Source organism: Alsobacter sp. SYSU BS001988, assembly GCF_054796215.1.
Window position 1 is genome coordinate 505843 of record NZ_JBTAMK010000001.1, and the last position, 112667, is coordinate 618509.

Here is a 112667-nt window from a genome sequence, read left to right on the forward strand (position 1 = left end):
CTCTGGACCGTGACGGTGCGCCGTGGCGACGGCGCGGTCGAGACCCATACGGCCCGCCACGTGATCTCGTCGGCCCCCATCACGGAGCTCACCCGGGCGATCGCCCCGGCGCCGATCTCGCTCTTGCATGCGCGGGCGCTGCGCTACCGCGACTTCCTGACCGTGGCGCTGATCACCACGCGCCAGGACCTCTTCCCGGACAACTGGATCTACATCCACGACCCGTCCGTGAAGGTCGGCCGCATCCAGAACTTCCGCTCCTGGTCGCCCGAGATGGTGCCCGATCCGAACCTCGCCTGCCTGGGGCTGGAATATTTCTGCTTCGAGGGCGACGGCGTCTGGTCGGCTCCGGACGACGAGCTGATCGCGCTGGCCAAGGCCGAGATCGCCAAGATCGGCCTGGTCAGGGAGGACGAGGTCGTGGACGCCTGCGTGGTGCGCCAGGCCAAGGCCTATCCGGTCTATGACGACGAGTACAAGGACCACGTCGCCATGGTGCGGCTCGACCTGGAGGCGCGCTTCCCGACGCTGCACCTCGTCGGCCGCAACGGCATGCACAAGTACAACAACCAGGACCACGCGATGATGACCGCCATGCTGACGGTCCGCAACATCCTGGCCGGCGAGCGGCTCTACGACATCTGGGACGTCAACGAGGACGCCGAGTATCACGAATCCGGCGAGAGCGGCGTCCGCGAGGCGCTCGGGTCCGAGCGGCTGGTTCCCCGGAAGGTGGCCTGAGGCTCAGGCCGCCCGCGGCCTGGCCGGGGCGAACGCATAGACGGCGGTGGCCAGCAGCAGCGCCGCCGCCAGCGCGAGATGCAGGCCCGCATAGGTCTCGGCGGGCGGGGCGCCCCGGTCGATTCCGGCCTGCACGAAGCGGCCGGACATCCACTGCAGCAGGCCAGCGCCGCCGATGAACACGAAGTTCAGCGCCGTCACGCCGCGCCCCAGGAGATGCGGCGGAAAGAACAGGCGCGCATGCGCCATCAGGATGCCGTAGGTCATCCCCGCCGCCCCGATCACGACATAGAGCGTCACGGCCGCCGGCGCGCCGAGCCAGCCCGGGACGCCCAGCGCCAGCAGCGCCGCGCCGGTGACGACGCTTCCCGCCAGGGTGGCGTGTTTGGGCCCGCCGGCCCATCGCTCGATGGGGCCATAGGCCAGGGCGCCGACGGAGATCGCCGCCCCCATGGCGGTGGCGGCGTGGCCGCGCTCGGCCGCGTCGAACCCGTAGACGCCGCCGAAGAAGGGCGCGATCCAGAGGCTGCGAAGCGCGATCACCACCGCGTAGCTCAGCATCGCCAGGGGCAGCAGGAGCCAGAGCGGCCGCAGCGTGACGATCTCGACCAGCCCGTCCACGACGCCGTCCGGCTTGCCCTTAGTGCCGATGCGGGGCGGATCGCGCAGAGTCAGGGCCACCAGCGCGGCGCTCAGCGCCGTCACGGCCGCGATGGCCCCGATGCTGGGCCGCCAGCCGAACTGCGCCACCGCCAGCGCCAGCGGCGTCGCCCCGAGCAGGTTGCCGAAGGATCCCACCCCGATGACGATGGACGCCATCATGGCGAAGCGCTCGGGCGGCGCGGTCCTGCCGAAGTAATAGAGGCTGCCCATCAGCACCGGGGCGCAGCCGGCGCCGATCAGCGCCATGGCCCAGAGCAGGTCCGCATAGCCGCTCGCCCTGGCGAACCAGGCGGCCCCGGCGACCGCCAGCAGCATGAAGCCCGCGATGGTCCCGCGCGGGCCGAAGCGGTCGAGCGTCACGCCCACCGGAAACTGCGCGAAAGCGAACGCCGCGAACCAGACGGCCGAGAGCGAACCGAGCTGCGCCGCGTCGAGCCCCAGCTCCCGCGTCAGCTCGCTGGCCACGATGGCCAGGAAGGCGCGAAAGAACTGGCTGAGCACATAGGCGAAGAGCAGCACCCCCAAGGTGGCCATGAACGCTCCGCTCCCTTCGACTGTTGACCTGTCGCCGCGCAGTTCAACCACGTTCGTCCGCGCGGCGTTAGCGCCGCCGGCGCATGAGGGGGCCGCAATTCGGCGCGACCCGCCGCGCGGCGCGGCGAACCCTTTGGAGGCCACGCCATGAGTCCCGAAATCCCGCCCCGCGCAAGTCCCCCCGGCCGGGCGCCCGTGTCGCCGCCGCCGCCCACCGCCACCGGCCTGCGGGGCCGATGTCCCCGTTGCGGCAAGGGAAGCCTCTTCTCCGGCTTCCTGAAGCTCGCGCCGCGCTGCGAGGTCTGCGGGCTGAGCTATGACTTCGCCGATCCGGCGGACGGCCCGGCCTTCTTCGCCATGATGATCATGAGCTTCCCGGTGCTGGGCTTCGCGCTCTGGTACGACGCGGCCTACCAGCCGTCCTGGTGGGGCCATCTGCTCGTATCGCTGCCGCTGCTGCTTCTGCTCTGCGTCGCGCCTCTGCGGCCGCTGAAGGGCTGGCTGGTCTGCTCGCAATATTACTACAAGGCCGAGGAAGGCCGCCTCGCCCCGCAGGAACGGCCCGAAGCCGCGCCGCCCGAGATCGTGGCGGAGCTGCGGGACGAGGAAGCGCGCCGGACGGAGGGGTGAAGCGTCACAGCGCGGGCGCGAGCGCGTCCAGCACGGCGTCAGGCTCCTCGATCATCAGCATGTGGCCGGCTTTCGGGACGACGACGGTGCGGGCGCCCGGGATGGCGTCGCCCAGCGCCCGCCCGGCCTTCGCGGGGGTCATCTGGTCGCGCTCGCCCAGCACCAGCACCGCCGGGCAGCGCAGGGCGGCGGCGCGCGCCAGCCCGTCCCGATAGGCGTCGCAGGCGGCGAGGTCCGCGTGGAGCACGCCAGGGGCCGCCCGCTCCAGGAGGCGCGTCCCGTCGCCCGCCATCCACAGTCCCGGGACGGCGCATCCGCCCAGTCCGGCTCGCGGGCCATGGCCCCAGAGCGAGACCATGTCGATGGCGCGCCGCTCGTTCCGCTCGGCGGCGGCGAGCAGGTCGGCCGAGACCGGCACCACGCCGGCCGTCCCGACGAGCCCGACGGCCCGCACCCGCTCCGGATGGCGCGCGGCGGCGTCGAGCGCCACGAGGCCTCCCATCGAATGTCCCACGACGGCGGCGTTGGCGACGCCGAGCGCATCGAGCACGCCGACCGCCCAGTCCGCCATGGCGGGGACGCCGGCGAGCGGCGCGCCCGTCGAGGCGCCGTGGCCGGGCAGGTCCAACGCCAGCACGGAGCGGCCGTGATGGGCGAACCAGCGCGTCTGCAGAGCCCACACGGTGTGGTCCATCCCGGCGCCATGGATGAAGACGACCGTCGGGAGAGCGGGGTCGAACGGCCGGCCCCCGGTGGCGGCGAAGACGGTCTGGCCATCGAGCGTGACGCGCATGGCTCAGCCCCTCTGGGAGGCGCGCAGCGCCTGGGCGAGGTCGGCGATCAGGTCGTCGACGTTCTCCAGCCCGACGGACAGGCGGATCATGTCCTCCCCCACGCCGGCGGCCGCGAGTTGCGAGGCGTCCATCTGCTGGTGCGTGGTGCTGGCGGGATGGATCACCAGCGTCTTGGCGTCGCCCACATTGGCGAGGTGGCTCGCCAGGCGCAGCGCGTCCACGAAGCGTTTCCCGGCGGGCCGGCCGCCCTTGATCCCGAAGCTGACGATCGATCCCGCGCCGCGCGGCAGCAGCCTTTGCGCCAGCGCGTGGTCGGCGTGGTCGGGGAGGCTCGGATGCAGCGCCCAGGCGACCGCCGGCTGGGCCTGCAGGAAGCGCAGCGTCGCCAGCGTGTTCTCCATGTGGCGCTGCATGCGCAGCGGCAGCGTCTCGACGCCTTGCAGCAGGTGGAACGCGTTGGTGGGGCTGAGGCATGCGCCGAAGTCGCGCAGGCCCTCGGCGCGGGCCCGCATGATGAAGGCCGCGGGGCCGAACTCCTCGGCGAAGACCATGCCGTGATAGCCCGCATAGGGCTCGGTCAAGGTGGGGAACAGGCCGGAGCGCCCCCAGTCGAAGCGCCCTCCGTCCACCAGCGCGCCGCCGATCGCCACGCCGTGGCCCCCGATCCACTTGGTGACGGAGTGCATCACGATGTCGGCGCCGAGCTCGATCGGCCGGCACAGCCAGGGGGTCGCGAAGGTGTTGTCGACGAGGAGGGGAACGCCCGCCTCATGCGCGATGGCGGCGACCGCCGGGATGTCGAGCACCTCGAGCCCCGGATTGCCGAGCGTCTCGCCGATGACGAGCCTCGTGCGCGGCCCGATCGCGGCCCGCATCGCCGCATGGTCGCGCGGCTTGACGAAGCTGGTCGTGATCCCGAACCGCGGCAGCGTGTGGGCGAGCAGGTTGATGGTGCCGCCATAGAGCGACGACGAGGCGACGATGTGGTCGCCGGCCGAGAGCAGCGTCGCGATCGCGAGATGCAGGGCGGCCTGGCCGCTGGCGGCGCAGACCGCGCCGACGCCGCCCTCCAGGGCCGCGAGCCGCTCCTCCAGCACCGCCACGGTGGGGTTGGAGATGCGGCTGTAGATGTGGCCGGCCCTCTCCAGGTTGAACAGGGCGGCGGCGTGGTCGGAGTCCTCGAACACATAGGAAGTGGTCTGGTAGATCGGCGTCGCCCGCGCGCCGGTGGCGGGGTCGGGCCGCTGGCCGGCGTGGAGGCTCAGGGTCTCGAAGGCGGGGGGTCTGGGTCCGGACATGGTGGCTCGCCGTCGCGCGGGGGCGGATGCGCCCGGCGGGAGAGTAGACCGGCGCGCCCCGCCCGGCGCAAGGGCGCGATCGGAGACAGGCGTGAGACGGATCAATGCGGACCCTGGCGCCCCGTGGCAGGATGGCGGCCTGGGACTTCAGCCAGGCGACGAGTTCCCGCCATAGAGGCACGCATGACGCCATCGCCCTGGGCGCCCTGGATCTGGCCCTTCGTCGCCCCCGCCGAGACCGCGGCGCAGCCGGACGCGTGCTGGGCCACCCCCAACGAGGTGGTGCTCGAGCTCGAAAGCCTGCGCCTGCGGCGCTTCGGCGATCCGGCCCCGCCCGGCCCTGCGACGCTGGTCGTGGCGCCTTACGCCATCCACGGCGCGACCGTGGCGGACTTCGCCGAGGGGCACAGCCTCATGCGGCGCCTGCGCGATGCGGGCGTCCCCGGCCTTCATTTGCTGGAATGGGCCTCGGCCACGCCGCAGATGCGCTTCCACGGGGTGGACGACCAGCTCGCGGCGCTGAACGTCGCCGTCGACACGCTGGGCGGGACCGCGCGCCTGGCGGGCGTCTGCCAGGGCGGCTGGCAGTCGCTGCTGTTCGCGGCGCGGTTTCCCGCCAAGGTGGAGCGGCTGGTCCTGGCGGGCGCTCCTGTCGACTGCGACGCGGCCCCGTCCGGCATCGTGCAGGCGACGCGGGGCATGGCCCCGGCCGCGCTGGACGCCTTCGTGACCTGGAGCGACGGCGTCGTGAGCGGGTCGCGCATGCTGCAGTTCCTGGAGACCTCCGCCCTGCAGAGCGCCGACGTCGAGGAGGTGTTCCAGGCGACGCGGCCGGATCTCGCGCCCGCCTTCGAGGCCTGGAACGGCCGGACGCTGGATCTCCCGGGCCGCTACTGGCTGCAGACGGCGGAGTGGCTGTTCCGCGAAAACCGGCTGGCCCGCAACACGTTCCCGGCGCTGGGCAGGCTCGCGGACCTGCGCGACGTCCGCTGCCCGCTCTTCGTGCTGGCGGGGCGGGACGACGTCATCGCGCCCGCGCCCCAGGCCCTCGCGGCGGCGCGCCTCGTCGGCGCTCCGGCCCGCTCGGTCCACGCGGTGACGGCGCCCTGCGGCCACCTCGCGCTGTTCATGGGGGCGCGGACGCTCGCGGACGAATGGGGGCGCATCGCCGCTTTCCTGCGGGCGTGAGGTCAGCCGGCCTGCAGGCTGGGAAGGCTCGCCATCAGGTCGGCGAAGCGCTCGCCCTGGACGGCGATGTGGTCGCGGATCAGCGTGGCGGCCTTCTTGGCCTTGCCGCTCCGGATGGCGGCCACGATCGCCTCGTGTTCGGCGAAGGATGCGGCCACGCGGTTGCGCACCCTCAGCTGCAAGCGCCGGTAGGGCTTCAGCCGGCGGTGCAGCGCGGAGGCCTGCTCGATCAGGAAGCCGTTGCGGCTGGCGTGGAAAATGGCGAAGTGGAAGCGCTCGTTCTCGTAGTAATAGGCGTCCGGATCCTTGCCGAGCGCGGCCTTGCAGGCCCGATGAGCCTCGACGATCTCGGCTTCCGCCTCGGGCGTGAGGCGGCGTGCCGCGAGCTTGGCCGCATAGGCCTCGAGCTCGGCCATCACCTCGAACATCTCGATCAGGCGCTCGGGAGTGACCGAGGCCACAAAAGCGCCGCGCCGGGGGCGTGAATCGACGAGGCCGGCGGCCGACAGCTGGTGAAGGGCCTCCCTGACCGGAGTCCGGGAGACGCCGAAGCGCTGCGCCAGGGCGACTTCCTCGAGCTTCTCCCCGGGCGCGAAGTCGCCCACCAGGATGGCCTGCTCGATGAGGTCGCGCAGCCTGGCGTGGGAGGCGGGAGCCGGAATCTGGTTCATGTTTGTGCACCTGCTTCGGCCTTCATGTATACACGCACATTGACGCGCTGTACAAGACAGGTTACGAAATCCACATCGCCGCGAAGAGCGCCCGCCGGACACCGGCGGATCACCTTGGAAGGAACCGCCACATGCTGATTTCCCGTCGTTCCGTGGTCCGGGCCGCCCTCGCGGCCCCGGCGATCCTGAGTCTTCCGCGCGGCAGCTTCGCGCAGCAGAAGACCATCAAGATCTCGCATCAGTTTCCCGGCGGAACCGCCGACCAGGGCGACTTCCGCGATCGCATGTGCCGCAAATTCGCGGCCGAGATCGAGAAGCGCACCAAGGGCGAGCTCACCGCCCAGGTCTATCCGGGCTCGTCCCTGATGAAGACCAACGCCCAGTTCTCCGCCCTGCGCAAGGGCGCGCTGGACATGAGCCTCTACCCGCTCAGCTATGCGGGCGGCGAGGTCGTGGAGACCAATATCGGCCTGATGCCCGGCCTCGTGACCTCCTACGAGCAGGGCGCGGCCTGGAAGAAGTCGCCGATCGGCAAGAAGCTCTCCGACATCCTGGCCGACAAGGGCGTCATGATCGTCAGCTGGGTCTGGCAGTCGGGCGGCGTCGCCAGCAAGACGCCCGTGGTCACGCCCGCGGACGCCAAGGGGATCAAGATCCGCGGCGGCTCGCGCGAGATGGACATGGTATTCAAGGCGGCCGGCGCGTCGACGCTGAACATTCCGTCGAATGAATCCTACGCCGCGATGCAGACCGGGGCCTGCGATGCGGTGGTCACCTCCTCGACCAGCCTCATCTCCTTCCACCTGGAGGAGCTCGCCAAGCACCTGACCTCCGGCCGCGGCCGGTTCTACTGGTTCATGCTGGAGCCGATCCTGATGTCGCGGTCGCTGTTCGAGGCGATGCCGAAGGCCCATCAGGAGGCCATCCTGGCGGTCGGAGCGGAGCTCGAGCCGTTCGGCACGGCCGGCGCCAAGGCCGACGACGAGGAAGTCGAGAAGGTGTTCGCCAAGGCCGGCGCCAGCGTGAAGACGCTCGACGACGCGACCCTCGACCAGTGGCGGAAGCTCTCGCGCGAGACAGCCTGGAAGGACTTCTCCGAACGCAACGCCAGTTGCGCCGAACTCCTCAAGCTGGCGGAGCAGGTGGCGTGAGCCATGGCATGCCGGATGTCGTCGCGCCGGTCGAGACCCCGGTCGTCCCGGGGCCGCTCGGGGTGCTCGTGCGGGCGATGACGGTGGTCAATCGCCTGGTGCTCGGCGTCGGCGGCGTCGCCGTCGTGGCCGCCGCCGTGGTGCTGAGCTACAGCGTCGTCGTCCGCTACTTCCTCAGGATCCCGACGGACTGGCAGGACGAGACCGCCGTCTTCCTGCTGGTCGGCGCGACTTTCCTGAGCGGCGCGGCCGTGCAGGCGCGCCGCGGCCATGTCGGCATCGAGGCCTTCGCGGCGCTGATGTCGCCCCGGGCCAACCGGATCCGGCTGATCTGCACCGACCTCGCGTCGGCGGCGTTCTGCGCCTTCTTCACGTGGAAGAGCTTCACGCTGCTGCACGAGGCCTGGGTGGACGACCAGCATTCGTCCTCGACATGGGGGCCTCCGCTCTGGATCCCCTACTCGCTCATGGCCGCCGGCATGCTGCTTCTCACCATCCAGCTGCTCCTGCAGGCGGCTGTCGCGCTGAACAGGAGCGGGCGTTGAGCACCGGAGCCATCGGACTTCTCTACGCCGGGGCGACCCTGGGCGCCATGTTCTCCGGCATGCCGATCGCCTTCGCGCTGGGCGCGGTGGCCGTGCTGTTCATGGCCTTCTTCATGCCGGGCGCGTCGCTCGATACGGTGACGCAGAACGTCTATGAGGAGATGTCCTCCATCACGCTGCTGGCCATCCCGCTCTTCATCCTGAAGGGCGCGGCGATCGGCCGATCCCGGGCCGGGCAGGACCTCTATTCCGCCCTGCACGCCTGGATGCACCGCATCCCCGGCGGGCTCGGCATCGCCAATGTGTTCGCCTGCGCGCTGTTCGCCGCCATGGCGGGCTCGTCCCCGGCGACCTGCTCGGCCATCGGGTCGGCCGGCATCCCGGAGATGCGCCGGCGCGGCTATTCGGGCGGGTTCGCGGCCGGCATCATCGCGGCCGGCGGGACGCTCGGCATCCTGCTGCCGCCCTCCATCACGATGATCCTTTATGCGGTCGCGGCGGAGCAGTCGCTCGGGCGGCTGTTCCTGGCCGGCATCGGGCCGGGCTTCCTCCTGGTGGCGCTCTTCGCCGGCTATGCGGGCGTCCGCTTCCGGCAGGAATACGCGGCCGCCAAGCGCGCCTTCGAGGCGGGCGGTCCATCCTCGCCCATCCTCGAGGAGGACCTTCTCACCACCAAGGCCAAGCTCTCGCTGCTGCCGCGCGTCATCCCCTTCGTGCTGCTGCTCACGGGCGTGATGATCGCCCTCTATGGCGGCTTCGCGACCCCGTCCGAGACCGCCGGGCTCGGCGGCGTGCTGGCGCTCGCCCTGATCGCGGCGATCTACGGCGTGTGGAAGCCCGCCGACCTCTCGCCGATCCTGCAGGCCACCCTGCGCGAGAGCACGATGCTGATGCTCATCATCGGCATGTCGCTGCTCTACGCCTATGTGATGAGCTATCTCCACATCAGCCAGTCCACCGCGCAATGGATCGTCGCGCTCGGACTGTCCAAGTGGCTGCTGCTCATCGTCATCCTGCTGATGGTGATCGTGCTGGGCTTCTTCCTGCCGCCGGTCTCCATCATCCTGATGACCGCGCCCATCATCCTGCCCCCGCTCAAGGCCGCCGGATTCGACCTCATCTGGTTCGGCGTGGTGATGACCATCGTGATGGAGATGGGATTGATCCACCCGCCGGTGGGCCTCAACATCTTCGTGATCAGCAACATCGCCCCCGACATCCCGCTCCGGGACGTCATCATGGGGACGGTGCCCTTCGTGATCCTGATGGCGCTGGCGGTGCTGCTGCTCTGCCTGTTCCCGCAGATCTCGACATTGCTGCCCGATCTGGTGATGGGCCCGGCAGGACCGACCAAATGACGAATCTCGAGCCAGAGACCCCCGGAGCCGTCGCCGCCGCCGCGCCAGGCTGGAGGCAGGCGGTCAACATCTCCTTCTTCAGCGACCTCTTGCAGTCGATCGCCGACCGCGGCCGCGCCATCATCACGAGCGGGCGGCTCGGCGGCGGCAAGGACCTGGCGGGGCTCTGCGCCGAGCTCCTCTCCAGCCGCGGCGAGGCCTCAGGCGTCGCCCTGGCCCGGGAGGTCCTCGACCGCTACGACCTGCTGGACGACGCCGGCAAATGCGCCTTCCTGCGCGAGCTGGTGCTGCGCTTCGGGGCCGAGCCGAAGCAGCTCGAGCGGGCCATCGAGGCCTATCGGGCCGCCCCCGACCATCGCACGCTGCTCGACCTGCACAAGGCCGCGGAGCCGCGCCGGCAGGAGCTGATCCGCCGCCTGAACCTGTCGCCCGGCGGCACGCTGCGCCTCGTGCGCATGCGCGAGGAGCTGTTCAGGCACCAGCGCGAGCACCCCGAGCTGGAGGCGCTGGACGCCGATTTCCAGCACCTCTTCTCCTCCTGGTTCAACCGCGGCTTCCTGGTGCTGCGGCCGATCGACTGGTCGACCCCCGCCAACATCCTGGAGAAGATCATCCGCTACGAGGCGGTCCACGCCATCGAGAGCTGGGACGACCTGCGCCGCAGGCTGCAGCCCGCCGACCGGCGCTGCTTCGCCTTCTTCCACCCGCAGGTGGTCGACGAGCCGCTGATCTTCGTGGAGGTGGCGCTGACCTCCGAGATCCCCGGCGGCATCGGCGGCTTGCTGGCCGAGGACCGCGCCGTCATCGAGCCCCGGCAGGCCAACACGGCCGTGTTCTACTCCATCTCGAACTGCCAGGAGGGGCTGCGCGGCATCTCCTTCGGCAATTTCCTGATCAAGCAGGTGGTCGAGGAACTGGCCCGGCAGGTTCCAACCCTGAAGGCCTTCGTCACGCTCTCGCCCGTTCCGGGCTTCGCCTCCTGGCTGGCCCGCGAGCGCCGCAACGAGGCGTCTCAGGCGCTGACGCGCGAGGACAAGACCGTGCTGGAGGGCCTGGACCAGGAGGGCTGGGCGCAGGACCCGGCCCGGCTGCCGGCGCTCCGGCGCACCCTGACCGAGGCCGCGGCCTACTACTTCCTGCGCGCCAAGACCCCCGGCGGACGACCGGTGGACCCGGTGGCCCGCTTCCATCTGGGCAACGGCGCCCGCCTGGAGCGGATCAACTGGCTGGGAGACGCGTCGCGCAAGGGCATGGCCCAGGCCCACGGGCTGATGGTCAACTACCTCTACGACCTCGACGACATCGAGCGGAACCACGAGGCCTTCGTCAACAAGGGGCGGGTGGCCGCCGCCTCCAGCGTCCGCGGCGCGCTCAGGTCGGACCTTCCCTCCCGCGACGTCGTCCCGCTGCAGTAGAGCAACACCGAAAGACGCATCATGTCCGACAATCTCTTCGCGCTCGTTCGCCAGCGCATCGGCACGCCCGGCAAGCTGTTCATCGAAACCAGCGACGGCCGGCGCTTCACCTACGCAGACATGCTGGAGCTCTCGGCCAGGCTCGCCCATGGGCTGACCTCCCGGGGCGTGCAGACCGGAGACCGCGTCGCCGTGCAGGTGGAGAAGAGCGCCGAGGCGATCATGCTCTACCTGGCCTGCCTGCGGGCGGGCGCGGTATACCTGCCGCTCAATACGGCATACACATTGGCCGAGCTGGAATACTTCATCGGCGACGCCGAGCCCCGGATGGTGGTCGCCTCCCCGCGCAACGGCGCGGCGCTGGGCGAACTGGCCGCGCGGCTCGGGGTTGCGGCCACGGAGACGCTGGGAACGTCCGGCGACGGATCGCTGATGGAGCTCGCCCGGACGATGCCGGCCGATTTCGCCGACGTCGCCCGCGGCAAGGACGACCTGGCGGCCATTCTGTATACATCAGGCACGACGGGCCGCTCCAAGGGCGCCATGCTGACGCATTGGAACCTCGCCTCGAACGCCCTGACGCTGGAGGAATACTGGCGTTTCACCGCCGACGACGTGCTGCTGCACGCGCTGCCGATCTTCCACACGCACGGCCTCTTCGTGGCGACGAACACCATCCTGATGGCGAACGCCTCGATGCTGTTCCTGCCCAAGCTCGACGCCGACGAGATGATGCGGTTGATGCCGCGCGCCACCACCATGATGGGGGTGCCGACCTTCTATGTGCGCCTGCTGCAGGAGCCGCGGCTCAACCGCGAGACCACGGCGCATATGCGCCTCTTCGTGTCCGGCTCGGCGCCGCTGCTGGCCGAGACGCACCGCGCCTGGAGCGAGCGCACCGGCCACGCCATCCTGGAGCGCTACGGGATGACGGAGACCAATATGAGCACCTCCAACCCGTATGACGGAGACCGCGTGCCCGGCACCGTCGGCTTCCCGCTGCCCGGCGTGGAGCTGCGCGTCGTCGACCCGGAGAGCGGCGCGGCGCTGCCGGACGGCGAGGTCGGCATGATCGAGGTGAAGGGCCCGAACGTGTTCAAGGGCTACTGGCGCATGCCGGAGAAGACCGCGGCGGAGTTCAAGCCCGACGGCTTCTTCATTACCGGCGACCTCGGCAAGATCGACGAGCGCGGCTATGTGCACATCGTCGGCCGCGGCAAGGACCTCGTCATCACGGGCGGCTACAACGTCTATCCCAAGGAGGTCGAGACCGAGATCGACTCCATCCCGGGCGTGGTGGAGAGCGCCGTGATCGGCGTGCCGCATCCGGACTTCGGCGAGGGCGTGACGGCGGTGGTGGTGGTGCCGCCCGGGTCGACGCTCACCGAAAAGGACGTGCTGGCGCGCCTGGAGGGCCGGCTGGCCAAGTTCAAGCAGCCGAAGCGCGTGTTCCTGACCGAGGAGCTGCCCCGCAACACCATGGGCAAGGTGCAGAAGAACGTGCTGCGCGAGCAGCACAAGGACCTGTACGCGAAGTAAGCCCCCCTCCCGGACCGGGAGAGCAAGAGACAAAAAAGCCCCGGGCGCAACCCGGGGCTTGTTCGTTTCAGGAGACCGGAATGGCTTACGCCACGGCTTCCTTGGCGCGCTCGGCGCGCTTGCGGTCGTTCGGGTCCAGCCAGACCTTGCGCAGGCGGATCGCCTTGGGGGTGACCTCGACCAGCTCGTCGTCCTGGATATAGGCCAGCGCCTTCTCAAGCGTCATGCGGATCGGCGGGGTGAGGCGCACGGCCTCGTCCTTGCCGGCGGCGCGGACGTTGGTGAGCTTCTTGCCCTTCAGCAGGTTCACTTCCAGGTCGTTGTCGCGGCTGTGCTCGCCCACGATCATGCCCTGGTAGATCTTCCAGCCCGGCTCGATCATCATCGGGCCGCGGTCTTCCAGGTTCCACATCGCATAGGCCACGGCCTCGCCGATGTCGTTGGAGATCAGCACGCCGTTGCGGCGGCCGGCGATCTCGCCCTTCCACGGCGCATATTCGTGGAAGATGCGGTTCATGATCGCGGTGCCGCGCGTGTCGGTCAGCAGCTCGCCCAGATAGCCGATCAGGCCGCGGGTCGGAGCGTGGAACACGAGGCGCAGGCGATTGCCGCCCGAAGGCCGCATCTCCATCATCTCGGCCTTGCGCTCGGACATCTTCTGCACGACGACGCCCGAATGCTCCTCGTCCACGTCGATCGTGACCTCCTCGATGGGCTCGAGGATCTCGTTGGTGGCCTCGTCGCGCGAGAACACCACCTTCGGGCGCGACACGGCGAGCTCGAAGCCCTCGCGGCGCATCTGCTCGATCAGGATGGCGAGCTGAAGCTCGCCGCGGCCGGCGACCTCCATGGCGTCCTTGTCGGGCGACTCGGTGACGCGCAGCGCGATGTTGCCCTCGGCCTCCTTGAGCAGGCGGTCGCGGATGACGCGGCTGGTGACCTTGTCGCCCTCGGTGCCGGCGAGCGGGCTGTCATTGACGCGGAACTGCATCGTGACGGTGGGCGGATCGATGGGATGGGCCGGCAGCGGGCCCTCGACGGAGGGGTCGCAGAAGGTGTCCGCGACGGTGCCCTTCACCATGCCGGCGATGGCGACGATGTCGCCGGCCTCGGCCTCGTCCACCGGCACGCGCTCCAGGCCGCGGAAGCCCAGCACCTTGGAGATGCGGCCCTGCTCGATGAGCGCGCCCTTGGCGTCGAACACCTTGAAGGCCTGGTTCGGCTTCACCGTGCCGGACGTGATGCGCCCGGTGACGATGCGGCCCAGATAGGGGTTCGCCTCCAGGATGGTGCCGAGCAGGCGGAACGCGCCCTCCTCGACGGCCGGAGGCGCGACGTGCTCGAGCACGAGGTCGAAGAGCGGGGCGAGGTCGGTCTTGGGGCCGTCCGGGTTTTTCGCCATCCAGCCCTGCTTGGCCGAGCCGTACAGGATGGGAAAATCGAGCTGGTCGTCGGTGGCGTCGAGCGCGGCGAAGAGGTCGAACACCTCGTTCACGACCTCGGTGGCGCGCGCCTCCGGCTTGTCGATCTTGTTGATGGCCACGATGGGCTTGAGGCCGAGCTTCAGCGCCTTGCCGACCACGAACTTGGTCTGCGGCATGGGGCCCTCGGCCGCGTCGACGAGCACGACGACGCCGTCCACCATGTTGAGGATGCGCTCCACCTCGCCGCCGAAATCGGCGTGGCCGGGCGTGTCGACGATGTTGATGCGGACATCCTTCCACTGCACCGAGGTGCACTTGGCCAGGATGGTGATGCCGCGCTCGCGCTCCAGGTCGTTGGAGTCCATCGCGCGCTCGGCGACCTTCTGGTTCTCGCGGAAGGTGCCGGACTGGGCGAGGAGCTTGTCCACCAGGGTCGTCTTGCCATGGTCGACGTGGGCGATGATCGCGATGTTGCGCAGCTTCATGGGTGATCTCTCAATCGCCAAACGCCAAAGCCCGGCTCCGTGGGAGTCGGGCTGGTCCTCGGCCTGTCCGTATTCATTCGTTGCGGCGCAATAGCACACCGGGGCTCCCCGGACAACGAAGGATTGCGTCACGGGAGCGTCCCGGCGGCGGCTGACCAGCGCACGCGTCGGTAGAAGAAAGATGGGGCGCGGTTGGTGGAGAACAAGGGGGAGGTGAATAGACTCGCCCGAGTCGGCGTGTTTCCCGGTTTCGTTGGCCTCTTATAGGACATTGTTCTTACCGCGATTTGCTGCCCAATAGGAGCGGCGACAAACCGAAGACATCAGCCACCGTCTCTATCGGACTTAGTGAAGCTCAACAGAAGCCGTAGCTGGTGTGCTAAAGGGCTGCAAAAGAAGCAAGCCTGAGGCTCCCCTCCCCCCCCTACTCCCCCGCGGCGCGGAGGGGGGTGAGGGTGCGGGGGGCGCGGTCGTCGGCGGGTCTGTCGGGGAGGACGCGGCGGCGTTCGGAGATGGCGTGGCGGACCTGCTCCAGCGCCAGCGAGAAGGTGGCGAGGCGGCCGGTGTCGATCTGCTCGCGGGTGGCCAGCGCCAGGGTCTCCGAGAAGGCCTCGTCGGCCTGCACCTCGAGATCGTCGAGCGCCTTCTGGCTCTCGGCCGTGCGGGCCTTGCGCATGATGCCGAGCAGCCTTTCGAGCCGCTGCGCCTGCTCGTGGCCGCGCGTGCGCAGCCGGCCGGCGAAGGCGGCGCCGGCGGAGGCCACGCCGCCCACCACCATGGCGATGATGTAGAACCAGTCGCCATAGCGATCCAGGAAGGTCTCCTCGTCGCCGTCCAGATAGGCGGCGGCGCCGGGATGCACCGTGATGCGGGCGCCCTTCTCGGTGTCGGGCGCCTCGATGCGGGCGGCCAGCGGCACGGCGGCGGCGAGGTCCGGCCGCATCTCGTAGAGGCGGCGGGTGAAATCGGTCACCAGCGAGTCCGCCAGCTTGGATTGGGCCACGATGCGGTAGACCGCCGCGATGGTGGAGACCGACTCGCTCGGCTTCGGGGGCGCGCCGCCGAAGGCCCCGCGGACGATCTGCAGGCTGTCATAGGCGGTCGTGCGCTGCGCGATGGCGTCCGCCTCGGCGATGGGCAGGAACACCGGCGCGGAGCCGTTGGCCGCCGCCACCGCCGCCACGACGGCCGGGACGAGGTTGCCGGTGACGGGCCCCACGGCCAGCACCACGTCCACGCGGCGGTCGCGCACGGCGGGCAGCACGTCGTCGGGATCGAGCGCGACGCGCGCCACCTCGTGGCCGGGCACCTCGTATTGCTGCAGGATGGTCTCCAGCAGCCGGTCGTTCACGGGGGAATGGCGCAGCACGCCCACGGTCTTGCCGCGCAGGTCGCCCACGCCCGAGATGGCGCTGCCCCCGGGGGCCAGCAGGACGGCGGCGTTGCGGTGCAGGATGGCGACGAGCTGGCCGGCGGCCGGCGTCGCGAGGTCGCTGCGCACCACCGCGAGGTCGGCCTTGCCGTCGTCGAAGGTCGCGGCCGCCTCGGCGGGGCCGGGCACCGTGACGATGCGCAGCCGGATGGCGGCGCGGTCCCGGCGCAGGTTCTGCGCCACCGCGTGGACGAGCCTGGCGTCTTCGCTGGTGGGCGGACCCACCGCGACGGTCAGCTCGGTGGGGCGCGAATAGGCGTAGGCGGCGGCCACGACCGCGAGCGCGACCGCAAACATGCCGGCCGCCATGAACAGCGCTCGTTTCATCCGCAGCGGCTACGCCTCCGGGCCGGGCCCGGCCCCGCCTGGGGCCGACGCATCCCGAGAAAGGTGGATCGCGACCCGGTACCCGGCAAGTGTGGCGCCCTCGCGGCGGCCACACGGATGCGTGATCGGGGGCCTTAGAGCCCGTGCTTGCGCTTGCGCGCGCCCAGCGTGCGCAGGCGCAGGGCGTTGAGGCGGATGAAGCCCTGGGCGTCGCGGTGGTCGTAGGCCACGGCGCCTTCCTCGAAGGTGACGAGGTCCTGGTCGTAGAGCGAATAGGGGCTCTCGCGGCCGATCACCCAAGCCGAGCCCTTGTAGAGCTTCAGGGTGACGCGGCCGGTGACGGCCTCCTGCGACTTGTCGATCAGGGCCTGCAGCATCTCGCGCTCGGGCGAGAACCAGAAGCCGTTGTAGATCAGCTCGGCGTATTTCGGCATCAGCTCGTCCTTGAGGTGAGCCGCGCCGCGGTCGAGCGTGATGGATTCGATGCCCCGGTGGGCGAAATACAGGATCGTGCCGCCGGGCGTCTCGTACATGCCGCGGCTCTTCATGCCAACGAAGCGGTTCTCGACGAGGTCCAGCCGGCCGATGCCGTTGGCGCGGCCGAGTTCGTTCAGCTTGGTCAGAAGGGTCGCGGGCGACATCCGTACGCCGTCGATCGCGACCGGGTCGCCCTTCTCGAAGTCCATCGTGATGATGGTGGGCGTATCGGGCGCCTGCTCGGGGTCGATGGTGCGCGAGTAGACGTAGTCGGGCACTTCCTGGGCCGGGTCCTCCAGCACCTTGCCCTCCGAGGAGGCGTGCAGCAGGTTGGCGTCCACCGAGAAGGGCGCCTCGCCGCGCTTGTCCTTGGCGATCGGGATCTGGTTCTGCTCGGCGAACTCCAGCAGCTTGGTGCGGGAGGTCAGGTCCCACTCGCGCCAGGGCGCGATGATGGTGATGTCGGGCTTCAGCGCGTAGTAGCCGAGCTCGAAGCGGACCTGGTCGTTGCCCTTGCCGGTGGCGCCGTGCGAGACGGCGTCCGCCCCGACCTTCTCGGCGATCTCGATCTGCTTCTTGGCGATCAGCGGGCGGGCGATGGAGGTGCCGAGCAGGTACAGCCCCTCATATTGCGCGTTGGCGCGGAACATCGGGAACACGTAGTCGCGCACGAATTCCTCGCGCACGTCCTCGATGAAGATGTTCTCGGGCTTGATGCCGAGCAGCAGGGCCTTGTCGCGCGCCGGGCCCAGCTCCTCGCCCTGGCCGAGATCGGCCGTGAAGGTCACGACCTCGCAGCCATAGGTGGTCTGCAGCCACTTCAGGATGATGGAGGTGTCCAGCCCGCCCGAATAGGCGAGCACGACCTTGTTGACGCGCTTCTCGGCCATGATCGTCATCTCTCTGCGGCCGGCGCGCCTCGCAGAACGAGAACCGCCGGCCTCGCCGTGGGAAATCGCGCGGGACTATAGGCATGGTCGAGCCCGGCGCAAGCTCAGCCTCCCGTTCCATGGCCTTAGCACGAATAAGTGGCCGATCGTTCGAATGCGAGCGATCCGCTTAGTGCGCCTATAACGTGCAATAATCAATTACACGCCTACCACTTGCATTGTGCAGTGGCGAAGGATGCGAGTTGCTGCATGGCTTTCGGCGTGTATGTCGCCCCGACGGGCAAGAGCACTGTGGACGGTCTGCTGTCCGGCGTGCCCTGGAACACCGCGAACCTGACTTTCAGTTTCCCGACGCTCGCGAGCCAGTATGGCGCTGACTACAACTGGGCGGGAGGCTACGCGGAAACGCGGCAAGGCTTTGCGGCGTTCACCGCCGCCCAGCAGACCATGGTCCGCTCCGTGCTGGCCGAGTATTCCTCTTTCGCCAACCTGACCTTCACGGAGACCAGCGGAGGCGCGGGCGACATGCGCTTCGGCCGCTCGGGCGCGGTCGACTCCAGCGGCGCCTATGCGTGGGCCTATATGCCCACGGCCGGCGCCGGCGGCGACGCCTGGTTCAAGCGGAGCTGGACCACCCCGCCGCAGACCGGCACGTTCGATTACCTGGCGGTGATGCACGAGATCGGCCACGCGCTGGGGCTGAAGCATTCCTTCGAGACCAGCGGCTCCTTCGGGGCCATGCCGTCCAGCCTCGACGGCAACGACTACACGATCATGTCGTACCAGGCCTTCCCGGGCGCGCGCTACAACGTCGTGAACTATCCGGGCAGCTACGCCCAGACGCCGATGCTGTACGACATCCAGGCGCTCCAGAGCCTCTATGGGGCCAACTTCAACACGAATGCGGGCGCGACCACCTACCGGTGGAGCCAGACCACCGGCGAGATGTTCATCAACGGCGTCGGCCAGGGCGCGCCGGCCGGCGCCCGCATCGAGATGACGCTGTGGGACGGCGGCGGCTTCGACACCTATGACTTCTCGGCCTACACGCGCGGGCTGCGGATCGACCTCAATCCGGGCTCGTGGGTCACTGAGACCAACCTCGCCGGTTCGCAGGTGGCGCAGTTCAGCCCCACCGCCTATGCGCCCGGAATGATCGCCAACGCGTTCCTGTCCAACGGCGACCTGCGCTCCCTGATCGAGGCCGCCAATGGCGGCTCGGCCAACGACATTCTGGTCGGCAACCAGGCCAACAACCTGCTGAACGGCAACGCCGGCAATGACACGCTGCAGGGCGGCGCCGGCGCGGACACGCTGGTCGGCGGTCTCGGGGCCGACAGCCTCGACGGCGGCGACGGCTTCGACACCGCATCCTATACGGCCGCTTCGGGCGGCGTCACGGTGGATCTCGGCGCGGGGCTGGGCGCCGGCGCCGAGGCGACCGGGGATCTCCTGGTCCGGGTCGAAGCCGTGATCGGCTCCGGCTCCAACGACGTCCTGCGAGGCGACGCGAACGCCAACCTCCTCGATGGCGGCGCTGGCCTCGACCAGCTCTACGGCGGCGCCGGCGCCGACACGCTGCTGGGCGGCGCCGGCGACGACCTCCTGGTCGGCGGCGCCGGCGCGGACTCCCTGGACGGCGGCGCCGGCATGGACACGGCGAGCTACGCCACCGCGACCGCCGGCGTGGCGATCGACCTGCTCATGGCGGCCAACCAGAAGGGCGACGCCGCCGGCGACGTTTTCACCGGCGTGGAGCATTGGGTCGGCTCCGCCTATGCGGACAGCTTCGTGGCCGACAATGCGGGCCGCTGGTTCGACGGCGCCGCCGGCGTCGACAGCATCAAGGGCGGAACGGGCGCGGACGCGCTGTTCGGCGGCGCCGGCGACGACTGGCTGTCGGGCGGGCTCGGGGCCGACAGCCTCTCGGGCGGCGACGGTTTCGACGCGCTCTCCTACGCGGACTCGGCCGCGGCCGTGTCGGTGAACCTGCAGACCGGCGCCGTGTCCGGCGGCGCGGCCGCGGGCGACGTCATCTCGGGCTTCGAGGCGGTGGTCGGATCGTCCTTCAACGACGTGCTCACGGGCGACGCCGGGGCGAACCGCCTCGAAGGCGGGGCCGGAGCGGACCAGCTGTTGGGCGGCGCGGGCGCGGACACCCTGCTGGGCGGGGCGGGCGACGACACCCTGCTGGGCGGCGTCGGCGCCGACTCGCTGGATGGCGGGGCGGGCTTCGACGCCGTGAGCTACGCCAGCGCGCTGGCGGGCGTGCGCCTCAGCCTCGCCGACCCCGCGCAGGGGCTCGGCGACGCGGCCGGCGACCGCATCGCCGGAATCGAGGCCGTGATCGGCTCGTCCTACGCCGACATGATCACCGGCGACGCCCTCGCCAATCGCCTCCAGGGCGGCGGCGGGGCCGACATGCTGGTGGGCGGCGGCGGGGCGGATACGCTGTCGGGCGGCGCCGGGGCGGACGTGTTCGTGTTCGGCGTCGCTGCCGGGAAGGACGTGATCAGCGATTTCGTCGCGGGCGGCGCCGACCACGACGTGATCCGCCTGCTCGGCACGTCGATGACCAGCTACGCCAACCTTTTGAAGGCCTCGGCCCAGGTCGGCGCGGATGTCTGCATCTCGCTTTCGGCCAACGACACGATCACGCTCAGCAATGTGAGCCTGTCGAACCTCGCCATGTCGGACTTCCTGTTCGCCTGACGACGCATCGCCGGCCGCGCGGGCGCCTTGCAAAGCCCCCCGGCGCTGCTACCGTCCGGCCCATGCAACCCCATGTCGATTTCTGGTACGAGTTCGCCTCCACCTATTCCTTCCTGGCCGCGGAGCGGATCGAGGCGCTCGCGCAGGAGCGCGGCGTCGCCGTGCGCTGGCGGCCCTTCCTGCTGGGCGTCATCTTCAAGGCCCAGGGCTTCGCGACGACGCCCTTCAACCTGCAGCCCGTGAAGGGCCGCTACATGTGGCGGGACATGGAGCGCTGGTGCGACCGGATGGGCCTGCCGCTGACGCGGCCGGAGCCGTTTCCGCAGAACAGCCTCCATGCGGCGCGCGTCGCGATCGCGCTGCCCGAGGACGCCCGGCCAGCCTACTCCAAGGCGGTGTTCCGGCTGGAATTCTGCGAGGGCCGCTCGATCGCCGACCCCGAGGTGATCGCCGACGCCGTGCGGCAGACGGGGTTCGAGCTGGAGCCCGCCGTGACGGCGGCGCAGACGGACCTCGTCAAGCACGCGCTGCGCAAGGAGACCGAAGAGGCCGAGCGGCTCGGAATCTTCGGCGCGCCCGCGCTCGTCACCCCGGACGGGGAGCTCTTTTGGGGCAATGACCGCCTCGAGGAGGGGCTCGACTGGGCCCGGGGCCGCAGGTGAGCCTCGCCGGCGACGAGCTGGAGCGCTACGCCCGCCACGTCGTGCTGCGCGAGGTCGGCGGGCCGGGGCAGCAGAAGCTGCGCGCCGCCCGCGTGCTCGCGATCGGGGCGGGAGGCCTCGGCGCGCCGATGATCCAGTATCTGGCGGCGGCCGGGGTGGGGACGATCGGGATCGTCGACGACGACGTCGTGTCGCTCTCCAACCTGCAGCGGCAGGTGATCCACGGCACGCCCGATATCGGCCGCCCCAAGGTGGAGAGCGCCGCGGAGGCGGTGGCGCGGCTCAATCCCCATGTGCGGGTGGAGCAGCATCGGCTTCGGCTGGACGGCCGCAACGCCGAGGCGCTCGCCGCCGCCTATGACGTCGTGGCGGACGGGTCCGACAATTTCGAGACCCGCTACGCCGTGGCGGACGCCTGCTTCCGGGCGAAGCGGCCCCTGGTGACGGGCGCGCTCGGGCCCTTCGACGCCTCGCTGACGACCATCAGGGCGCATGAATCGGGCCCGGACGGCGCGCCGAACCCGACCTATCGCTGCCTCTTTCCCGAACCGCCCCCGCCCGGCGCCATCCCGGCCTGCGCCGAGGCGGGAGTGCTCGGCGCGCTGGCGGGCGTCGTCGGCAGCATGATGGCGCTGGAGGTGATCCGCGAGATCGTCGGCTTCGGCGAGGGCCTCGTCGGGCGCCTGCTGATGATCGACGCGCGCAGCATGCGCTTCGAGACGGTGCGGTACGGCTGGGATCCGGAGAACCCGCTCAGCGGCGTCGCCGCGCGGCGCTGATGGCCGCGGCGGCGCGCTTGCGGGGCGGCTCAGGCCGCCGGCATCGCGGTCTCGATGAGCCTCGCCCAGTAGCTCACGCCCACCGGGATGGCCTTGTCGTCGAAGTCGTAGCCGGGATTGTGCAGCCCGGCCGTGTCGCCGTTGCCGGTGAAGATGAAGGCGCCCGGGCGGGCGAGCAGCATGTAGGAGAAGTCCTCCGCCCCCATGGTGGGCTGCACGGCGGCGTTCACCCGGTCGGCGCCGACCACCTGCGCGGCGACGTCCGCCGCGAACGAGGTCTGGGCCTCGTGGTTCACCGTGCACGGATAGCCGCGGTCGTACTGAAGCGTCGCGACGGCCCCGTGCAGGGCGGCGACGCCGGTCGCGATCTCCTGCATGCGGGCCTGCACGAGGTCCTGCACCTTGGGGTTCAGGGTGCGGACGGTGCCTTTCAGGGTGGCGCTCTGGGGCAGCACGTTGAAGGCGTCGCCGGCGCGCACATAGGTGACCGACACCACCGCGGCCTCCAGCGGATCGACGTTGCGCGACACGATCGTCTGGAAGGCCGTGATGATCTGGGTCGCCACCATCACGGTGTCGATGGAGGCGTGCGGATGCGCCGCGTGCGCGCCGCGGCCGGCGATCTCCAGCGTGAAGCGGTCGGCGGCCGCCATCAGCGGGCCGGGGCGCAGCGCGAAAGCGCCGACCGGCAGGCCGGGCATGTTGTGCATGCCGTAGACCTCGGTGACGCCGAAGCGGTCCATCACGCCGTCCTCCACCATGGCGCGGCCGCCGCCCCCGCCCTCCTCGGCCGGCTGGAAGATCACCACCGCCGTGCCGGCGAAGTTGCGGGTCTCGGCCAGGTAGCGGGCCGCGCCCAGCAACATGGAGGTGTGCCCGTCATGCCCGCAGGCGTGCATCTTGCCGGGCGTCTGCGAGGCGTAGGGCTTGCCGGTCTCCTCGTGGATCGGCAGCGCGTCCATGTCGGCCCGCATGGCGATCACCTTGTCGCCCGGGAGGCGGCCCTTGATGACGCCCACGACGCCGGTCTTGCCGATGCCGGTCACGACCTCGTCGCAGCCGAACTCCTTCAGCTTCTCGGCGACGATCCCGGCCGTGCGGTGGACGTCGTAGTCGAGCTCGGGATGCGTGTGGAAGTCCTGTCGCCAGGCGGCGATCTCATCGGAGAGGGCGGCGACGCGGTTGATGATCGGCATGGGGGACGCTCGGTTCTGCAGGCGGCCGGATCTGCGGGCCGCAGGGGTGGGGCGGCCAGCAAATCGGATGGCCCAGCTTTGGTCAACGGCGGCGATCGGGGCCGCGGCCGCGGCCGGCGCCCTTGACGCGGCGCCGCGCGACGGAAACTCTGGCCGCAACCGGAGGCTATCCTGATGAACCTGACACCCCGCGAGATGCTGGCCCGCCTCGTGGCGTTTCCCACCGTCTCGCGCGATTCCAACCTGGATTGCATTCACTTCATCAGGGACTACCTGGCGGCCCACGGGGTCGAGAGCCGGCTCGTCCCCAACGCGGCGGGAGACAAGGCGAATCTCTACGCCACCGTGGGCCCGGCCGAGGCGGGCGGGGTCGTGCTGTCCGGCCACACCGACGTGGTGCCGGTCGACGGGCAGGCCTGGACGAGCGATCCCTTCACCCTGACGGAGCGCGACGGCAGGCTTTATGGCCGGGGCGCCTGCGACATGAAGGGCTTCGACGCGCTGGCCCTCGCCTTCGTGCCCGACATGCTGAAGGCGGGGCTGAAGCGGCCCGTCCATCTCGCGCTGAGCTATGACGAGGAGGTGGGCTGCCAGGGCGCGATCTCCATGGTGGACGAGATGGCCGCCCGCACCCCGACGCCCTCGGCCGTGATCGTCGGCGAGCCCTCGCGCATGAAGCTGGTCAACGGCCACAAGGGGTCGGTGTCCTATTTCACCACCGTGCGCGGCCATACGGTCCATTCCAGCCGGATCGACACCGGCGTGAGCGCCACCATGGTGGCGGCCCGGCTGGTGACCTGGCACGACGACGTCATGGAGGAGAACCGGCGCAACGCCGATCCGGCGAGCCCGTTCGAGCCGCCCTACACCACGCTGCATTGCGGCTACATCCGCGGCGGGACGGCCGCCAACGTGGTGGCCGACCGGTGCGAGTTCGTCTCGGAGATCCGCGCCATCCCGACCGAGGACCCGTGGGCGTTCAAGGCCCGCTTCGAAGCCTATGTGCGCGACGTGATCGAGCCCCGGATGCGGCGGATCGCCCCGGACGCCGGCGTCGACATCGTCCACCGGGCCGCCGTGCACGGGCTGCGCCCGGAGCCGGACGGGGCGGCCGAGCGCCTCGTGCGCCGGCTCACGGGCGACAACGCCGTGGGCGTGGTGTCCTACGGCACGGAAGCGGGGCTGTTCCAGCGGGCCGGGTGGTCGACCGCGGTGTGCGGCCCGGGCGACATCGCCCAGGCCCATCAGGCCGACGAATATATCGAGATCTCGGAGCTCGAGCAGGGCGCGCGCTTCATGCGGGGCCTGATCGCCGAGCTGGCCGCCTGAGCGCATCGTTTGAAGCCGAAAACAACTGGACCGCGCGCCGAAAGCCCGTCTACTCTCGCGGCTTCGCGCCGGACCGGCGCGTAAAATAAGCAATCCCGGAGATCGACGACCGCCGCTGTCGAGGGGACGCGACGGCGCTTCATCCGGAACGGAGGGTTTCACTCGATGCTTCGCAAGGTTCTCTTCGCGGCCGCAGCGGCCCTGGCGTTGTCGGCCGGGTCAGCCGCGGTGGCGCCGGTCTCGGCGGCCACCCTGCGCTACGCCAACCAGGGCGACCTCAAGTCGCTCGACCCCTACACCCTCAACGAGACGACGACGAACGCCCATCTGGGCAACGTCTATGAGGGCCTGACCTCGCGCGGCAAGGACCTGGCCATCGGACCCGGACTGGCCGAACGCTGGGAGACCCCCGAGCCGACGCGCTGGCGCTTCTACCTGCGCAAGGGCGTGAAATTCGCCAATGGCGAGGACTTCAGCGCCGACGACGTGCTGTTCTCGGCCGACCGCGTGCGCGCGGCCGGGTCGAACTTCACGACGCGCGTCCCCAAGGACGCCAAATTCGTCAAGGTCGACGACCACACCGTCGACGTGGTGCTGTCGTCGCCGAACCCGATCCTGCATTACCAGTGGGACACCTGGTACATCATGTCCAAGAAGTGGGCCGAGGCGAACAACGCCGTCGCCCCCACTCCGGCCAGCGCGACGACGCCGAGCTACGCCTCGCTCAACGCCAACGGCACCGGCCCGTTCAAGATCGAGAGCCACCAGCCGGGCGTGAAGACCGTGTTCAAGCCGAACCCGGGCTGGTGGGGCAAGCCGGAGCATAACCTCACCGAGGTGATCTTCACCCCGATCAACTCCGACTCGACCCGCGTCGCGGCGCTGCTCTCGGGCGAGGTCGACATCATCGAGCCGGTTCCGATCCAGGACATCCAGCGCATCAGCCAGACCGGCAACGCCCAGGTGCTGACCGGCCCCGAGCTGCGCACCATCTTCCTCGGCTTCGACCAGACCCGCGACGAACTGCTGGAATCGAACGTCAAGGGCAAGAACCCCTTCAAGGACGTGCGCGTCCGCGAGGCGTTCTACAAGGCCATCGACATCGAGGCGATCAAGAGCCGCGTCATGCGCGGGCTGTCGACGCCTTCCGCGCTGATGATCGCGCCCGAGCTGTTCGCGCTGTCGAAGGACTTCACCCGCCCGAAGGTGGATCCGGACGGCGCCAAGAAGCTCCTGGCCGAGGCGGGCTATCCGAACGGCTTCGAGGTCGGCATGGATTGCCCGACGGACCGCTACGTCAATGACGGGCCGATCTGCCAGGCGGTGGTCGGCATGCTGGCGCGCGTGGGCGTCAAGATCAACCTGAACGCCCAGCCCAAGGCGCAGTACTTCGCCAAGATCCTGAAGCCGAACGGCTACAAGACCTCGTTCTACCTGCTCGGCTGGACGCCCGGCACGCTCGACAGCCACAACGTCCTCTATGACATCATGGGCTGCCGCGACGACGCCAACGTGGCTCGCGGCGAGACGAACCTGGGCGGCTACTGCAACAAGAAGCTCGACGCGCTCACCGACCAGATCCTGGTGGAAACCGACGTCAACAAGCGCAACCAGCTGATCAAGCAGGCCTTCCAGATCGGCTTCGACGACTATTCCTACATTCCCCTGCACCAGCAGTCGCTGGCCTGGGGCGTGGCCAAGAACGTGAAGCTGGTGCAGCGCGCCGACAACCAGGTGCTGCTGTACTGGATCACCAAGCAGTAAGCCCGATCGTCACCGGCGCCTTCAGCGGGCGCCGGTGACGTCGCCGTTCTCCCCGACCGGGCGACGGCGCGGGATCCCGGCCCCGTTCCCGCCTGAACGGTCCGGCGGACGCCCGCTCAGACCATCCGCAAGGCCCCACGAAAGAGGACCATGCTCGCTTTCATCCTGCGCCGCCTGTTCCAGTCCGTCCTGGTGCTGCTCTCCGTCGGCGTGATCGCCTTTGCGCTGTTCAGGCTCGTCGGCGACCCGGTCAACCAGATTGTCTCCATCGACACTCCCTCCGAGCAGCGCGAGCAGATCCGCAAGGATCTCGGGCTCGACGATCCGTCGATCGTGCAATTCGGACGCTATCTCGTCCGGGCGGCCCGGTTCGACTTCGGCATCTCCTACCAGTTCCGCCAGCCCGTCTCGACGCTGATCGGCGAGCGCATGCCGGCGACGCTGGAGCTCACGCTCATGGCGGCCCTGATGTCGCTCGTCGTCGGCATCCCGATGGGCGTCTACACGGCGTTGCGGCGCGGCTCGTTCCTGTCGAGCGTGTTCATGAGCGTGTCGCTCATCGGCGTGTCGCTGCCCACCTTCCTGATCGCCATCCTGCTGCGCTGGATCTTCTCCGTGCAGCTCGGCTGGCTGCCCTCCTTCGGGCGCGGCGCCGTCGTGTCGCTCGGCTGGTGGTCCACCGGTCTGCTGACCGTCAGCGGAATCAAGGCGCTGATCCTGCCGGCGATCACGCTCGGCCTGTTCCAGATGACGCTGATCATGCGCCTCGTCAGGGCCGAGATGCTGGAGGTGCTGCGCACCGACTACATCAAGTTCTGCCGGGCGCGCGGGCTCTCCGACCGGGCCGTCCATTTCGGCCATGCGCTGAAGAACACGCTGGTGCCGGTGATCACCATCGCGGGCCTGCAGCTGGGCTCCATCATCGCCTTCGCGCTGATCACCGAATATGTGTTCCAGTGGCCCGGCATGGGCGCGCTGTTCCTCGGGGCGGTGCAGAATGTCGACATCCCGATCATGGCGGCGTATCTGCTTCTGGTGTCTTTCATCTTCGTCGTCGTGAACCTCGTGGTCGACATCCTCTACGCGGTGGTCGACCCGCGCCTCCGCGCCAACATGCAGGCCGCCTGATGGCCGACGTCACCTCCCCCCTGTCGACCCAGACGCCGGACCCGCGCTCGCGTTACGCCCGCTTCCGGGACTCCGACCTGCTGGCGAGCTTCCTGTCGTCGAAGCTCACGATGGTCTCCGGCCTGGTCACCGTGCTGATGATCTTCGGCGCCCTGCTGGCGACCTGGATCGCGCCCACGAACCCCTTCGACCCGGCCAGCGTCGACCTGATGAACTCGCTGTTCCCGCCCCGCTGGATAGAGGGCGGCGATCCGCGCTTCCTGCTCGGCACCGACAACCAGGGCCGCGACCTCTGGTCGGCCATCCTGTACGGGATGCGGGTGTCGCTGATCATCGGCATCGTGGGCGTCATCATCGCGGCCACGCTGGGCATCGGGCTCGGCCTGCTGGCCGGCTATGTGGGCGGGCGGGTCGACGCGCTGATCATGCGCGTGGCCGACATCCAGCTCACCTTCCCGGCCATCCTGATCGCGCTCGTCATCGACGGCGTGGTGCGATCGGTGTTCAAGGGCCTCGGCCGCGAGCAGACCGCGTTCAGCGTGCTCGTGGTGTCGATCGGACTGTCCTTCTGGGTCCAGTACGCGCGCACCATCCGCGGCTCGACCATGATCGAGAAGAACAAGGACTACGTGCACGCGGCCCGCCTGATGGGCGTCCCGGCCTGGCTGATCATGCTGCGCCACGTCCTGCCCAACGTGATCGGCCCCGTGCTGGTCATCCTCACCATCAATCTCGCGCTGGCCATCATCACCGAGGCGACGCTCTCCTTCCTGGGCGTCGGCCTGCCCCCGACGCAGCCTTCGCTGGGCACGCTGATCCGCATCGGCAACGACTTCCTGTTCTCCGGCGAATGGTGGATCGTGGCCTTTCCGGGCGTGACGCTGGCCGTGTTCGTGCTGGCCGTGAACCTGCTCGGCGACTGGCTGCGCGACGCCCTCAACCCGAAATTGCGATGACCGAACCCGTCCTTTCCGTCCGCGACCTCTGCGTCGAGTTCGTCACCCGACGCGGCGTGCTGCGCGCGCTCGACCGCGTCTCCTTCGACATCCACAAGGGCGAGGTGCTGGGGGTCGTCGGCGAGTCCGGCGCCGGCAAGTCGGTGACCGGCTCGGCCGTCATCGGGCTCATCGAGCCGCCCGGCCGCATCGCCTCCGGGGAGGTGCGGCTGCAGGGCGAGCGCATCGACAACCTCTCGCCCGAGGCCATGCGGCACGTGCGCGGCAAGCGCATCGGCATGGTGTTCCAGGATCCGCTGACCAGCCTCAACCCGCTCTACCGGGTGGGCGACCAGCTGACCGAGACCATCCGCACGCATCTGCCGCTGAACGCCGCGCAGGCGCGCCGCCGGGCCATCGAGCTCCTCGCCGAGGTCGGCATCCCGGCGCCCGAGCGGCGCATCGACGGCTACCCGCACGAGTTCTCCGGCGGCATGCGCCAGCGCGTCGTGCTGGCCCTGGCGCTCTGCGCCGAGCCCGAACTGGTGATCGCCGACGAGCCCACCACGGCGCTCGACGTCTCCGTGCAGGCGCAGATCATCACGCTCTTGAAGCGCATCTGCGCCGAGCGCGGCACGGCGGTGATGCTCATCACGCATGACATGGGGGTGATCGCCGAGACCGCCGACCGCGTGGCGGTGATGTATGCCGGCCGCGTCGCCGAGATCGGGCCGGTCCGCGAGGTGGTCAGCCGGCCGTTCCACCCCTATGCGGCCGGCCTGATGGGCTCCATCCCGACCCTGGAGAGCTCCGCCGACCGCCTCGTGCAGATCCCCGGCTCGATGCCGCGCCTCACCCGGATCCCGGCCGGCTGCGCCTTCAATCCGCGCTGCCCGCACGCGCATGACCGCTGCCGCGTGGAGCGGCCGGAACTCCTGAGCCGCGGCGAGCATCTCGTCGCCTGCCATCTCTATGACGAACCGGGCGTCGACGCCGAGGCCCTGGTGCAGCGCGACCGGGTCGCGGCCGCCGTCAGGCCCGCGGCGGTCGCCGGAGGCGTCGCATGAGCGCCGAGGCCGACCCGAACTTCGTCGACATCCGCGACCTGCGCCGCGTCTTCGACGTCTCCAAGCCCTGGCTCGAGCGGACGCTCGCGCGCGAGGGACGCCAGCATCTGAAGGCGGTCGACGGCGTGACGCTGACCATCCGGCGCGGCGAGACCTTCGCGCTGGTCGGCGAATCCGGCTCCGGCAAGTCGACGGTCGCCCGCATGGTGGTGGGCCTGCTGCCGCCGACCTCCGGCGAGGTGATGATCGACGGCGTCTCGATGACGGCGTCCAAGGACGCCGCCGCCCGCCGAAAGCTGCGCCGCCGCATCCAGATGATCTTCCAGGACCCTTACGCCAGCCTCGATCCGCGCTGGCGGGTGGGTCGGATCATCGCCGAGCCGATCCGGGCCTTCGGCCTCGCCCGGGAGCAGGGCGTCGAGGCGCGGGTCGGCGAGCTCCTGCGCCTCGTCGGGCTCGACCCTGCCGACGCGGCCAAGTTCCCGCACGAGTTCTCGGGCGGCCAGCGCCAGCGCGTCGCCATCGCGCGCGCGCTCGCGGCGGAGGCCGACTTCATCGTCTGCGACGAGCCCACCTCGGCGCTCGACGTGTCGGTCCAGGCCCAGATCCTGAACCTGATGAAGGATCTCCAGGACCGGCTGGGACTGACCTATCTGTTCATCAGCCACAACCTCGCCGTCGTGCGCCACATGGCGGCGACCATCGGGGTCATGTATCTCGGCCGCGTCGTCGAGGTCGCGCCGGCCAAGCGGCTCTTCTCGCATCCGCGGCACCCCTATACCCGCATGCTGCTCGACGCGGTGCCGGATCTGGCCATGTCGGGCCGGCCGCGCACGCCGGTGCAGGGCGAGATCCCGAACCCGATCTCGCCGCCCTCGGGATGCACCTTCAATCCGCGCTGCGCGCTCGCCAATGACCGCTGCCGCCGCGAGATCCCGCCGCTGGCGGACGGCGTCGCGTGCCACGCGGTGCATGAGGGCCGGGCGGACGCCAGCGCGCTGCCGCAGGTGGCCGGCTTCTAGAGCATGCCGTGTTTCGACGGAAACACAGCATGCTGTCGTTTCCTGGTGGTCGCATGCTTTGGCGCGAAAATCCGGTTTCCGCCTTTTCGCAGCATGCTCTAGGGCCTCAGCACGGGGCGCTGGGACCGGTTCGCGCCCGGTCCGGACGGAGTCTGCGCCGGAGACGGCGTCGGCTTGGCGTCGGCCGCCGTCTCCGGGGCGCGGCCCGGCTTCGGCCGGCTGGTGCGGTACTGGCCGCGGTCCACCGCGATGATGGTCACCGCGCCGAGCACGAGGGTGGAGAGCCACCAGGCCTGCGCCGCCCCTTGCCCGAGCGCCGCGAGCGTGAACGCGACGGTCAGCATCATCAGGGCGCCGGGGCTCGCCCCTGGCGAAAGCCGCTTCGATCCCACGACGGCGCGCGCCAGCAGCAGCGCGAGCGCGGCGGCGCCCAGGAAACCGAGCTCGAACCAGATCTCGAACAGAAGGCCGCTGGGCGACCCCGCCGGCAGGAGCCCGGCCAGGCGCGCCCGCAAGGCGGTGTCGAGCCCGTGGCCGGTGAGCAGGCGCAGCGGCTGGTCGGTGACGATGCGGCACCAGACCCGGATCGCGTCGGCGCGCGCGCTGGCGACCCCGAAGACGAGCTTGGCCAGAGGCCGCAGCGCGAAGGGGACGAGGGGGGCGGCCAGCACGAGCCCGGGCAGCAGCGCCAGCGCCACGCGCCGCCCCAGCCGCGGGTTGACGGTGGCGCAGGCGTAGACCAGCGCGCCCAGCACCAGCGCCACGAGCGCGGGCAGATTGTCGCCGAGGATCAGGGCCGCCGTCACGGCCGCCACGAGGGCGAAGCCGGAGGCCAGCCTGTCCTTGGAGAGCAGCCATGTCACGGCGGCGGGCGCCAGGACGACCGTGACCAGCAAGCCCCGCTCCAGCAAGGCGCGGTCGAGCTCGGGATCGGGGCTGCGGCCGGAGGCGGCCCGCCATGCGATGGCCAGGGCGGCCAGGGCGGCCAGGCCCGCCCCGATCGGCATCAGATAGAGATTGGTGACGCGCATGCGGTCCGGCAGGCTCGACACGGCGACGAGGCCGACCAGCGCAGACGCCGAGAGGTTCAGCAGGCGCTCGGTCGCCTCGGAGGGGAACGGCGTCCAGAGCAGCGAAAGCGCCGCCCAGAAGGCCAGGAACACCGCCACGCCGGCGGTCGGGGTCAGGAGCGAGCGAACCGCCCGGTCGAGCGGCTGGCGTCCCTCGCTCTCGATCGCGCTCGCCAGCACCATGAGGGCGATGCCGACCGGCGCGGCGACGACGAGGCCGCGCCGCGATCCGACGGCCAGCAGCGGCGCGGCCACGACCAGGATCGCGAACCCGAACCGGCGCAGAAGGCCTGCCGCATCCAGGGCGGGGTTGACGGACGGGCGGGCGGAGCGGGCCATGACGAGAGAGCGGGTTCCTGGGAGGGGACGAACCTCAACCACGGCAGCTTAGCGGCTGGGCCTCCTTCCGACTGTGCGCCGCAAGCCACACCCCGTCTTCCTTTTTCGCAACCGCGAGACGTAACTTGAAGGGTGCGCTCGGTGGCGCATCCCGACCTCGGCCCGGCGAGATGAGGGGGGTCGATCAAGGCGGGCCGAACGGCCCCTCACCCCCGCGCTTTCCCCGTTACGGGGAGAGGGCGTAAGCGGCCCGTCTCGGCCATGTGAACGCCCCCTCATCCTGGGGAGCCATGCGCCAGCATGGCGTCCCTAAGGATGCAGAGAGGAGACTCCGGCCTGAACCCGCCTTGGGCTGGCGCGTTGTGCGGGATGGAGGTCGCCATGGATGACGACAAGGACAGGCCCGTCATGAACCCGGGCGATCAGGCCCCGCCCGGAACGCCGGGGACGGGCGAGAATGTGTGCCGGACCTGCAAGGGCTCGGGCCGCGTCGGCGGGACGGAGTGTCCGGACTGCGGCGGCTCCGGCAAGGTGATCGAGGAGATCGGCGGGGCCTGAGCCCCGCCGTCGGCCGCTCAGACGCTGCGGGTCGCGCCGCCGTCGATGCGGATCTTCGAGCCCGTGACATAGGAGGCGGGCTCGCCCGCCAGGAACGCCACCACATTGGCGAATTCCTGCGGCGTGCCGTAGCGGCCGGCCGGGATGGCGGCGCGCGAGGCTTCGGCGATCTTGTCGACCGGCACGTTCTGGCGCTCGGCGTTGGCCTTGTCGAGCTGCCCCAGCCGCTCCGTCTCGATCCGGCCGGGCAGGACCATGTTGACGGTCACGCCGTCCGCCGCGACCTCGGCCGCCAGCGTCTTGGACCAGCCGAGGACGGCCGAGCGGATCCCGTTGGAGAGCGCCAGATTGGGGATCGGCTGCTCGATTCCGGACGACGCCACTGTGATCACCCGGCCCCATTTGCGCTCGCGCATCGGGGGAAGCAGGCGCTGGGTGAGGTGGAAGAGGTTGGCCGCCATGCCCTGGAACTGCGTGATCCAGGCGTCGCGCTTCACCTCGGCCGCGACGCCGGGCGGAGGCCCGCCGGTGTTGTTGACCAGGATCTCCACCCCGCCCTGCGCCAGCAGGGTCTCGCAGGCCGCGTCCACCTGGGCGAGGTCGCCGGTGTCGAGCCTGAGGGCGGAGACGCGGCCCCGCGCGTCGGCGGGCAGCTCGGCGATCCAGGCCTCGATCTTGTCGACGCTGCGCGCGGCCGCGAACACGGTCGCGCCCTCGAGAGCCAGCGTGCGGGCGATCGCGGCGCCGAGGCCGCGGCTTGCGCCGACGACCAGCGCCTTCTTGTCCTTCAGTCCGAGATCCATGGCGGCGTCATCCCATTCAGGTCGGCCCGTCGGGGCCTTGCGCCCGTCGTCCGGGCGGAGAGGCCGGGAGCCTAATGCCGCGTCCGGGCGGTTGGAAGGGCCGCCGGCGCAACCGCTCCATGAGGGATTGCGAGGTCGGGCCGAACGCTCGCCCGCCTCGGACGTTGCATCCGGGCGCGCGACGGCGCGTCGACCACACCGCAAGGACGCATGACCCGGATTCTCACCTACAACGTCCATCGCTGCCTGGGAATCGACGGCGTGCTCGATCCCGGCCGCATCGCGGCGGTGATCGCCGCCTGCCAGCCGGACATCGTGGCGCTGCAGGAGCTCGACGTCGGACGCCGGCGGACGGGCGGCGTGGACCAGGCGCAGGCGATCGCCGACCGGCTTGGGATGCAGATGCATTTCCACCCGGCTCTTCGGGTCATGGAGGAGCAGTATGGCGACGCCATCCTGACCGCGCGGCCCTCGCGCGTCGTGAAGGCCGGCGCGCTTCCCGGCCTCCGGTCCAGGCCCGGCATCGAGCCGCGCGGGGCCCTGTGGGCCGCCGTCCAGGCCCAGGGCGGCGAGGTGCAGGTGATCAACACCCATATGGGCCTGCGCGGCCAGGAGCGGCTGAACCAGATCGAGGCGCTGCTGGGTCCGGAATGGCTGGGCCACCCCCGTTGCGCGGATCCGGTGATCCTGCTCGGCGACTTCAACGCGGCGCCGCACTCGCGCGCCTACCGGCGCGTCGCGGCGCGGCTGCGCGACGCCCAGACCTCGCCCCCGGCGGCCAGGGCGCAGGCGACCTTTCCCAGCCGCATGCCGATGCTGCGCATCGACCACGTGTTCGTGTCCGGCGGCGTCGAGGTGACCCGGGCCGAGACCATCCGGACGCCGCTGGCCCGGGCCGCGTCGGATCACCTGCCGCTGCTGGTGGAGTTTCGGCTGACCCGGCCGAGCTCCCCGTCCCTGCGGATCGAGGTCGGGCGGGACGCGGCCCTCCGGGCGGAGGCGGCCCCCGCATGACGGTCGCCCAGGACGCGGGAACCGCCCCGCAGGCCCGAGACGAGGCCCGGACCGGCGCGCGCAGCGCCGGCGCCCGCAAGCGCCTCTGGTCGCGCGTGTTCGCGATCGCGGCCGTGGCGCTGTCAGCCTTCCTGATCTGGCGCACGTTGCGCCAGCACAGCTTCGACGAGATCGTCGCCTCCGTGCAGGCGGTTCCGGGTTCGCGCCTCGCCGCGGCGGGCGGCTTCGCGGCGGCGAGCTATGTGGCGCTGACCGGCTTCGACTGGCTGGCGCTGCGCTATCTCGGCAAGCCCCTGCCCTATTGGAAGGCCGCGCTCGCCTCCTTCACGAGCCTCGGCCTCGGCCACAGCATCGGCTTCGCGGGCCTGAGCAGCGGGGCCATCCGGTACCGCTTCTACGCCCGCTGGGGCCTCGGCGTCGGCGACGTCGCCAAGCTGGTCGTATTCTGCGGCGCAACGGTCGGGCTCGGCCTGCTGGCGCTCGGCGGGGCGGCGCTGCTGCTGCGCCCGGATCTCGGCGCCAGGGTGATCGGCCTCGACGAGGGCTGGGTCGTCGCGCTCGGGGTCGCCTGCCTGACGCTCACGGCCGCCTATGTGGCGCTGGCCGCCTGGGGGCCGCGGGCCGTCTCGATCCGGGGCTGGTCCATCGAGACGCCGCCCGTGAGGCTGGCCTTGGCGCAGATCGTGGTCGGGGCGGCGAACTTCGCGCTCGTGGCCGGCTGCCTCCACCAGGCGCTCGCCTCGCAGGCTGAGGTCGGCTACCTCTCGGTCGCCTCCGTCTACGTCATCGCCAACACGGCCACGATGATCACCCATGTGCCGGGCGGGCTCGGCGTGATCGAGAGCGTGGTGGGCGTGCTGCTGCCGGGCGCGAACCTGATCGGCGGGCTCTTGGCGTTCCGGGCCATCTACTTCTTCGTCCCGCTCGCCCTCGCGGGAGCGACGTTCGGAATCAGCGAGCTGGCCCACCGTCGTCGCAAGGCGGACCGCTGACCTATTTGCCGGTCTTCACCTTCTGCCAGCCCCGGGCGATCTGCTTCTGGATTCGCTCGTCCGGGGCGGGAACGGCAAACAACCGCCGCACCGCGTCGGGCGCCGGATAGACCGCGGCGTCGTTGGCGATCTGGGGCCTGACCAGCGGCCTGGCGGCCAGCACCGCGCTGGCGTAGCCCACGGCCTCGACGTTGCGGGCGGCCACGTCCGGCCGCAGCATGAACTCCACGAACGCGTAGGCCGCGTCCCTGTGCGGGGCGTCGGCAGGGATGACGAGCGAGTCGATCCAGATGGGCGCGCCCTCGCGCGGGACCAGGAAGGCGATCTCGACGCCGTTCTCCGCCTCCCTGGCCCGCTTGCGGGCCTGCACGACATCCGCCGAACTGGCCGCCGCCAGGCAGGCCTCGCCGCTCGCCAGTCCGTTGGCGGCCTCCGCCGTTCCATAGCGGGCGATGGCGGTGCGGGTCCGGAACAGCGTGTCGGTGGCGCGGTCGATGTCGGGCGGGCGCTTCAGGTCCGGCGGGAGCGCCAGCATGCGCAGGACGGCCGCGTAGATGTCGTCCGGCGCATCGGCGAGCATGACGCCGCAATCCTTGAGGCGGCCCACCTCCGTCCGGAACGCCATGTCCCAGCCGCCGTTCTGGCGGTCGCCCAGCCGCTCGCGGATCTTGGCGACGTTGTAGCCGATGCCGAACGCGCCCCACATATAGGGCGCCGCCGTCCCGGAGGGGTCGAAGGCGCGCAGGCGGTCGGCGACCTCCGGCCAGACGGACTTCAGGCCGGGCAGCCGGGCCCGGTCCAGCCGCGACAGGACGCCTTTGGCCGAGAGCCGCTGGACCATCGGCCCGGACGCCGCCACGACGTCGTAGCCCGCCTGCCCGCCGGCGAGCCTCGCCTCGGCGGCTTCGGGTCCGTCATAGGGGTCGTACAGGATGGTGACGCCGGTCTCGCGGGTGAAGCGGTCCAGCATCGCGGCGTCGAAATAGTCGGGCCAGGCGTAGAGGTTCAGCGACTTCGCCGCGGGGGCGGCCGGGGTCTGGGCCTGGATCGGGCCGGCCAGCAGCGCGACGGCCGCGAGCGCCGAAGCGCCCAGGATGCGAAGGAGAGCCAGCGCGCCCGGACCCGCCACGGCCGCCTCAGGCCGCCTGCCGGGCGACCGAGCCCAGGCGGGCCAGGGCGCCGTCCAGAACCTCGTCGCCCTTGGCGAAGCAGAACCGGACCACGCTCCTGATCGGATCCTGGGCGTAAAAGGCCGACACGGGGATCGTGGCGACGCCGTGCTGGCGGACGAGGCGCTCGCAGAAGGCGACGTCGTCCGTCTCTCCGAGCGGGCCGATGTCGACATTGAGGAAATAGGTTCCGGCGCTCGGCAGTACGGCGAGGCCGCGCTCCTTCAGCCCGTCGGCGAAGCGGTCGCGGCTGCGCTGCAGGTCGCGCCGCATGCCCTCGAAATAGGAATCGTCCTTGCCCAGCCCGTAGGCCACCGCGGCCTGGAGGTTGGGCGGCGTCGTGAAGGTGAGGAACTGATGCGCCTTGGCGAGGACGCGCAGAATCTCCGGCGCGGCGCAGACGAAGCCCACCTTCCAGCCCGTAAGCGAGAAGATCTTGCCGGCCGAGCCGATCTTGACGGTGCGGTCGCGCATGCCCGGGATGGACAGCATGGAGAGGTGCCGCAGGCCGTCGAACACGACGTGCTCCCACACCTCGTCGCAGACCGCGACGGCGCCGCTGCGGATGCAGAACCGGGCGAGAAGCTCCATGTCCTCGCGGCCATAGACGACGCCGGCCGGATTGAGCGGGTTGTTGAAGAGGACGACGCGCGTGCGCGGCGAAAAGGCCTCCTCCAGCATCTCCTCCGTGAAGCGCCAGTGCGGGGGCTGCAGGCGCACGAGGCGCGGCGTGCCGCCGGCCCGCAGCACCAGCGGCAGATAGGCGTCGTAGAGCGGCTGGAAGAGAACGACCTCGTCGCCCGGCTCGATCAGCGCCATGAGGGCGCCGGCGAGCGCCTCCGTGGCTCCGGAGGTGACCATCACCTCGCGCTCGGGGTCGAGCTCGACGCCCTGGTGGCGGACGTAGTGGCTGGCGACGGCCTGGCGCAGCTCGGGCAGGCCCATCATGGGCGGATACTGGTTCCAGCCCGTCATCACGGCGTCGGCGGCGGCGCGGCGGACGTCCTCGGGTCCGGGCGAGTCCGGGAAGCCCTGGCCGAGATTGATCGCCCCGGTCTCCCGCGCCAGGCGCGACATGACCTCGAACACGGTGGTGGGCAGGTCGGCGAATATCGGGTTCATCGAACGGCTCCGACGCAACGACGGGGGCCGTGCTTAGCACGACCCCCGGTCGCGGCTCAAACCGCCGGGCGGGCGACCCCGGTCAGCGCGGGGCGCGCTTGGCCAGGATCCGCTGCAGGGTGCGTCGATGCATGGCCAGGCGCCGCGCAGTCTCCGAGACGTTGCGTCCGCACAGTTCATACACGCGCTGGATGTGCTCCCAGCGCACCCGGTCCGCCGACATGGGGTTGGCCGGCGGGGCGGCGCGTTCGTCGCCGGTCGCTTTCAGGGCGGCGTCGATCTCGTCCGCGTCGGCCGGTTTCGACAGATAGTCATAGGCGCCGAGCTTCACGGCCGTCACCGCGGTGGCGATGTTGCCGTAGCCGGTCAGGATGATGCCGCGGGCCTCCGGACGTCGCTCGTTGAGCTCGGCCAGCACGTCGAGGCCGTTGCCGTCGGCGAGGCGCATGTCGATCACGGCGAAAGCCGGCGGCTTCGCCCTGATCGCGGCCACGCCGTCCTGCACGGTCTCGGCGGTCGCGACCTCATAGCCGCGCGCCTCCATGGCCCGCGCCAGGCGGGTCAGGAACGGGCGGTCGTCGTCCACGATCAGCAGGGACGACTCGGTCGAACTGAGCGCGGCTCCTGCCGCGCGGGGGGATAGTTGGTCCAACATGGCTTTGCACAGCCTCCAAGGAGTCTACGCGCCGTTTTCGGATTGGTTCACTCTCGGCGCGAAAGACGCATTCAGAGCGGAAACCCGGGATCCAGCGGGGGGCGCGACGCGGCGACGCCCCGCTCGAAAGCGAGCCGCTGCCAGGTCACCGTCACCATGGCGCCCGTCTGCGGGGGGAGGGCGTTGCTCATCGACAGGGTCGCGCCGGATCGCTCCAGCAGCGTCTTGGCGATGAACAGGCCGAGGCCCATGCCTCCCCCGCCGCCACCCTGCGCGCCGCGATCCCCGCGCTTGGTGACGTATGGCTCGCCGACCCGGGCCAGGATGTCCGGAGCGAAGCCGGGGCCGTCGTCCCGGATGGTCACCGCCACCGAGTCGTCGTCCCACCGGGCCGTCATCCGCACCCTCTCGCGGGCGAAGTCGACGGCGTTCTCGGCGAGGTTGCCGAGCCCGTAGAGAAGTCCGGGATTGCGCCGGCAGACCGGTTCGGGTCCGGAGCCGCGCGTCTCCACGTCGATCTGCACGTCGAAAGGCCGCTGCGGCGCGGCGATCTCCTCGACCAGCATGCTGAGCCGCATGGATTCCAGCGGCCCGGGATCGTTGCCCAGCGAAGTGATCTTGCCCAGGATCCCCCGGCAACGCTCCACCTGCTCGCGCAGGAGCGCGATGTCCTCGGCCATGGGGCCTTCCTTGGGGCCGATCAGGTCCAGCTCCTTGGCGACCAGCGCGATCGTGGCGAGCGGCGTCCCAAGCTCGTGCGCCGCCGCGGCCGCCAGGCCGTCGAGCTGCGACAGATGCTGCTCCCGGGCGAGAACCAGCTCGGTCGCGGCGAGCGCCTGGGCGAGTTGCCTCGCCTCCTCGGTCACCCGCCAGGCGTAGATGCCGATGAACACCAGCCCGAGCAGGATCGCCGACCAGATGCCGGCCCGGTACATCAGCGGAAAGCGCAGCGGGTCGTCGGCCGCCCAGGGCAGCGGGTCATGGGCGAAGAGCAGCACGGTGGCGGCCGTGATCGCCAGGACGCCCAGCGTCACCGTCCGGCTCGGGGCCAGCGACGCCGCCGAGATCATCACGGGGGCCATGAGCAGCATGGAGAACGGGTTCTCCAGTCCGCCGGTCAGGTAGAGCAGCGCGGCGAGCTGCAGGATGTCGTAGGCCAGCAGCGCGGACGCAGCGCCGTCGCTGAGACGCTGGCTCACCGGATAATTGAAGCGCAGCGCCAGGTTGAGGGCGACCGACACGGCGATGACGGCGAGGCAGGCCTCGGTCTTCATCGGGAATTCGAGCCAGCCGGCCACCACGCCGACCGCGACGCACTGGCCGCCGAGCGCCAGCCAGCGCAGGCGCACCAGCGTGTCCAGCCGGAGGCGGCTTGCGCTGCGTTCGAAGCCGCTGCGGCTAAAGTCGATGTCTCCCATGTCGGGCATGAGGCTTAGATAGTGCGGGTTTCGCATCGAGAAAGCCTCGTTCAGGCTTTTTCAGACCGGAAAACGCTCGCTTTTTCGTGAAGCGGGTCATCGCGCCACTTGCGACGGGCCGCGCCGGCCGACCCTGCGTTGTGCGGTGCGGGAACCATCCCGCCGCGGCCTGTGTTGTTCCTCACCGACGGGGCGTCACCTGAGCGACACACTGTCCCGGTTCATCACGCTTCTTTCACCTAAGGATGATTGTGTGACGGGGCTGAACCGCTAAGGTTCTGGTCGGCATCGCATTGCAACATGCGCAGGACGCCCGGCCTAGCAACGGAGTGCAGCATGCAACTGCCCTATTACATGTGGTACGAAGCGGCTCACGCCATGATGGGCCCGGCCCGCGCTTTCGCGGACGCCACGCGGGTGTTCTACGACAATCCGCTCAACCCCGTCTCCAAGACGTCGTTCGGCCGCTCGATGGCGGCCGGCTGCGAGCTCTTCGAGCGCTCGACCCGCCGCTACGGCAAGCCGGCCTTCGGCTTCGGGTCGACCCTGGTCGGCGGCCAGCGCGTCGCCGTGATGGAGCGCTATGTCTGGGAGCAGCCCTTCTGCAAGCTGATCCACTTCGATCGCGCGCTGGGCGAAATGCGGCCGCGCCAGCCCAAGCTGCTGATCGTCGCGCCGATGTCCGGCCATTACGCGACGCTGCTGCGGGGCACCGTCGAAGCGTTCCTGCCCACCCATGAGGTGTTCATCACGGACTGGATCGACGCCCGCGTGGTGCCGCTCAGCGAAGGCCGCTTCGACCTCGACGACTATATCGACTACGTCATCTCGATGCTCCAGCTGCTCGGGCCGGACGTGCACGTCATGGCCGTGTGTCAGCCCGCCGTGCCGGTGATCGCCGCGATCGCCCGGATGGAGGCCGAGAACGACCCCAAGACGCCGCTTTCCATGACGCTGATGGGCGGGCCGATCGACACGCGCGTCAGCCGCACGCAGGTCAACCTGCTGGCCGAGAAGCGCGGCATCGAGTGGTTCCGCCGCAACTGCATCGTCAAGGTGCCGCTGCCGAACTCCGGCTTCATGCGGGACGTCTATCCGGGCTTCCTGCAACTCGCTGGCTTCATGGCGATGAACATCGACCGCCATCTCGAGGCGCAGGGCGAGATGTTCAAGCATCTGGTCGAGGGCGACGGCGATTCCGCCGAAAAGCATCGCGAGTTCTATGACGAGTATCTCGCCGTCATGGACCTGACGGCGGAGTTCTACCTGCAGACCGTCGACACCGTGTTCGTCCAGCACGCCTTGCCGAAGGGCGAGATGATGCACCGCGACAAGAAGGTCGACCTCACGGCGATCAAGCGCTGCGGCCTGATGACGGTGGAAGGCGAGAAGGACGACATCTCGGGCGTCGGCCAGACCGAGGCGGCGCACGCCCTGTGCGCGTCCATCCCGAAGGACCTTCGCGCGCATTACGTGCAGCCCAAGGTGGGCCACTACGGCGTGTTCAACGGCTCGCGCTATCGCGCCGAAATCGCGCCGCGCATCGCCGACTTCATCTCCAACTGCGAGCAGAACTACCGCAAGTCGAACAAGACCCGGCAGAGCCCCGCGGTGGTGCCGTTCAACCGCCAGGCCAGCAGCGTCCCGGCCGAGTAGTCGGCGGACGGGCGCTGAGACCCGGCCATCTCCCCCCAGGGGAGGGGGCATCAGCGGGCGTGACAAAGGCCGCGCCGTCGCTCACGCTCAGGGCATGATTCTCGGTTTGCGAGTCGCGCGGCCCCCGGCGCGTGCGGCGGATCCGTCCCATATCGAGGTGCGGCACAACGGCGACATCTTCCGGGTCGCCGTCCGACGCGTGTCCGCCGCCCGCCGTTTCACGCTGCGGGTCAGCGCCGCGACCGGCGGCGTCGTGCTCAGCCTTCCGGCCCGCGCCGACCTGCACACCGCGCTCGATTTCGCCGCCCGCCACGGAGGCTGGATCGCGGCGCGCCTGGCGCGCCTGCCGGACGAGGCGCCCCTGGAGCCCGGCGGCCGCTTTCCGTTGCGGGGCGTCGAGCACTGGATCGAGCACCGGCCCGGCGCCCGCGGCACGGTCTGGACCGAGACCGGCGCGGACGGGCGGCCGCTCCTCGTCGTCGCCGGGGCGGCCGAGCACGCCCACCGGCGAATCCTGGATTTCCTCAAGCGAGAGGCCAAGCGCGACCTGGACCACGCGGTGGCGGTCCACGCCGGCGCGCTCGGCGTCAAAGCGGCCAAGATCACGCTGCGGGACACCCGCAGCCGCTGGGGCTCATGCTCGTCGACCGGGAGGCTGAACTTCTCGTGGCGGCTGATCTTCACGCCGCCCTTCGTGCTCGACTACCTGGCCGCGCACGAGGTGGGCCACCTCAAGGAGATGAACCACTCGGCGCGGTTCTGGCGCATCGTGCACCGCCTGTGCCAGCGCACCGACGACGCCGAAGCCTGGCTGAAGCGCCACGGCGCGGGCCTCCACCGCTACCGCTGAGGGCCTTGGCCGTCGACAGGGAGGGTCCGCCCGGATACACCCGCGGCGACCTCAGAGGCTCCCGATGAAGCTGCGCCCCGACACCTTCGCGCTGACCGCCGTTCTCGGCCTGCTGACCGCCCTCGGCCCGCTGTCCACCGACATGTACCTGCCGTCCCTGCCGGACATCTCGGTGAAGCTCGCGGCCGGCACGTCGCAGACGCAGCTCACCCTGTCGGTGTTCCTGCTCGGCTTCGCCGCCGGACAGGTGGTGTATGGGCCGTTCTCGGACCGGTTCGGCCGCAAGCCGGTGCTGCTGTTCGGGCTGGGCGCCTTCCTGCTCGCGACGGCCCTCTGCGCCGTCTCCACCAGCATCGAGATGCTGATCGGGGCGCGGTTCCTGCAGGCCTTCGGGGCTTCCGGCCCGATCGTGCTCGCCCGCGCCGTGGTGAGGGATCTCTATGAAGGTCCCCGGGCTGGGCGGGAGCTCGCCCGCATGGGCACCGTGATGGGCGTCGTGCCTGCGCTGGCGCCGCTGCTCGGCGGCGTGCTGCAGACGACGTTCGGCTGGCGCGCCAGCTTCGTGGCCGCGCTGGTGGGCGGCGCGGCGCTGGGGGCTGTCGTCGTGCTGCTCCTGCCCGAGACGTTGCGGACGGCCGGCAAGGCCTCGCTGTCGCCGGTGGGGATCGTGCGGGGCTTCGGGACTCTGTGGCGGCACCGGGCCTACCGGGTCTATGTGGGCCTGAGCGCGCTCGCCTATGGGGGCCTGTTCTCGTTCATCTCCGGCTCGTCCTTCGTCCTGCAGGGCGTCTACGGGCTGGGCGAGATCGCCTACTCGCTGTCCTTCACCTTTCCGGTTCTGGGCTTCATCGCCGGCACGGTGCTGGCCCGGCGGCTGGTGCTGCGGCTGGGCTTCGACGGCACGATCGGCGTCGGCGTGGCCTGCCTCAGCGTCGCCGGGGTGACGATGGCGGCGCTGGTGGGCGCCGGCATGGCGAGTTCGCTGGCCATCACCATCCCGATGGCTCTCTATTGTTGCGGGGTCGGGCTGGTGATGCCGCAGGCGATGGCCGCCGCCATGCAGCCCTTCCCGGACCGGGCGGGCGCGGCCTCGTCGTTCCTGGGGCTGATCCAGATGACCTCGGCCGCCTTCGTGGGCGCGGCCCTCGGGCAGGCGCTGAACGGGCAGGCCTGGCCCCTGCCCTTCGCGGTGGCGCTGCTCGGCCTGATGGCGCTGGGGCTCTTCGCCGCGACCCGGTCGATCCGGGCCCGCGGCGCCTGAGGTCAGCCGCCGAACAGGCGGTCGAGGAGGCTGCGCTCCTGCGGCGGATAGGCCTGCCGCCGCGCGCCGCCGTCGCCGCCCGGCACCGACCCGGGCGGACGCAGCACGCCGTCCTCGGCCACCACGCGGCGGGACGGCTGCGGCGCGGGACCGCCCTGCGCCAGCGGGCTGATGACCAGCGGCGCGCCGCGGGCCGCCCCGACGGGCGCGGGAGGCGCGACGCCAAAGGTCTGCTCGGGCGGAATGGGATTGCCGGCGTCCGCCATGGGGGCGGTCTGGGGAGCCGGCTGGCCCTGGTCGGCCGGGACGGGCCATTGCAGCTTCCACGGACCGCCAGGCAACGGGACGGGCGGCGTGGACGCCAGCGAGGCCTTCATGAAGCGGCTCCAGACCTCCACCGGGAGGTTGCTGCCGGACGTCTTCTTCGTCGGTGAGCCGTCGTCGTTGCCCATCCAGACGCCCGCCAGGAGCGAGCCCGTATAGCCCACGAACCAGGCGTCGCGATGCTCCTGGCTGGTGCCCGTCTTGCCCGCCGCCTCCCAGCCGGGCAGCTCGGCCTTGCGGCCGGTGCCGGTCAGCAGCGTCTCGCGCAGCATGGCGTTCATCATGCCCACCGCCTGGGGCTCGATGACCTTGCCGAGCCCCGTCCCGGTGCGGCGATAGACGGTCTGGCCGTCGCTGGTCCTGACCTGGGTGATCACGTAGGGCTGCACCGCGATGCCGCCATTGGCGAAGGGCGCGTAGGCGGAGACGAGCTCCAGCGCGGTCACCTCGGAGGTGCCGAGCGCGATCGAGGCGTTCGGCTCCAGCTTGGACTGGACGCCCATGCGATGGGCCGTCGAAACCACCGCCTTGGGGCCGACCTCCAAAGCGAGCTTCACCGCCACGGTGTTGATGGAGAGCGCCAGCGCCTGGCGCAGCGACACCGGGCCGCGATATTCGCGCGTCGAATTCTCCGGCTGCCAGCCCTTCACGTTCACGGGCGAGTCCTCGCGGATCGAGGCGGGCGTGAGCCCCTTCTCGAGGGCGGCGAGATAGACGAAGGGCTTGAAGGCCGAGCCCGGCTGGCGCTTGGCGACGCTGGCGCGGTTGAACTGCGAATCGGTGTAGCTGCGTCCGCCGACCAGCGCCTTCACGGCGCCGTCGGGCTGCAGCGCCACCACCGCGCCCTGGCTGACGCCGAACTTGTCGCCCTTCTGGGCGAGCTCGTCGACGAGCGCCTTCTCGGCCGTCGCCTGCATGGCCGGATCGATGGTGGTGCGGACCACGATGTCCTTGTCGACCGTGCCGATATAGTCGTCCAGCACGTCCATGACGTAGTCGGCGGCGTAGTTGACCGATCCCGCCCCTCCGGGCTTCACGGGCTGGCTCGGATTGGTGAGCGCGATCTTGGCCATCTGGTCGCTGACGAAGCCCTCGCGGGCCATGGCGGCGATCACCAGCGTGGCGCGGGCCTGGGCGGCCACGGGATTGCGGTTGGGGGCGAGCCGGGACGGGGCCTGGACCAGGCCGGCCAGCACGGCGGCCTCGCCCAGCGTGACGCTGCGGGCGCTTTTGCCGAAATATTTCTGGGAGGCCGCCTCCACCCCGTAGGCGCCCGAACCGAAATAGACCCGGTTCAGATAGAGCTCCAGGATCTGGTCCTTGGAATAGGTGCGCTCCAGCCACAGCGCCAGGATGGCCTCCTGGATCTTGCGCGAGGCGGTCCGCTCCTGCGTGAGGAACAGGTTCTTGGCGAGCTGCTGGGTCAGCGTCGAGCCGCCCTGGATGGACGATCCGCCGCGCGTCAGGTTGCGGAACACGGCGCGGGAGATGCCGACCGGGTCGATGCCCATGTGGTGGTAGAAGCGGTGGTCCTCGATCGCCACGAAGGACATCGGCAGATAGGGCGGAAGCTCCTTCAGGGTCACGGTGCGGCCGCCGGTCTCGCCGCGATTGGCCAGGAGGGAGCCGTCGGACGCCAGGATGGCGATATTGGGCGGCCGCTTCGGCACCGCGAGCGAGTCGATCGGCGGCAACTTGGAGGCGTGGTAGGCGATAAGGGCGCCGAGCCCGATGGCCGCCCAGACGCCCAGCACGAAGGACCAGTAGAAGACGTGGCCGAAGAAGCCCCGGCCCTTGCGGCCCTTGCCGGATCCGCGCCCACGGCCGGAGCCGCCGGCTCCGCCCCGGCCCTCGGCCGGCTTGCCGGACCGGCGTTCGGACGATGCGCCGGATCGCCGGCCGCCGCTGGAAGCGGATCGCGCCATGCTCGTCCGCGGAAGCTCCGCGTCCTCATCGTCGACCGGCGTCGTCGCGCGCTCGGGCTCGCGGCTGTCTGAGCCGATCCGCCGGCGCCCACCTTCGGCGAGGGGATCGAGTGCGGGGGCGATCAGGGGGTCGAAGGTCGGATCGCGCCGTCCCTCGGCGCGCCGGTCCTCGGCGTCGTGGTCCGTATAGGCCGGACGGTCGCGCCTGCTCAACCGGAGATCCAGGGACGCCCGGGCCGGGGCCTGCGCCCCGAACTCCGGCTCGAGCCGCTGTTTCGTCCGGTCCCGCCGCCCGTCCGTCATTCCTTCCGGCGCCCCTCATCGCTCCGCCGCCGGCCGCCGGCCTTCTGCCAAGGCGGCCCACATCGCAGCACAAGCACGCTAAATGCGGCGGATTAAGGGGTCGTTAGCACTGGCGAAAGAGCTCTTACTGCGCCGCCTCGGCCAGCGGCTCGGCGTCGGCGGGCCCGATCACCACGGGCTCGGCGCGCATCAGGACGCGGCAGAGGCGGGCGATGGTGGCCTTCAGCTCGTGCCGGTGCACGACCATGTCGACCATGCCGTGCTCGCGCAGGAAGTCGGCGCGCTGGAAGCCCTCGGGCAGCTTCTCGCGGATGGTCTGCTCGATGACGCGCGGGCCGGCGAAGCCGATCAGGGCGCCGGGCTCGGCGATGTGGATGTCGCCCAGCATGGCGTAGGAGGCGGTGACGCCGCCCGTCGTCGGATTGGTGAGCACCACGATATAGGGCAGCTTGGCCAGGCGCAGGCGCTGCACGGCGACCGTCGTGCGCGGCATCTGCATCAAGGAGAACATGCCCTCCTGCATGCGCGCCCCGCCGGAGGCGGCGAACATCACGAAAGGGGTGCGCCGGTCGATGGCGGTCTCGATGCCGCGGATCACCGCCTCGCCGGCCGCCATGCCGAGCGAACCGCCCATGAAGTCGAAGTCCTGCACGCCGATGGTGATCGGCAGGCCCTCGACGTCGCCGACGCCGATCTTGACCGCATCGACGGCCCCGGTCTTCGTCCGGGCGTCCTTCAGGCGGTCGACATAGCGCTTCTCGTCGCGAAACTTCAGCGGATCGAGCGGGACCTCCGGAAGCGCCACGTCCTCGTAGCGGCCGTCGTCGAACATGGATTTCAGCCGCGCCACGGCGGCCATCCGCATGTGGTAGTTCGAGCCGGGGATGACGTACTGGTTCGCCTCGACGTCCTTATGGAAGACGAGCTGCCCGGAGTCCGGGCACTTGATCCACAGGTTCTCAGGCGTGTCCCGCCGCAGGAACGACCGGATCTTCGGCCGCACCACGTTGGAGATCCAGTTCATCGGGCTCGTGTCCATGACGTCTCCTGTCCGGGCCCTCAGGCCGCGGCTTTCGGCGCCCGCCGCACCCCGGTGGCGATCTCGCGCACCTTGGCGGCGACCGCCTCCACGGTGGCCGGCGTGGCCCTTCCATCCGGGTCCAGCGTGGTCCGGATGGCCTCCACGAGCGCGGTGCCGACCACCACGCCGTCGGCGCTGCGCGCGATCGTCTCGGCCGTGTCGGCGTTCTTCACCCCGAACCCGACCGCCACCGGCAGATGGGTGTGCTGCTTGATGCGCGCAACGGCCGAGCCCACCTTGCCGTAGTCGGCGATGGCCGATCCGGTGATCCCCGTCACCGACACGTAATACACGAAACCGGACGTGTTGGTGAGCACCTTCGGAAGCCGCCGCGCATCCGTGGTGGGGGTGGCGAGGCGGATGAAGTTCAGCCCGGCCGACAGGGCGGGAAGACAGAGCTCCTCGTCCTCCTCGGGCGGCAGGTCGACCACGATCAGGCCGTCGACGCCGGCCTCGCGGGCGTCGAGCAGGAAGCGGTCGACGCCGTAGACATAGATGGGGTTGTAGTACCCCATCAGGATGATCGGCGTGTCGGCGTCGCCGGCCCGGAAGGCCCGCACCAGCGCCAGGGTCTTGACCATGGTCTGGCCGGCCCGAAGCGCCCGCAGTCCCGCCGCCTGGATCGGGGGGCCGTCCGCCATGGGATCGGTGAACGGCATGCCGATCTCGATCAGGTCGGCGCCCGCCGCGGGCAGCGCCTTGACGATGGCCAGCGAGGTCTCGGGATCCGGATCGCCGCCCATCACGAAGGTGACGAGCGCGGCGCGGCCCTGCTGCCGGACCGCCTCGAAGCGGCGGTCGATGCGGGTTGAGGCTTCGCTGCTCACTCCATGCCTCCGAGATGCTCGGCCACGGTGAAGATGTCCTTGTCGCCGCGGCCGCAGAGATTGACGATCATGAGGTGGTCCTTGGGCTTCTTGGCCGCGATCTCGACCGCCTTGGCGATCGCGTGTGCGGGCTCGAGCGCCGGGATGATGCCTTCCAGCCGCGACATCATCTGGAAGGCGTTCAGCGCCTCCTCGTCGGTGGCCGAGATGTAGTTGACCCGGCCGACGTCGTGCAGCCAGGAATGCTCGGGGCCGATGCCCGGATAGTCGAGGCCCGCCGAGATCGAGTGGGCGTCCGTGATCTGCCCGTCGTCGTTCATCAGCAGATAAGTGCGGTTGCCGTGCAGCACGCCCGGGCGGCCGCCCGTCAGCGAGGCCGCATGGAGGCCGGAGGAGAGGCCGTGGCCCGCCGCCTCGACGCCGTAGATCTCGATGCCGGGGTCGTCCAGGAAGGGATGGAACAGCCCGATGGCGTTGGAGCCGCCGCCGATCGCGGCGATCAGCGAGTTCGGCAGCCGGCCCTCGCGCTCCAGCATCTGCTCGCGCGCCTCGCGTCCGATGACGCACTGGAAATCGCGCACCATGGCCGGGTAGGGGTGCGGCCCCGCCACCGTGCCGATGCAGTAGAAGGTGTTCTCGACATTCGTCACCCAGTCGCGGAGCGCCTCGTTCATGGCGTCCTTGAGGGTCTTCGACCCGGACTGGACGGGCACAACCTCGGCGCCCAGCATCTTCATGCGGAACACGTTCGGCTTCTGCCGCTCGACGTCCACTGCGCCCATATAGACGATGCACTGCAGGCCGAAGCGCGCGCAGAGCGTCGCGGTGGCGACGCCGTGCTGGCCCGCCCCCGTCTCGGCGATGATGCGGCTCTTGCCCATGCGCCGCGCCAGCAGGATCTGGCCGAGCACGTTGTTCACCTTGTGCGCGCCGGTGTGGTTCAGCTCGTCGCGCTTCAGGTAGATCTTGGCGCCGCCGCAATGCTCGGTGAGCCGCTCGGCGAAATAGAGCGGGCTCGGGCGGCCGACATAATGGGCGAGGTAGTCGGCCATGTCGTTGATGAAGGACGGGTCGACCTTGGCGGCCTCATAGGCCGCCTCGAGCTCGAGGATCAGCGGCATCAGGGTCTCGGCCACGAAGCGGCCGCCGAACATGCCGAAATGACCGGTCTCGTCGGGTCCCGTGCGGAAGGAGTTCAGGGTCGGTGCTGCGCTCACGCTGTCATCCTCGCTCCGGCCGGGGCCGGTGATCCTGTTCGGTCGGCTTGTCCGGTCCCTCGCCTCTCGGCGCTCCGGTCCTGACGGCGGCCACGAATGCGGCGATCCGGTCAGGGTCCTTCTCGCCCGGCGAACGCTCCACCCCGGACGACACGTCGACGCCCGGAGCGCGGGTGACCTTCAGGGCCTCGGCGACGTTTCCGGGATCGAGCCCCCCTGACAGCATGAAGGGCTTCGGCAGGTCAAGGCCCGCGAGAAGCGTCCAGTCGAACGCCAGCCCGTTCCCGCCCGGATGCCGCGCGTCCGGCGGGGCCTTGGCGTCGAACAGCAGCCGGTCGGCGACCGCCAGATACGCCCTCGCGGCGGCGACCTCCCCGGCGGTGGAGACCCCGATCGCCTTCATCACCGGCAGCCCGGCGCGCTGGCGGATGCGGGCGACGCGGTCGGGCGTCTCGCGGCCGTGGAGCTGGAGCATGTCCGGCCGGGCGCTCTCCAGGATGGCGTCGAGCGCCGCGTCGTCGGCGTCGACCGTCAGGGCCACCACTTCGGCGCGGCCGCGGACGCTCTCGCGCAGGCGGCGCGCTTCGTCATATCCCAGATGCCGGGGAGACTTCGGGAAGAACACGAAGCCGAGCATGTCCGCGCCGGCCGCGATCGCGGCTTCGATCGTGTCCTGCGTGCGGAGGCCGCAGATCTTCACCAAGGTGGAGGGCCGGCTCGTCATGGCAGTCTCTTCGAGCTTTTTCGCCGGCCTGACAAGGGCTCAGGCCTCAGGCTAGGGCGACCGGCCGTTCAGGCGGCGCCGATCCTGCGCCACACCAGGATGGCGGCGGCGAGGTCCTCGATCGCGGTCCCGACGGATTTGAACAGCGTGATCTCGTCGTCGGACGCCCGCCCCGGATGGGTCCCGCGGGCGAGATCGTAGAGATCGGCCCTGACGTCGCCGGCGACGATCAGGCCGGACGCGAGCGGCTGGGCGAGGTCGCCGCCCTCTTTCAGCGCGCCCGCCCGCGTGTCGCAGAACAGGCTGGCGCGGCGGACGACGTCGTCGTCGGTCTCGCGCATCGACGGCTTGAACGCGCCGACGCAATCCACATGCGCGCCGGGCTTCAGCCACGCGCCTCGGATCAGCGGCAGCTCGGACAGCGTGGCGCTGGACACGATGTCGGCGCCCCGGACGGCGGTCTCCAGGTCGGCGACCGCGCGGACCGGGAGGCCCTCCGCGGCAAGCCGTCGCGCGACGGCCTCGGCCCGCTCCGGACGGTGGTTCCACAGCGCGACGTCGGTCAGCGGCCGTTGCGCCGCATGGGCGCGGATCAGGAAGGGGGCGAGCGCCCCGGCGCCCACCATGGCCATGCGGCTGGCGTCCGGCCGGGCGAGATGGCGCGCCGCCAGCGCAGAGGCGGCGGCGGTGCGCCAGACCGTCAGGCGGGTTCCGTCGATCGCCGCGAGCGGCGCGCCGGTGGCGCCGTCCATCAGCATGTAGGTTCCCATTACGCTCGGCAGGCCGCGCGCGCCGTTGCCCGGGAAGATCGTGACGATCTTGGTCCCCAGGAACGGCTCCGTGGCCGTCGGCCCCGTCCAGGCCGGCATGAGGAGGAGCGTCGCCTCCCCGTCGGGGCGCTCGACCTCGTGGTGGTGGCGCACCGGGACGACGACGTCGAGCCGGAAGGCCTCCGCGAGCGCGTCGGCCAGCGAAGCAGGATCGAGGGCGCGGTCGACCTCGGCGGCGGAGACGATCTTCATGGCGTATCCGGGTGGGAGGAGCGGTCGCCCGCCCTGGCGCTCAGTGGATGGCGGAGACCGCCGGCAGGCCACGGCCGGCGGGCGCCTCCTCGCGGACGCGCTCCAGCTCGGCCCGCGTCCGGGCGGCTTCGCGGGCGTGCACCCTGGCGGCCCGGCGATAGCGCGACTGGCCGAACCACACGGCGCAGCCTCCGACGATGACGCCGAGGCCCATGGCGACGAGCAGCACGAGGAAGAGCGGCGCCGAAAGGGTGAGGTTCTGGTCCGACCAGCCGAGCGGGTCGAGCTGCACGGCCACGACCTGGCGGTTGGCGACGGCGAAGACGGTGACCAGGAGCGCCAGCGGAACCAGCACGAGCGCTTTCAGGAAGGTTTTCATCGTTGACCGATCGTCTGCTAGCCCGCCTGGGCCTTCCGCGGCTGAACGCGGGCCTCGACCGGCTCGCGGTTCAGGCGCACGCGCATTTCCTTGCCGGCCTTGAAGACCGGCACGACCTTCTCGGACACCGGAACGTGCTCGCCCGTGCGGGGGTTGCGTCCCAGCCGCGCGTCCCTCTTCTTCACCGAGAAAGCCCCGAACCCGCGGATTTCCACACGGTCGCCCCGGGTGAGAGCCTGAACGATCTCCTCCAGGATGGCGTTCACGACGTTCTCAGCGTCACGCTGATAGAGCTCGGGATAGCGCTCGGCTATTTTCTGCACGAGTTCCGACTTGATCATCGGCCGTTCCCTGTCTTGGCGAAGACCACGATTTTACCAACTATTTTATTGAAAACGCTTCAGAATTGCTCAGCTGCGAGGTTGCCAGACAGCCAGCAGGCCGTCAAGGACGGGAGTGCTCGCCGACTGCTCGGCGGCCCGCAGGACCTGGGCGAGATCGCGCAGCCCGAAGGCGCCCGCCACGGCGGCCGCGGTCGTGAAAGCGCCGAACGGATTGGACTCCTTGGGCTTCCAGTCGCGGATCGGCAGGTTCTTGGCGACGCCCTTCTGCGCTTCCAGCCAGGCCACCGCCTGCTTCTCGCCGCCGATCTCGTCCACCAGCTTGAGCGGAAGCGCCTGGTTGCCGGTGAACACGCGGCCGTCGGAGACGGTGGCGAGCTGCGCGCCGTCGATGCCGCGGCGCTCGCTGACGAGGTTCTTGAACCAGCCATAGGTGTCGCCGATGAGCGCCTGCACGGCCGCTTCCGACGCCGGCGTGGTCGGCTCGAACGGGCTCGGGGCGGCCTTGAGCGGAGCCGACTTGATGGTCTCCATCTTGACCCCGAGCGTATCGAGCAGCTTCACGACGTTCGGATACTGGAACAGCACGCCGATGGAGCCGACCATGGCGGTCTGGCGGGCGACGATCCGGTCCGCCCCCATGGCGGCGATATAGGCGCCCGACGCCGCGAGCCCGTCCACGACGGCGACGGTCGGCTTCCTGGCGGCGAGATCCCGGATGGCGTCGTAGAGCTCCTCGGAGCCCGTCACGGTGCCGCCCGGGCTGTTGATGGAGAGCAGCACGGCCTTCACGGCGCTGCTTCGGCCCACCGTCTTCAAGAGGTCGAGGGACTTGCGGTCGCCGGTGATCAGGCCGGTGATCTCGACCCGGGCCACCTGGGACACGCCCGGCACGCCCATCCGCCGTCCGCCCAGCGAGACGGCCACGCCGATGATCGCCAGGAACACCGCCACGAAGGCCAGGACGCGCCAGAACGTGACGCGCCGCTTCAGCCGGCGGCGGTCGACGAGGTAGTCGGTCTCCGAAGACATGGAGTTCTCCATCCTGCGCCGCCCGGAGCGGCCCTCTCCTGGCGTTCGTAGACCCGCGAAGGCTGGAGGGCAACCATGCCAGGGCCGCGCCCCCGCATACGGCGCCGCGGATGCAACCGCTGGCTCGCAAAGCTACAATGGGTTGCAGCGCCTGGAGAATAAGCGGGTCGGATCGGGCCAGCTCCGGTCGGGCCCGCGGTTGCGGCCGGTCCGGCGCGGGGGTACTGCTCGGAACCGTCCCGACCGGGCGCCCGCCCGGACGGAGACGCCGAACGCATCATCACAGGGGCCCTCATGGAGCCTTCGGACGCCATTCTGGCGCGCTTTCTGGCGCTTCACCCCAAGCTGATCGACCTGTCTCTCGGGCGGCTCCAGCGGCTGCTCCAGGCCCTGGGAGACCCGCATCTGCGCCTGCCTCCGGTGATCCATGTCGGCGGCACGAACGGCAAGGGCTCCACCGTGGCGTTCATGCGCGCCGTGCTGGAGGCGGCCGGCCTCGCCGTGCACGCCTACACGTCGCCGCACCTCGTGCGCTTCCACGAGCGGATCAGGATCGGGGCGCCGGGCGGCGGCCATTTCGTGCCCGAGGGCATGCTGGTGGACGCGTTCCGGCGTTGCGAGGCCGCCAATGCGGGCGCGCCCATCACGATCTTCGAGATCACCACGGCCGCGGCCTTCCTGCTGTTCTCCGAGCACCCGGCCCATGTGCTTCTGCTCGAAGTGGGCCTCGGCGGCCGCTGCGACGCCACCAATGTGGTGGAGCGGCCCCTCGCCACCGTGGTGACGCCGGTCTCGATGGACCACTCGGAATATCTGGGCGACAGCCTCGCCGGGATCGCGGCCGAGAAGGCCGGCATCTTCAAGCGCGGATCGCCGGTGGTGATCGGCTTGCAGGAGCACCAGGAGGCGCTCGCCGTGCTGGAGCGCGCCGCGGCCCGCACCGGAGCCCGCACCCTCGTGGGCGGGCAGGACTTCCACGTGACGGAGGAGAACGGCCGCCTCGTCTACCAGGACGAGGACGGCCTGCTCGACCTGCCGCTGCCCCGGCTGGCCGGCCGGCACCAGCACGTGAACGCCGGGACCGCCGTCGCGGCCCTTCGGGCGGCCGGCTTCGGGCGCCTGCCCACCAAGGCGTTCGAGACGGGCGTCGGGTCGGCCGAGTGGCCGGCGCGCCTGCAGAGGCTCGCCAAGGGGCGGCTCGCCGAGATGCTGCCGCCAGACGCCGAGCTCTGGCTCGACGGCGGCCACAACCCGGACGGCGGCAAGGCGCTGGCGAGCGCCATGGCCGAGTTCGAGGAGCGCCGGCCGCGGCCGCTGGTGCTCATCGTCGGAATGCTGGGCACCAAGGATTCCGCCGGCTTCCTGGAGCCGTTCTCCGGCCTCGCCCAGGAAGCCTGGGCCATCCCGATCAAGGGTCAGACGGCGGGCCGGCCGGCCCAGGAGGTCGCCGGCTTCGCAGCCGCGGCCGGGTTGCCGGCGGCGGCGTGCGAAAGCGTCGAGGCGGCGCTGGCCGGCGTGGCGGCCCAGTCCTGGCCGGTGGCGCCGCGGGTGCTGATCTGCGGCTCGCTCTATCTGGCGGGCGACGTGCTGGCCGCGAACGGAACGCCGGTGGCCTGATCAGAAGTCAATCGGCGACAGGCCGTCGAGCCTGCGGACGATGCAGTCGAGCGGATCGCCCGCCTCCCAGATCTGCATCAGAACCTGCGCTTCCCGGTCCCCCAGGATCGCGAGCGGCATGTGCCAGACGTCGGGCGCATAGACGACGCCCTGGCCCGCCCCGCCGCAGAAGGCGCGCAGGCCGGCGAGGTCAGGCTCGCCGTCCAGTCGCCCCGGCGCGACCACGACCACGAAGCGCACGGGATCCAACGGCGCGAAGAGCTGCGCCGAGAGGGGGTGCTTCTCGATCTCGCGCAGGGGAAGGGGCAGCCTCGTCGGGGCCATGCGGTAGATCGCGGTGGCCGGACGGCCGGCCTGGGCCTCGTGGTCGAGGTCCGGCAGGTCGGCGCGAATCCCGCGCCCCTCGTTGACGGACCGGGCCGGCAGGCCGGCGAGGTCGATCACGGTCCCGAACGGGGCGAAGGTCTCCGACCGCAGCGGCGCCATGCGGATCTTGCCTGAACTCATCCCGATCCGCTCCGCCCCGCCCCGCTTTGGCGGCCGCCCGGCCGCCGCGGCCCACCTGTGGCCGAGCTTTCACGCCGGCGCAACCCGATTGCGCCGCGCGGACGCGAGTTCCGGGCGCCGGGGAACCGGGAACGTCACAGGCGAGTTTGCCAAACGGTTCCAACAACCTGCGATGAGCCCGTGCTGACACTCGATCATGTTTCGTCCCGGCTCGACGGCCCGGACGCGTTCCGTCGCGCGGAGTTCCGCACGCCTTCCATCCTGGAACCCGGACGCAACTGCTGGCGCGTCGAGGCTTCGCCGCGGGCGGCGGTGCTGGTCGACGGGGCGCACTACTTCGCCCGGCTGGAATCGTCCCTGCGCCAGGCGCGGCGCTCGATCCTGATCGTCGGCTGGGACTTCGACGGCCGGATCCGGCTGAGGCAGGACGCGCCCGAGCATGAATCACCGGCCCTGGGAGAGCTGCTCTACTCCCTCGTGGAGGAGAAGCCGGACCTCGAGGTGCGCATCCTGGTGTGGAGCGTGGCGGTAGTGCATGCGCCGAGCGCGCCGACCGAGTTGCTGATCGGCCGCGACTGGCAGAAGCATCCGCGCATCACCCTCAAGCTCGACAACACGCAGCCGCTCTATGCGGCGCACCACCAGAAGATCGTCTGCGTCGACGACCAGGTGGCCTTCGTGGGCGGCATCGACCTCACGGTGCGGCGCTGGGACCGCGACCCGCACGATCCGCATGATCCGGCCCGGATCGACCCCGAGGGGAACGCCTACGCTCCCGTCCATGACGTGCAGATGGCCGTGGACGGCGACGCCGCGCGGGCGGTGTCGGAGCTGGTTCGCGCCCGCTGGGCCATCGCGACGGGCGAGAAATCCAACCCCGAGCTGGTGCCTAACGACCCGTGGCCGGAAGGGCTGAGGCCCGACTTCTCCGACGCCTTCGTGGGCGTCGCGCGCACCATGCCGGCCTATGCGGGGCGGCCCGAGGTGGCCGAGGTCGCGGCGCTCAACGCCGACGCGCTGCTGACGGCGAGCCGGATCGTCTACATGGAGGCGCAGTACCTGACCACGCCGGCCATCGGCCGCGCGCTGCTGCGCCTGCTGGCCAAGCCCGACGGGCCGGAGATCATCGTGGTGATGACCCACGCGTCGCGCGGCTTCGTCGAGCACTTCGCGATGGGCAGCAACCGGGACCGCCTGATCCGGCGCCTCAAGCGGGCCGATCGCTACGAGCGCCTGCGGGTCTGCTATCCGGTGACGCCGGACGGCGACGGAGAGCGCCAGGTGATGGTCCACGCCAAAGTGGTGATCGTCGATGATGCGTTCCTGCGCGTCGGGTCCTCGAACCTGAACAACCGCTCGATGGGGCTGGATACGGAGTGCGACCTCGCCATCGAGGGAACCCGGCCGCAGCACCGCGCCTCGATCGCCCGCATCCGCGACGGCCTCATGGCCGAACATGTGGGGGCCGAGCCGGACGAGCTGCGCGAGGCCGTGGACCGGCTCGGCTCCTACGTGGCCGCCATGGACGAACTGGGCGCACGCGGCGGCCGGCGCCTGCACTGCTTCGACGCCTGGGAGCGCAAGGGGCCCACGCGGCCTATTTTCGGCACCTTCCTGCTCGATCCGCGCCGCCCCTTCTGGCCGTCCCGGCTGAGGCGGGCGCCGCGGCGCTGATCGTCGGGGACGAACGGGCTGCTGAGGGCCCGCTGTCGGAGCGTCAGAGAGCGCCCTTGCAGCGCGCCTTGACCTGCGCGGCGAAGTCGGAGGCGGTCTCGTCGAGTTCGGCCTGGATCCGGACCCGCTCGGGACCCTTCGAGCAGCGGCCGTGGATGGCCGCCGCCTTGCGGGCCGCCTCGACATGCTCCCGCCAGATGGGGCATTGCACCGCCAACGTGGCGTTCGCCGCGCCGAGCAGCCGGTCGCGGCTCTTGCGGACGAGGCTGTCGGCGACCAGCAGGTCCCGCCGGCACTCGGCCGAAGGGGCGGACTGGGCCGAGGCCGATCCGGCGCCGGAAGCCGCCAGCACGAGCGCGAGGGAGAGGGGGGCGATTCTCACCCGAGATTCAGCTCCTTGAAGAAGTCGTTGCCCTTGTCGTCGACGACGATGAAGGCCGGGAAGTCCTCCACCTCGATGCGCCAGATCGCCTCCATGCCGAGTTCGGGATATTCCAGCACCTCGACCTTCTTGATGCAGTCCTGCGCCAGGCGGGCCGCCGGTCCGCCGATGGAGCCCAGATAGAAGCCGCCGTGCCGGGCGCAGGCGTCGCGCACGTCCTTGGAGCGGTTGCCCTTGGCCAGCATCACGTGCGAGCCGCCCGCGGCCTGGAACTGCTCGACATAGCTGTCCATCCGCCCCGCCGTGGTGGGCCCGAACGACCCGGAGGCGTAGCCCTCCGGGGTCTTGGCCGGTCCGGCGTAGTAGATCGGGTGATCGCGGAAATACTGCGGCATCGGTTCGCCGCGCTCCAGGCGTTCGCGGATCTTGGCGTGCGCGAGATCGCGCGCGACCACGATCGGGCCGGTCAGCGAGACGCGGGTCTTGATGGGATGGCGGCTCAGCGTGGCGCGGATCTCGTCCATCGGGCGGGTGAGATCGATCTTAACGACGGCGCCGCCGAGGCCCTCCTCCTCGACCTCCGGGAGGAAGCGGGCCGGGTTGGTCTCGAGCTGCTCCAGGAAGACGCCGTCCCGGGTGATCTTGCCCTTGGCCTGCCGGTCGGCCGAGCAGGACACGCCGAGCCCGATGGGCAGCGACGCCCCGTGGCGCGGCAGGCGGATGACCCGCACGTCGTGGCAGAAATACTTGCCGCCGAACTGCGCGCCGACGCCCAGCGACTGGGTGAGCTTGTGCACCTCGGCTTCCATCTCAAGGTCGCGGAAGGCGTGGCCGGCGGCCGACCCTTCGGTCGGCAGGTCGTCCAGATAGCGCGTCGAGGCCAGCTTGACGGTCTTCATGACCAGTTCGGCCGAGGTTCCGCCGATCACGATGGCGAGGTGGTAGGGCGGGCACGCGGCGGTGCCCAGCGTCAGGATTTTTTCCTTCAGGAAGGCCATCATGCGGTCGCGCGTGAGCAGCGAGGGCGTGGCCTGGTACAGGAAGGTCTTGTTGGCCGAGCCGCCGCCCTTGGCGACGAACAGGAACTTGTAGGCGTCCTCGCCCTCCGCGTAGATGTCGATCTGGGCCGGCAGGTTGTCGCGCGTGTTGCGCTCCTCGAACATCGACAGGGGCGCCAGCTGCGAGTAGCGCAGGTTCTTCTCGAAATAGGCGTCCCGCACGCCGTCGGCGAGCGCGGCCTCGTCGTCCCCGTCGGTCCAGATGAAGCGGCCCTTCTTGCCCATCACGATGGCGGTGCCGGTGTCCTGGCACATCGGCAGGACGCCGCCGGCGGCGATGTTGGCGTTCTTCAGCAGGTCGTAGGCGACGAACTTGTCGTTCGAGGTGGCCTCGGGGTCGTCCAGGATGCGGGCGAGCTGCGCGAGGTGCCCCGGCCGGAGCAGATGGTTGATGTCGATGAAGGCCTGCTTGGAGAGCGCTCTGATGGCCTCGGCCGGCACGTTGACGAGCTCGCGCCCGCCCACCGTCTCGACGGTGACGCCGGGGACGTCCAGCTTGCGATAGGGCGTGGTGTCGTCAGCCAGGGGAAACAGGCTGGAGGCGGCGCTGGACATGGCGGCTCCCGCAAGGGTCGAAAGTCGCCGGGCTGCGGCGACGGGGTGCGTTCGGAGGCTTCTACCGCATTTCGCGCGCCGGGAGCACGCGCAAAAAGGCCAAGCTGAAGCGACCCGCCGCCGGCGAGCGCGTCGCGGCGGACGAGCATCGAAGAGACGGGTTGCGCGTTGACAGGCCATGACCCAGACGACGACGATGCAGCCCCGTTCAGGAACGCCCGTGCCAAGCCCCGTCCAGCCCAGCCCAGCCCCGCCCGTTCTTCCCTATCCGGTGATCGTCGGCGACATCGGCGGCACCAACGCCCGCTTCGCCTTCCAGCGCGCGCCCGATGAGCCGCTCGTCATGCTGGGGCGCTTCAAGACGGCGGACTTCGCCACGGTCTCGCTCGCCCTCCAGGCGGCCGCCGGACAGGCGTCGGAGCCGCCGCGCTCGGCGGTGCTTTGCGGCGCCGGCCCGGTGGCGAACCGGCGCTGCGCGCTCACCAACGCCTCGTGGATCATCGACGGGCCCGAGTTGGTGCGCCTCAACGGCCTACAGGACGGCCTGCTTCTCAACGACTTCGAGGCTCAGGCGCTGTCCCTGCCGGCCCTGCCCGCCTCGGTGGTGGAGCCGATCGGCGACGTCGCGCCCGGATCCGGGCCCTGCGTCGTGCTGGGACCCGGAACCGGCCTCGGCGTCGGCGCGCTCGTCACGCTGGACGGGCGCTACGCCCCGCTGCCCAGCGAGGGCGGCCATGTCGACCTGGCTGCGACGGATGACGAGCAGGAACGCGTCTTCGCCCATGTCGCCCGCAAGGTGGGCCGGCTGACGGCGGAGACCATCCTGTCCGGGCCAGGCCTCGTCGCCCTTCACGCCGCCCGGGCGCAGGCGCGGGGCGACCAGCCGGACGGCCGCGACGGCGTGGCCATCGTGGACGCCGCCCTGGCGGACGCCGTCTCCGACGAAGCCGACACGGTGCGGCTCTTCCTGCGCATCATGGCGCGGTTTTCGGGCGACATGGCCATCGTGTTCGGCGCCACCGGCGGCGTGACGCTGGCGGGCGGGATCCTGCCGCGGGTCAAGTCGCTGATCGACCCGAAGGCGTTCCGGTCGGACTTCGAGAGGAAGGACCCCGTCCGGGCGCTCGCCGCCCGGATCGCGACCCGGCTGGTGGTGTCGCCCGATGCGGTCCTGCACGGGATGGCCGCCATCGCGGCGCAACCGGAGCGGTACGCGCTGGCCTATGGGGAGCGGCTCTGGAGCCGGTAGGCGGGGACGCCGCTCAGGCGGCGTCTCACGCCGCCGCTTAGGCGGCGTTCGACGAGGCCGGCGTCTGCGTCAGGACGGCGTAGATCGCGTCCGAATCGCGCGCCGCCCGCAGCTTCCCGGTCACGCTGGGCTCGCGCAGCACGCGGGCGACGCGCGCCAGGGCCTTGAGATGGTCCGCGCCGGCGGCCTCGGGGGCGATCAGCAGGAAGATCAGGTCGACCGGCTCGCCGTCCAGAGCCTCGAAATCGATCGGCTTCTCGAGCCGGGCGAAGAGCCCGAAAAGCTTCGGCGTCTTGGCCAGCTTGCCGTGCGGGATGGCGATGCCGTGCCCGATGCCGGTGGAACCCAGGCGCTCGCGCTGCAGCAGGGTCTCGAAGATCTCGCGCTCGGCGAGCCCGGAGAGGGCTGCGGCGCGCTCGGCGAGTTCCTGGAGAGCCTGCTTCTTGGAATTCGCCTTGAGGGCGGGGATGACCGCTTCAGGCGTGAGGAAATCGGAAAGCGGCATGGTCGCCTTGTCTTTGTCGTTCGCGCCGGACCAGACCGCCCGTTGCATGAAACGGGCCAGAACTCTGCGTCGGGCGACTGCTTCGTGAGGGTCCCGCGGATCCGGCCCCGCCGACCCAGATCTGTAACAAGTCTTTGTTCCGGGGCGCGTTCCACCGTCGGGGCGGGGCGCGCGGTTCGATCTACGGGGCGGAGAGAACCGGGGGATCGATCCATCCGATATTCCCGTCGGATCGGCGGTACACCATGTTCACCCGGCTGCTGCCGGCGTGGCGGAAGACGATGACGGGCGCGCCGGTGAGGTCGAGGTCGATGACCGCTTCGCTCACCGACAGCGTGCGCATGTTCTTCTTGGTCTCGGCGATGACGACGGGATGGAAATCCTGCGGCGCCTCGTCCTCGTCAGCCTCGTCGGGGGCCTGGATCACATAGGCCGGGATCTCGACCTCGCGGCCATTCGCCTGGGCCGCGCCGCGGTCCTTCAGGCGCCGCTTGTACCGGCGCAGCCGCTTTTCGATCCGCTCGGCCGCCTGGTCGGAGCTCGCATAGGCGTCGTGCGCGGCGCCTTCCGCCTGCAGGGTCACCCCCGAGGCGAGATGAAGGGTGCAATCGGTGCGGAAGCCGGCGCCCTCGCGCTCGACGATCACATGGCCCGAGAATCCGCCGTCGAAATATTTGGAGATCGCGGCCGACACCCGGGCGACGACCTGGGCTCGCAACGCTTCCCCGATGTCCAGATTCTTACCCGAGACGCGCAATGCCATTGGGGCTTTCTCCGAGCCGCTCTGTCAGGCGGCGGCGTGCTCGACGGTTCCGCCGGAACCCGTCTCCCTGGTGGCAAAGACGTAAGGACGGCCCCTGTGGAAGTCAATCGGCCGCGCGAGGCTATCCTCTGGCGGACGCGGCGGCCGTCAAGGCCATCTTCTCGCGCCGGCGTTCCACAGAAGACGGAATCCTGAGACCTTCCCGATACTTGGCGACGGTGCGGCGGGCGATGTCGATGCCCGAATCCCGCAGCTTCTGGACGATGGCGTCGTCGGACAACACGTCGCTCGGGCGCTCCGCGTCGATCATCTGCTTGATCCGGAAACGGACGGCCTCGGCCGAGTGAGCCTCGCCGCCCCGGGTCGCCGCGATGGAGGCGGTGAAAAAGTATTTCATCTCGAAGATGCCGCGCGGGGTCGCGACGTACTTATTGGAGGTCACGCGCGACACCGTCGATTCGTGCATGCCGATGGCGTCGGCGACGGTGCGCAGGTTGAGCGGGCGCAGGTGCTGGACGCCCAGGGTCAGGAAGGCGTCCTGCTGCCTGACGATCTCGGTCGCGACCTTCAGGATGGTGCGGGCGCGCTGCTCGAGGCTGCGCGTCAGCCAGTTCGCGGTCTGCAGGCAATCGGTGAGGTAGGTCTTGTCGGTGTCGGACCTCGCCGCGCCGGACACCTTCGCCAGATAGGACTGATTGACCAGGACGCGCGGCAGCACGTCCGAATTCAGCTCCACGACCCAGCCGCCGTCCGACGCGGTGCGCACATGGACGTCCGGCACCACGGGCTGGATGGGGCCGCCGCCGTAGCGCAGGCCGGGCTTGGGGTCGAGCCTGCGGACCTCTGCGACCATGTCGCCGAGATCCTCGTCGTCGACGCCGCAGATGCGCTTCAGGGTCGAGAAGTCCCGCTTGGCCAGAAGGTCGAGATGGTCGACCAGCGCCTGCATGGCCGGGTCGAACCGATCGGCGTCCTGGAGCTGGATGCGCAGGCACTCGGCCAGGGAGCGCGCGCCGACGCCTGTCGGCTCGAAGCCGTGCAGGATGGCGAGCACCTGCTCGACCTTCGCCATCGACACCCCGAGGCGCTCGGCCACGGGCTCGAGCGGCTCGACGATGTAGCCCGACTCCTCGACGAGGTCGATCAGCGCCAGGCCGATCATGCGCTCGCCCGGGTCCTCGGTGGCGACCTGCAGCTGCTCGATCAGACGGTCGTGCAGCGAGATCTCGGCCGCCACGAAGGCTTCGAGATTGACCTCGTCGCCGCCGCCGTCCCGGCCGCCGCCTCCCACCCCGCTCCAGTTGGTGGAGGACAGGCCGAGCCCGTCCCCGGCCTCGCCGGCGCCGGCCCGCTCCTCGGCCAGGGAGCCGGGCTTGTCGTCCGGGAAGACGTTCTCGAGATTGGCGTCGTGGCGGTCCTCGATCTCGCCGCGCTCTGGCGCGAGCTCGGCCGACGCCCAGTCCCGCTCACCGGGGTCGCCGTCGCGGTCTTGCAGGTCGCGGTCCTGAACGTCGCGGTCCTGGACGTCGGGCGCGCCGCGCGCGGCCGCATCGTCGAGCGCCGCCGGTCCGTCGGGCTCGTCCGCCCGCTCCAGCAGCGGATTGCGCTCCAGCTCCTGCTCGACATAGTTGACGAGTTCGATGCTGGAGAACTGAAGCAGCTTGATCGCCTGCAAGAGCTGCGGCGTCATGACCAGGGATTGCCCCTGGCGCAGCTCCAGTCGCTGCGAGAACCTCATCGATGCAATGCCCCACGCATCGGCCGCCTTGTCGAAACTGGCGGCACGAATTTTGCTGGGCTATTTAGCGCGGTTCTCTCCCGCGGGTCAAAGGGTCGCTGCGCCCATGACCATGCGTGTTTAACGATTTGCGACTTGTCCGGTCCCGCCTCGTGCTATGCGGGGTCGCGCAGCTGATCAGAGTCGGAAGTCCTCGCCCAGATAGAGGCGGCGAACCTCCTCGCTTGAGATGATCTCGTCCGGCGAGCCTTCCATCAGCACCCGTCCGGAATGGATGATGTAGGCGCGGTCGATGAGCCCCAGCGTCTCCCGGACATTGTGGTCGGTGATCAGCACGCCGATGCCGCGGCCGGTGAGATGGCGGACCAGCGCCTGGATGTCGCCGACCGCGATGGGATCGATGCCGGCGAAGGGCTCGTCCAGCAGCATGAAGGAGGGGCGGCCCGCCAGCGCGCGTGCGATCTCGCAACGGCGCCGTTCGCCGCCCGAAAGCGCGATGGAGGGCGACTTGCGCAGGCGCTTGATGTCGAACTCCTCGAGAAGGGAATCGAGGTCCTCCTCGCGCTTCGCGCGGTTGGGCTCCACGACCTCCAGCACGGCGCGGATGTTGTCCTCGACGTTGAGGCCGCGGAAGATCGACGCTTCCTGGGGCAGGTAGCCGATGCCCAGGCGCGCGCGGCGATACATCGGCAGCGACGTGATGTCGTGCCCGTCGAGCGAGATGCGGCCCCGGTCGGCCTGCACCAGCCCGGTGATCATGTAGAAGATGGTGGTCTTGCCGGCGCCGTTCGGGCCGAGCAGGCCGACGGCCTCGCCGTGCCGGACCGTGAGGCCCGCATCCTGCACGACCGCGCGCCCGCGATAGCTCTTGGCGAGGCCGCGCACCACGAGGACGCCGGGGCCTCCCTCGTCGCCGCCGTCGGGGCCGCCGCGCTGCGCCGGGACGTGCTCCGCCCCGCCCCCGACCGGCCGCACGCCGTCGGGCGCGGCCTGGTCGGGCGTGGGAGCGTGCTCGGGGCGCTGGCGGTCGAGAAGATTCACGGTCGGGATCCGGGGACGGCGCGGCGCGCAGGCCGGCGCTCGGGTTCGGGGGCGCGCGGCGTCAAGACTTGGGCTTGGCTGCGGGCTTCTTCTTCACGTCGCCGGGTTCGTCGGAGCCCGGGACGAAGAAGCCCTTGACGCGTCCGCCCTCCACGACGGCGACGCCGCTCTCGGTGTTGTAGACGAGCTTGTCGCCCTTGGTGACGTTCTCGCCCTGGCTGAGCGCGACGTTGCCGGTGAGGATGATGCGGTTGGAGCCGCGATCGAACACGCCCTCATTGCCGGTGGCGATCTGGTCCTTGCTGATCACGGTGACGCCGCCCTTGGCCTCGACCCGTTTCAGGGACGTGCCGCCCTCCTGCTCGCCCTCGGCGTTGGCCGGGGCCGGGGCGGTCTGGGCGCCGGCGCCGGCCGTCGCGGCCGCGCCCGCCGCGGGGGCGGCGCCGTTGCGGTTCTGGCGTTCGAAATAGACGATCATGGTGGGGCACTTGATCGTGGTGTCGCCCTGGATGGCGATGACGTTGCCCGTGTAGACCGCGCGCTGCTCCTTGTTGAACACTTCGAGCCGGTCCGCGTCGATCTTGATCGGCTCCTTGGAATTGGTGCCGAAGCCCGGCAGCCCGGCGCTCTTCTTGGGCTGCTGCGCCCAGGCGGCGGAGGGGCCGGCCGCCAGGGCGGCGGCCATCGCCAGCGCGAGCGCCGGACCGAGGGAGCGGTGGAGCGTGACGGGGTTCATGGCGACGTTCCCTTGGCCTGACCGGCGGACTTGTCGCCCGGGTCGGCGAGCATCAGCGTATGGACGCGCCCTTTGAAGATCACCCGCTGGCCGTTGTCGAGCATTTCGAGCGCGTCAGCGTTGATTTTTCCGCCCGAGAAGATCACCTCGATCGGCTCCGGCGAGTTCACCGCGCCGGACTTGAAGTCGATGTCGGCGGACCGCATCGTGACGTCGTAGCCGGAGTCCGTCTTGACCCGGACGTCGTCCTTGAGCTGGATCGCCTCCGCCTGCGAGTTGTAGACGCCGTTCAGCGCCTCGACATTGGCGAATCCGCGATCCTGCAGGGCGATGCGCGCCTTGATCTCCTTGAGCTCGATCACGTTCGGGTTCTTGACGTCCGACGAGGCCCAGCGGGCCGTCACCTCATAGGGCCGGTTGTCCTTCTTGAAGCCCGAGAGCTTGGGCAACTCCATGGTCACCTTGGTGCCGCTGATGCTGAGCGGCCCCACCGAGAGCCCTTGCGGCAGCGACCGGAAGGGCTTCACCAATGCGACGAACGCGATCGCGATGACGACCACGACGGCCCCGATCGGGATCGCCCGGCGCAACAGCCGCACGCGTCCCGAATGACGCACAGCTGCCGCGTACCGCTTTTGCGGCGCGGGCTTCTGCTCGCCGAAACGGGCGCCTTCGCTGGCCATGCGCGTCCTTGTCTCCTGCGTCCCGGGCGTCCGACGGCGCCCCGCCGCGCCCGCGGACCTTCATACAACCTCAGATCGATGATGGCGCGCGATGTTTTTGGGCCGGAACGCGCCGTCCCGCGCACCCTATGTGGAGCGTGGCGCCCGATCCCGCCAGGGCGGTGCGGCGATCGGGCCCTCGGCCGGACGGGCCGGCCGGTCAGGCGTGGGCGAAGATGTCCGTCTCCGACCAGCCCAGCAGGTCGAGCCGGGCGCGGGTGGGCAGGAACTCGAAGGCCGCCTGGGCGAGGTCGGCGCGCCCTTCCCGGGCCAGCATGGCGTCGAGCTTCTGCTTCATGGCGTGCAGATGGAGCACGTCCGACGCCGCATAGGACTGCTGCGCGTCCGACAGCGTCGCCGCGCCCCAGTCGGACGACTGCTGCTGCTTGGAGATCTCGAAGCCGAGCAGCTCGCGCACCAGGTCCTTCAGGCCGTGCCTGTCGGTGTAGGTGCGGACCAGCTTGGAGACGATCTTGGTGCAGTAGACGGGGCCGGGCATCACCCCGAAGGTGTGGAACAGGACGGCGAGGTCGAACCTTGCGAAGTGGAACAGCTTGGTGACCGCGGGGTCGCCCAGCAGGCGCTGCAGATTGGGGGCGCTGGTCTGGCCCGCCGCGATCTGGACGAGGTCGGCGTCGCCGTCGCCGGAGGATAGCTGCACCAGGCACAGCCGGTCGCGCAGCGGGTTGAGGCCGAGGGTCTCGGTGTCGATGGCGACCACGGGGCCGAAAGAGGCGCCGTCGGGCAGGTCACCCTTGTGCAGGCGAATGGTCATGCGGGCGGTTCCGGGTCGGCCCATGGCCGCGCTGGGGTTTCGCCCAGCGCGTTACCACGGTTCGGCCGTCCGGAACCACAGCTTTGTCGCAACGTCCCGAAGGCGGGGCCACCCGGAGCCGGCGTTCCTCAGCGCAGGCCGAAGAACGACAGCACCGCGATGACCACCACCACAAGACCCACGAGATAGATGACGCTGTTCATGTCGTGCCTCCGTTGATTCCCACCTTCAACGGCGCAGGCGCATCGATCGTTCCTGATTGCGGCGAACGTCGCCTTGATAGGGGCGAGGCGGGGCTAGGCTGCGGAGGCTTTGCCCCGGCCCAGGACCAGAGGGAGGAGACGGCCGTCGATGGCGGCGAGTCCGCAGCCGATGAGCGCCATTCCGACGAACTGGCGAGCGTCGATCCGTTCCCCCAGGGCCAGCGCGCCGAGCAAGAGCGCCGAGACCGGGATGAGGAAGGTGACCAGGAGAAGGTTCGTCGCGCCGGCGGTCGCCAGGATCCGGAAATAGATCACGTAGGCCAGAGCGGTCGACAGCCCGGCGATTCCCAGCACCGCGCCCCAGACCGGCAGGCCCGGCGCGGCGAGCGTCCAGGGCTGATCCACCGCCAGCGCGACCGGGAGGAGGAAGGCGGAGGACGCCGTGACCTGCCCGGCGGCGGTCGCCAGCGGGGCGACGCCCATGACCCGGAAGCGGCGGCCGAACACCCCCGCGAACGCGTAGGACGCCGCTGCGCAGAGCACCGCGAAGGGCGCGAGCCTCTCGGACCCGACCCCGGCAAGGACGGTCGGCCCGACCATCACGGCGACACCCCCGATGCCCGCCAGAACTCCGGCGAGGCGGAGCCGGGTCAGTTTTTCATCGACCGTCAGCAGGTGCGCCACCAGAACGCCGAACAGCGGCGTCGTTGCGTTCAGGATCGCCGCGAAGCCGGACGCGAGATGGGTCTGTCCCCAGACGATCAGGCTGAATGGCAGGACGTTGTTCAGCAGCCCCATGCCGGCGAAAGCGATCCAGACCCTGCGCCCGGACGGAAGTCGGACGCCAAGGAGCGGCAGGGCGACGTTCAGCATCAACGCCGCGAGCCCCACCCGAAGCGTGACCAAGGTGAAAGGCGGAAAGGCCTGCAGAGCCACCCCGGTGAAGAAGAAGGATCCGCCCCACAGAAGCGACAGGCCAAGCAGCATGCCCCATTCGAGGGGCGTCATGGCGCGATGGGGTATCGTGATGCTGTGGATCGACGCCGTCACGGCCGTGCTCCTCATTCGAGGCTCGACGTCTAGACTCCGCCGCAGCGGTGCGCGACCCGATTCCTGCCGGCGGCCTGCGGACCTCCGCGGATCGTCATGAGGCCAGGCCGACTTCCGTGCAGCGGGCAAAGAAAAAGCCGCCCGGAGGCGGCTCTTTTCGGCGGATCCGGCTCCACCGCGCCTGCATGGCAGGACTGCGATGGTGCCCAGGAGAGGACTCGAACCTCCACGACTTTCATCACTGGTACCTGAAACCAGCGCGTCTACCAATTCCGCCACCTGGGCCCGGCGCGGTTCTTACGGGGGCGTCCCTGGGCTGTCAACGGCGCCGGCGGAGGATTTTCGCCGAGCGGGGGAAAAAGCGCGCCGCTCGGAGAGGCGCGCGCGGTCGCATCGGCGGTTTCGCCCTTGTCAGGCCACATTGGGCGCACCACACTCATAAGGACGGACGAAAACGGGCCGAAGCCCAGCGTTTCGACCCGAACCGAGGACACCAGGCGCAAGGCGACGCGATGGGCAAGCAGTCTGGACGCAGCGAATCGATCTTCGAGCGCAACCCTGCGCTGCGGCTGGTGCTGGCCCATGCGGGGCTGGGCGCGCTGCTCGGGCTCGCATTCGCGATCGCGCTCGTCTGGTTCGACGCGCATGGCCTGCGGCGCCTGATGACCGAGACGGAGAACGGCCTCGCCGCGTTCGCGCTGCTGGCGGGCGGGTTCATGATCACCTTCGGCAGCCTGGTTGCGGGCGGGGCGATCATGTCGCTCCCGTCGGGCGACGACGACGGCCCCGGCGGCGGCCGGCGCGAGAAGCTGGTCCCGATTCGCGTGCGCGCCACGCGGTCCCGGCGCTCTTCCTCTATACAGCGCGACCTGCATTGAATAAGAGCCTCCTGATACGCAGGAGGCTTCCATGATCCCGACGTCCAACCAGCTCGTCACCGTTTTCGGCGGGTCCGGCTTCGTCGGGCGGCATGTCGTGCGCGCCCTGGCCCGCCGCGGCTACCGCATCCGGGTCGCCGTGCGCCGGCCCGACCTGGCGCTGTTCCTGCAGCCGCTCGGGCGCGTCGGCCAGATCCACCCCGTCCAGGCGAATGTCCGCTATCCGGCCTCCATCGCCGCCGCTCTCGAGGGCGCGGACGCCGCCGTGAACCTCGTCGGCATCCTCAACCCCAGCGGCGCGCAGACCTTCGAAGCCGTGCAGGCGCAGGGCGCCCGCGCCGTCGCCGAGGCGGCGCGACAGGCCGGGATCACCCGCTACGTCCAGATGTCGGCGCTGGGCGCCGACCCCGAGTCCGACTCGGTCTACGCCCGGACCAAGGCGGCCGGCGAAGCCGCCGCCATGGAGGCCGTGCCGACCGCCGTCGTGATGCGGCCCTCCATCGTGTTCGGGCCGGAAGATTCCTTCTTCAATCGCTTCGCCGCGCTCGCCCGCATGTCTCCGGTCATCCCGCTGATCGGGGGCGGGGAGACCCGGTTCCAGCCCGTCTTCGTGGGCGACGTGGCCGAGGCCATCTGCCGCGTGATGGACGCCACCGTCCGGACCGGAGTGACCTATGAGCTGGGCGGGCCCGAGGTGAAGACCTTCCGCCAGCTGATCCAGTATGTGCTGGACGTCACCGGCCGCCGCAGGCTGCTGGTCGCCATGCCGGTCGGGGCGGCCCGGGTGCAGGCCGCCGTGACCGAGTTCGTCAACAAGGTCACGGGCGGGCTCGTGCCGGACTCGCTGATGCTGACGGGCGACCAGGTGCGCCTGCTCCAGGTCGACAACGTCGTGAGCGACGCCGCCATCGCGGAAGGCCGCACCCTCGAGGCCATGGGCGTGACGCCCGAGATCATCGAGGCGGTCGTGCCGGCCTATCTCTACCGTTTCCGGGCGCGCGGCCAGTTCGACGCCGGCAAGTTCGCCTGAACCCGCCGGGCCGCCTCACCGGGGCGGCGGGATCGGCCGGGTCTCTTCGCGCAATGTCAGCCGCTTGTGCACGTGGACCATCAGGGCCGCGCCGAAGAGCGGCGTCAGCAGGTTGACCAGCGGGATAGCGACCATCACGGCGATGGCGAGGCCGGCCAGCAGGATCGTGCTGGAGTGCCGCGACCGCATGGCCCGGACCTCCTCGATCGGCCGGAAACGGCCCGCCGCCAGCGCGAAATACTCCCGGCCGAGGAGGTAGGCGTTCGCGGCCAGGAAGGCCACGATGTTGAAGGGCGGGATCAGGAGAAAGATCAGCGCCACCAGATTGATCAGCAGCGCGCTCGCGGCGAAGCGCAGCGCTTCCCAGAGCGCCGTGGCGACCGGGAGCGGCCGGCCCGGCGGATCGGCGAGGTAATGGCTCCTTTCGACCTTCTCGGCGACGTCGTCGAGGAAGAAGCCGGCCACCAGCATCGACACGGAGGGGATCAGGTAGCCGAGCCCGATCACCAGCCCGAAGCCAGCCAGGAACGCCGCATAGGTTCCGATCCAGGGATATTGGGCGAGAATGTCGGCGCTCGACAGCCAGTAGGCGACGAGCTTGGTCAGCGCCGCCCAGATCAGCGCCAGCAGCGCCACGGTCAGGCCGAGCGACTTCCACAGAATGGCGCGGAACGGAGGCGAGAGGATCTGCCGCAACGCCTTCAGCGCCGAGTCGAAGATCATGGGCGAATGGTCCTGAAGCGAGGGGGTGGCCAGGCCTCCCGGCGCGCCGGCGCGGCGCCGCGTGAGCGTCACAGGAAGCCGCTTCCCGCTTCCGGGTCGAACAATGCGTGGAGGCGGCAGGCGGTCGCCTGGGCGAAGCGGATCAGCAACGCCTTGCGGGTTGCGGCGGCGAGACGGTGCTCCGCCGGGTCGCGCAGCACCGCGGCGCCGTAGGCGTCGGCCAGGATCAGCCCGGCGTCGGGCGGCATGATCTCGGCCGGCACGTGGTCCGGAATGGCGAAATAGAGCCGGTCGCAATGGGCCCGGTAGTCCGGCCATTTCCGGTCCGCCCGGAAATCCTCGATGCTGGACTTGATCTCGACGATCCAGACCGCCCCGTCCGGCCCGAGCGCCACGATGTCGGCGCGCCGGCCGGAGGCGAGCGGCAGCTCCGTTACGGAGGCGAAGCCTAGGCTTGTCAGCAGGCGGCGCGTGCCGCGGGCGACGGCGAGCGCCGTGTCCGACTGGCGGCCGTCGACCGGGGGCGCGATCGCCAGGGAAGAGGAAACCGGCATGCCCAAAGCCTAGCCCCGGATGAGATTCGCCGCAATCGGCGGCCGCCCGGACACGCGACCCTAGAGAAACAGCCAGGTGATCAGGCCGAAGAGCGGAGTCAGGATCAGGCCGGTCCACAGCATGTAGCCGAAGAAGCTCGGCATCTTGACGCCGCCCTGCCGGGCGATGGCGTAGACCATGAAGTTGGGCGCGTTGCCGATATAGGTGTTGGCGCCCATGAATACGGCCCCCAGCGAGATCGCCGCAAGCGTCGAGGCGAACGGGCCCATCAGGCGGACCGGATCGCCCCCTGCGAGTTCGAAAAACACCAGATAGGTCGGCGCATTGTCGAGGAAGGACGAGAGCAGGCCCGTGAGCCAGAAATAGGCCGCGGGCGAGGGGCTCCCGTCCGGCCGGGTGACCAGACCCACCAGCGGCGCGAACACGCCCTCGCGGCCGGCCTGCAGCATGGCGATGACCGGGATGATGCAGGTGAAGATGCCGGCGAACAGCTTGGCCACCTCGAGGATGGGCTCCCAGGAGAAGTCGTTCGCCTTGCGGTGCTCCTTACGGGTCAACGCGATGGAGGTCAGCGCAACCGCGATCATCACGAGGTCGCGCGTGATGTTCTGGAGCGGAACGTGCAGCCCCAGGGCGTTGATCTCGACGCCCGGCTCCCAAACGCCGCTCACCAGGATGGCCCCGATGGCGATGCCGATCAGGGCGAAGTTCACCAGGCCGCGCACGCGGATAGGCTTGTCGGGGGTGGGGTCGCGCTTCGCCCGGAAGGCCTCGTCGCGGCGGTAGAACCAGGCGTCCATGGCGTAGAACAGGCCCAGCAGGATTACGCAGGTGAACAGCGTCTCGGGCCAGAGCGTCTTGCCGGTCCAGAAGAAATCGACGCCCCGCAGGAAACCGAGAAACAGGGGCGGGTCGCCGAGCGGCGTGAGGGATCCGCCGATGTTCGACACCAGCATGATGAAGAAGACGAAGACGTGGACATTGTGCACGCGGTCGTCATTGGCGCGCAGAAGCGGGCGGATCAGGATCATCGACGCCCCGGTCGTGCCGATGACGCTCGCGGCCAGCGCCCCGATCGCCAGGATGGCGGTGTTCATCCCCGGCGAGCCATGGATGTTGCCGGCGATCACGATTCCGCCCGCCGCGGTGAAGAGCGCGAACAGCATGAGGATGAAGGGGAGGTACTCGGTGAGGAGAGTGTGGGTCAGCGCCGCGCCGGTCGCGTCGACGCCCTGCGTCAGCGCCAGGGGGACCGCGGCGAGAATGGCCCAGCCGGCGGCGATCTTGCCGTAGTGCCGATGCCAGACATGGGGAAAGAGCAGCGGACCGAGCGCGATCGAGAGCAGGATGCCGGCGAAGGGCGCGGCCCACACGATCCCGAGACGCGAGCCCTGGAGGCCTTCGGCGGCCTCGGCCGGGGCGACGAAGAGTGCGAGCGCGAACAGCGCGGCGGCGAGAGGGAGCGCCATGGTCATCCTGGTTTCGGGCTGCTGGGATCCGGGGCCATACAACCCGAACCCAGAGTAGCGAACAACAGGCCGGGGGACGAATATGGTTAAGGGCCGTTAAGCAACTGTTCAGGAAAGCGGCCGCAGGGTATGGGCGGGCAACGCTCAAGGGTGGCTCCGCATGTGCCGATTCCTCGCCTACCGGGGTGAGCCGGTCTTCATGGAAGATCTGGTCTGCGCTCCTTGCCATTCCCTGGTGCACCAGTCGCTGCACGCGGAGGAGGCCAAGACGGGCACCAATGGCGACGGCTTCGGCATCGGCTGGTACGGCGCCCGGTCCGAGCCCGGGGTCTATCGGGAGCTTCGCCCGGCCTGGTCGGACGAGAACCTGCGCTCGCTGTGCTCCCAGGTGGCTTCGGGGCTGTTCTTCGCCCATGTGCGGGCGGCGACCGGCACGGCCACGACACGGGCGAACTGCCACCCTTTCGTCAACGGCAAATGGATGTTCATGCACAACGGCCAGATCGGCGGCTATCACGCGATCCGGCGCAGGCTGGAGAACCTGATCCCGGACGAGCTCTACGAGGCGCGCGGCGGCACCACCGACAGCGAGGCGATCTTTCTCGCCGCCCTGGCGGACGGACTGGAGGACGACCCGGTCGGCGCAATGGCGCGCACCGTGTCCCGGGTGAGCGGCTTCATGAGGGCGGCGGGCGTGCGCGAGGCGCTGCGGTTCACGGCGGCGCTCACCGACGGCGAGAGCCTCTACGCGTTCCGCTGGGCGAGCGACGGCAAGCCGGCGACCCTCTACTGGCGCGACATGGGCGACCGCCTGGTGATCGTATCCGAGCCGCTCGACCGGGCGCAGCCCGGCTGGCTCGAGGTGCCGCGCTCCTGCGCGCTCACGGCCCGCAAGGGGACGACGCCCTCGCTGCAGTGCATGGACGAGGCGCTGGCCGCCGCCTGAGGCGGGCCGGCCGGCTCAGACCGCGCCGAGCCGGTAGAAGGCGCTGGCGTTGCCGCCGAAGATGGCGAGGCGCTCGCCGGCGCTGCAGGAGGCCGTCAGCTCCTCCGCCGCGTCGACCCAGCGCTGGTAGCCCGAAGCCAGGGTGCAGACCGGCCAGTCCGATCCGAACATCAGGCGCCCGGGACCGAACGCGGACAGGAGGACGTCCACGTAGGGCCGCAACGTCTCGACGCTCCAGTCGGCGGAGGCTTCGGTCACAAGTCCCGAGAGCTTGCAGAGCGCGCGCGACTCGACGGAGATGCGGGTCATCGCGGCGGACCATTCATCGATCTCGCCAGCGCGGATGCGCGGCTTGGCGCCGTGGTCGATCACGACGCGCAGATCCGGATAGCGCAGCATCAGCCGCGAGAGCGCGTCGAGGTGCTCCGGCCGCACCAGGGCGTCGAAGGCCAGGTCGTGGGCGATCAGGCAGCGAAACGCCCAGTCCAGCTCGGGGCGGAGCATCCACTCCGGATCGGGGATGTCCTGGATCATGGGCCGGAAGCCCTTGAGCTTCTTGTGCCGGGCCAGCCGGTCCACATGGGCGATGTGGGATGGGTCCTCGAAGTCGACCCAGCCGACCACGCCCAGCACCCAGTCGGTCGCGTCCGCGAGGCCGAGCATGTACTCGGTCTCCTCCACGGTGGGGGCGGCCTGGACCAGCACCGTCCCGCCGACGCCCGCCTCCTCGATCAGGAGCTCCAGGTCGTCCGGCGAGAAGGGCCGGTACAGCGTCTGCAGCTCGGGCGTCAGCCAGCCATAGTCGCCGCGCGCAGGGTTCCAGAAGTGCTGATGGGCGTCGATTCGAAGCGTCATCGCCGAAGTTCCGCGCGCAAATGAGGCTGGGGGATGGCGTGGGCCGTCGGGCTAATCCGGCCGGACGACGCCCTTCTTCAGGATCACGTTGCCGTAGAGGCGACGCTCGCCGCTGACCACGATCGCGAAGGCCCCCTTGGCGCGCTCGTAGAAGGCGAAGCGCTCCAGCGAGCCCAGCGCGAAGCCGACGCCCTCCTGGGCAACGATGGCCTGGCGGAACTCCGCGAAGATGGGCATGTCCGCCTGGGCGTCGCCGACCACCTCCATGCGCCAGGCGGCCTCGGGGACGAAGTCGTCCAGCGGCATCACGGACAGCACGGCCTCGACCACGCGGGGCGCCGGGATTCCGTCGAGCCGGATCACCGGGCGTCCCATCGCGGCGGCCGGAAAGTTCGTGTCCACGACGGCGATCTCGTCCCCGTGGCCCATGGCCCGCAGGGTGGCGAGAAGCTCCGGCCCCAGGATGGGATCCAGCCCCTTCAGCATGCGTTGATCTCCTGCGGGAGCGGCGCGCCGGAGCGCGAAGGCGAGACTGGTCCGGCGGCCGCGACACGGTTCCGGCCCGATGCGGGCCATGATAGGAAGCCTGCGACCGATGCCGCAAGCCCGCCCGGCGATCCACGCGATCCCGGCCGTTCCGCCACCAAGTTCAAGGAGAGCCGCCATGGCGTCCAAGCTCGACCAGCTCAAATCCATGACCGTCGTGGTGGCGGACACCGGCGACATCGAGGCGATCCGGGCGTTCCACCCGACGGATTGCACGACCAACCCCTCGCTGATCCTGAAAGCGGCGCAGATGCCGGGCTACGCGTCGATCCTCGACGAGGCGCTCGACTGGGGCCGCCGCAAGGGCGGCTCCCGCGAGGCCGTGACGGCCGCCGTCGCCGACCGGCTGGCGGTGTCGTTCGGGGCCGAGCTCACCCGCATCGTGCCCGGCCGCGTCTCGACCGAGGTGGACGCGAATCTCTCCTTCGACACCAAGGCCAGCGTCGACAAGGCGCGGGCCATCGTGGCGGCCTACAAGGAGCGCGGCATCGACCGCGACCGCATCCTGATCAAGCTCGCCTCGACCTGGGAGGGCCTGAGGGCGGCCGAAATCCTGCAGCGCGAGGGCGTGGACTGCAACCTGACGCTTTTGTTCTCGCTGGCGCAGGCGGCGGCGGCCGCGGAGGCGAAGGCGTTCCTGATCTCGCCTTTCGTGGGCCGCATCCTGGACTGGCACGTCAAGGCCGAGGGCCGCAGCTTCACGGCCGAGGAGGATCCGGGCGTGCTCTCGGTGCGGCGGATCTACGCCTATTACAAGCGCCACGGCTACGACACGGTCGTGATGGGCGCGTCTTTCCGCAACACCGGCGAGATCGAGGCGCTGGCCGGGTGCGACAGGCTCACCATCGCGCCGGCGCTGCTGGAGGAGTTGTCGCGCGACGAGGGCGTGCTGGCGCGCAAGCTCGACCCCGCCCCGGCCGGGCGCGACGGCGTCGACAAGATCGCCACCGACGAGGCGTCGTTCCGCTTCGCGCTCAACGAGGACCCGATGGCGACCGAAAAGCTGGCCGAGGGCATCCGCCAGTTCGCCAAGGACCTGCGCTCGCTGCACGCGATGATCGACCAGCGGCTGGAGTCGGCGGAGGCGGCCTGAGCGCGCCGGCGCCCGGCGTCGGCCGCCCTCAGGCGGCGCCGGGCAGGCAGGCGGGACCGATCGGCTCGAAGCTCTTGTAGGTGAGGATGAACTCCTGGTGGCCGAGCTCCTCGGACCGGGTCTTCAGCCCTTGGCCGAGCCCGACCACGAGGTCGCGGATCTCGCGCCCGACCTCGTCCAGGCCGGCGCGGCCCTCCAGAATGCGGCCGGCGTCGACGTCCATGTCGTCGCTCATGCGCCGGTAGGTCTCCGGATTGGCGCAGATCTTGACGACGGGCGAGATGGCCGAGCCCACCACCGAGCCGCGCCCCGTCACGAACAGCACGGCGTGGCTGCCGCAGGCGATCAGCTCGGCGATCTCGGCGTTGTCGTTGATGTTGGGGAAGCCGAACCGGACCTCCCCGTCCGGCACGACGTCCAGCAGATAGAGGCCGCCCCGCGGGGGAACGTCCGCCGGCTTGAGCAGGCCGGAAATGGGCGAGGCCCCGGACTTGGCGTAGGCGCCCATCGATTTCTCCTCGATCGTCGACAGGCCCCCGTCGGCGTTGCCGGGCGCGAAGGAGCCGTAGCCGAGCGTGGCGTAGTAGCGCGCCGCCTTGGCGACGCTGGCCTCCAGCTCGGCGGCCAGAGCCGGCGTCACGGCGCGCGCCGCCATGATGTGCTCGCAGCCGATGAGTTCGCCCGTCTCTTCGAAAATGCAGGCCGCGCCTTCGCGCACCAGCATGTCGAAGGCCCGTCCGGCGGCGGGGTTGCCGGTGATGCCGCTGGTCCCGTCCGAGCCGCCGCAGACGGTGCCGACCACGAGCTCGTCCACCCGCATCGGGACCGTGGGAGCCACGTCCAGCAAACGCTTCTGCGCGGCCGCCCAGGCCCGGCCCTCCAGGATGGAGGCGCGGGTCCCGCCCGTCGCCTGGATGGTGAGCGTCTTGACCGAGCGCCCGCTCGCCCGGACGGCGCGCTCCAGCCCGTATTTGTCGAAGGCCTCGCAGCCCAGCGACACGAGCAGAACCGCCCCGACATTCGGGTGGGTGCAGAGCGCCTCCATCATGCGCTGGGCGTAGCCGTTGGGGTAGCAGCCCGGGAAGCCGATCACGTGGACGCCGTCCTCGCGCAGCGGCGCCGCGATCTCCCGCGCCACGTGGTGGGCGCACTCGACGAGATAGCCGACCGCGACCACGTTGCGGATGCCCTTGCGGCCGTCCTGACGCAGCCAGCCGCGCATGGGCGCCTCCGCGACGGGAGGTTCGGCGAACGAAGCGGTCATGCGGTCGCTCCCGGCTTGCGATCGTCCAGCGTGTAGGTGGGCGTGTATTCGCTCTTGACGTTATGGACGTGCACATGCTCGCCCGGGGCGATGGGGGCGGTGGCGGACCCGATCGGCGCGCCGTATTTCAGCACCGTCTCGCCCGGCGCGATGGCGCGGCGCGCCACCTTGTGGGCGAGCGCGACGTCCTGAGCGGCGGCGACCCGCCTTCCGTCGATGGAGAGCTCGTCGCCGGCCCGGATCCGCCGGCGCGCCACCAGGACGTTGTCGCGCGGGTCCAGCAGGATGAGGCGGAGATCCTCGGCGCCGCCGACGGCCTCATGGGGATGCGAGATCGTGTCCGGCACGGTTCCTCCCGGGGCCATCGCGGCCGCGCTCGCGCTGGGCGCCGCCTCGTTCCTGAGACCTAAATCGATACATGCGGGTTCGCCGGGTTGCAACGATCGGGCGAAAGGCCGATTCGGCGCGTTTGGGCGAAAAACCCTGGAATGCCGCGCAAACGCATGGCAGCCAGTCAGTCCCGCTGGACTTAATCGGTTCGATAAGCTTAGAGTGCCGCCAGCCGGTCGGGAACGGACGCAAGGGGCTCGGTGCCCGCATGCTCCCGTCGATCGGGCGTGGCCACGTCAGGGCCCGTCGACGGCAACGATCCAGGCGCCAAGCCAGGGACCCTTTGGGAGGAAAACGATGAAGAAACTGATCGTGGGGGCAGCCGCGTCTTTCGCCATCCTGGCGGGCGGGCAGGCGCTCGCCCAGGAGAAGCTCACCGTATGGTGGGTGAAGGGCTTCTACAAGGCCGAGGACGACGCGCTCTTCGAAGCCATCAAGAAGTACGAGGCCAAGACCGGCGTGAAGGTCGATCTGTCCCAGTACGCCGTGCAGGACATGATCCCGAAGACGGTCTCGGCGCTGGACGCCGGCAGCCCGCCGGACGTCGCCTATGCGGACGTGTACGACTTCCAGGTCGCCGCCAAGTGGGCCTATGAGGGCCGCCTCGAGGACATCTCGAGCGTCATCGAGCCCCTGAAGGGCCAGTTCGCGCCCAACACGGTCGAGACGACTTATCTGTACAACGACAAGGCCAAGAAGCAGGCCTATTACGCCTTCCCGCTCAAGCAGCAGACGATGCATATCGAGTACTGGATCGACATGCTCGAGCAGGCCGGCTTCAAGGAGAGCGACATTCCGAAGGACTGGAAGGGCTACTGGTCCTTCTGGTGCGACAAGGTGCAGCCCGGCTACCGCAAGGCCTCCGGCAGCCGCGCCTATGGCATCGGCCAGCCGCTCGGCGTGGATTCGTCGGACAGCTTCTACTCGTTCCTGACCTTCATGGACGCGTACAACGTCAAGCTCGTCGACGACAAGGGCAAGCTCCTGCTCGACGATCCGAACGTGAAAAAGGGCCTCATGGGCGCCCTGGCCGACTACACCGAGCCCTACGTCAAGGGCTGCGTGCCGCCCTCCGCCACGTCCTGGAAGGACCCGGACAACAACGTCGCCTTCCACAACAAGACGACGGTGCTGACCCACAACGCCACCATCTCGATCGCCGCCAAGTGGCTCGACGACGCCAACAACCCGACGCTGAACCAGGAGCAGCGGGACCAGGCGAAGAAGAACTACGACAGCCTGATCCGCACCGCCGGCTTCCCCAACAAGCCGGACGGCGCCCCGATGCAGTACCGCACCGCCGTGAAGGTGGGCGTGGTGTTCGAGCAGGCCAAGCAGAAGCAGCGCGCCAAGGAGTTCGTCGCGTTCCTGCTGCAGGAAGAGAACCTGAAGCCCTACGTGGAAGGCGCTCTCGGCCGCTGGTTCTCGGTGACCAAGGCCGGACAGGAGAGCCCGTTCTGGCAGGCGGACCCGCATCGCAAGTCGGTCTATAACCAGTACAAGGCCGGGACCGTGACGTTCGAGTTCACCAAGAACTACAAGTTCACGATCCTGAACAACGAGAACGTCTGGGCCAAGGCCGCCAACCGCATCGTCAGCGAGAAGGTGCCGGTCGAGAAGGCCACCGACGAGCTGATCGCCCGCATCAAGGAAGTGGCCGGCAGCTGAGCCGACGAAGGCCGGGCTTTCAGGACCCCTCGTTTCTGGAAGCCCGGCGAGACGCCAGATACCCTTCGTCCTGAGGAGCATCGCCCCTGGGCGATGCGTCTCGAAGGACGAGGGACTCCAGGAGGCTGCGCCAGTCTGGCGATCTGGACCCCTCGTGCTTCGAGACGCCCTGCTGCGCAGGGCTCCTCAGGATGAGGGGCATTGAGCATCCGCTCGGCCGGGCTCCCGGCCGACGGAACAAGAACACTTCACGGTGGTCGCCCGGGCCGGGCGACCACCGGCTCCATAAGGGCCCCCACGATGACCACCGCAAGCCTTACCGACCCGCATGCCGGCGTCGTCGCCCCCGAGAAGCAAGGCATGACCGCCTGGCAGTTCTGGGGCACGCTGATGGTGGCGCCCTATCTGCTGATCTTCGCGCTGTTCGTCGTCTACCCGGTGTTCTACGCGTTTTGGCTGGCCCACAAGCCGGAGAGCTACGTCCACCTCTTCAACGACCCGATCTTCATCCGGTCGATCTTCAACACGCTCGCCTTCCTGATCATCGGCATCAACCTGAAGATGGTGGTGGCGCTGACGCTGTCCGGCTTCTTCATGAACGAGCGCAAGTGGGTGAAGGCGCTCTCCGTCATCTTCATCCTGCCCTGGGCGGTGCCGTCGATTCCGACCATCCTGTCGGTCCGGTTCATGCTCAACCCCGAATGGGGCGTCATCAACCAGCTGATCTTCCGCTTCACCGGCGAGGACGGTCCGAACTGGCTGAACGACCCGCAGCTCGCGCTCTTCCTGGCCATCCTGGTCCATATCTGGAAGTCGCTGCCGTTCTGGACCCTGATCCTGCTGGCCGGGCGGCTGGCGATTTCGGCCGACCTCTACGAGGCCGCGTCGGTCGACGGGGCCAACAACTGGCAGAAGTTCCGCTTCGTCACCTGGCCGTCGATGCAGCAGCTCTACCTGACCTGCACGATCCTCTCGATGATCTGGACGCTGGGCGACTTCAACAGCGTCTACCTGCTCACCGGCGGCGGGCCGGCCGACCTCACCCACGTCCTGGCCACGCTCGGCATCCGCTATCTGCGGCTGGACCAGGTCGACCTGTCGATGGCCACCATCGTGTGCGCCCTGCCGATCATCCTGCCGCTCGTCTTTGTGATGATGAAGCGTCTCTCGAAGTAAGGCTGCGCCCGTGAACAAGTCCCTCCTCCGCTCGGCCGGCACGGAAGCCAAGCTGCTGCTGATCGGCATCCCGGTGCTGATCTGGACGATGCTGCCGATCTACCACCTGTGCCTGTTCGCCTTCTCGGACAAGCAGTCGGCCTTCTCGGGCGCGCTGTGGCCGAAGAACCCGACCTTGCGCAATTTCGAGGTGGTCTTCGGGCAGAAGCACTACTTCCTGCACCTGTTCTGGCAGCAGCTGTTCAACTCGGTGTTCATCGCGCTCGCCACCGGCGCGCTGACGCTGTTCATCGCCACCTTCGCGGCCTTCTCGATCTCGCGCCTGAAGGTGAAGGGCGGCCGGACCGTGCTGAACATGGCGCTGTTCACCTATTTCATCCCCGCCGCCTTCCTGGCCGTGCCGATGTACCGCACGATGGGGCTCTACGGCCTGCTGAACAGCCAGTGGGCGCTCATCCTGGCCATGGTGACCATCGCGTCGCCCTACGCGATCTGGGTGCTGAAGCAGGCCTCCGACAAGCTGCCGGCCGAGCTCGACGAAGCCGCCATCATGGACGGCGCGACCCCGATGCAGCTGTTCCGGCTCGTCTACATTCCGCTGATGCTGCCGTCGCTGGTGGCGGTCGGCACCTATGCGGTGCTGCTGGCCTGGAACGAGTATCTCTACGCGTTCCTGCTGCTCTCCAAAGACACCAGCATCACGCTGCCGGTCGCGCTCGGCAACTTCCTGGCGGCGGACGATTCGCCCTGGGAGCTGTTGATGACCACGGGCCTGATCTACGCCATGCCGCCGGCCGCGATGTACTACGCCTTCAAGAAATACATGGTGGGCGGCCTGACGGCCGGCGCCGTGAAGAGCTGAGCGACCGCGAGACGACAGATCGGATCCAGCATGACAACACGACCGCTCCTTCTCGTGACCGGCGGCGGCCGGGGCATCGGCGCCGCCGTGTGCCGCCTCGCCGCCGCCGCCGGCTATGACGTCGCCGTCAACTATGCGGGCAACCGGGCCGCGGCGGACGCCACGGCCGAGGCGTGCCGGGCCGCCGGCGCAAGGGCGGACGTGTTCCAGGGCGACATGGCGGCGGACGCCGACATCGCGCGCGTGTTCCGCGAGGTCGACGAGCGCATGGGCCGCATCGACGCGCTGGTGAACAATGCGGGGATCACCGGCCAGGCGAGCCGCCTCGACGACGCAGACCCGGCCGAGATCCGGCGCGTGATCGACGTCAACGTCACCGGCGCGATGCTGGTCGCCCGCGAGGCCGTGCGCCGGATGGCGCCGCGCCACGGCGGGCGCGGCGGCGCCATCGTCAACCTGTCGTCAGCCGCGGTGTGGTTGGGCTCGCCCGACACCTTCGTCTGGTATGCGGCCTCCAAGGCCGCCATCGACAGCTTCACGCTCGGCCTGGGCAAGGAGCTCGGCCCCGACGGCATTCGGGTGAACGCCGTCGCGCCCGGCCTGATCGAGACGGAGATCCACGACTCCGCCGGCCTGACGGGACGCCTCGACAAGCTGGCCTCGACCGTGCCGATGCGCCGCGCCGGAACGGCCGAGGAGGTCGCCAAGGTGATCCTGTTCCTCCTCTCCGAGGAGGCCTCCTACGTGACCGGCGCCGTCTACAACGTCACCGGCGGGCGCTGAACCGGGGGACCGCGAGCCTCAGGCGTTGGCGGACTGCACGTCGGCCAGACGCTCCAGCAGCTTGCGGGCGTGGGCCCTTTCCGCGGCGCGGTCCGGCGAGGGCTTGGCCCAGACCAGCCGCCCGTCCTTCCAGGCGAGGCCCGCCGCGCCCGCGCGCTCGACGAAACCCGCCAGCCAAGGCGGGGGATCCTGTCCGTCGCCGCGGAAGGTGGCCGCGACGGCGTTCGGGCCGACGTCGAGCCGAGCCACGTCCAGGGCGCGGCAGCTCATCGCGATGCTGGCGCGGTCGATCAGCTGGACCACCGGCTCCGGGGGCTCGCCGAAGCGGTCCTCGATCTCCTCGGCCAGTTGCTCGATCTCCAGCGCCGAGCGCGCCCGGGCGAAGCGCACATAGAGCTCCAGCCGCACATCGGCCTCAGGGATGTAGGAGGCCGGGATGACGCCCGCCTCCGCCATGCGCAGCTCGGGCGTCCAGTCCTCCGGGACGGACTCGCCGCGGGCCGCCGCGATGGCGCGCTCCAGCATGTCCTGGTAGAGCGCCGGACCGATCAGCTTCATGTGTCCGCTCTGGTCCTCGCCGAGCAGGTCGCCCGCGCCGCGCTGGTCGAGGTCGCGGGCGCTGATGGCGAAGCCGGCGCCCAGCCGGTCCAGGGCGGCGAGCGTCTCCAGCCGCTTGCGCGCGGCCGCGCTCAGCGCGGCGGCCGGGTCCGCGGCGAGGATGAAGACGCCGCGGCGGCGGCCCCTCCCCACCCGGCCGCGCAGCTGGTGGAGTTGGGCCAGGCCGAAGCGGTCCGGCCGCCAGACCACCATGGTGTTGGCGTTGGGGATGTCGAGGCCGCTCTCGACGATGTTGGTGGCGAGAAGCACGTCCCCGTCGCCGTCCGCGAAGCGGATCAGGGCGTCGTCGATGTCGGCGGGCTTCATGCGGCCATGCGCGACGAGGAGCTTCGCCTCCGGCCAGAGCGCGGCGAGTCGCGCGCGCATCGGCTCGATGTCCTCCACCCGCGGGCAGACCACGAAGCTCTGCCCGCCTCGGCGGCGCTCCCGCAGCAGGGCGTCGCGGACCAGCACGTCGTCGAAGGGCTGGATCACCGCCCGCACCGGCACGCGCGCCGCGGGAGGGGTCGCGATGACGCTGAGGGAGCGAAGCCCCGCCATGGCGGCCTGCAGGGTGCGCGGAATGGGGGTGGCGGTGAGCGTCATCACATGGGCGTCGACCCCGAGCGCGGCCAGCGCCTGCTTGTGGCGCGCGCCGAAGCGTTGCTCCTCGTCGATGATGAGGAGGCCTAGATCGGCGAAGCGGACATCCTTGGCGGCCAGCGCGTGGGTGCCGATCGCGATGCGGATCGAGCCGTCCGCCAGCCCCGCCTTGACCGCCCTGGCGTCGGCGGCGGACACGAAGCGCGACAGCGCCGCCACCTCCACCCCCAGGCCGGCGAAGCGTTTGCGGAAAGTGTCGTAATGCTGGCGCGCCAGGACGGTGGTGGGGGCCGCGACCGCCACCTGCTTGCCCGCCAGGGCGGCGGCGGCCGCCGCCCGCAACGCCACCTCGGTCTTGCCGAAACCGACGTCGCCGCAGACCAGCCGGTCCATGGGCTTGCCGGAGGCGAGGTCCGCCAGGGCGTCCGCGATGGCGCGGGACTGGTCGGGCGTCTCGCCGAACGGAAACCGGGCCGCGAAGCGCTCATAAGCGGCCTGCGGCGGCGCGAGAACGGCCGCCGTCCGGCCGTCGCGCTCGCGCGCCAGCCGGGCCAGGCGCTCGGCCGCGTCGGCGATCTCGGCCTCGATCTCGGCCCGGCGCTTCTCCCAGGCCGAGCCGCCGAGCCTGTCGAGCGTGACGGTGTCGGGCTCCGAGCCGTACCGCCAGAGCCGGTCCGCCTCGTCGGCGGGGACCATCAGCACCTCGTCGCCGGCGAAGCGCAGACGGATGGTCTCGGTCGCGCCGGCGTCCGGCGTCTCGACGGTCTCGACGTCCTCCAGCACGGCGAGGCCGTGATCGCGGTGAACCACCACGTCGCCGCAGCGCAGGTCAGGTCCGGCCAGCACCGACGCGGCCGCGCTCGCCTGCGCGCCGGCCCTGGCGCGGCTGCCGAAGACGTCGCCGGCCGCCAGCGCCGTCACGCCCTCGGGCGCGCGGAAACCGGCGTCGATGGGCAGCAGCAGCGTAACTAGCGAGCCAGGCTGCGCGGCGCGGACATCGGCCCAGCTCTCGGCCGCGACCGCACCCGCGTCGAGGGCCTGCTCGGCCAGGCGCCGAAGGCGCCGCAGCCAGGGGCGCGTCGGGGCGGCGAGGACGATCGTGCGGCCCGCGTCGCGCTCCTTGCGGAGGAAGCGGCCCGCGCTCTCGGCGGGCAGCCGCTGGGTGGCGAAGGATGCGACGGCGGAGTCGCCCTGCGCCGGGCTCTCCGTCATCGCGCCGGGGCGGCTCGCGAGGGCGTCCCAGTCGGCCTCTCCCAGATAGAGCGAAGCTCCGCCCCTGGCCTGGCCGTCGGCGACCAGCTCGAGGAAGCGCCGGGCCTGGCGGTCGGCGTCGCCTGACAGCGCCAGCGCGGCGGCGCCGAAGAGGTCTGCGGGCGCGGCGAGGTCGGCATGCGCCGTCACGACCCGCTCGGCCATCGAGGCGCGGGCGGCGGCGGGGCCGGCCCCGACCTCGGTCGCCTGGTCCGGGCGTTGGAAGTCCTCGGTGGCGGGAACGATCGTCACCGCCTGCAGGGCGTCGAGGGTGCGCTGGGACACGGCGTCGAAACGGCGGATCTCCAGGATGCGCCCGTCCTCGTGGTCCAGCCGCACCGGCGCGTCCGCGTCGGCGGGAAAGATGTCGATCACGCCGCCGCGCACGCCCATCTCGCCGGGCTCGTCGATCCGTTCGTCCAGCCAGTACCCCCGCCCGGCGAGCTCGCCCGTCAGGGCCTGCGGGTCGATGGCCTCGCCTGTCCGGAGGGTCAGCCGCGCGCCGCTCCAGGCCGCGGGGGGCGGCGTCCTTTGCAGAAGCGCGTCGGCCGACGTGACGATCAGGGGATGGTCCATGCCCTCGGCGATCCGCGCCATCGCGGCGGCGCGGCGTCCCATGACTCCGGCCGACGGAGGCGCGAGGTCGAAGGGGAGGCTGTCCCAGGCGGGCCAGTGCAGGACCGGGCGTTCCGGCGCGAGCCGGGCGGCGAGCGCCGCGATTTCCTCCGCCCGCCGCTCGCCGCCGGCGACGTAGACCAGGCCGCCGGGCCGCCGGGCGGCCTCGTCCAGCAGCGCCAAAGCCAGGGCGGCGGGGTGTTGCGGCGCTGCGAAGGCGTCGTCATTCGCCGCCCCGACGGGGATCTCGGCGGCGCTCATGCGCGGCGGCTCGGGCGGGAGGTCGTCAACGAGGAGAAGCGCATCGAAAGTATCCGGCGGCGGGCGACGGCCCGCCAAGGCAGCCTCAACGGAGTAGAGCCGCCCGAGGTTGCCGAACTCCGGCCCGGGCGGTCGATTTTGTCGCGCCCGGAGCGCCGGGCGACGGGATCGCGGTTCCCTTCAGGCCGTTTCCTGCTTAGGAGTGCGTCATGGAGATCACCGAGAGCCCCTGCGTCCAGGTCTGCGTCATCGATCCCGCCGCGGCGCTCTGCGTGGGATGCGGGCGCACGATCGATGAGATCTCGCGCTGGGCCGCGATGTCGGCGGCAGAACGCCGCTCGGTCATGGACGAGCTCCCGGCCCGCATCGCCGCCGCCGACCTGCCCGCCCCTCCGACCCCCGTCCGCACCGGCCGTCGCAGGCTGCGCCAGCGCGGCTGACCTTCGGCAAGGTCCGATCACGCGGACCGGGCCTTGCCGCCCGGTCGGGCGTGTCCACAATGACAGCTGACATCCCGTCCTTCAGGAGAGCGCCTTGGCCAATTCGTTTCAGGTGAAGCCCGGCAAAAAGGCGAAGCTCGCCGACAGGGACCCGGCCGATACGTCGTCGTTCAAGAGCGAGGAGCACGCCAGGACCAAGCTGGCGGAGGACATCGTGGCGATCGACAAGCTGCAGGACCGGCTCTACGCCGAAGGCCGGCGCTCGCTACTGGTGGTCCTGCAGGGCATGGACACCGCCGGAAAGGACGGGACCATCCGGGGCGTCTTCAACCAGACGGGGCCGCTGGGCGTCACCGTGACGGCGTTCCGCCAGCCGAGCGAGGAGGAGCGCGCCCACGACTTCCTGTGGCGGGCCCACCTCGCCGCACCCCGGCGCGGCACGATCGGGATCTTCAACCGCTCGCATTACGAGGACGTGCTGGTGGTCAAGGTGCGCAAGATCGCGCCCGGCAAGGAGATCGACAAGCGCTACGACCAGATCAACGCCTTCGAGAACATCCTGACGCAGAACGGGACCACGATCCTGAAATTCATGCTGCACATCTCCAAGAAGGAGCAGCGGGAACGCCTGCAGGAGCGCCTGGACGATCCCGAGAAGCACTGGAAGTTCAACCCGGGCGACCTCGACGACCGCAAGCTCTGGGACGACTACCAGGACGCCTACGAGACCATGCTGGAGCGCTGCTCGACCGACGACGCGCCCTGGCGGGTCATTCCGGCGGATCACAAATGGGCGCGCAACGCCGCGATCGCCGGCGTCGTGCGCGAGACCCTCGAGGCGATGGACCCGCAATATCCGAAGGTGACGTGGGACCCGAAGAGCTTCACGGTCGAATAGACCGGCCGGCCTGGGCCGGCGCGAGCGTCCGGCCCCACCCATTCCGTTGAGTTGAACGAGGATCCGATGAGCGAGATCGATGTGCGCCAGGCCAGCCATCCGGAGGCGGTGCGCTACTACGACACCGAGGAGCTGCGCCGCCACTTCCTGGTGGAGAGCGTGTTCGTCCCGGGCGAGATCGCCCTCACCTACAGCCATGTCGACCGCTTCGTCCTGGGCGGGGCCATGCCGACCGGCGCCGCGCTGCGGCTGGAGACCTCCAAGCCGATCGGGCAGAAGACCTTCCTGGCCAGGCGCGAGCTGGCTGCGATCAATATCGGCGGGCCGGGCCGCGTCACCGTCGACGGGCGCGCCTTCGACCTCGACCCGCGCGACTCGCTTTATGTGGGCATGGGAGCCGCGGAGGTCGCGTTCGAGAGCCTCGACCCGGCCGCGCCGGCCAAGTTCTACCTGCTGAGCGCGCCCGCGCACGCCACCCATCCGACCCGCAAGATCGCCCTGTCGGAGGCCCGCATGGTGCCGCTCGGGTCCGAAGCCTCGGCCAACAAGCGGGTCATCCACCAGATCATCCACCCCGACGTGTTGCCTACCTGCCAGCTCGTGGCCGGCATGACGCTGTTCTCGCCGGGCAGCGTCTGGAACACCATGCCCTGCCACACGCATGACCGGCGCTCCGAGGCCTATCTCTATTTCGACGTCCCGCAGGACCAGCGCGTCTTCCACATGATGGGCGAGCCCGACGAGACCCGCCATCTCGTGGTGGCGAACGAGCAGGCCATCCTGTCGCCCGGCTGGTCGATCCATGCCGGCGTCGGCACCGCCAGCTACGGCTTCATCTGGGCCATGGCGGGCGACAACCAGGACTTCACCGACATGGACATGGTCTCCATGTCCGACCTGCGCTGAGGTCCGCCATGCCGAACGCCTTCGACCTCTCCGGCCAGACCGCCATCGTCACGGGAGCGAACACCGGCCTCGGCCAGGGCATCGCGGTCGCGCTGGCCCGCGCCGGCGCGGCGATCGCGGCGGTCGGGCGCTCCTCCATGGAGGAGACGCGCAGCCTCGTGGAGGAGAGCGGCGCGGCCTTCCTGGAGATCACGGCCGACCTCGGCTCGCTGGAGCCGATCGAGCGGATCGTGGCGGAGACCCTGGCGTGGCGCGGCCGCATCGACGCGCTGGTGAACAACGCCGGGATCATCCGGCGGGCCGACGCGATCGACTTCACCGAGCAGGACTGGGACGACGTCATGAACGTCAACCTGAAGTCCGCCTTCTTCCTGTCGCAGGCCGTCGCCCGTCACATGCTGTCGCGCGACGGCGGCGGGCGCATCGTCAACATCGCCTCGCTGCTGTCCTTCCAGGGCGGCATCCGGATCCCGTCCTACACGGCGTCGAAGAGCGGGCTCGCCGGCCTGACCCGGCTGCTCGCCTGCGAGTGGGCCGGCAAGGGCGTCAATGTGAACGCCATCGCGCCGGGCTACTTCGTCACCAACAACACCGAGGCGTTGCGCAACGACCCGGACCGCAGCGGGCAGATCCTCGCCCGCATCCCCGCCGGGCGCTGGGGCGAGCCGGACGATATCGGCGGGGCGGCCGTCTTCCTGTGCTCGCCTGCGGCGGCCTATGTGCACGGGATCGTGCTGCCCGTGGACGGCGGCTGGCTGGCGCGGTGACGCCGCGCCCGGGCCGCGCAGGGTCGCGTCCCGCAAATCGAGGCGTCAGCCTTCGAGTTCTTCCCGCATCATCTCGAGGCGCAGCCACTCCTCCTCGGCGTGGGAGAGATCGCCCTGCGCCTTGGCCAGGGCGGCCGAGAGGCGGGCGAAGCCGGCCGGGTCGCGCGCATAGAGCGTGGGATCCACCATCGCGGCCTGCAGGCGCGCGATCTCGGCGCTCAGCGTCTCCATGGTGCGGGGCAGCGTCTCCAGCGCGTGCTTGTCCTTGAAGGTGAGCTTGCGGCGGGAGGGCTCGGGCGCCGGGCCGGCCACTGGCTTGTCCGCGCGCGCCTTGCCGGTCTCGGGCCTGGGCGCCGGCGTCGGCTTGGCGGTGACACCCTGGCCGCGCTGGGCCACCATGTCCGAATAGCCGCCGGCGTATTCCTGCCAACGGCCCTGCCCTTCCGAGACGATCACGGAGGTGACGACGCGGTCGAGGAAGTCGCGGTCGTGGCTGACGAGCAGCACCGTGCCCGGATAGTCCGCCAGCATCTCCTGCAGCAGGTCCAGCGTCTCCAGGTCGAGGTCGTTGGTGGGCTCGTCCAGCACCAGCAGGTTGGAGGGCTGCGCCAGCGCCCGGGCCAGGGTGAGGCGTCCCCGCTCTCCGCCTGACAGGACGCCCACGGGCGTGCGCGCCTGCTCGGGAGTGAAGAGGAAGTCCTTCATGTAGCTGACGACGTGCTTGGACTGCCCGCCGATGGTGAGCGTGTCGCCGCGTCCGCCCGTCAGCGTCTCCGCCAGCCCCAGGGCAGGATCGAGGCTGTCGCGGCCCTGCTCCAGGGTCATCATCTGCAGGTTGGCGCCGAGGCGGATCGCGCCCGAGTCGGGCGCCAGCGCGCCGGTGAGCAGTTTCAGCAGCGTCGTCTTGCCCGCGCCATTGGGCCCGATGAGCCCGACGCGGTCGCCGCGCAGGATGCGGATCGAGAAATCCTCGACGATGATCTCGTCGCCATAGGACTTTGAGACGCGGCGCGCCTCGACGACGAGCTTGCCCGAGACGTCGCCCTCGCTGACCGTGAGCCGCACCGCGCCGGCGGCCTTGCGCCGGTCGGTGCGCTCCTGACGCAAGGCGCCGAGCTCGGCCATGCGGCGGACATTGCGCTTGCGGCGCGCGGTGACGCCGTAGCGCACCCAGTGCTCCTCGGCGACGATGCGCCGGTCGAGCTTGTGGGCCTCCTGCTCCTCCTGCTCGAGCGTCTCGTCGCGCCACGCCTCGAAGAAGGCGAAGCCGCGGTCCATGCGGCGGGTCCGTCCCCGGTCCAGCCAGACGGTGGCGCGCGACAGGGTCTCCAGGAAGCGCCGGTCGTGGCTGATCAGGACGAGCGCGGAGCGCATGCGTCGGATCTCGGCCTCCAGCCACTCGATGGCCGGCAGGTCGAGATGGTTGGTCGGCTCGTCGAGCAACAGGATGTCGGGCTCGGGCGCGAGCACCCGGGCCAGGGCGGCGCGCCGGGCCTCGCCGCCCGACAGCCTGGAAGGATCCTCCTCGCCAGTCAGGCCCAGCTCCTCCAGCAGATAGCGGGCCCGGTAGGGATCGTCGCTGGGGCCGAGCCCGGCCTCCACATAGGCCAGCGTGGTGGCGAAGCCGGCGAGATCCGGCTCCTGCGGCAGGTAGCGCACAGTCGCGCCCGGCTGCACGAAGACGCTGCCCCTATCGGGCTCGACCTGCCCGGCCGCGATCCTCAGCAGCGTGGACTTGCCCGAGCCGTTGCGCCCCACGAGGCACAGCCGCTCGCCGGGCGACACGGAGAGTTCCGCGTTCTCGATCAGCGGCGTGCCGCCGAAGGTGAGGGCGATGTCCTGCAGGAGGAGAAGAGGGGGAGCGGCCATTGGGGGCGGTGTCGCAGATCGCTCCGGCCCGCGCAAGCGCCGCCGGCCCGCCTGGGCCGGATCAGCCGCTGGGCGCGGGCTGGCGGCGCATCAGCGCCTCCACCTCGGCCCGCCGCGGCAGGTCCGCGCCCCGCCTCGAGCAGGTGATGGCGGAGGCCGCGACGGCTTCGTCCAGGACGGCGGCGATCTCGTCATCGCCGAGCTCGCGCAGCGCCCCGCGCTCGAGGCGGCCGGCGCGCGCCAGCCAGGCCAGCAGAGCGGCGTGGAACGTGTCGCCCGCCCCCACCGTGTCGACCACCGGCACCACGCGGCCGGGCCGGTCGACGACCGCGCCGCTGCGGGCGAAGGCGACGGCGCCGTCCGGCCCGCGCGTGAACACCACCAGCGCCGGGCCGCGGGCCAGCCAGTTGCGCGCGACGGCGGCGATGTCGGCGCCCTCGCCATAGAGCGGTCCGAGATCCTCGGTGCTGGCCTTCACGATGTCCGCGCCGGCCACGAAGCGCTCGAAACGCGGACGCCACGCGGCGACGTCCCCGACGACGCGCGGGCGCAGGTTGGGATCGAGCGAGACGACGAGGCGCCCGCGCTCCCGCTCCAGCATGGCCTCGATGGCGGTGGCGACGGGCTCGACCGCCAGGGCGTAGGATCCGATCGCAATCGCGGCGGCGGCGGGGGGCAGCTCGGGCAGGTCCGAGGGGTCCAGCGCCCGGTCGGCGCCGTCTTCGCCGTAGAAGGCGTAGCCCGGATGGCCCTCCGCGTCGGTCGCGACGACGCTCAGCGTCGTCCGGTTGGCCACCCGACGCACGAGGCTGACGTCGACGCCGTCGCGAGCGATCGAGTCCAGCAGGAAAGACCCAAGGGCGTCGCGCGACACCCCGCCCCAATAGGCCGCCGGGCATTCCAGCCGGGCGAGCCCGAGCGCGACATTGTAGGGCGATCCCCCGGCCACGGCTTCAGCGCCGAGCGCGCCGCCGTCCTGCCGGATGAACACGTCAATCAAGGCTTCGCCGCATACGACAATCATGCCGGCTTCATTCCTGCTGGGCGGGCGACGGGCCGCACCATACTGGAATCGCGGCCTCGCGCCAGCGTCCAGACGGGCCCGGCCCATGGCGCCGATCCATCGTAACCTCCGGGTAACGTAAACGAATCGTCAATGCCTGACGGGCACAATCATAGGATGCGAAACGAAGCATTCGCGGGTCGGTCGCGACCCGTCCGGTCCGCTCCGGCCCGTTCCGGCCCTCCCCGCGCGCGGGCTCTCTGGCTCGCGGCGGCCGGGATGGCGCTGGGCGCCATGGCGGGCGGCCTCGCCTGGCGCCTGCAGGGCGACCTGCAGGTCGCGTCGGCGACGCTGCAGATCACCGGCGCGGGTGCATCCGCCGACCCGTCGCTGGCGGAAAGCCACATGCGGCTGGCCGCCTCGGCGGCGGTGCTGTCGCGCGTCGTCGCGCAGGAGAATCTCGCGACGGACGCTGAATTCATGCCGGCGCCGCTCGGCTCCCTCGACGGCGTCCTGGCCGCGGCCGGGCTGATCAGCCCGGCCGGCGAGGCCCGCGCCGCCGCCGCCGTGCGCGGACTGTCGGAGCGTCTGTCCCTCGCCCGGGACGGCGCGCCCGACCTGATCCAGCTCTCCGTGAGGGCGTCGACGCCCGAAAAGGCCGCCCTGCTGGCGAACGCCGTCGCCGGCGCGTCCATCTCCGAGCGCCTGGAAGCGCGATCGGAGGCGAACCGCCTTGCGGCCCAGCGGGACGCGACCCGCCTCGCCGCCCTGCAGACGCGGCTCTACGAAACCGAGACGAAGCTGATCGCGGTCCGGCAGCAAGGCGGTCTCGCGGCCGATCCGAAGGCGGATCTGGCGCAGGCGAAGGCCCGCGTGGCCGAGGCCAGGCAACGCCACGAGCAGGCGCAGCGCGCCGCCGCCGGACAGGGCGCGGAGGCCGGCTCGGACGCGGTCCGCACGCCCGCCATGGATCGCCTGCAGGCGCGCCTCGCCGAGGCGACCCGCGTGGAGGCCGGCTACCGCCAGACGCTCGGGCCGCGCCACCCGTTGATGGTGGACGCCCAGCAGCAACTCCGCGACGCCCGCCGGGCGCTTGCGGACGAGGTGAAACGCGCCGTCGAGGCGTCGCGGGCGGAGCTTCAGGCCGCCGAGGCCGCCGAGGCCGCCGCCGCCGGCCGGGCGAGTTCGGCCTCCGCGTCGACCGACGCCGGTACCGCCAAGCTGCGCGCCCTCGAGACCGAGGCGGAGACCACCCGCGCGGCTTACGAGAAGTTGCTGCGCGCCCGGGCCGGGGCCGACGAACAGGAGGCTCCCGCGGGCGTCCGGCTGCTCGCGCCCGCGTCGCCGGCGACCGCTGTCCCGGCCGCGGCGCTCGCGGCGTTCCTGGCCGCGGGCGCCGGGATCGGGGCGCTGCTCGGCGCCGGCGCCGGCCTGCTCCGCGCGCGGCGGCGCAGGGCCGAGCGACGCGAGGACGCGGCGGATCTCGCCGAAGCTCCCCTGCAGGATCAGGTCCAGGATCTCGCCACGAGCGGAGCGGCACCCAAGCTCGGCGACGCGCTTCCGGCTCCCGCCTATGCGGTGACGGTGACGGCCGACAGGGACGCCCGCCCGCTCGGCGGCGCGCCGGCCGTTCAGCCGAACGCGGATCCGCCCGACGCGTTCGACGCCTGGTCCATGCAGCACGAGTCGGCCGAGGCTGCGGATCTCTCCGCCGAACGCTTGGCGGACGCAGGCCCGGCCGAGGCGCCCAGCCTGACCGAGGCGCGCGATCGGCCGGAGGGCGCCTATGCGCAGGCCGTCGCCGCGATGGCGGAGGCCGTGCTGGCGGAATCGCGCGCGGAGGGCCGGGAGGGCGGCGCGCCCTATACGGTGCTGGTCACGTCGCTGGCCCCGCAGGCGGGCAAGTCGACCCTGGCGGCCAATTTGGCCCGCGCGCTGGCGAGGGACTGGCGACGCATCCTTCTGGTCGACGCCCATCGGCGAAACCCGACGCTGTCGCTCGCCTTCGGGCTGGGCGGCCAGCCGGGCCTCCTGCGGATCGGCGGCCGCGACCGCCCGGTGCACGCGCTGGACGGCGACTGGGCCCAGGGCGTGTTCTTCCTGCCCGTGGACACGGCCCGGAACGGCCGTCCCGCGAGGCTCCCGGAGAGCGCGCGCCGCCGGTTCGACGGCGTCGTCGGGGAGTTCGACATCGTCATCATCGACGGCCCGCCGGCCGGCACGGAAGCGACCGACGCCGCCCTGGCGGCCAGCGCCGACCGCGTCCTGCTGGTGAGCCCGCCGGACCAACAGGCCGACCCGGCGTGGGCCTCCGCGCTGCTCGCCGTGCCGCGCGAAAAGGTGCGGGAGCTGCCGATGGCGGCGTGACCCGTCAGGCCTCCGGCAGCACGCGGGCCAGCAGCGCGTCCGCGTGGTCCGGCGGGCCCGAGGCGCCCCATGTCGAGGCGGCGAACTCCGTCCCGGCCCGCAGCCGCGCCGCATAGGCGTCCGCGACGTCGGGGTCTCCCTCGGTCAAAGCCGCCAGCGCGGCCAGGCGGGCGATGGCCTCCGTGATGCGCCGCGCGCGACGCTCGGCGTCGGGCGCGCGAAGGTCGGACACGATGGCCTCGACCATGCGGGGCCCGGCCTCGCCGGCCTGCCGCCCCAGGGCTTCGAGGACGGCGGCGACCGCGTCCGGCGAACGGGCGGCGGCGCGCAGGACGTCGAGCGCCATGACGTTCCCGGATCCCTCCCAGATCGCGTTCACCGGCGCCTCCCGATAGGCGCGGGCGAGCGGGAACTCCTCCACATAGCCGTTGCCGCCCAGGCACTCCATGGCCTCCTGGAGAAGGTCCGGCGCCTGCTTGCAGATCAGGTATTTGGCGGCCGGAATCGCCAGCCTGGCCAAAGCGGCCTCGGCCGGGTCCGTCGGCGCCGCGTCCAGCGCGCGGGCGAGCCGCAGGGCCAGCGCCGTGGCGGCCTCGACCTCGAGCGCCATGTCGGCCAGCACCGTCCGCATCAGCGGCTGGTCGACGAGGCGACGCTGGAAGGCGGTGCGGTGGCGGGCGTGATGGACGGCGTGCGCCAGCCCCATGCGCATCAGACCCGCGGAGGCCACCGCGCAGTCCAGCCGGGTGAGCTGCACCATGCCGATGATGGTGCGGACGCCCTGCCCCTCGTCGCCGACGCGCTCGGCGTAGGCCATCTCGAACACCGCCTCGGAGGAGGCGTTCGAGCGGTTGCCGAGCTTGTCTTTCAGGCGCTGCAGGCGCAGGCCGTTCACCCGCCCGTCGGGCTCGAAGCGCGGGACGAGAAAGCAGGTCAGCCCTCCCGGCGCCTGCGCCAGGGCGAGGAATGCGTCGCACATCGGCGCCGACATGAACCATTTCTGGCCGCTGACGCGGTAGTGATCCCCCGCCGGGAGCGCAGCCGTGACGTTGGCGCGGACGTCCGTCCCGCCCTGGCGCTCGGTCATGCCCATCCCGAGCGTGACGGCGTCCTTCTCCCACCACGGCCGCAGCGCGCCGTCATAGGTCCTGCCCACGATCCTGGGCAGCCATCGCGCCAGCGCCTCCGGCGCGGCCGACAGCGCGGCGACGCTGGCGTGCGTCATCGTCAGCGGGCACAGATGCCCAGCCTCGGCCTGGCACGCCATGTAGAAGCGCGCCGCGCGGTGAGCCTGGCCGCTGGCCGCGGGGCGCCCGTGGCCCGGCGTCGACGCCGCCGCGTCCCACCCCGAGGCGTGCAGCCCCGCGGTCATGCTGCGGGCCATCAGGTCATGATAGGCCGGATGGAACTCCACGACGTCGAGGCGCTCGCCCCGCGGGTCCACGGTGCGCAGCCGAGGCGGATTCTCGTTCGCCTGCCGCCCCATGTCGGCGACTTCGCCCGACCCCCAGGCGGCCCCGAAGGCCGTCAGCTCGGCGACCTGGCGAGGCGGGGTCCCGGCCCTCGCCACGGCGTCGCGGAGCGGCCGGTCCGCCTCGAAGAGGTTCACGTCCCGAAACGGCGGCGACTGGTTCATGCAGGCCTCCCGCCGCATGCTCCCACACAAGGGCGCGCGTGTCAGGAGCGGGTCCGGACAAAGCCAAGGCCCAGTCTGGCGCCGCGTCAGAGGGGTCTATATAATGCGGACGTGCCCGGATGCAGCGCTTTGCCTAAGCCGATCGATGGGGAGCGTGTTCTCGCCGGGCTTTCGGCGTGCCCCGGCTTCGGGACGGGCGGACTCTACGTCGTCCGCGGCGAGGAGCCCGACGGCGAGCTCAACCCCGCCCAGGTCCGCCCGGATGTCGCATCCGCGCCGGTCGGGGCGGTGATCGCCAGCGAGGACCTGACTCCCGCCGAGATGCTGCGCCTCGACGGGGCGAGCCCCGCCGCGATCGTGCTCTCCCGCGGCTCCGCCACCGGACATGTCGCCGTGATGGCGCACGAGCGGGACGTGCCGTTGCTGGTCGGCCTCGGGATCGACTTCGGCGCCCTGGACCTGACGGGCGGTGCCGAGGCGCTGGTGGACGCGGTGGCGGGCGAGCTCACCCTGCTGCCCACGGAGGCCCGACGAGCCGCCTTCGCGCAGAAGCGCGCGGTCTGGACCGCGGACCGCGCCCGCGACGAGCTCGCTTCGCCCAGGCCCGCCGCCACGGCGGACGGCACGCCGATCGTGGTGACGCTGGCGGTCGACGACCTGAGCCAGCTGCGCTCGCTGAACCCGGCTCACGCCGACGGCGTCGGACTGATGCGCACCGAGATGCTGTTCATGAACCGCAGCGCGATCCCGGGGGAGGAGGGCCAGCTCGCCCTCTACCGCGTCCTGCTGCAATGGGCCGGCGGACGGCCCGTCTGCCTGAGGACCGTCGATCCCGGCGCCGGCAAGTCGCTTCCCGGGATGGAGGCCTCGCCCCTGCGCGGCGTCGCCTTCTCGCTCTCCCATCCCGACCTTTTCCGGATCCAGCTGCGCGCCATGCTGCGCGCCGCCGCTGACGGCGACCTGTCGATCATGCTCCCGATGGTCGAGCGGCCCGAGCAGCTCCTTCAGGTCCGCGCCGCCATCGCCGGCTGCGTCGACGAGCTTCGCCGCGAGGGCCGGCCGTTCGGGACCCCGCCCCTGGTCATGATGGTGGAGACGCCGGGAGCGGCGGAGAGCATCGCCGAATTCGATGCGGACGCCTTTTCGATCGGCCTCGGAGACCTTACGGCCCTGACGCTCGGGCGCGCCCGCGACGCCGACGCTGGCGTCGGAGCGGACGCCCCGCCCGCCGTGCGCGAACTGGTGCGGCGCGTCCTGGAGCACGCGTCGCGCACGCGCCGGCCCTGCCGGCTCTGCGGCGTCGCCGCGGCGGACACGGCGCTGCTGCCTGGCTGGCTCGACCTCGGCGCGCGCGAGTTCTGCGTGGCGGGCGCCGAACTGGGGCGCGTGAAGTCGGCCCTGGCCGCCATCGACCTTCGGTCGCGCGCCTGACGCGCATGCTGACGCCCGATTTCTACGCCCGGAACCCGGTCGCGGTGGCGCAGGACCTCGTGGGCGCGACCCTGCTGGTCGACGGCGTGGGCGGCCCGATCGTGGAGACCGAGGCCTACGCCCACGACGATCCGGCGTCGCACAGCTTCCGGGGGCCGACGGCGCGCAACGGCGCGATGTTCGGGCCGCCGGGACGGGCCTATGTGTATCGCAGCTACGGGATGCACTGGTGCTTCAACATCGTCTGCGGCGACGCCTCCTCCGCCGGAGCCGTGCTGGTGCGGGCGCTGGAGCCGACGCACGGGGTCGACGCGATGCGCCAGAGGCGCGGCCTCGGCGAAACGCGCCTGCTCTGCGCCGGGCCGGGGCGCTTGTGCCAGGCTTTGGGCATCACCCGGGATCATGACGGATGGCCGCTGGAGCGCCCGCCTTTCCGCCTGGAGCCGCGCTCCCGATCGGCCCCCGTGTTGGCCGGACCCCGCATTGGCATCAGCAAGGGCGTCGACGCGCCCTGGCGGTTCGTCCTGGCCGGATCGCGGCATCTGAGCCGTCCGGCGCCCAGGCCCGTCGACGCGTCCGGCGGCGGCGACGGCGCATCGTCGCCTCCTGAGCGGGGCCGCTAGAGTCCGACCGCCTTGCGCAGCGCCGCGTTGATGCGGTCCTGCCAACCCGGCCCATCGGCCTGGAACTTCTCCAGCACCTCCTGGTCGAGGCGCAGCGAGACGACCTCCTTCGCCCCGGGGATCGCCGGCGGGGCCTTGGGGGCGGGCTCGACGGGCCTGGTGGTGGCGGCCTTGAAGGCGGCTTCCGCAGCCTGCTTCGGGCTGCCCATGCCGGTACGGGTCGGTCTGATCATGGAACTCTCGCTTGGCGTGATGGGGCTCGATCCGCGCCGTCGCTCACGATGCGGCTCCACCCTTCGACGAAGGTGAGATCGGGCCGCAGGACAACGGGGATTGGCGCACCGGGCACAGTTCGAACGTGGGATCTTTGCCTTCGAATGGCAAATGTCATTCCACTCGCTCGTCCGGCGGCGTTCACCGGAATATATATTTTCTAAAGGCTTATCCGTAAACTGTCCAGCCTTGTCCGGCAGCCGTGCGCCGCGTCCTCGCAACCCTGAGTGCGCCTTCCTTCCGCGGCGGACGTTCGTGCCGACCTTGCCCCCGAATAGCACTTGGACCGGGCGAGTCTCATAATTCAGGAGCCACTGTCTTCACGACGGGACTGCGCCGGTCGATCTCTGAAATCGGGTATCCAAGCGTTGGAGCGACCCGCCGGACGAGCGGCTCCCAGTCACGGCGAAGGGCCACATATCGCTCCATGCCGTCGACCTGCACGTGTATTCCGGCGCGCGCCAGGATTTCGACCGCGGCGAGGTAGCTTTGGCTGTCTCGCCCGGCTTCCACGGCGTCTTCCGCCGAACCGCCGTGCGTCGGGAAGTTCCGGTCCAGCGTCCGCAAGAGCAGCAAGGCTCCCAAGCGCAGGGACGCGACCGCCGCGGAGTCAACGAATGTCGCATAGCGTTCTCTGGCGAGCGCCGCCTCGATCAGAGTCGTCAGATCGAGAAGCACGAAGGTGAACCGCGACACCCCGTAGAGCGGCTCTTCGAAGCGGAAATAGAACAGCAAGGGGTAGAAGTGGTGCGCCTCTTTCGTGGCCGCGAGCGAACGGGCGAGGTTGCCGAGCTCGCTCGCCGCATTGCTGCAATCTCCGGTGGGCATCAGCTTCACGAGCATCGTGGCCGCATCGCCAGTGCAACCGGTCATGAGGTCGATCGTGAGGGCCAGCGCGTTCCGTTCGCGGAGCCCGGAATAGACTTGGACGAGGTAGCTGAGAACAAGCGACAGCACCGACGCTCCGATGAGGGAATTCAAGAGGAAGAGCAATCGCGTGCCTGTCGTATGCGGGGCGTAGTCGCCGCCGCCGACGATCGACAGGCTGTTGCCGGCGACTAGAAGCGCCGTGACAAAGTCGGTCGGGGTTTCGCCGCTCGACGGGCGGATCGCAGCGCCCAGTTCGGGGCGGATCACCAGAGCGGCCCCAACCGTCAATCCCAGGGCCCAGAACCCGATGAGTGAAACGACGACGAGCGGGGCCGCCAGCGAAAGGACCAGTCCATAGCGCCTGCCGGACAGTCTGGCGGCGCGGTGAAGCAGAGCCCAGACCGCTCGGTTCCAGCGCGGCGCAAGCAAGCCCGTACCCGCCCGGGCGTAAAGCACGGTCAGAAAGATGTCCGCAAGGAACAGCAGCCCCAGTGCAGCCCCGCCGATCTGCTCAAGTTTCATCGAGCTTCACCTTCGACGCCCTTACAGGCCGCACGATCGGGCAGCGTGACGCGCGGCGGATGACCGTCGCCCCGCCGCATCGCCCCGTTTGGAATGTCGCTTCTCGTACGAGGCGAGTCGGTTCGGCGGCGCCCGGATGGTCCCTACGGAACTTCCCTAGGCAGCGGCGGTTTGCGATCGTTAGCGGACAGGAGCCAAGCCTGCCCCATGCCGGAACAGCCTTCACCAGCGCCCATTGGGGAGGACGGCGGCCAAATGTCTGGCGTCGATGGCGCGCGCGCCCGCCGGGTCCACTTTCTCGAGGCGAACCTCTCCTCCATTTCTGACTACGTCTACGCTTTCGATCGGCAGGGCCGTTTCGTTTACGCCAATCCCGCCATGCTGGTGCTTTTCGGGCTTTCCTCAGGTGAGATGTTGGGCAAGACCTTTGCTGACCTGGCCTATCCGGCGGATCTTGCGACAGTCCTGAACAGTCAGATCGACCGCATCTTCGACCAGGGCGTCACAGTCGAGGACGAGGTCTTTTTCTGCAGTCCGACGGGACACAAGGCCTATTTCGACTACCGGTGGGGACCGGTCCGGGCCCCGGATGGCACAATCGAACTGGTGGTCGGCGTCTCACGCGACACGAGCGAGCGGCACGCGGTCGAGGAGGCGTTGCGGGAGAGCGAAGCGCGTCTGCGCGCCGCCGCCGAGCTGGTTGGGCTTGGGATCTACTCGTGGAACCCCGCGACCGACGCCCTGCAGTGGGACGAACGGATGCGTGCGATGTGGGGGCTTCCGCCGGATGCGGAAATCGACATCGGCGTGTTCGAGGCAGGAATCCATCCCGATGACCTGGCTCGCGTGAAAAGCGCGATTGCAGCATGCATCGATCCGGCGGGTGACGGGACCTACAACATTGAATATCGGGTGCTTGGGCGCGAGGACGGGATCACACGCCATATCGCCACCGCGGGAAGAACGACTTTCGCGCGTGGGCGCGCAACCGGCTTCATCGGGGCCGCGACCGATGTGACGGGACGGCGAACCGCCGAAGCGGCGATTCGGGCGAGCGAAGCGCAATTCCGCAGCTTTGCGGCACACAGCAGCAACCTGATCTGGATCGGCGATCCGGTCGCGGGCGTGATCCTCTACCGAAGCGCGGCCTACGAGGCGATCTGGGGGGCGCCGCTCGGGGAGGCGGCCATAAGCCTGGCAGAGTGGATGAAAGACGTTCACCCTGATGACCGCCGAGTGGTCGAACGCGCTCTCGACAGTGTCGTGGCCGGTGAAGTCGCCCGGTTCGAATACAGAATCATCCGACCTGCCGACGGAGCCGTTCGAAGGCTGCGCGAAACGTGTTTTCCCATCCCGGACGATGAAGCCGCCATCAAGCGAATAGGCGGAATTACGGAGGACCTGACACGGTCGGACGTTCTCCAGCTTTATATCGTCAGCACCTCGCCCACGCAGGCCCGCAAGTTGGCGCGGCTCGCTCGGGCGCTGGGTCACCGCGTGCGGACCTTTCCCAGCGCATCCAGCTTCCTGGACGTGGCCGCCGTGTTGGCGCATGGCTGCGTCCTCGTCGACCTGCGCAAGGCGCGGGACCAGGGACTCTCGGTCATGCGCGAACTGAAGGCGCGATCGATACGGCTGCCGACCTTGGCGCTTGACGCTCCCGGAGCGGACGCCGCCGCCGCGGTCGCGGCTATGAAGGCCGGCGCCGCCGATTTCCTCGTCGCACTGGACGATGAATCGCTTTTCGCATCGCTCGCGAGCGCCATTGGAGAGTGCCATGGGGCGATGCGGCCTCCTTCGCGAGATGAAACGGCGAGCGCCCAAGTGGCCAGATTGACGACGCGCGAGCGCGAGGTGCTGGTCGGCTTGTTGGAGGGCGGGACGAACAAAATCATCGGTCAGAAGCTTGGGATCAGCCCCCGCACCGTTGAACTGCACCGCGCCCAGGTGATGAATCGCCTCAACGCGAGCAGCCTGACCGAGCTGCTTCAGATCGCCTTGGCTGCCGGCATCACGCCCTCCGCCCCGGGCGCCGGCGAGCGTCAGAAGGCGTCCTCAAGGAAATCGGCCGCATCCGTCTGCTGAGGCCAGCCCGGCCGGGACCGCGCCCGGCGAGCGATGCAGAGGCTGTCCCGTGCCGGCGTCATCCCGCCCAGGCCGTCTGGCGCAGCCGGGCGGCTCGCTGGCGGGGCGCGCCGGCGTGGCGGCGCGGGATCCGCCCTCGTGGATGCGGAAAGTCGCCGAAATCGCGTATAACCGCTCGATCTGGGCGACAGCGAGGCGGCCGAGGCGGCGCCCTGCTCCGCCAGGGCGGCGTTCTGCTGCGATTGCCCGCAGTTGGCTTGGCTTCAACGGAGCATTACGATTTCTGTTGCTCTGAAACGCTCAGCCGGACCGGATAAGCTCGCGCTCTTTCCCTCGTTGCGGCTTCGCGGCTCAGTCATGCGAGCTTCACACCACCTTTGCCATCGGCCGTGGCCAGGAACTCGACGCCTGCCGACTCGAAGGTTGATCGAAGCCTGGCGATGTTCCCGAACTCTCGGTTTTCGGGCACCCCATCGGCATCTTCGATTCGCCGGATCGTGGAGACTGAAACCTTGGAAGCCACAGCGAGTTGGCGGACCGACCAGTTCAATAGACCGCGTGAGGCGCGCACCTGCGCTCCGCTGATGAGCTGCTGAGTGCAAACCGCAGACGCCTTAACGTCGCCCGGGTCGGCCGAAGACGTTCGCGGAAGTTGCTGGCAAACGCCGATCCATTGTCGAATGACGCCGTCAGGCTCGACGACGGGGGCCGCCCTCGAGTTGACCCAAACGTAATCCCCTTTGGTGGTGCGCAGTCGGTACTGAACTGCTTCGATCCGTTTGGAGAACGCCTGACATTGCAGGGCCTCTCGGGTGCCTTCCCGGTCCGCCGGGTGGACAGCCTTGAGCCAGCCCCAGCCGTTCATCTCCTGTGAGCTTTGCCCTGTAAACGCGCCCCACTCCGGACTGGGCGTAAGTTTTCCGTCCGTGCTCGCCGTCCAAACAAGGTCCCCGGCGATCGCCGCGAGGGCGCGATAGCGCGATTCGACGTCGGAGAGCCTTTCAGTGAGCTGGGCGTCTCTGCGTTCCGCTTCCTTCTGCGCCGTAATGTCGAAGGTGATGCCGACCACCCGGTCCGGCCCATTCTTGACGTTGCGCAAGAGCTTGCCTCGGCCCCGGACCCAACGGGCTGGCCGCTCCCTATCGTTCAGCCGGTACTCGACGTCATAGGGAACACCCGTCTCCTCTGTGCGTGCGAGGGCGGCGAGCACACGATCGACGTCGTCTGGATGCACCCAGTTCCTGACCTCGTCGACGGGGCCAGATCCTGCTCCCAGGATCGAAAAGGCGTTGTCCGAACGCTGAACCCGGCGCGAGGCCAGGTCATAGTCCCACGCCACCATGCGAGCCGCCTCAAGGGCCAGCCCGCGGCGCTCCGCATCGAGTTGAAGCAGCTCTTCGGACAGGTAGCGTTGATTGACGTCCTCAATGGCCCCAATCCACTCGCGAATGCTCCCGTCGCGATTTTTCAGAGGCAGCATCTTCGAGAGGCACCACCGATACTCGCCGGAATGGTGGCGGACCCGGAAGCTCGACGTCGTGCTCGATCCGAGTTGCAGCGCCTCGAAATAGATCCCGGTCACCCAGCTCACGTCATCCCGGTGGACCGCGGACAGCCAGCCATGATTCTGGGATTCCTCAGGGCTTTGCCCCGTGAACTCGGACCAGAACCTGCACTCGAGTTGCTGGCCATCGGGCGTCGCGCGCCATTCCCCGATGGAATTCAGGCTGACGAGAGCGCGATAGCGCTCTTCGCGCGCGGACAGCTCACTCTGGGCTTGCCGAATGTGGCTGATATCGAAAAGTGTGCCCGCCGCCCATTCTGGATGTCCCGAGCGGCCCTTGAACACCTCGCCCTTGTTGGCGACCCACCTTGGCTCACCATCCCGATGGACGATCCGAAACTCCATGTCGAGGCCTTCGCCGAAGTCTCTGGCCGCAATCGTCCTTGCGGCGACGAACTCGCGATCCTCGGGGTGCAGCATGTCCATGAAGGTCGAGTAGGTTGGCGCGACCTCCCCGGGATCGAACCCGAGAAGTCGGAAAAGGCCGTCAGACCAAGTCACCGACCCCGTCGCGAAGTCCCACTCCCAGCTACCGACGAGCGGAACCGCCGGATGCGCGTCGGCATCGGTCTCGTGGAATGAAGCCATTGAGCGTGTAACCCCCGCGACGACGCAAGACACGGCTGGTGGGGTAAATCGATTGTACGATCAAGCACCATGAACTTGCGTTTCTGGCGCTCCGGCCAACGCTTGGATCGTGGACGAAATCTGTTCAGCTTGCGAACGGCCCCGCGAGACGAATTTCGCTCACCAGCAGCGTTGACGGTCCTCGTAGGGAGCGATGGACCTGTTCCGACCGGGTCGCCTCGCTCAGATCGGGCCTCTTCCGCTGGCTTCGATCATCTCGTCATGGCTGAACGAGGCGTGCGCCGTCACGTCGGATTCCCGAATTCCGGGCCCGTCTGCTCTCGACGCAGGACTTGAAGACCTCGGCCCGCAGCAGAGCGCGCGGCTCCACAACGCCGGGGGACGCCGCAATCGTACAGTCCTGCGCCGCATAGGGACTGGCGAGCTTGGTTGCGCGTAGTCCAGAGCGGACTCAGCGCCGTCATCCAGACTTTCTCGGCCGCGCCGTGTCGGATCACCCTCAAGGAGGCGCTCATGACCCGCGCCAAGCTCTTCACGCCATTGCAGGTCGGCGATCTATCCCTCGTCAACCGTATCGTGATCGCGCCCATGTGCCAGTATTCGGCGCAGGACGGATGCATGACGGACTGGCACCTGATCCATCTCGGACAACTCGCCATTTCAGGAGCCGCCCTGCTGACCATCGAGGCGACAGCGGTGACGCCCGAGGGTCGCATCACCTATGGCGACGTCGGCTTGTATTCCGACCCTTGCGAAAACGCGATCAGGAGCGTCCTGGAGAGCGTTCGGCGCTGGTCGGACATGCCCATCGCGATCCAGTTGGCGCATGCCGGCCGCAAGTCCTCGACCGAGGTCCCCTGGAAGGGCGGCGCCCAGATCCCGCCCGGACGGGAGGGAGGCTGGCAAACCGAAGCTCCTTCGGCAGTGGCCTATGAGGCCGGGGAGAACGCCCCCACGGCGCTCGACGGCGCAGGCCTGGAGCGGATTCGCGAAGCCTTCGCCCAAGCCGCCCGGCGCTCGGCCCGGCTCGGAATAGATGCGATCCAGATCCATGCTGCGCACGGCTATCTGCTGCACCAGTTCCTGTCCCCGCTGTTGAACCAGCGCGAGGACCACTATGGCGGTTCGCTGGAAAACAGGATGCGTTTCCCGCTCGAAGTGTTTGAGGCGGTGCGCGAGGCGTTTCCGTCGGATCGTCCCGTGACCGTGCGGGTGTCGGGCACCGACTGGGTCGATGGTGGCTGGGATATCGCGGGGACGATCGCCTTTGCGGCAGCCTTGGAGGAACGCGGTTGCGCCGCCATCCATGTCTCGAGCGGCGGTCTGTCACCACACCAGAAGATTCCCGTGGGGCCCAGCTACCAGGCGCCTCTCGCCCGCGAAGTGAAGGAGGCGATCTCCATCCCCGTCGTGGCCGTCGGACTCATCACCCAGTTCGACCAGGCCGAGGCCATTATCGGAACCGGGCAGGCCGATATGATCGCGCTGGCCCGGACCATTCTGTACAATCCTCGCTGGCCATGGCACGCGGCGGCCCATTTTGGCGCTCACGTCAAAGCGCCGCGCCAGTATCTACGCTCCCAGCCGAGACGGTTCGCAGATCTGTTCTCGGAGCCGACGCAGGATTGAGGCGACTGCGCGATGCTGGCCCACAAGGAGCCGAGAGCGAACGGCGCCGCCCTCGGGCCGCCGTCGCTTTGACACGGGCAGGAGCGGGGCCTGTCTGCAGAGGAGGCCCTGCGCTCAGATCGGGCGCTGGATCGAGATGCTGCTGACGGGCGACCCTCCCTGGACGGCGCAAGTTCTTCGGTCACGTGCTTCGCTGCCCAATCGTTCTTCACACAGGCAGCCATCGTTCCTTCTATCGCCTCACCTCCGCGTCATTGCCGCGCTCCCGTCACCGGCCAGGACTTCGGCCCGTCGCTCATGCCATTCCTGAGGATGACTGGAGCGGGCCCGTCCATGTTGCTGAAGGACGCAGTCGGCGCGATCAGACGGCCCAAATGCGAACGACAGGCCCATCTCGGACCCGACCGGGCGTTGAGCGTCTGCTTGGGGTGGCGTGATGGCGATGTGCGGCATGGCGCAACCGCGAATTCCCGCCGGTCCACCGATGCGCAAGGCGGGGAAATTGCCGGTATTTCGACGACTTTCGCCTGCTTGCAGCTAAGCGCTCAAGGAATTTGGCGCACCCGACACGATTCGAACGTGTGACCTTTGCCTTCGGAGGGCAACGCTCTATCCAGCTGAGCTACGGGTGCCTGCGGCGAAGCCGGCCGGGATTGTCTAGCCGATTGTGGGACGCGTCGCAAGGCGAGGGGGTTGGAGTGGCGGGGGTGTGCCGAACGAAGGCAAAGGTCACACGTTCGAATCGTGTCGGGTGCGCCTCACTCGGACCGCGAGTAGGCCGATGCCACCTCTACGTCGACTGCGTGCCCGCCCGAGACCGGGCGGGCACGAAATCTAGAGGTGTTTCAGGCCTGCGGCTGAGGCTCCAGCCCGGCGTCCGGCTCTTGCCGGGGCCGGCCCTTGCCGGCCGAGGGCACGACCGGGGCCGAACGGCTCGGCGGATCGTCGGAGACGTCGCGCACGGGCGGCTTGCCGTTCAGAAGATCGCGGATCTCGTCGCCCGAGAGGGTCTCGTATTCGAGAAGCCCACCTGCGAGCTTCTCCAGATCCTCGCGCTTCTCGTTGAGCACGCGCGTGGCCTCGACCAGGCCTTCCTCGACCAGCCGGCGCACTTCGGCGTCGATCTTCTGCGCGGTGGCCTCGGAGATGTTCTGCTGCCGCGAGACCGACATACCGAGGAACACCTCGTCCTGGTTCTCGCCATAGGCGACGGTGCCGAGCTCGCTGGAGAAGCCCCAGCGGGTCACCATCATGCGGGCCAGGCGAGTGGCCTGCTCGATGTCGGACGCCGCGCCGGACGTCACCTTGTCGTGCCCGAAGACGATCTCCTCGGCGACGCGGCCGCCCATCATAATGGCGAGGCGGGACGTCATCTGCTCGTAGCTCATCGAGAGCTTGTCGCGCTCCGGCAGCTGCATGACCATGCCCAGCGCCCGTCCGCGCGGGATGATGGTGGCCTTGTGCACCGGGTCCGTCGCTTTGACGTTGAAGGCCAGAATGGCGTGGCCGGCCTCGTGATAGGCGGTGAGACGCTTCTCCTCCTCGCTCATCACCAGGGTGCGGCGCTCGGCGCCCATCATGACCTTGTCCTTGGCGTCCTCGAACTCGCTCATCGTGACGATGCGCTTGCCGCGGCGGGCAGCCAGCAGGGCCGCCTCGTTGACGAGGTTCATGAGATCCGCGCCCGAGAAGCCCGGAGTGCCGCGCGCGACGGTCTTGAGGTCGACGTCCGGCGCCAGCGGCACCTTGCGGACATGGACGCGCAGGATGCGCTCGCGGCCGATCACGTCCGGGTTGGGGACGACGATCTGGCGATCGAAGCGGCCGGGACGCAGCAGCGCGGGGTCGAGCACGTCCGGACGGTTGGTCGCCGCGATGAGGATGATGCCCTCGTTCGCCTCGAAGCCGTCCATCTCGACCAGCAACTGGTTGAGGGTCTGCTCGCGCTCGTCGTTGCCGCCGCCCAGGCCCGCGCCGCGGTGCCGGCCCACGGCGTCGATCTCGTCGATGAAGATGATGCAGGGCGCGTTCTTCTTGGCCTGCTCGAACATGTCGCGCACGCGGCTGGCGCCGACGCCTACGAACATCTCCACGAAGTCGGAGCCCGAGATGGTGAAGAACGGCACGTTGGCTTCGCCCGCGATGGCGCGCGCCAGCAGCGTCTTGCCGGTTCCGGGAGGGCCTACCAGCAGCACGCCGCGTGGAATGCGCCCGCCGAGGCGCTGGAACTTCTGCGGATCACGCAGGAACTCCACGATCTCTTGCAGGTCCTCCTTGGCCTCCTCGACGCCGGCGACGTCCTCGAAGGTCACGCGGCCATGGGCCTCGGTGAGGAGCTTGGCCTTGGACTTGCCAAAGCCCATAGCCTTGCCGCTCGCCCCCTGCATCTGCCGGGACAGGAAGATCCACGCGGCGATGAAGACGATCAGCGGCATCCAGCTGACCAGGAGTTGCAGGAACCACGGAAGGTTCTCACCCAGCGGCTTGGCGGAGAAGTTCACGCCCTTCTGTGACAGTTTCTGCACCAGGTTCGGATCGTTCGGCGCGTAGGTCTGGTAGCTGCGACCGTCCGAGAGCGAGCCATGGATCTCAGGACCCTGGATCACCGCACTGGCGACCCGGCCCGAATCCACCTCGTTGAGGAACTGGCTGTAGCTCATGTCATACGCCTGACCGCGCTGCCCGGGATTCTGGAACAGGGTCACGAGCGCGAGCACGAGCAGGAAGATGATCACCCAGAGGGCGAAATTGCGCACGTTCGGGTTCATTACCGATCGATCGCCTTGGTGAGGCTCGGACCGCAGGGCGATCGCGAGGCGTTGCGTTTGCCTAATGTAGTCACGTTCTGCGCCTCTGCCACCAGGAACGAGAGGCTTTCGCCTATTACCTGCACGGAGCCCACTCGGTTCCGCATGAGCTGTTGGTTCGCGTTGGCGAGGGTCAGAGGCAAAGCCGCCACGTAGCGTGGGCAAATTGGCACTCGGCCGCGCAGCTCTAGATCTGTCATACCCCCTGTGCTGGTGCGAGTCACCCCGACGGCGCGGCCTGCCCAGGCGCCGTCTACCTGCCGTGCCGCGAGCTGCAGGACTCCAAGGCCGTTCCGGACCCCTCGCATTGATCGTGGATATTTGACGGCCGGGTTCGATGGTCGGCCTCATGGGCCAACCTTAGCGATTAACGGGAACGCGGCGCCGACTCGCCGGTCAGATCTCGATTCCCTTGCGACCTGCTCCTGCGCGTCAAGCACGACTGCTAATCCGTGCCATAACCCTTCCTTTTTTGGATCTCGCTAGGTAGGCTCCCCCAAAACGAGGGGCACTATGACTTCACTGGCAGAATTTCCGATTGAAAACGTTGAGGGGTTATCAGCGGGGTCAATTCGCGAGCTTAGAAGGTTAGGTTACGAAACGCTGGGCCAGATCTCAGAAATTGAATTTCACAACCTATATGGCCCACTCGGATTCGATCAAGCCAAGCTTCTGCTGAGGGCGTTCAAAAAACTGGGCGGATCGGCCCGATTCTCTCGTCCAGAGTGGTCAGAGGCTGACTGGGAAGATTTCGTTCGGTCCTTAGTTACGAGCGAAATTGTGACCTGGTCTGAAATAGCCATGGCAATATGCGGCGAGTTAAATCCACCTCAAGTGGGAACAGCCATCGCATCAAATTCTTCATTTCAGGCCAAGTTCCCGCCAAGGCAGACCATGAGAGCTGTAATGGAATGGTTTTACAGCCAGTCCGGGAAATGTGAAAAGTGTGGCACAAGACTGTATCTTGAGGCAGACCACAAGAAACCGAAGGAACAGTTCCTGGCGGAAGGTCTGAACGTATCGGACGCAGATACATTGGATAATTTGCAGCTTCTCTGCAAGCGCTGCAACGTTACGAAGCGCCAGTCTCATGAGCTTGGAGGAATATCTTTCGGTCCTGCACAGAGCGTTCTAATTTGGATACTTTTGTTTAAACGCCCAACGTCTAGGGAGCAATTTTACTCCCTTTGCCGGCAGCACGGTCTCACAATGGCAACCATCCGTTTCGATGAAGCATGGGCGTTTGCGGAGTGGTTGAAACGAGAAGGTCGATATCAGCACGCAGATAGCCCGAGTGCATCTGGGACGTCTAGATCAATGGCAATCTAACAACTGACTACCTGGGTCGAAGCGAACCGAGGCGATGGCTTCGTCTTCCGATTTGAGCGATCGCCTGTTTGCAGCGGTCGCACTCAAGCAGAACGTCGAGGATTTAAGGGTGCCTCCTCGCGATTCCCAGGCCGAGGAGGCGAACTGAAGGGAGGAAGTTCGTGGGACCGTTGATGTCACATGCGCAGAGAGTGCCGCCGCGTCCAACCCCACCCGGATGCGCCAGCAGCGGGTGATCCTTGCGGACCCGCACCTCCAGAGCCATATAGCCGAGCGCACATTTCTTCTCCCCCGACTCCGCAAATCGACGTCCCGGCCTGTCCTCGGGCGTCGGCCACACCTTCGACGAGGAATCCCCCTTGGCAGAACTCTGCCGGCCCTCTACTGAGCTCAGAATCAGCGAGTAGGCCCGCGCTGGCGACTATGCCGCAGCTCAGGGGACGTCGGCACGCACAGCTGATCAGGCAGGGAGCGCTCCGGGGTCGAGCGTTTCACGGTAATCGATGTGGGGAGGTGTGCGTGAGGCTGAGTTGGGAAGTTACCGCACTACAAAGCTTTCGATGGGGTGGGCTTACCAATTTCGGATTCGCTGCCGCCACGAGATATCGCCTTGGTTAGCCGTTCCGCCGAGATTTCAGGCACGGAAAAGCGGCCGGCGAAATGCTCTCCGGGGTTTCGGAAGAAACTGGCATCGCCTTGACGCGCGGTCAACTCAAATTCGCAGTGGATTATCCGGCGGTATGGCTTGCTCTGGTCGGGCACTCATCCTAAAAGCCTCTCGTGACAAAGTATCAACAGATGCCTTCAATCGACTATCTTGTAGATGAATTCGAGCAGCTCCTCGACGTAGTGATGCCGCGTGAGCAGCTTCTGCTTGATTCTGCATCACGCATGATAGATTCGATCGGGTTGGACCGACGGATAGACCGACACATCAGGCGCAAAAACCTGTTTGCGCTCGTCAACGCGAAATTTGACTTTGCTGCTGATTGCCTAGCTCTCGTTCTAGCCCGAGCTGCCGCTCAGCGGAAGACGTTCAACTACCACGAAAAGCTAGAACTTGCGTCTGCGCTAAACCGGGGCGACATGGGGTTGCTGACCGAGCTCGTCTCCCTGAAAGGAGTAAGCCTCGATGCATTGGACGGCATTTCTCCGCCTTCACATGCCGTCACGAAACGGCTGTTGCATTCGGAAATGAAGACACCGACGCTTGTTCGCAAGGATAGCAAGCCTCGTGATTGGTCTCGCGAAATTCTTTGTTCGCTTTTTGGTGGGTTCGTATTTTCCAGTTTTCCGAATGAAGTAGCTCATGGATTCTTTGATCCCAGTTCAGGAAATTATGAACCCGACTTTTGGCTTCACCTTCATGCACGTAACCCGCAGCTATTTTCCAGATCACACACTTTGACTCACCTAAGCCCTCCTCCTGGCACCCCAATTGAGCTGCTATTCCAGGCGGTAAAGCAGGAATACGGAAGGCTCGCAAATCACGGCCACCTCTCCATTCATCTTGAAGGGTGGGGCGACGAGGCATGGCGAGCCGCGGCTCGGCTCACAATTTTCGCCGAAAAATTCATCAGGACTCGATTACCTCATGCCTTTTTTCAGCACAAAAAAATTGCTGCAGAAACACTGCTTTTCAATCCACAGCTGGATGAGACCAGATGTCAGTTCGCTGTAGCCGATCTTGGCTTCAGCTACCGGGATACCTTTGTATTTGCCGACCAATCTGTCTCCAGCGTGTTGCTTTTATTCCAAAAGAACTCGATCGACGAGACAATAATTCCATGTCCTGCTTGTCGTAGCCACGACGTTCAAGGCAATTCCTACTCGTCGCTTGGCGTGAAGAGTTGGGAGTGCCGCAACCCGCTCTGTCCAGACCGAACCAAATTCAACCGCGGAAAGCGCTACTCTTTCTTACAGCTGTTGAAGCAACAAGCGATCAATGATCCCAACAATGAAATACCTTTGTCGTCCATACGCAATTGGGCGCGAGACGTGCAGCCGTCATCTTCGTCGGACGCAATCGTTGATATGCTTGTTCGGCATTACAGCTTAGCGGGCGATGGAATCTGCACCGTAGACGCAACTCCATCCGCCCCTTTAGGGCGCAACCTTCGGTCCCTCTCGTGGCCCGAATACAAAGAAGGCCTTTCATCTGATCCCGATGCCGCTGGTCCTTTTAGTGGCCCTTACTTCATAAGAGCAACTGCCAGGCCAGTTAGGTCCGTCGATGCCAATATCTTCCCGACCGAAAAAAGAGGGGCGCTGACAGCGATAAACGGCGACTCAACTGACGTCTTGTTCGGTATGGCGACTGATTCGTTCGACGGAGCAGTTACATCTCCGCCATACTATAACGCGAGGGAGTATTCGCAATGGCCAAATATTTATTGCTATTTGAGCGACATGCGTCGCAACGCCGAGGCGATCTGTCGAGTTCTCAAGCCAGGCGGATATTATCTATTTAACATATTTGATTACTTCGACAACGAGAACAATGTCGCTCTGTCCGCCATGGGCGAAAAGAGAATGATCCTCAGCGCCTATTGTGTCGAGCTGTTTGAACGTGTGGGCTTAAAATGTGAGGGAAATATTGTTTGGGATAAGGGTGCGATCGAAGGAAAACGGGCCTTCAACGGCGGCAACAACTCCCCATACTATCAGGCACCGTTCAATTGCTGGGAACACATCCTGGTATTTCGGAAGCCTGGTGATAAGGTTCACCTCATAAGTGAGTTTCCGTCCATAATTCGGGCGAGACCGGTCCTGAAAATGGTCAGAGGGGAAAACCGTCATGGTCATACTGCGCCATTTCCGGAGGAACTCCCCCTGCTGCTGCTGGAACGTTTGAAACCAGGCACCGCAATCGTGGATCCGTATGCGGGTAGCATGACGACTGGAGTGGCGGCCGCACGATGCGGTATAGCGGCGACTTGTATTGAGATCAATAAGGCTTATTTCGAATTGGGTCTGGCCAAATTCGAGCAACTTGATCTTCAAGGTGATCTTTTTCAATTCAGCGCATAATCAAGCGCGATCGAAATTGCGGTCCCGCCCGCCTGGAACGATACTCATCGGAGCTCGGCGTCCGGCGAGCAGGTTGACCGACAAGCAGATCATCCAGATCATGCGCCAGGCGCTTCCCCATTTGACCCTGAGCCAGCGTCCGCGTCTACGTTGCCCGCTATGGCAGTGCGTCGAAGTCGCTGTGCCTGTATTTCGCTACCATTTCCCGTAACCGCTGTGGCGCAAGCACTTCTACCGCGTCGCCCCACTGATAAAGGTGCCAAGCCATTTCGAGAAAACCGGCTGCCCAGAAACGAACAGTCAATGAGCCATCAGCCCCGGTAATGTTCTTCTGCGAGGGATGAAACTGATAACCGCGAGCGTGTTCGGCCGCGTGTGGCGCGAATTTCCAGACGACCTCGCCAAATTCGCTATCATTCTGAAACAAGCCAAAGGCGCGATTTGCATATCTTGTCAGGTCGAAATCTCGCGGCCTGACAAAGCTGCGACCGGTGAGCCGCGCGGCGCTGATCTGATCCATGCGATAGGTGCGAACGGGGCCTTGGTCATCGGCTTCCGGGCGCGCAATCAAATAGCGCCTGGCTCCGGCTAAGAGGCCATATGGCGTGACGGCGCGCCGGCGTGGCGCAGTGTCAGCATGTCCCTGATAGTCGATTTCAACAACGACGCACGCTTTGATGGCCTCGCTGACCGTTAGAGCCACGTTCGCATCGATGCGCGGCCGTGGGCCTGGGCGTGCAACAAAGCCTTGCGCTTCGAGTAAGGCGTCGTGATCGGTCGCCAGCCGGCTCGCCTTCGGCCCAGGCACAAGCGCGAGAATCTTGCACTTCAGCGTCTCGAGCAGGCGCCCCTCGCGCTCTTGGCCGCCCCGCATTAAATCAGCGATGGCGAAGTCCAAGGCAGCGAGTTCATCGGCGTGCAGCGATAAAAAGTCTTTTAGCGCGTTGGACGTCGGCATGCGCCAACGCTTGAAGCCTTCGTCATCGAGCTCGCTTCCCACGTCGGGGAAGCGGGTCTCGATTTGCCGCAGCATGCGCTGCGCTGTGCGCCGTGAGCAGCCGAATTCTCGCTCGACCTGAGCCAATGTCAGGCCGGCGCGATGAGCGCGCAACAGGGTTGCGAGTTCGAGCAGTTGATCGGCCTTGGCGAACGACATGCACGGCACCTGACAGAATCTGACATCCCCTTGTTCTACGCCTGTTCGCGTTAACGCGAGGGTCCTAATGCGTGATTCCAATTGGAGCGACAAACGGTTCGATCGGCCTTTCGGCGACATTCTTGTCGCCGTGGCCCTAACGCTGGCGCTCCTTATGTGCTGGCAGGCCGTTCGCTGAGGCAAGGCGGCGCGCCAATTGCCGCTGCACTTTTCGCGCTTATTCGAGTTCGTCGAAGGGATGGAGTTGTGGCCGCAATTCGCTAACCAAGCGATCGAGCGCTTCCCAGGGGTCATCCCGCGCAATTTCGCGTTCATGCTTGAGGCCGTGACCGGCCCACCAGGCTCGAGCGATGTCGACCGCCTTCTGAGACGGGCGTCGGTTCTCAGGTCCATTGCAGCTGCTAACAATCCAGCCATGCAGCACATGGCGCTGCAGATGAAGGATCAGGCCGCCTTCGTCACGCACTTCATAAAAGGCATGCCGGCCGCGCAAGAC

At 69.3% G+C, this 112667-nt stretch carries 97 protein-coding genes and 2 tRNA genes (2 of these 99 only partly in view); 46 read left to right on the top strand and 53 right to left on the bottom strand.

All coding sequences use genetic code 11. The features are described from left to right. Window positions 1-741, top strand: the 3' portion of a protein-coding gene (locus tag ACYVO7_RS02220) for an NAD(P)/FAD-dependent oxidoreductase (RefSeq protein WP_460448211.1). Its footprint begins 777 nt before the window's first position; the window shows 741 of its 1518 coding nt (coding positions 778-1518); the start codon falls outside the window, past its left edge; it ends in the stop codon at window positions 739-741. A gap of 3 nt (window positions 742-744) precedes the next feature. Here ACYVO7_RS02220 and ACYVO7_RS02225 read toward each other — a convergent pair whose 3' ends face one another. Then, window positions 745-1938, bottom strand: coding sequence for an MFS transporter (locus ACYVO7_RS02225; RefSeq protein ID WP_460448212.1), 1194 nt, complete (start codon window positions 1936-1938; stop codon window positions 745-747). A gap of 147 nt (window positions 1939-2085) precedes the next feature. Here ACYVO7_RS02225 and ACYVO7_RS02230 point away from each other — a divergent pair, with 147 nt between their 5' ends. Next, on the top strand, window positions 2086-2568 hold the full coding sequence (locus ACYVO7_RS02230) for a DUF983 domain-containing protein (RefSeq protein WP_460448213.1): 483 nt from the start codon (window positions 2086-2088) through the stop codon (window positions 2566-2568). A gap of 4 nt (window positions 2569-2572) precedes the next feature. Here ACYVO7_RS02230 and ACYVO7_RS02235 read toward each other — a convergent pair whose 3' ends face one another. Together ACYVO7_RS02235 and ACYVO7_RS02240 are read right to left on the bottom strand one after the other, a co-directional pair. Next, window positions 2573-3361, bottom strand: coding sequence for an alpha/beta fold hydrolase (locus tag ACYVO7_RS02235; protein ID WP_460448214.1), 789 nt, complete (start codon window positions 3359-3361; stop codon window positions 2573-2575). Window positions 3362-3364: 3 nt separating this feature from the next. Beyond that, complete coding sequence (locus ACYVO7_RS02240; RefSeq protein ID WP_460448215.1) at window positions 3365-4660, bottom strand: O-acetylhomoserine aminocarboxypropyltransferase; 1296 nt, start codon at window positions 4658-4660, stop codon at window positions 3365-3367. Between the two features lie 183 nt (window positions 4661-4843). Between ACYVO7_RS02240 and ACYVO7_RS02245 the strand changes: the two genes are divergently transcribed. Next, entirely contained in the window at window positions 4844-5848 is a 1005-nt protein-coding gene (locus ACYVO7_RS02245; protein ID WP_460448216.1) for an alpha/beta fold hydrolase, read from the top strand. A 2-nt stretch (window positions 5849-5850) separates the two neighbouring features. Here the strand turns inward: ACYVO7_RS02245 and ACYVO7_RS02250 are convergent, their stop codons facing one another. Beyond that, window positions 5851-6519, bottom strand: coding sequence for a GntR family transcriptional regulator (locus ACYVO7_RS02250; protein WP_406856042.1), 669 nt, complete (start codon window positions 6517-6519; stop codon window positions 5851-5853). A 131-nt stretch (window positions 6520-6650) separates the two neighbouring features. On the opposite strand from ACYVO7_RS02250, the gene dctP reads away from it, so the two are divergent. Genes dctP through ACYVO7_RS02275 form a run of 5 tightly spaced genes read left to right on the top strand, consistent with a single transcriptional unit; the run spans window position 6651 to window position 12527 of the window. Then, the gene (gene dctP / locus ACYVO7_RS02255) at window positions 6651-7670 is read left to right on the top strand and encodes a TRAP transporter substrate-binding protein DctP (RefSeq protein ID WP_460448217.1); all 1020 of its coding nucleotides are present in this window, start codon (window positions 6651-6653) and stop codon (window positions 7668-7670) included. Window positions 7671-7678: 8 nt separating this feature from the next. Further along, window positions 7679-8215: a TRAP transporter small permease gene (locus tag ACYVO7_RS02260; RefSeq protein WP_460448218.1), complete on the top strand. Its 537-nt coding sequence runs from the start codon at window positions 7679-7681 to the stop codon at window positions 8213-8215. Continuing rightward, complete coding sequence (locus ACYVO7_RS02265) at window positions 8212-9573, top strand: TRAP transporter large permease (RefSeq protein ID WP_460448219.1); 1362 nt, start codon at window positions 8212-8214, stop codon at window positions 9571-9573. Before ACYVO7_RS02260 ends, ACYVO7_RS02265 begins: the two co-directional genes overlap by 4 nt. Next, window positions 9570-10988, top strand: coding sequence for a malonyl-CoA decarboxylase (locus ACYVO7_RS02270; protein WP_460448220.1), 1419 nt, complete (start codon window positions 9570-9572; stop codon window positions 10986-10988). Before ACYVO7_RS02265 ends, ACYVO7_RS02270 begins: the two co-directional genes overlap by 4 nt. Window positions 10989-11009: 21 nt before the next feature. Then, complete coding sequence (locus ACYVO7_RS02275) at window positions 11010-12527, top strand: malonate--CoA ligase (protein ID WP_460448221.1); 1518 nt, start codon at window positions 11010-11012, stop codon at window positions 12525-12527. 85 nt (window positions 12528-12612) lie between these two features. Here the strand turns inward: ACYVO7_RS02275 and typA are convergent, their stop codons facing one another. The 3 genes from typA to ACYVO7_RS02290 form a co-directional block, all read right to left on the bottom strand. Beyond that, the gene (typA, locus tag ACYVO7_RS02280; RefSeq protein ID WP_460448222.1) at window positions 12613-14436 is read right to left on the bottom strand and encodes a translational GTPase TypA; all 1824 of its coding nucleotides are present in this window, start codon (window positions 14434-14436) and stop codon (window positions 12613-12615) included. A gap of 424 nt (window positions 14437-14860) precedes the next feature. Next, entirely contained in the window at window positions 14861-16195 is a 1335-nt protein-coding gene (locus ACYVO7_RS02285) for a TAXI family TRAP transporter solute-binding subunit (RefSeq protein WP_460448223.1), read from the bottom strand. A 134-nt stretch (window positions 16196-16329) separates the two neighbouring features. Continuing rightward, window positions 16330-17562, bottom strand: a complete 1233-nt coding sequence (locus ACYVO7_RS02290) for an argininosuccinate synthase (RefSeq protein ID WP_460448224.1) — start codon at window positions 17560-17562, stop codon at window positions 16330-16332. A gap of 249 nt (window positions 17563-17811) precedes the next feature. On the opposite strand from ACYVO7_RS02290, the gene ACYVO7_RS02295 reads away from it, so the two are divergent. The 3 genes from ACYVO7_RS02295 to ACYVO7_RS02305 all read left to right on the top strand — a co-directional run bounded on the left by ACYVO7_RS02295 (window position 17812) and on the right by ACYVO7_RS02305 (window position 21715). Continuing rightward, window positions 17812-20274, top strand: coding sequence for a M10 family metallopeptidase (locus ACYVO7_RS02295; RefSeq protein ID WP_460448225.1), 2463 nt, complete (start codon window positions 17812-17814; stop codon window positions 20272-20274). Between the two features lie 62 nt (window positions 20275-20336). Continuing rightward, window positions 20337-20936: a DsbA family protein gene (locus tag ACYVO7_RS02300; RefSeq protein WP_460448226.1), complete on the top strand. Its 600-nt coding sequence runs from the start codon at window positions 20337-20339 to the stop codon at window positions 20934-20936. Continuing rightward, window positions 20933-21715, top strand: a complete 783-nt coding sequence (locus ACYVO7_RS02305; protein ID WP_460448227.1) for a HesA/MoeB/ThiF family protein — start codon at window positions 20933-20935, stop codon at window positions 21713-21715. Before ACYVO7_RS02300 ends, ACYVO7_RS02305 begins: the two co-directional genes overlap by 4 nt. 29 nt (window positions 21716-21744) lie before the next feature. Here the strand turns inward: ACYVO7_RS02305 and ACYVO7_RS02310 are convergent, their stop codons facing one another. Then, on the bottom strand, window positions 21745-22911 hold the full coding sequence (locus ACYVO7_RS02310; protein WP_460448228.1) for a M20 aminoacylase family protein: 1167 nt from the start codon (window positions 22909-22911) through the stop codon (window positions 21745-21747). Window positions 22912-23085: 174 nt separating this feature from the next. On the opposite strand from ACYVO7_RS02310, the gene argE reads away from it, so the two are divergent. The 6 genes from argE (at window position 23086) to ACYVO7_RS02340 (ending at window position 30156) form a co-directional block, all read left to right on the top strand. Continuing rightward, window positions 23086-24240: an acetylornithine deacetylase gene (gene argE, locus ACYVO7_RS02315; RefSeq protein ID WP_460448229.1), complete on the top strand. Its 1155-nt coding sequence runs from the start codon at window positions 23086-23088 to the stop codon at window positions 24238-24240. 165 nt (window positions 24241-24405) lie between these two features. Then, entirely contained in the window at window positions 24406-26004 is a 1599-nt protein-coding gene (locus tag ACYVO7_RS02320; protein ID WP_460448230.1) for an ABC transporter substrate-binding protein, read from the top strand. 150 nt (window positions 26005-26154) lie between these two features. Further along, the gene (locus ACYVO7_RS02325; RefSeq protein ID WP_406856027.1) at window positions 26155-27132 is read left to right on the top strand and encodes an ABC transporter permease; all 978 of its coding nucleotides are present in this window, start codon (window positions 26155-26157) and stop codon (window positions 27130-27132) included. Further along, window positions 27132-28088: an ABC transporter permease gene (locus tag ACYVO7_RS02330; RefSeq protein WP_460448231.1), complete on the top strand. Its 957-nt coding sequence runs from the start codon at window positions 27132-27134 to the stop codon at window positions 28086-28088. The genes ACYVO7_RS02325 and ACYVO7_RS02330 overlap by 1 nt, the downstream gene beginning before the upstream one ends. Next, a complete protein-coding gene (locus tag ACYVO7_RS02335) occupies window positions 28085-29134 on the top strand; it encodes an ABC transporter ATP-binding protein (RefSeq protein ID WP_460448232.1) in 1050 nt (349 codons plus the stop codon). The genes ACYVO7_RS02330 and ACYVO7_RS02335 overlap by 4 nt, the downstream gene beginning before the upstream one ends. Then, window positions 29131-30156, top strand: a complete 1026-nt coding sequence (locus ACYVO7_RS02340) for an ABC transporter ATP-binding protein (RefSeq protein WP_460448233.1) — start codon at window positions 29131-29133, stop codon at window positions 30154-30156. The genes ACYVO7_RS02335 and ACYVO7_RS02340 overlap by 4 nt, the downstream gene beginning before the upstream one ends. Before the next feature lie 98 nt (window positions 30157-30254). On the opposite strand, the gene ACYVO7_RS02345 is transcribed toward ACYVO7_RS02340, so the two are convergent. Beyond that, window positions 30255-31565, bottom strand: a complete 1311-nt coding sequence (locus ACYVO7_RS02345; protein ID WP_460448234.1) for a peptide ABC transporter permease — start codon at window positions 31563-31565, stop codon at window positions 30255-30257. A gap of 381 nt (window positions 31566-31946) precedes the next feature. Here ACYVO7_RS02345 and ACYVO7_RS02350 point away from each other — a divergent pair, with 381 nt between their 5' ends. Then, window positions 31947-32123, top strand: a complete 177-nt coding sequence (locus tag ACYVO7_RS02350; RefSeq protein WP_460448235.1) for a hypothetical protein — start codon at window positions 31947-31949, stop codon at window positions 32121-32123. Between the two features lie 17 nt (window positions 32124-32140). On the opposite strand, the gene ACYVO7_RS02355 is transcribed toward ACYVO7_RS02350, so the two are convergent. Beyond that, window positions 32141-32926 (bottom strand): SDR family oxidoreductase, encoded by a 786-nt coding sequence (locus ACYVO7_RS02355; RefSeq protein ID WP_460448236.1) that lies wholly within the window; start codon window positions 32924-32926, stop codon window positions 32141-32143. A gap of 210 nt (window positions 32927-33136) precedes the next feature. On the opposite strand from ACYVO7_RS02355, the gene ACYVO7_RS02360 reads away from it, so the two are divergent. Together ACYVO7_RS02360 and ACYVO7_RS02365 are read left to right on the top strand one after the other, a co-directional pair. Then, window positions 33137-33940, top strand: coding sequence for an endonuclease/exonuclease/phosphatase family protein (locus tag ACYVO7_RS02360; protein ID WP_460448237.1), 804 nt, complete (start codon window positions 33137-33139; stop codon window positions 33938-33940). Next, entirely contained in the window at window positions 33937-34932 is a 996-nt protein-coding gene (locus tag ACYVO7_RS02365) for a lysylphosphatidylglycerol synthase domain-containing protein (RefSeq protein WP_460448238.1), read from the top strand. Before ACYVO7_RS02360 ends, ACYVO7_RS02365 begins: the two co-directional genes overlap by 4 nt. 1 nt (window position 34933) lies before the next feature. Here ACYVO7_RS02365 and ACYVO7_RS02370 read toward each other — a convergent pair whose 3' ends face one another. The 4 genes from ACYVO7_RS02370 to ACYVO7_RS02385 all read right to left on the bottom strand — a co-directional run bounded on the left by ACYVO7_RS02370 (window position 34934) and on the right by ACYVO7_RS02385 (window position 39296). Continuing rightward, window positions 34934-36061, bottom strand: a complete 1128-nt coding sequence (locus ACYVO7_RS02370) for an extracellular solute-binding protein (RefSeq protein WP_460448239.1) — start codon at window positions 36059-36061, stop codon at window positions 34934-34936. Between the two features lie 7 nt (window positions 36062-36068). After that, a complete protein-coding gene (locus ACYVO7_RS02375; protein ID WP_460448240.1) occupies window positions 36069-37223 on the bottom strand; it encodes an aminotransferase in 1155 nt (384 codons plus the stop codon). 82 nt (window positions 37224-37305) lie between these two features. Further along, window positions 37306-37878, bottom strand: coding sequence for an ActR/PrrA/RegA family redox response regulator transcription factor (locus ACYVO7_RS02380; protein WP_406856017.1), 573 nt, complete (start codon window positions 37876-37878; stop codon window positions 37306-37308). Window positions 37879-37949: 71 nt separating this feature from the next. Continuing rightward, a complete protein-coding gene (locus ACYVO7_RS02385) occupies window positions 37950-39296 on the bottom strand; it encodes an ActS/PrrB/RegB family redox-sensitive histidine kinase (RefSeq protein ID WP_460448540.1) in 1347 nt (448 codons plus the stop codon). Window positions 39297-39382: 86 nt separating this feature from the next. On the opposite strand from ACYVO7_RS02385, the gene ACYVO7_RS02390 reads away from it, so the two are divergent. From ACYVO7_RS02390 to ACYVO7_RS02405, 4 genes are all read left to right on the top strand, one after another. Continuing rightward, window positions 39383-39499 carry a hypothetical protein gene (locus ACYVO7_RS02390; protein ID WP_460448241.1) on the top strand — a complete coding sequence of 39 codons (117 nt, stop codon included), beginning with the start codon at window positions 39383-39385 and terminating at the stop codon, window positions 39497-39499. A gap of 133 nt (window positions 39500-39632) precedes the next feature. Beyond that, window positions 39633-40952: a polyhydroxyalkanoate depolymerase gene (locus ACYVO7_RS02395; RefSeq protein WP_460448242.1), complete on the top strand. Its 1320-nt coding sequence runs from the start codon at window positions 39633-39635 to the stop codon at window positions 40950-40952. A gap of 94 nt (window positions 40953-41046) precedes the next feature. After that, complete coding sequence (locus ACYVO7_RS02400; protein ID WP_460448243.1) at window positions 41047-41802, top strand: M48 family metallopeptidase; 756 nt, start codon at window positions 41047-41049, stop codon at window positions 41800-41802. Between the two features lie 64 nt (window positions 41803-41866). Next, window positions 41867-43063, top strand: coding sequence for a multidrug effflux MFS transporter (locus ACYVO7_RS02405; RefSeq protein WP_460448244.1), 1197 nt, complete (start codon window positions 41867-41869; stop codon window positions 43061-43063). 2 nt (window positions 43064-43065) lie between these two features. On the opposite strand, the gene ACYVO7_RS02410 is transcribed toward ACYVO7_RS02405, so the two are convergent. The 9 genes from ACYVO7_RS02410 to sppA form a co-directional block, all read right to left on the bottom strand. Then, window positions 43066-45312, bottom strand: a complete 2247-nt coding sequence (locus ACYVO7_RS02410) for a transglycosylase domain-containing protein (protein WP_460448541.1) — start codon at window positions 45310-45312, stop codon at window positions 43066-43068. 427 nt (window positions 45313-45739) lie between these two features. After that, entirely contained in the window at window positions 45740-46639 is a 900-nt protein-coding gene (gene accD / locus ACYVO7_RS02415) for an acetyl-CoA carboxylase, carboxyltransferase subunit beta (RefSeq protein ID WP_460448542.1), read from the bottom strand. A gap of 35 nt (window positions 46640-46674) precedes the next feature. Continuing rightward, complete coding sequence (gene trpA / locus ACYVO7_RS02420; RefSeq protein ID WP_460448245.1) at window positions 46675-47523, bottom strand: tryptophan synthase subunit alpha; 849 nt, start codon at window positions 47521-47523, stop codon at window positions 46675-46677. Next, the gene (gene trpB / locus ACYVO7_RS02425; protein ID WP_460448543.1) at window positions 47520-48677 is read right to left on the bottom strand and encodes a tryptophan synthase subunit beta; all 1158 of its coding nucleotides are present in this window, start codon (window positions 48675-48677) and stop codon (window positions 47520-47522) included. The genes trpA and trpB overlap by 4 nt, the downstream gene beginning before the upstream one ends. 67 nt (window positions 48678-48744) lie before the next feature. Continuing rightward, complete coding sequence (locus ACYVO7_RS02430; RefSeq protein ID WP_460448246.1) at window positions 48745-49464, bottom strand: phosphoribosylanthranilate isomerase; 720 nt, start codon at window positions 49462-49464, stop codon at window positions 48745-48747. 68 nt (window positions 49465-49532) lie between these two features. Then, window positions 49533-50486 carry a bifunctional Delta(1)-pyrroline-2-carboxylate/Delta(1)-piperideine-2-carboxylate reductase gene (gene lhpI / locus ACYVO7_RS02435; RefSeq protein WP_460448247.1) on the bottom strand — a complete coding sequence of 318 codons (954 nt, stop codon included), beginning with the start codon at window positions 50484-50486 and terminating at the stop codon, window positions 49533-49535. A 40-nt stretch (window positions 50487-50526) separates the two neighbouring features. Next, window positions 50527-50865, bottom strand: a complete 339-nt coding sequence (locus ACYVO7_RS02440; RefSeq protein WP_460448248.1) for a LapA family protein — start codon at window positions 50863-50865, stop codon at window positions 50527-50529. Window positions 50866-50882: 17 nt separating this feature from the next. Then, a complete protein-coding gene (locus ACYVO7_RS02445) occupies window positions 50883-51206 on the bottom strand; it encodes an integration host factor subunit beta (RefSeq protein WP_406856010.1) in 324 nt (107 codons plus the stop codon). A gap of 69 nt (window positions 51207-51275) precedes the next feature. Then, complete coding sequence (gene sppA / locus ACYVO7_RS02450) at window positions 51276-52238, bottom strand: signal peptide peptidase SppA (protein WP_460448249.1); 963 nt, start codon at window positions 52236-52238, stop codon at window positions 51276-51278. 294 nt (window positions 52239-52532) lie between these two features. Between sppA and ACYVO7_RS02455 the strand changes: the two genes are divergently transcribed. After that, window positions 52533-53855: a bifunctional folylpolyglutamate synthase/dihydrofolate synthase gene (locus ACYVO7_RS02455; protein WP_460448250.1), complete on the top strand. Its 1323-nt coding sequence runs from the start codon at window positions 52533-52535 to the stop codon at window positions 53853-53855. Here the strand turns inward: ACYVO7_RS02455 and ACYVO7_RS02460 are convergent, their stop codons facing one another. Continuing rightward, a complete protein-coding gene (locus ACYVO7_RS02460; RefSeq protein WP_460448251.1) occupies window positions 53856-54362 on the bottom strand; it encodes an ureidoglycolate lyase in 507 nt (168 codons plus the stop codon). Between the two features lie 180 nt (window positions 54363-54542). Between ACYVO7_RS02460 and ACYVO7_RS02465 the strand changes: the two genes are divergently transcribed. Next, on the top strand, window positions 54543-56036 hold the full coding sequence (locus ACYVO7_RS02465; RefSeq protein ID WP_460448252.1) for a phospholipase D-like domain-containing protein: 1494 nt from the start codon (window positions 54543-54545) through the stop codon (window positions 56034-56036). A gap of 43 nt (window positions 56037-56079) precedes the next feature. On the opposite strand, the gene ACYVO7_RS02470 is transcribed toward ACYVO7_RS02465, so the two are convergent. Both ACYVO7_RS02470 and ACYVO7_RS02475 read right to left on the bottom strand, forming a co-directional pair. Continuing rightward, a complete protein-coding gene (locus ACYVO7_RS02470; protein WP_460448253.1) occupies window positions 56080-56418 on the bottom strand; it encodes a hypothetical protein in 339 nt (112 codons plus the stop codon). Beyond that, window positions 56415-58031: a fumarate hydratase gene (locus ACYVO7_RS02475; protein WP_460448254.1), complete on the bottom strand. Its 1617-nt coding sequence runs from the start codon at window positions 58029-58031 to the stop codon at window positions 56415-56417. Before ACYVO7_RS02475 ends, ACYVO7_RS02470 begins: the two co-directional genes overlap by 4 nt. A 178-nt stretch (window positions 58032-58209) precedes the next feature. On the opposite strand from ACYVO7_RS02475, the gene ACYVO7_RS02480 reads away from it, so the two are divergent. Further along, window positions 58210-59280: a glucokinase gene (locus tag ACYVO7_RS02480; RefSeq protein ID WP_460448255.1), complete on the top strand. Its 1071-nt coding sequence runs from the start codon at window positions 58210-58212 to the stop codon at window positions 59278-59280. 37 nt (window positions 59281-59317) lie between these two features. Here the strand turns inward: ACYVO7_RS02480 and ptsN are convergent, their stop codons facing one another. From ptsN to ACYVO7_RS02525, 9 genes are all read right to left on the bottom strand, one after another. After that, window positions 59318-59785: a PTS IIA-like nitrogen regulatory protein PtsN gene (ptsN, locus tag ACYVO7_RS02485; protein ID WP_406856002.1), complete on the bottom strand. Its 468-nt coding sequence runs from the start codon at window positions 59783-59785 to the stop codon at window positions 59318-59320. Window positions 59786-59966: 181 nt separating this feature from the next. After that, window positions 59967-60548: a ribosome hibernation-promoting factor, HPF/YfiA family gene (gene hpf / locus ACYVO7_RS02490; protein ID WP_460448256.1), complete on the bottom strand. Its 582-nt coding sequence runs from the start codon at window positions 60546-60548 to the stop codon at window positions 59967-59969. 121 nt (window positions 60549-60669) lie between these two features. Next, a complete protein-coding gene (gene rpoN / locus ACYVO7_RS02495) occupies window positions 60670-62286 on the bottom strand; it encodes an RNA polymerase factor sigma-54 (RefSeq protein ID WP_460448257.1) in 1617 nt (538 codons plus the stop codon). 177 nt (window positions 62287-62463) lie between these two features. Beyond that, the gene (gene lptB, locus ACYVO7_RS02500; protein WP_460448544.1) at window positions 62464-63336 is read right to left on the bottom strand and encodes an LPS export ABC transporter ATP-binding protein; all 873 of its coding nucleotides are present in this window, start codon (window positions 63334-63336) and stop codon (window positions 62464-62466) included. Window positions 63337-63388: 52 nt separating this feature from the next. Next, window positions 63389-64063 carry an LptA/OstA family protein gene (locus ACYVO7_RS02505; protein WP_460448258.1) on the bottom strand — a complete coding sequence of 225 codons (675 nt, stop codon included), beginning with the start codon at window positions 64061-64063 and terminating at the stop codon, window positions 63389-63391. After that, the gene (gene lptC, locus ACYVO7_RS02510; RefSeq protein ID WP_460448259.1) at window positions 64060-64746 is read right to left on the bottom strand and encodes an LPS export ABC transporter periplasmic protein LptC; all 687 of its coding nucleotides are present in this window, start codon (window positions 64744-64746) and stop codon (window positions 64060-64062) included. The genes ACYVO7_RS02505 and lptC overlap by 4 nt, the downstream gene beginning before the upstream one ends. A gap of 199 nt (window positions 64747-64945) precedes the next feature. Beyond that, complete coding sequence (locus tag ACYVO7_RS02515; protein ID WP_460448260.1) at window positions 64946-65560, bottom strand: ribonuclease D; 615 nt, start codon at window positions 65558-65560, stop codon at window positions 64946-64948. Between the two features lie 296 nt (window positions 65561-65856). After that, complete coding sequence (locus ACYVO7_RS02520) at window positions 65857-66771, bottom strand: DMT family transporter (RefSeq protein ID WP_460448545.1); 915 nt, start codon at window positions 66769-66771, stop codon at window positions 65857-65859. A gap of 242 nt (window positions 66772-67013) precedes the next feature. Next, window positions 67014-67098: transfer RNA gene (locus ACYVO7_RS02525), tRNA-Leu, on the bottom strand. Window positions 67099-67325: 227 nt separating this feature from the next. Here ACYVO7_RS02525 and ACYVO7_RS02530 point away from each other — a divergent pair. Then, on the top strand, window positions 67326-67691 hold the full coding sequence (locus ACYVO7_RS02530) for a hypothetical protein (RefSeq protein WP_460448261.1): 366 nt from the start codon (window positions 67326-67328) through the stop codon (window positions 67689-67691). 31 nt (window positions 67692-67722) lie between these two features. Beyond that, the gene (locus tag ACYVO7_RS02535) at window positions 67723-68721 is read left to right on the top strand and encodes a complex I NDUFA9 subunit family protein (RefSeq protein ID WP_460448262.1); all 999 of its coding nucleotides are present in this window, start codon (window positions 67723-67725) and stop codon (window positions 68719-68721) included. 15 nt (window positions 68722-68736) lie between these two features. Here ACYVO7_RS02535 and ACYVO7_RS02540 read toward each other — a convergent pair whose 3' ends face one another. The 3 genes from ACYVO7_RS02540 to ACYVO7_RS02550 all read right to left on the bottom strand — a co-directional run bounded on the left by ACYVO7_RS02540 (window position 68737) and on the right by ACYVO7_RS02550 (window position 71468). Beyond that, on the bottom strand, window positions 68737-69444 hold the full coding sequence (locus tag ACYVO7_RS02540) for a sulfate transporter family protein (protein WP_460448263.1): 708 nt from the start codon (window positions 69442-69444) through the stop codon (window positions 68737-68739). A 68-nt stretch (window positions 69445-69512) separates the two neighbouring features. Beyond that, on the bottom strand, window positions 69513-69998 hold the full coding sequence (locus ACYVO7_RS02545) for an MmcB family DNA repair protein (protein WP_460448264.1): 486 nt from the start codon (window positions 69996-69998) through the stop codon (window positions 69513-69515). A 60-nt stretch (window positions 69999-70058) separates the two neighbouring features. Next, a complete protein-coding gene (locus ACYVO7_RS02550; RefSeq protein WP_460448265.1) occupies window positions 70059-71468 on the bottom strand; it encodes a sodium:proton antiporter in 1410 nt (469 codons plus the stop codon). Window positions 71469-71628: 160 nt separating this feature from the next. Between ACYVO7_RS02550 and ACYVO7_RS02555 the strand changes: the two genes are divergently transcribed. Then, window positions 71629-72414, top strand: coding sequence for a class II glutamine amidotransferase (locus ACYVO7_RS02555; protein WP_460448266.1), 786 nt, complete (start codon window positions 71629-71631; stop codon window positions 72412-72414). Window positions 72415-72429: 15 nt separating this feature from the next. Here the strand turns inward: ACYVO7_RS02555 and ACYVO7_RS02560 are convergent, their stop codons facing one another. Continuing rightward, complete coding sequence (locus ACYVO7_RS02560) at window positions 72430-73269, bottom strand: amidohydrolase family protein (RefSeq protein WP_460448267.1); 840 nt, start codon at window positions 73267-73269, stop codon at window positions 72430-72432. A 51-nt stretch (window positions 73270-73320) separates the two neighbouring features. Further along, the gene (locus ACYVO7_RS02565; protein WP_460448268.1) at window positions 73321-73755 is read right to left on the bottom strand and encodes an RbsD/FucU family protein; all 435 of its coding nucleotides are present in this window, start codon (window positions 73753-73755) and stop codon (window positions 73321-73323) included. Window positions 73756-73933: 178 nt separating this feature from the next. Between ACYVO7_RS02565 and tal the strand changes: the two genes are divergently transcribed. Continuing rightward, the gene (tal, locus tag ACYVO7_RS02570) at window positions 73934-74908 is read left to right on the top strand and encodes a transaldolase (RefSeq protein ID WP_460448269.1); all 975 of its coding nucleotides are present in this window, start codon (window positions 73934-73936) and stop codon (window positions 74906-74908) included. Between the two features lie 28 nt (window positions 74909-74936). On the opposite strand, the gene ACYVO7_RS02575 is transcribed toward tal, so the two are convergent. Together ACYVO7_RS02575 and ACYVO7_RS02580 are read right to left on the bottom strand one after the other, a co-directional pair. Next, on the bottom strand, window positions 74937-76172 hold the full coding sequence (locus ACYVO7_RS02575) for a UxaA family hydrolase (protein WP_460448270.1): 1236 nt from the start codon (window positions 76170-76172) through the stop codon (window positions 74937-74939). After that, a complete protein-coding gene (locus ACYVO7_RS02580; RefSeq protein ID WP_460448271.1) occupies window positions 76169-76519 on the bottom strand; it encodes a UxaA family hydrolase in 351 nt (116 codons plus the stop codon). Before ACYVO7_RS02580 ends, ACYVO7_RS02575 begins: the two co-directional genes overlap by 4 nt. Before the next feature lie 340 nt (window positions 76520-76859). On the opposite strand from ACYVO7_RS02580, the gene ACYVO7_RS02585 reads away from it, so the two are divergent. From ACYVO7_RS02585 to ACYVO7_RS02600, 4 genes are all read left to right on the top strand, one after another. After that, window positions 76860-78230: an ABC transporter substrate-binding protein gene (locus tag ACYVO7_RS02585; RefSeq protein ID WP_460448272.1), complete on the top strand. Its 1371-nt coding sequence runs from the start codon at window positions 76860-76862 to the stop codon at window positions 78228-78230. A gap of 360 nt (window positions 78231-78590) precedes the next feature. Next, window positions 78591-79406 carry a carbohydrate ABC transporter permease gene (locus ACYVO7_RS02590; RefSeq protein WP_460448546.1) on the top strand — a complete coding sequence of 272 codons (816 nt, stop codon included), beginning with the start codon at window positions 78591-78593 and terminating at the stop codon, window positions 79404-79406. A 10-nt stretch (window positions 79407-79416) separates the two neighbouring features. Next, window positions 79417-80268, top strand: a complete 852-nt coding sequence (locus ACYVO7_RS02595; RefSeq protein ID WP_460448273.1) for a carbohydrate ABC transporter permease — start codon at window positions 79417-79419, stop codon at window positions 80266-80268. A 30-nt stretch (window positions 80269-80298) separates the two neighbouring features. Continuing rightward, entirely contained in the window at window positions 80299-81051 is a 753-nt protein-coding gene (locus ACYVO7_RS02600) for an SDR family oxidoreductase (RefSeq protein ID WP_460448274.1), read from the top strand. An 18-nt stretch (window positions 81052-81069) separates the two neighbouring features. Here ACYVO7_RS02600 and ACYVO7_RS02605 read toward each other — a convergent pair whose 3' ends face one another. Next, window positions 81070-84378: a DEAD/DEAH box helicase gene (locus ACYVO7_RS02605; RefSeq protein ID WP_460448275.1), complete on the bottom strand. Its 3309-nt coding sequence runs from the start codon at window positions 84376-84378 to the stop codon at window positions 81070-81072. A gap of 209 nt (window positions 84379-84587) precedes the next feature. On the opposite strand from ACYVO7_RS02605, the gene ACYVO7_RS02610 reads away from it, so the two are divergent. From ACYVO7_RS02610 to kduD, 4 genes are all read left to right on the top strand, one after another. Next, complete coding sequence (locus ACYVO7_RS02610) at window positions 84588-84818, top strand: DUF1289 domain-containing protein (protein WP_460448276.1); 231 nt, start codon at window positions 84588-84590, stop codon at window positions 84816-84818. A 94-nt stretch (window positions 84819-84912) separates the two neighbouring features. Further along, the gene (locus tag ACYVO7_RS02615) at window positions 84913-85716 is read left to right on the top strand and encodes a polyphosphate kinase 2 family protein (protein ID WP_460448277.1); all 804 of its coding nucleotides are present in this window, start codon (window positions 84913-84915) and stop codon (window positions 85714-85716) included. A gap of 66 nt (window positions 85717-85782) precedes the next feature. After that, window positions 85783-86622, top strand: a complete 840-nt coding sequence (gene kduI / locus ACYVO7_RS02620) for a 5-dehydro-4-deoxy-D-glucuronate isomerase (RefSeq protein ID WP_460448278.1) — start codon at window positions 85783-85785, stop codon at window positions 86620-86622. Between the two features lie 8 nt (window positions 86623-86630). Further along, window positions 86631-87389, top strand: a complete 759-nt coding sequence (gene kduD / locus ACYVO7_RS02625) for a 2-dehydro-3-deoxy-D-gluconate 5-dehydrogenase KduD (protein WP_460448279.1) — start codon at window positions 86631-86633, stop codon at window positions 87387-87389. A gap of 45 nt (window positions 87390-87434) precedes the next feature. On the opposite strand, the gene ACYVO7_RS02630 is transcribed toward kduD, so the two are convergent. Continuing rightward, window positions 87435-89258, bottom strand: a complete 1824-nt coding sequence (locus ACYVO7_RS02630) for an ABC-F family ATP-binding cassette domain-containing protein (RefSeq protein ID WP_460448280.1) — start codon at window positions 89256-89258, stop codon at window positions 87435-87437. A 61-nt stretch (window positions 89259-89319) separates the two neighbouring features. Next, complete coding sequence (locus ACYVO7_RS02635; protein ID WP_460448281.1) at window positions 89320-90282, bottom strand: carbohydrate kinase family protein; 963 nt, start codon at window positions 90280-90282, stop codon at window positions 89320-89322. Window positions 90283-90540: 258 nt separating this feature from the next. On the opposite strand from ACYVO7_RS02635, the gene ACYVO7_RS02640 reads away from it, so the two are divergent. Next, entirely contained in the window at window positions 90541-92628 is a 2088-nt protein-coding gene (locus ACYVO7_RS02640) for a hypothetical protein (protein ID WP_460448282.1), read from the top strand. A gap of 4 nt (window positions 92629-92632) precedes the next feature. Here ACYVO7_RS02640 and ACYVO7_RS02645 read toward each other — a convergent pair whose 3' ends face one another. Further along, window positions 92633-94264 carry an acyl-CoA dehydrogenase family protein gene (locus tag ACYVO7_RS02645; protein WP_460448283.1) on the bottom strand — a complete coding sequence of 544 codons (1632 nt, stop codon included), beginning with the start codon at window positions 94262-94264 and terminating at the stop codon, window positions 92633-92635. A gap of 129 nt (window positions 94265-94393) precedes the next feature. Here ACYVO7_RS02645 and ACYVO7_RS02650 point away from each other — a divergent pair, with 129 nt between their 5' ends. Continuing rightward, a complete protein-coding gene (locus ACYVO7_RS02650) occupies window positions 94394-95695 on the top strand; it encodes a putative PEP-binding protein (RefSeq protein ID WP_460448284.1) in 1302 nt (433 codons plus the stop codon). Between the two features lie 5 nt (window positions 95696-95700). Then, the gene (locus tag ACYVO7_RS02655; RefSeq protein ID WP_460448285.1) at window positions 95701-96318 is read left to right on the top strand and encodes a DNA-3-methyladenine glycosylase; all 618 of its coding nucleotides are present in this window, start codon (window positions 95701-95703) and stop codon (window positions 96316-96318) included. On the opposite strand, the gene ACYVO7_RS02660 is transcribed toward ACYVO7_RS02655, so the two are convergent. Then, entirely contained in the window at window positions 96315-96551 is a 237-nt protein-coding gene (locus ACYVO7_RS02660; RefSeq protein WP_460448286.1) for a BrnA antitoxin family protein, read from the bottom strand. The two genes, ACYVO7_RS02655 and ACYVO7_RS02660, sit on opposite strands and share 4 nt — an antisense overlap. A 337-nt stretch (window positions 96552-96888) precedes the next feature. Next, on the bottom strand, window positions 96889-97983 hold the full coding sequence (locus tag ACYVO7_RS02665; protein ID WP_460448287.1) for an ion channel: 1095 nt from the start codon (window positions 97981-97983) through the stop codon (window positions 96889-96891). Window positions 97984-98238: 255 nt separating this feature from the next. Between ACYVO7_RS02665 and ACYVO7_RS02670 the strand changes: the two genes are divergently transcribed. Further along, window positions 98239-100068, top strand: coding sequence for a PAS domain S-box protein (locus tag ACYVO7_RS02670; RefSeq protein WP_460448288.1), 1830 nt, complete (start codon window positions 98239-98241; stop codon window positions 100066-100068). A 355-nt stretch (window positions 100069-100423) separates the two neighbouring features. Here ACYVO7_RS02670 and ACYVO7_RS02675 read toward each other — a convergent pair whose 3' ends face one another. Then, the gene (locus tag ACYVO7_RS02675; RefSeq protein ID WP_460448289.1) at window positions 100424-102220 is read right to left on the bottom strand and encodes a PAS domain-containing protein; all 1797 of its coding nucleotides are present in this window, start codon (window positions 102218-102220) and stop codon (window positions 100424-100426) included. A gap of 513 nt (window positions 102221-102733) precedes the next feature. Between ACYVO7_RS02675 and ACYVO7_RS02680 the strand changes: the two genes are divergently transcribed. Beyond that, window positions 102734-103849, top strand: a complete 1116-nt coding sequence (locus ACYVO7_RS02680) for an NADH:flavin oxidoreductase/NADH oxidase (protein WP_460448290.1) — start codon at window positions 102734-102736, stop codon at window positions 103847-103849. Between the two features lie 555 nt (window positions 103850-104404). Here ACYVO7_RS02680 and ACYVO7_RS02685 read toward each other — a convergent pair. Continuing rightward, a tRNA-Arg gene (locus ACYVO7_RS02685) sits at window positions 104405-104481 on the bottom strand. 213 nt (window positions 104482-104694) lie between these two features. After that, window positions 104695-106617 carry an ATP-dependent zinc metalloprotease FtsH gene (gene ftsH, locus ACYVO7_RS02690; RefSeq protein ID WP_460448291.1) on the bottom strand — a complete coding sequence of 641 codons (1923 nt, stop codon included), beginning with the start codon at window positions 106615-106617 and terminating at the stop codon, window positions 104695-104697. A gap of 552 nt (window positions 106618-107169) precedes the next feature. Between ftsH and ACYVO7_RS02695 the strand changes: the two genes are divergently transcribed. After that, entirely contained in the window at window positions 107170-107985 is an 816-nt protein-coding gene (locus ACYVO7_RS02695) for an HNH endonuclease (RefSeq protein ID WP_460448292.1), read from the top strand. A 780-nt stretch (window positions 107986-108765) separates the two neighbouring features. Next, complete coding sequence (locus ACYVO7_RS02700) at window positions 108766-111015, top strand: DNA methyltransferase (RefSeq protein ID WP_460448293.1); 2250 nt, start codon at window positions 108766-108768, stop codon at window positions 111013-111015. A gap of 157 nt (window positions 111016-111172) precedes the next feature. Here the strand turns inward: ACYVO7_RS02700 and ACYVO7_RS02705 are convergent, their stop codons facing one another. Beyond that, window positions 111173-112171 (bottom strand): helix-turn-helix transcriptional regulator, encoded by a 999-nt coding sequence (locus ACYVO7_RS02705; RefSeq protein WP_460448294.1) that lies wholly within the window; start codon window positions 112169-112171, stop codon window positions 111173-111175. A gap of 217 nt (window positions 112172-112388) precedes the next feature. Next, a protein-coding gene (locus ACYVO7_RS02710) for a hypothetical protein (protein WP_460448295.1) crosses the window boundary here: on the bottom strand, window positions 112389-112667 show its 3' portion. It continues 855 nt past the right edge of the window; only the last 279 of its 1134 coding nucleotides appear in the window; its start codon lies beyond the right edge, outside the window; it ends in the stop codon at window positions 112389-112391.

Bases quoted from the DNA above. Each gene is read 5' to 3' on its own strand.
- ACYVO7_RS02225 (WP_460448212.1), bottom strand. From the start codon at position 1,938: ATGGCCACCTTGGGGGTGCTGCTCTTCGCCTATGTGCTCAGCCAGTTC.
- ACYVO7_RS02230 (WP_460448213.1), top strand. From the start codon at position 2,086: ATGAGTCCCGAAATCCCGCCCCGCGCAAGTCCCCCCGGCCGGGCGCCC.
- ACYVO7_RS02235 (WP_460448214.1), bottom strand. From the start codon at position 3,361: ATGCGCGTCACGCTCGATGGCCAGACCGTCTTCGCCGCCACCGGGGGC.
- ACYVO7_RS02240 (WP_460448215.1), bottom strand. From the start codon at position 4,660: ATGTCCGGACCCAGACCCCCCGCCTTCGAGACCCTGAGCCTCCACGCC.
- ACYVO7_RS02245 (WP_460448216.1), top strand. From the start codon at position 4,844: ATGACGCCATCGCCCTGGGCGCCCTGGATCTGGCCCTTCGTCGCCCCC.
- ACYVO7_RS02250 (WP_406856042.1), bottom strand. From the start codon at position 6,519: ATGAACCAGATTCCGGCTCCCGCCTCCCACGCCAGGCTGCGCGACCTC.
- dctP (WP_460448217.1), top strand. From the start codon at position 6,651: ATGCTGATTTCCCGTCGTTCCGTGGTCCGGGCCGCCCTCGCGGCCCCG.
- ACYVO7_RS02260 (WP_460448218.1), top strand. From the start codon at position 7,679: ATGCCGGATGTCGTCGCGCCGGTCGAGACCCCGGTCGTCCCGGGGCCG.
- ACYVO7_RS02270 (WP_460448220.1), top strand. From the start codon at position 9,570: ATGACGAATCTCGAGCCAGAGACCCCCGGAGCCGTCGCCGCCGCCGCG.
- ACYVO7_RS02275 (WP_460448221.1), top strand. From the start codon at position 11,010: ATGTCCGACAATCTCTTCGCGCTCGTTCGCCAGCGCATCGGCACGCCC.
- typA (WP_460448222.1), bottom strand. From the start codon at position 14,436: ATGAAGCTGCGCAACATCGCGATCATCGCCCACGTCGACCATGGCAAG.
- ACYVO7_RS02285 (WP_460448223.1), bottom strand. From the start codon at position 16,195: ATGAAACGAGCGCTGTTCATGGCGGCCGGCATGTTTGCGGTCGCGCTC.
- ACYVO7_RS02290 (WP_460448224.1), bottom strand. From the start codon at position 17,562: ATGGCCGAGAAGCGCGTCAACAAGGTCGTGCTCGCCTATTCGGGCGGG.
- ACYVO7_RS02295 (WP_460448225.1), top strand. From the start codon at position 17,812: ATGGCTTTCGGCGTGTATGTCGCCCCGACGGGCAAGAGCACTGTGGAC.
- ACYVO7_RS02300 (WP_460448226.1), top strand. From the start codon at position 20,337: ATGCAACCCCATGTCGATTTCTGGTACGAGTTCGCCTCCACCTATTCC.
- ACYVO7_RS02310 (WP_460448228.1), bottom strand. From the start codon at position 22,911: ATGCCGATCATCAACCGCGTCGCCGCCCTCTCCGATGAGATCGCCGCC.
- argE (WP_460448229.1), top strand. From the start codon at position 23,086: ATGAACCTGACACCCCGCGAGATGCTGGCCCGCCTCGTGGCGTTTCCC.
- ACYVO7_RS02320 (WP_460448230.1), top strand. From the start codon at position 24,406: ATGCTTCGCAAGGTTCTCTTCGCGGCCGCAGCGGCCCTGGCGTTGTCG.
- ACYVO7_RS02325 (WP_406856027.1), top strand. From the start codon at position 26,155: ATGCTCGCTTTCATCCTGCGCCGCCTGTTCCAGTCCGTCCTGGTGCTG.
- ACYVO7_RS02330 (WP_460448231.1), top strand. From the start codon at position 27,132: ATGGCCGACGTCACCTCCCCCCTGTCGACCCAGACGCCGGACCCGCGC.
- ACYVO7_RS02335 (WP_460448232.1), top strand. From the start codon at position 28,085: ATGACCGAACCCGTCCTTTCCGTCCGCGACCTCTGCGTCGAGTTCGTC.
- ACYVO7_RS02340 (WP_460448233.1), top strand. From the start codon at position 29,131: ATGAGCGCCGAGGCCGACCCGAACTTCGTCGACATCCGCGACCTGCGC.
- ACYVO7_RS02345 (WP_460448234.1), bottom strand. From the start codon at position 31,565: ATGGCCCGCTCCGCCCGCCCGTCCGTCAACCCCGCCCTGGATGCGGCA.
- ACYVO7_RS02350 (WP_460448235.1), top strand. From the start codon at position 31,947: ATGGATGACGACAAGGACAGGCCCGTCATGAACCCGGGCGATCAGGCC.
- ACYVO7_RS02355 (WP_460448236.1), bottom strand. From the start codon at position 32,926: ATGGATCTCGGACTGAAGGACAAGAAGGCGCTGGTCGTCGGCGCAAGC.
- ACYVO7_RS02360 (WP_460448237.1), top strand. From the start codon at position 33,137: ATGACCCGGATTCTCACCTACAACGTCCATCGCTGCCTGGGAATCGAC.
- ACYVO7_RS02365 (WP_460448238.1), top strand. From the start codon at position 33,937: ATGACGGTCGCCCAGGACGCGGGAACCGCCCCGCAGGCCCGAGACGAG.
- ACYVO7_RS02375 (WP_460448240.1), bottom strand. From the start codon at position 37,223: ATGAACCCGATATTCGCCGACCTGCCCACCACCGTGTTCGAGGTCATG.
- ACYVO7_RS02380 (WP_406856017.1), bottom strand. From the start codon at position 37,878: ATGTTGGACCAACTATCCCCCCGCGCGGCAGGAGCCGCGCTCAGTTCG.
- ACYVO7_RS02385 (WP_460448540.1), bottom strand. From the start codon at position 39,296: ATGGGAGACATCGACTTTAGCCGCAGCGGCTTCGAACGCAGCGCAAGC.
- ACYVO7_RS02395 (WP_460448242.1), top strand. From the start codon at position 39,633: ATGCAACTGCCCTATTACATGTGGTACGAAGCGGCTCACGCCATGATG.
- ACYVO7_RS02400 (WP_460448243.1), top strand. From the start codon at position 41,047: ATGATTCTCGGTTTGCGAGTCGCGCGGCCCCCGGCGCGTGCGGCGGAT.
- ACYVO7_RS02405 (WP_460448244.1), top strand. From the start codon at position 41,867: ATGAAGCTGCGCCCCGACACCTTCGCGCTGACCGCCGTTCTCGGCCTG.
- ACYVO7_RS02410 (WP_460448541.1), bottom strand. From the start codon at position 45,312: ATGGCGCGATCCGCTTCCAGCGGCGGCCGGCGATCCGGCGCATCGTCC.
- accD (WP_460448542.1), bottom strand. From the start codon at position 46,639: ATGAACTGGATCTCCAACGTGGTGCGGCCGAAGATCCGGTCGTTCCTG.
- trpB (WP_460448543.1), bottom strand. From the start codon at position 48,677: ATGTTCGGCGGCCGCTTCGTGGCCGAGACCCTGATGCCGCTGATCCTC.
- ACYVO7_RS02430 (WP_460448246.1), bottom strand. From the start codon at position 49,464: ATGACGAGCCGGCCCTCCACCTTGGTGAAGATCTGCGGCCTCCGCACG.
- lhpI (WP_460448247.1), bottom strand. From the start codon at position 50,486: ATGAAGATCGTCTCCGCCGCCGAGGTCGACCGCGCCCTCGATCCTGCT.
- ACYVO7_RS02440 (WP_460448248.1), bottom strand. From the start codon at position 50,865: ATGAAAACCTTCCTGAAAGCGCTCGTGCTGGTTCCGCTGGCGCTCCTG.
- ACYVO7_RS02445 (WP_406856010.1), bottom strand. From the start codon at position 51,206: ATGATCAAGTCGGAACTCGTGCAGAAAATAGCCGAGCGCTATCCCGAG.
- sppA (WP_460448249.1), bottom strand. From the start codon at position 52,238: ATGTCTTCGGAGACCGACTACCTCGTCGACCGCCGCCGGCTGAAGCGG.
- ACYVO7_RS02455 (WP_460448250.1), top strand. From the start codon at position 52,533: ATGGAGCCTTCGGACGCCATTCTGGCGCGCTTTCTGGCGCTTCACCCC.
- ACYVO7_RS02460 (WP_460448251.1), bottom strand. From the start codon at position 54,362: ATGAGTTCAGGCAAGATCCGCATGGCGCCGCTGCGGTCGGAGACCTTC.
- ACYVO7_RS02475 (WP_460448254.1), bottom strand. From the start codon at position 58,031: ATGTCCAGCGCCGCCTCCAGCCTGTTTCCCCTGGCTGACGACACCACG.
- ACYVO7_RS02480 (WP_460448255.1), top strand. From the start codon at position 58,210: ATGACCCAGACGACGACGATGCAGCCCCGTTCAGGAACGCCCGTGCCA.
- ptsN (WP_406856002.1), bottom strand. From the start codon at position 59,785: ATGCCGCTTTCCGATTTCCTCACGCCTGAAGCGGTCATCCCCGCCCTC.
- hpf (WP_460448256.1), bottom strand. From the start codon at position 60,548: ATGGCATTGCGCGTCTCGGGTAAGAATCTGGACATCGGGGAAGCGTTG.
- rpoN (WP_460448257.1), bottom strand. From the start codon at position 62,286: ATGAGGTTCTCGCAGCGACTGGAGCTGCGCCAGGGGCAATCCCTGGTC.
- ACYVO7_RS02505 (WP_460448258.1), bottom strand. From the start codon at position 64,063: ATGAACCCCGTCACGCTCCACCGCTCCCTCGGTCCGGCGCTCGCGCTG.
- lptC (WP_460448259.1), bottom strand. From the start codon at position 64,746: ATGGCCAGCGAAGGCGCCCGTTTCGGCGAGCAGAAGCCCGCGCCGCAA.
- ACYVO7_RS02515 (WP_460448260.1), bottom strand. From the start codon at position 65,560: ATGACCATTCGCCTGCACAAGGGTGACCTGCCCGACGGCGCCTCTTTC.
- ACYVO7_RS02520 (WP_460448545.1), bottom strand. From the start codon at position 66,771: ATGACGCCCCTCGAATGGGGCATGCTGCTTGGCCTGTCGCTTCTGTGG.
- ACYVO7_RS02530 (WP_460448261.1), top strand. From the start codon at position 67,326: ATGGGCAAGCAGTCTGGACGCAGCGAATCGATCTTCGAGCGCAACCCT.
- ACYVO7_RS02535 (WP_460448262.1), top strand. From the start codon at position 67,723: ATGATCCCGACGTCCAACCAGCTCGTCACCGTTTTCGGCGGGTCCGGC.
- ACYVO7_RS02540 (WP_460448263.1), bottom strand. From the start codon at position 69,444: ATGATCTTCGACTCGGCGCTGAAGGCGTTGCGGCAGATCCTCTCGCCT.
- ACYVO7_RS02545 (WP_460448264.1), bottom strand. From the start codon at position 69,998: ATGCCGGTTTCCTCTTCCCTGGCGATCGCGCCCCCGGTCGACGGCCGC.
- ACYVO7_RS02550 (WP_460448265.1), bottom strand. From the start codon at position 71,468: ATGGCGCTCCCTCTCGCCGCCGCGCTGTTCGCGCTCGCACTCTTCGTC.
- ACYVO7_RS02555 (WP_460448266.1), top strand. From the start codon at position 71,629: ATGTGCCGATTCCTCGCCTACCGGGGTGAGCCGGTCTTCATGGAAGAT.
- ACYVO7_RS02560 (WP_460448267.1), bottom strand. From the start codon at position 73,269: ATGACGCTTCGAATCGACGCCCATCAGCACTTCTGGAACCCTGCGCGC.
- ACYVO7_RS02565 (WP_460448268.1), bottom strand. From the start codon at position 73,755: ATGCTGAAGGGGCTGGATCCCATCCTGGGGCCGGAGCTTCTCGCCACC.
- tal (WP_460448269.1), top strand. From the start codon at position 73,934: ATGGCGTCCAAGCTCGACCAGCTCAAATCCATGACCGTCGTGGTGGCG.
- ACYVO7_RS02575 (WP_460448270.1), bottom strand. From the start codon at position 76,172: ATGACCGCTTCGTTCGCCGAACCTCCCGTCGCGGAGGCGCCCATGCGC.
- ACYVO7_RS02585 (WP_460448272.1), top strand. From the start codon at position 76,860: ATGAAGAAACTGATCGTGGGGGCAGCCGCGTCTTTCGCCATCCTGGCG.
- ACYVO7_RS02590 (WP_460448546.1), top strand. From the start codon at position 78,591: ATGACCGCCTGGCAGTTCTGGGGCACGCTGATGGTGGCGCCCTATCTG.
- ACYVO7_RS02600 (WP_460448274.1), top strand. From the start codon at position 80,299: ATGACAACACGACCGCTCCTTCTCGTGACCGGCGGCGGCCGGGGCATC.
- ACYVO7_RS02605 (WP_460448275.1), bottom strand. From the start codon at position 84,378: ATGAGCGCCGCCGAGATCCCCGTCGGGGCGGCGAATGACGACGCCTTC.
- ACYVO7_RS02610 (WP_460448276.1), top strand. From the start codon at position 84,588: ATGGAGATCACCGAGAGCCCCTGCGTCCAGGTCTGCGTCATCGATCCC.
- kduI (WP_460448278.1), top strand. From the start codon at position 85,783: ATGAGCGAGATCGATGTGCGCCAGGCCAGCCATCCGGAGGCGGTGCGC.
- kduD (WP_460448279.1), top strand. From the start codon at position 86,631: ATGCCGAACGCCTTCGACCTCTCCGGCCAGACCGCCATCGTCACGGGA.
- ACYVO7_RS02630 (WP_460448280.1), bottom strand. From the start codon at position 89,258: ATGGCCGCTCCCCCTCTTCTCCTCCTGCAGGACATCGCCCTCACCTTC.
- ACYVO7_RS02635 (WP_460448281.1), bottom strand. From the start codon at position 90,282: ATGATTGTCGTATGCGGCGAAGCCTTGATTGACGTGTTCATCCGGCAG.
- ACYVO7_RS02640 (WP_460448282.1), top strand. From the start codon at position 90,541: ATGGCGCTGGGCGCCATGGCGGGCGGCCTCGCCTGGCGCCTGCAGGGC.
- ACYVO7_RS02645 (WP_460448283.1), bottom strand. From the start codon at position 94,264: ATGAACCAGTCGCCGCCGTTTCGGGACGTGAACCTCTTCGAGGCGGAC.
- ACYVO7_RS02655 (WP_460448285.1), top strand. From the start codon at position 95,701: ATGCTGACGCCCGATTTCTACGCCCGGAACCCGGTCGCGGTGGCGCAG.
- ACYVO7_RS02660 (WP_460448286.1), bottom strand. From the start codon at position 96,551: ATGATCAGACCGACCCGTACCGGCATGGGCAGCCCGAAGCAGGCTGCG.
- ACYVO7_RS02665 (WP_460448287.1), bottom strand. From the start codon at position 97,983: ATGAAACTTGAGCAGATCGGCGGGGCTGCACTGGGGCTGCTGTTCCTT.
- ACYVO7_RS02670 (WP_460448288.1), top strand. From the start codon at position 98,239: ATGTCTGGCGTCGATGGCGCGCGCGCCCGCCGGGTCCACTTTCTCGAG.
- ACYVO7_RS02675 (WP_460448289.1), bottom strand. From the start codon at position 102,220: ATGGCTTCATTCCACGAGACCGATGCCGACGCGCATCCGGCGGTTCCG.
- ACYVO7_RS02680 (WP_460448290.1), top strand. From the start codon at position 102,734: ATGACCCGCGCCAAGCTCTTCACGCCATTGCAGGTCGGCGATCTATCC.
- ftsH (WP_460448291.1), bottom strand. From the start codon at position 106,617: ATGAACCCGAACGTGCGCAATTTCGCCCTCTGGGTGATCATCTTCCTG.
- ACYVO7_RS02695 (WP_460448292.1), top strand. From the start codon at position 107,170: ATGACTTCACTGGCAGAATTTCCGATTGAAAACGTTGAGGGGTTATCA.
- ACYVO7_RS02705 (WP_460448294.1), bottom strand. From the start codon at position 112,171: ATGTCGTTCGCCAAGGCCGATCAACTGCTCGAACTCGCAACCCTGTTG.